This window comes from Pseudomonas piscis (assembly GCF_009380155.1).
Taxonomy (GTDB): domain Bacteria; phylum Pseudomonadota; class Gammaproteobacteria; order Pseudomonadales; family Pseudomonadaceae; genus Aquipseudomonas; species Aquipseudomonas piscis.
This window is the reverse complement of sequence record NZ_WHUV01000007.1, coordinates 1-114678: the sequence shown is the minus strand read 5'-3', so window position 1 is coordinate 114678 and position 114678 is coordinate 1. Positions and strand designations below refer to the sequence as shown.

111 protein-coding genes, 4 tRNA genes and 1 rRNA gene (1 of these 116 only partly in view) are annotated in these 114678 nt (G+C 61.7%); 39 read left to right on the top strand and 77 right to left on the bottom strand.

Translation table 11 applies throughout. The features are described from left to right. The 11 genes from GDH07_RS29415 to GDH07_RS29365 form a co-directional block, all read left to right on the top strand. Positions 1-1268 carry the 3' portion of an ethanolamine ammonia-lyase reactivating factor EutA gene (locus tag GDH07_RS29415; RefSeq protein WP_152899611.1) on the top strand. 169 nt of this gene lie to the left of the window's left edge, so the window shows 1268 of its 1437 coding nt (coding positions 170-1437); the start codon falls outside the window, past its left edge; the stop codon is at positions 1266-1268. Positions 1269-1296: 28 nt separating this feature from the next. Further along, positions 1297-3492 (top strand): ethanolamine ammonia-lyase, encoded by a 2196-nt coding sequence (locus tag GDH07_RS29410; RefSeq protein ID WP_152899610.1) that lies wholly within the window; start codon positions 1297-1299, stop codon positions 3490-3492. 51 nt (positions 3493-3543) lie between these two features. Continuing rightward, positions 3544-4938, top strand: a complete 1395-nt coding sequence (locus GDH07_RS29405) for an ethanolamine ammonia-lyase subunit EutB (protein ID WP_152899609.1) — start codon at positions 3544-3546, stop codon at positions 4936-4938. Between the two features lie 11 nt (positions 4939-4949). Beyond that, complete coding sequence (gene eutC / locus GDH07_RS29400; protein ID WP_022641228.1) at positions 4950-5774, top strand: ethanolamine ammonia-lyase subunit EutC; 825 nt, start codon at positions 4950-4952, stop codon at positions 5772-5774. Positions 5775-5880: 106 nt separating this feature from the next. Continuing rightward, on the top strand, positions 5881-6339 hold the full coding sequence (locus GDH07_RS29395; protein WP_031320590.1) for a GNAT family N-acetyltransferase: 459 nt from the start codon (positions 5881-5883) through the stop codon (positions 6337-6339). A 390-nt stretch (positions 6340-6729) separates the two neighbouring features. Then, positions 6730-7386 carry a DedA family protein gene (locus GDH07_RS29390; protein WP_022641230.1) on the top strand — a complete coding sequence of 219 codons (657 nt, stop codon included), beginning with the start codon at positions 6730-6732 and terminating at the stop codon, positions 7384-7386. Positions 7387-7391: 5 nt separating this feature from the next. Next, positions 7392-8204, top strand: a complete 813-nt coding sequence (locus GDH07_RS29385) for a M90 family metallopeptidase (protein WP_152899608.1) — start codon at positions 7392-7394, stop codon at positions 8202-8204. A gap of 171 nt (positions 8205-8375) precedes the next feature. After that, positions 8376-8903: an inorganic diphosphatase gene (gene ppa / locus GDH07_RS29380; protein ID WP_022641232.1), complete on the top strand. Its 528-nt coding sequence runs from the start codon at positions 8376-8378 to the stop codon at positions 8901-8903. Between the two features lie 696 nt (positions 8904-9599). Further along, complete coding sequence (locus tag GDH07_RS29375) at positions 9600-9971, top strand: CHAP domain-containing protein (RefSeq protein WP_152899607.1); 372 nt, start codon at positions 9600-9602, stop codon at positions 9969-9971. A 10-nt stretch (positions 9972-9981) separates the two neighbouring features. Beyond that, positions 9982-10431 (top strand): DUF3828 domain-containing protein, encoded by a 450-nt coding sequence (locus tag GDH07_RS29370; RefSeq protein ID WP_152899606.1) that lies wholly within the window; start codon positions 9982-9984, stop codon positions 10429-10431. Between the two features lie 125 nt (positions 10432-10556). Then, positions 10557-11639 (top strand): dienelactone hydrolase family protein, encoded by a 1083-nt coding sequence (locus GDH07_RS29365; protein ID WP_152899605.1) that lies wholly within the window; start codon positions 10557-10559, stop codon positions 11637-11639. Positions 11640-11699: 60 nt separating this feature from the next. Here GDH07_RS29365 and nirK read toward each other — a convergent pair whose 3' ends face one another. The 7 genes from nirK to GDH07_RS29330 form a co-directional block, all read right to left on the bottom strand. Further along, positions 11700-12791, bottom strand: a complete 1092-nt coding sequence (gene nirK / locus GDH07_RS29360) for a copper-containing nitrite reductase (protein WP_152899604.1) — start codon at positions 12789-12791, stop codon at positions 11700-11702. 103 nt (positions 12792-12894) lie between these two features. Next, on the bottom strand, positions 12895-13710 hold the full coding sequence (locus tag GDH07_RS29355; protein WP_022641254.1) for a YfaP family protein: 816 nt from the start codon (positions 13708-13710) through the stop codon (positions 12895-12897). A 3-nt stretch (positions 13711-13713) separates the two neighbouring features. Beyond that, positions 13714-15357: a DUF2300 domain-containing protein gene (locus GDH07_RS29350; protein WP_152899603.1), complete on the bottom strand. Its 1644-nt coding sequence runs from the start codon at positions 15355-15357 to the stop codon at positions 13714-13716. 1 nt (position 15358) lies between these two features. Next, entirely contained in the window at positions 15359-19936 is a 4578-nt protein-coding gene (locus GDH07_RS29345; RefSeq protein WP_152899602.1) for an alpha-2-macroglobulin family protein, read from the bottom strand. Further along, positions 19933-20592, bottom strand: a complete 660-nt coding sequence (locus tag GDH07_RS29340; protein WP_031320602.1) for a DUF1175 domain-containing protein — start codon at positions 20590-20592, stop codon at positions 19933-19935. The genes GDH07_RS29345 and GDH07_RS29340 overlap by 4 nt, the downstream gene beginning before the upstream one ends. After that, complete coding sequence (locus GDH07_RS29335) at positions 20577-22289, bottom strand: DUF2138 domain-containing protein (protein WP_152899601.1); 1713 nt, start codon at positions 22287-22289, stop codon at positions 20577-20579. The genes GDH07_RS29340 and GDH07_RS29335 overlap by 16 nt, the downstream gene beginning before the upstream one ends. A 37-nt stretch (positions 22290-22326) precedes the next feature. Continuing rightward, on the bottom strand, positions 22327-23118 hold the full coding sequence (locus GDH07_RS29330; RefSeq protein ID WP_022641259.1) for a YfaP family protein: 792 nt from the start codon (positions 23116-23118) through the stop codon (positions 22327-22329). Positions 23119-23564: 446 nt separating this feature from the next. Between GDH07_RS29330 and GDH07_RS29325 the strand changes: the two genes are divergently transcribed. The 4 genes from GDH07_RS29325 to GDH07_RS29310 all read left to right on the top strand — a co-directional run bounded on the left by GDH07_RS29325 (position 23565) and on the right by GDH07_RS29310 (position 28705). Beyond that, positions 23565-23807 carry an exodeoxyribonuclease VII small subunit gene (locus GDH07_RS29325; protein ID WP_022641260.1) on the top strand — a complete coding sequence of 81 codons (243 nt, stop codon included), beginning with the start codon at positions 23565-23567 and terminating at the stop codon, positions 23805-23807. Next, the gene (locus GDH07_RS29320; protein WP_022641261.1) at positions 23804-24691 is read left to right on the top strand and encodes a polyprenyl synthetase family protein; all 888 of its coding nucleotides are present in this window, start codon (positions 23804-23806) and stop codon (positions 24689-24691) included. Before GDH07_RS29325 ends, GDH07_RS29320 begins: the two co-directional genes overlap by 4 nt. Positions 24692-24803: 112 nt before the next feature. After that, entirely contained in the window at positions 24804-26705 is a 1902-nt protein-coding gene (dxs, locus tag GDH07_RS29315) for a 1-deoxy-D-xylulose-5-phosphate synthase (protein ID WP_022641262.1), read from the top strand. 107 nt (positions 26706-26812) lie between these two features. Next, entirely contained in the window at positions 26813-28705 is a 1893-nt protein-coding gene (locus GDH07_RS29310) for a TonB-dependent receptor domain-containing protein (RefSeq protein ID WP_152899600.1), read from the top strand. Between the two features lie 7 nt (positions 28706-28712). Here GDH07_RS29310 and GDH07_RS29305 read toward each other — a convergent pair whose 3' ends face one another. From GDH07_RS29305 to nrdR, 12 genes are all read right to left on the bottom strand, one after another. Next, positions 28713-29510 (bottom strand): cobalamin-binding protein, encoded by a 798-nt coding sequence (locus GDH07_RS29305; protein ID WP_152899599.1) that lies wholly within the window; start codon positions 29508-29510, stop codon positions 28713-28715. Continuing rightward, the gene (locus tag GDH07_RS29300) at positions 29510-29929 is read right to left on the bottom strand and encodes an MFS transporter (protein WP_343038356.1); all 420 of its coding nucleotides are present in this window, start codon (positions 29927-29929) and stop codon (positions 29510-29512) included. The genes GDH07_RS29305 and GDH07_RS29300 overlap by 1 nt, the downstream gene beginning before the upstream one ends. Then, positions 29926-30543, bottom strand: a complete 618-nt coding sequence (gene ribA / locus GDH07_RS29295) for a GTP cyclohydrolase II (protein ID WP_022641266.1) — start codon at positions 30541-30543, stop codon at positions 29926-29928. The genes GDH07_RS29300 and ribA overlap by 4 nt, the downstream gene beginning before the upstream one ends. Positions 30544-30656: 113 nt before the next feature. Next, the gene (locus tag GDH07_RS29290; RefSeq protein ID WP_152899597.1) at positions 30657-31412 is read right to left on the bottom strand and encodes a substrate-binding periplasmic protein; all 756 of its coding nucleotides are present in this window, start codon (positions 31410-31412) and stop codon (positions 30657-30659) included. A 10-nt stretch (positions 31413-31422) separates the two neighbouring features. Then, entirely contained in the window at positions 31423-31926 is a 504-nt protein-coding gene (locus tag GDH07_RS29285) for a phosphatidylglycerophosphatase A family protein (protein WP_022641268.1), read from the bottom strand. Further along, the gene (gene thiL, locus GDH07_RS29280; RefSeq protein ID WP_022641269.1) at positions 31923-32888 is read right to left on the bottom strand and encodes a thiamine-phosphate kinase; all 966 of its coding nucleotides are present in this window, start codon (positions 32886-32888) and stop codon (positions 31923-31925) included. The genes GDH07_RS29285 and thiL overlap by 4 nt, the downstream gene beginning before the upstream one ends. An 18-nt stretch (positions 32889-32906) precedes the next feature. Further along, positions 32907-33407, bottom strand: a complete 501-nt coding sequence (gene nusB / locus GDH07_RS29275; RefSeq protein WP_022641270.1) for a transcription antitermination factor NusB — start codon at positions 33405-33407, stop codon at positions 32907-32909. Further along, the gene (gene ribH, locus GDH07_RS29270; RefSeq protein WP_022641271.1) at positions 33404-33880 is read right to left on the bottom strand and encodes a 6,7-dimethyl-8-ribityllumazine synthase; all 477 of its coding nucleotides are present in this window, start codon (positions 33878-33880) and stop codon (positions 33404-33406) included. Before ribH ends, nusB begins: the two co-directional genes overlap by 4 nt. Before the next feature lie 91 nt (positions 33881-33971). Further along, entirely contained in the window at positions 33972-35066 is a 1095-nt protein-coding gene (gene ribBA, locus GDH07_RS29265; RefSeq protein WP_022641272.1) for a bifunctional 3,4-dihydroxy-2-butanone-4-phosphate synthase/GTP cyclohydrolase II, read from the bottom strand. Positions 35067-35097: 31 nt separating this feature from the next. Then, the gene (locus tag GDH07_RS29260) at positions 35098-35760 is read right to left on the bottom strand and encodes a riboflavin synthase (protein ID WP_103325198.1); all 663 of its coding nucleotides are present in this window, start codon (positions 35758-35760) and stop codon (positions 35098-35100) included. A gap of 47 nt (positions 35761-35807) precedes the next feature. Continuing rightward, entirely contained in the window at positions 35808-36941 is a 1134-nt protein-coding gene (ribD, locus tag GDH07_RS29255) for a bifunctional diaminohydroxyphosphoribosylaminopyrimidine deaminase/5-amino-6-(5-phosphoribosylamino)uracil reductase RibD (protein ID WP_152899595.1), read from the bottom strand. Then, positions 36938-37402, bottom strand: coding sequence for a transcriptional regulator NrdR (gene nrdR, locus GDH07_RS29250; RefSeq protein WP_031320603.1), 465 nt, complete (start codon positions 37400-37402; stop codon positions 36938-36940). The genes ribD and nrdR overlap by 4 nt, the downstream gene beginning before the upstream one ends. 129 nt (positions 37403-37531) lie before the next feature. Here nrdR and GDH07_RS29245 point away from each other — a divergent pair, with 129 nt between their 5' ends. From GDH07_RS29245 to trxA, 3 genes are read left to right on the top strand one after another with little or no spacing between them, the layout of a single operon-like run. After that, the gene (locus GDH07_RS29245; RefSeq protein ID WP_031320604.1) at positions 37532-37990 is read left to right on the top strand and encodes a hypothetical protein; all 459 of its coding nucleotides are present in this window, start codon (positions 37532-37534) and stop codon (positions 37988-37990) included. After that, a complete protein-coding gene (locus GDH07_RS29240; RefSeq protein ID WP_022641277.1) occupies positions 37987-38697 on the top strand; it encodes a class I SAM-dependent methyltransferase in 711 nt (236 codons plus the stop codon). The genes GDH07_RS29245 and GDH07_RS29240 overlap by 4 nt, the downstream gene beginning before the upstream one ends. A gap of 31 nt (positions 38698-38728) precedes the next feature. Beyond that, complete coding sequence (gene trxA / locus GDH07_RS29235) at positions 38729-39601, top strand: thioredoxin (protein ID WP_152899594.1); 873 nt, start codon at positions 38729-38731, stop codon at positions 39599-39601. A gap of 58 nt (positions 39602-39659) precedes the next feature. On the opposite strand, the gene GDH07_RS29230 is transcribed toward trxA, so the two are convergent. Beyond that, on the bottom strand, positions 39660-40022 hold the full coding sequence (locus GDH07_RS29230; RefSeq protein ID WP_152899593.1) for a hypothetical protein: 363 nt from the start codon (positions 40020-40022) through the stop codon (positions 39660-39662). Positions 40023-40158: 136 nt separating this feature from the next. Between GDH07_RS29230 and GDH07_RS29225 the strand changes: the two genes are divergently transcribed. From GDH07_RS29225 to GDH07_RS29205, 5 genes are all read left to right on the top strand, one after another. Further along, positions 40159-40758 carry a DUF2796 domain-containing protein gene (locus GDH07_RS29225; RefSeq protein ID WP_022641280.1) on the top strand — a complete coding sequence of 200 codons (600 nt, stop codon included), beginning with the start codon at positions 40159-40161 and terminating at the stop codon, positions 40756-40758. A 72-nt stretch (positions 40759-40830) separates the two neighbouring features. Further along, the gene (locus GDH07_RS29220; protein ID WP_152899592.1) at positions 40831-41541 is read left to right on the top strand and encodes an ABC transporter ATP-binding protein; all 711 of its coding nucleotides are present in this window, start codon (positions 40831-40833) and stop codon (positions 41539-41541) included. A 1-nt stretch (position 41542) separates the two neighbouring features. Then, positions 41543-42808, top strand: coding sequence for an ABC transporter permease (locus GDH07_RS29215; protein WP_152899591.1), 1266 nt, complete (start codon positions 41543-41545; stop codon positions 42806-42808). A gap of 10 nt (positions 42809-42818) precedes the next feature. Continuing rightward, positions 42819-43352 carry a DUF3299 domain-containing protein gene (locus GDH07_RS29210; RefSeq protein WP_152899590.1) on the top strand — a complete coding sequence of 178 codons (534 nt, stop codon included), beginning with the start codon at positions 42819-42821 and terminating at the stop codon, positions 43350-43352. A gap of 175 nt (positions 43353-43527) precedes the next feature. Then, the gene (locus GDH07_RS29205) at positions 43528-44226 is read left to right on the top strand and encodes an OmpW/AlkL family protein (protein WP_152899589.1); all 699 of its coding nucleotides are present in this window, start codon (positions 43528-43530) and stop codon (positions 44224-44226) included. A 56-nt stretch (positions 44227-44282) separates the two neighbouring features. Here the strand turns inward: GDH07_RS29205 and GDH07_RS29200 are convergent, their stop codons facing one another. Both GDH07_RS29200 and GDH07_RS29195 read right to left on the bottom strand, forming a co-directional pair. Further along, a complete protein-coding gene (locus GDH07_RS29200; RefSeq protein WP_152899588.1) occupies positions 44283-45212 on the bottom strand; it encodes an NAD-dependent epimerase/dehydratase family protein in 930 nt (309 codons plus the stop codon). After that, positions 45205-46089 carry a sugar nucleotide-binding protein gene (locus GDH07_RS29195; RefSeq protein ID WP_152899587.1) on the bottom strand — a complete coding sequence of 295 codons (885 nt, stop codon included), beginning with the start codon at positions 46087-46089 and terminating at the stop codon, positions 45205-45207. Before GDH07_RS29195 ends, GDH07_RS29200 begins: the two co-directional genes overlap by 8 nt. Positions 46090-46373: 284 nt before the next feature. On the opposite strand from GDH07_RS29195, the gene GDH07_RS29190 reads away from it, so the two are divergent. Continuing rightward, a complete protein-coding gene (locus GDH07_RS29190; protein WP_152899586.1) occupies positions 46374-50663 on the top strand; it encodes a DEAD/DEAH box helicase in 4290 nt (1429 codons plus the stop codon). A gap of 65 nt (positions 50664-50728) precedes the next feature. Here the strand turns inward: GDH07_RS29190 and GDH07_RS29185 are convergent, their stop codons facing one another. Next, the gene (locus tag GDH07_RS29185) at positions 50729-52834 is read right to left on the bottom strand and encodes a mechanosensitive ion channel family protein (RefSeq protein ID WP_343038354.1); all 2106 of its coding nucleotides are present in this window, start codon (positions 52832-52834) and stop codon (positions 50729-50731) included. Positions 52835-53034: 200 nt separating this feature from the next. Between GDH07_RS29185 and GDH07_RS29180 the strand changes: the two genes are divergently transcribed. Further along, complete coding sequence (locus tag GDH07_RS29180; RefSeq protein ID WP_022641304.1) at positions 53035-54243, top strand: MFS transporter; 1209 nt, start codon at positions 53035-53037, stop codon at positions 54241-54243. Between the two features lie 75 nt (positions 54244-54318). Here GDH07_RS29180 and GDH07_RS29175 read toward each other — a convergent pair whose 3' ends face one another. Beyond that, positions 54319-55245: a GlxA family transcriptional regulator gene (locus tag GDH07_RS29175; RefSeq protein ID WP_152899697.1), complete on the bottom strand. Its 927-nt coding sequence runs from the start codon at positions 55243-55245 to the stop codon at positions 54319-54321. Between the two features lie 158 nt (positions 55246-55403). On the opposite strand from GDH07_RS29175, the gene GDH07_RS29170 reads away from it, so the two are divergent. From GDH07_RS29170 to GDH07_RS29110, 13 genes are all read left to right on the top strand, one after another. Next, positions 55404-55955: a cysteine hydrolase family protein gene (locus tag GDH07_RS29170; RefSeq protein ID WP_152899585.1), complete on the top strand. Its 552-nt coding sequence runs from the start codon at positions 55404-55406 to the stop codon at positions 55953-55955. Between the two features lie 581 nt (positions 55956-56536). Further along, on the top strand, positions 56537-58420 hold the full coding sequence (locus GDH07_RS29165) for a 3-dehydroquinate synthase (RefSeq protein ID WP_152899584.1): 1884 nt from the start codon (positions 56537-56539) through the stop codon (positions 58418-58420). Further along, positions 58417-59301 (top strand): UbiA family prenyltransferase, encoded by an 885-nt coding sequence (locus GDH07_RS29160; RefSeq protein ID WP_053134916.1) that lies wholly within the window; start codon positions 58417-58419, stop codon positions 59299-59301. Before GDH07_RS29165 ends, GDH07_RS29160 begins: the two co-directional genes overlap by 4 nt. Next, positions 59298-60062, top strand: coding sequence for an EboA domain-containing protein (locus GDH07_RS29155; RefSeq protein WP_152899583.1), 765 nt, complete (start codon positions 59298-59300; stop codon positions 60060-60062). The genes GDH07_RS29160 and GDH07_RS29155 overlap by 4 nt, the downstream gene beginning before the upstream one ends. Before the next feature lie 49 nt (positions 60063-60111). Continuing rightward, a complete protein-coding gene (locus GDH07_RS29150; protein WP_022641311.1) occupies positions 60112-60996 on the top strand; it encodes a TatD family hydrolase in 885 nt (294 codons plus the stop codon). Beyond that, entirely contained in the window at positions 60993-62231 is a 1239-nt protein-coding gene (gene eboE / locus GDH07_RS29145) for a metabolite traffic protein EboE (RefSeq protein WP_152899582.1), read from the top strand. Before GDH07_RS29150 ends, eboE begins: the two co-directional genes overlap by 4 nt. After that, a complete protein-coding gene (locus GDH07_RS29140) occupies positions 62221-63666 on the top strand; it encodes an alkaline phosphatase family protein (RefSeq protein WP_022641313.1) in 1446 nt (481 codons plus the stop codon). Before eboE ends, GDH07_RS29140 begins: the two co-directional genes overlap by 11 nt. Further along, entirely contained in the window at positions 63645-64829 is a 1185-nt protein-coding gene (locus GDH07_RS29135) for a hypothetical protein (RefSeq protein ID WP_152899581.1), read from the top strand. The genes GDH07_RS29140 and GDH07_RS29135 overlap by 22 nt, the downstream gene beginning before the upstream one ends. Positions 64830-64841: 12 nt before the next feature. Beyond that, positions 64842-67286, top strand: coding sequence for a hypothetical protein (locus GDH07_RS29130; RefSeq protein ID WP_152899580.1), 2445 nt, complete (start codon positions 64842-64844; stop codon positions 67284-67286). Between the two features lie 64 nt (positions 67287-67350). Continuing rightward, entirely contained in the window at positions 67351-68295 is a 945-nt protein-coding gene (locus tag GDH07_RS29125) for a hypothetical protein (RefSeq protein ID WP_152899579.1), read from the top strand. Positions 68296-68308: 13 nt separating this feature from the next. Beyond that, positions 68309-69595, top strand: a complete 1287-nt coding sequence (locus GDH07_RS29120; protein ID WP_152899578.1) for a hypothetical protein — start codon at positions 68309-68311, stop codon at positions 69593-69595. 3 nt (positions 69596-69598) lie between these two features. Then, positions 69599-71458 (top strand): hypothetical protein, encoded by a 1860-nt coding sequence (locus tag GDH07_RS29115; protein ID WP_022641318.1) that lies wholly within the window; start codon positions 69599-69601, stop codon positions 71456-71458. A gap of 31 nt (positions 71459-71489) precedes the next feature. After that, entirely contained in the window at positions 71490-72542 is a 1053-nt protein-coding gene (locus GDH07_RS29110; RefSeq protein ID WP_053134934.1) for a hypothetical protein, read from the top strand. A gap of 113 nt (positions 72543-72655) precedes the next feature. Here the strand turns inward: GDH07_RS29110 and GDH07_RS32415 are convergent, their stop codons facing one another. The 3 genes from GDH07_RS32415 to GDH07_RS29100 form a co-directional block, all read right to left on the bottom strand. Next, positions 72656-72796 carry a hypothetical protein gene (locus GDH07_RS32415; protein ID WP_178124130.1) on the bottom strand — a complete coding sequence of 47 codons (141 nt, stop codon included), beginning with the start codon at positions 72794-72796 and terminating at the stop codon, positions 72656-72658. 530 nt (positions 72797-73326) lie between these two features. Then, positions 73327-73833 (bottom strand): single-stranded DNA-binding protein, encoded by a 507-nt coding sequence (locus tag GDH07_RS29105; protein WP_022641321.1) that lies wholly within the window; start codon positions 73831-73833, stop codon positions 73327-73329. Positions 73834-73842: 9 nt separating this feature from the next. Next, positions 73843-75237: an MFS transporter gene (locus tag GDH07_RS29100; protein WP_022641322.1), complete on the bottom strand. Its 1395-nt coding sequence runs from the start codon at positions 75235-75237 to the stop codon at positions 73843-73845. Between the two features lie 177 nt (positions 75238-75414). Here GDH07_RS29100 and uvrA point away from each other — a divergent pair, with 177 nt between their 5' ends. Beyond that, the gene (gene uvrA / locus GDH07_RS29095; protein ID WP_022641323.1) at positions 75415-78249 is read left to right on the top strand and encodes an excinuclease ABC subunit UvrA; all 2835 of its coding nucleotides are present in this window, start codon (positions 75415-75417) and stop codon (positions 78247-78249) included. Positions 78250-78332: 83 nt separating this feature from the next. On the opposite strand, the gene bfr is transcribed toward uvrA, so the two are convergent. From bfr to rrf, 50 genes are all read right to left on the bottom strand, one after another. Next, positions 78333-78797, bottom strand: a complete 465-nt coding sequence (gene bfr, locus GDH07_RS29090; RefSeq protein WP_022641324.1) for a bacterioferritin — start codon at positions 78795-78797, stop codon at positions 78333-78335. 155 nt (positions 78798-78952) lie between these two features. Further along, a complete protein-coding gene (locus GDH07_RS29085; RefSeq protein ID WP_152899577.1) occupies positions 78953-80401 on the bottom strand; it encodes a catalase in 1449 nt (482 codons plus the stop codon). A 175-nt stretch (positions 80402-80576) separates the two neighbouring features. Further along, the gene (gene rplQ / locus GDH07_RS29080; protein ID WP_007955635.1) at positions 80577-80963 is read right to left on the bottom strand and encodes a 50S ribosomal protein L17; all 387 of its coding nucleotides are present in this window, start codon (positions 80961-80963) and stop codon (positions 80577-80579) included. 42 nt (positions 80964-81005) lie between these two features. Then, positions 81006-82007, bottom strand: coding sequence for a DNA-directed RNA polymerase subunit alpha (locus GDH07_RS29075; protein WP_007970428.1), 1002 nt, complete (start codon positions 82005-82007; stop codon positions 81006-81008). Between the two features lie 22 nt (positions 82008-82029). Further along, positions 82030-82650, bottom strand: a complete 621-nt coding sequence (gene rpsD, locus GDH07_RS29070; protein WP_011063772.1) for a 30S ribosomal protein S4 — start codon at positions 82648-82650, stop codon at positions 82030-82032. An 18-nt stretch (positions 82651-82668) separates the two neighbouring features. Continuing rightward, positions 82669-83058, bottom strand: a complete 390-nt coding sequence (rpsK, locus tag GDH07_RS29065; RefSeq protein WP_007924177.1) for a 30S ribosomal protein S11 — start codon at positions 83056-83058, stop codon at positions 82669-82671. 30 nt (positions 83059-83088) lie between these two features. Further along, positions 83089-83445 carry a 30S ribosomal protein S13 gene (rpsM, locus tag GDH07_RS29060; protein WP_022641369.1) on the bottom strand — a complete coding sequence of 119 codons (357 nt, stop codon included), beginning with the start codon at positions 83443-83445 and terminating at the stop codon, positions 83089-83091. Positions 83446-83575: 130 nt separating this feature from the next. Next, positions 83576-83692 carry a 50S ribosomal protein L36 gene (gene rpmJ, locus GDH07_RS29055; protein ID WP_002555468.1) on the bottom strand — a complete coding sequence of 39 codons (117 nt, stop codon included), beginning with the start codon at positions 83690-83692 and terminating at the stop codon, positions 83576-83578. Between the two features lie 24 nt (positions 83693-83716). Next, positions 83717-85045, bottom strand: a complete 1329-nt coding sequence (secY, locus tag GDH07_RS29050; RefSeq protein WP_022641370.1) for a preprotein translocase subunit SecY — start codon at positions 85043-85045, stop codon at positions 83717-83719. Next, positions 85046-85480 carry a 50S ribosomal protein L15 gene (gene rplO / locus GDH07_RS29045; RefSeq protein ID WP_007924183.1) on the bottom strand — a complete coding sequence of 145 codons (435 nt, stop codon included), beginning with the start codon at positions 85478-85480 and terminating at the stop codon, positions 85046-85048. 3 nt (positions 85481-85483) lie between these two features. Then, the gene (gene rpmD, locus GDH07_RS29040; protein WP_003176408.1) at positions 85484-85660 is read right to left on the bottom strand and encodes a 50S ribosomal protein L30; all 177 of its coding nucleotides are present in this window, start codon (positions 85658-85660) and stop codon (positions 85484-85486) included. A 2-nt stretch (positions 85661-85662) separates the two neighbouring features. Further along, positions 85663-86163 carry a 30S ribosomal protein S5 gene (gene rpsE / locus GDH07_RS29035; protein ID WP_022641371.1) on the bottom strand — a complete coding sequence of 167 codons (501 nt, stop codon included), beginning with the start codon at positions 86161-86163 and terminating at the stop codon, positions 85663-85665. A gap of 3 nt (positions 86164-86166) precedes the next feature. Beyond that, complete coding sequence (gene rplR / locus GDH07_RS29030) at positions 86167-86517, bottom strand: 50S ribosomal protein L18 (RefSeq protein ID WP_022641372.1); 351 nt, start codon at positions 86515-86517, stop codon at positions 86167-86169. Positions 86518-86527: 10 nt separating this feature from the next. Beyond that, positions 86528-87061, bottom strand: coding sequence for a 50S ribosomal protein L6 (rplF, locus tag GDH07_RS29025; protein WP_022641374.1), 534 nt, complete (start codon positions 87059-87061; stop codon positions 86528-86530). A gap of 12 nt (positions 87062-87073) precedes the next feature. Beyond that, a complete protein-coding gene (gene rpsH / locus GDH07_RS29020) occupies positions 87074-87466 on the bottom strand; it encodes a 30S ribosomal protein S8 (protein ID WP_011063773.1) in 393 nt (130 codons plus the stop codon). A gap of 202 nt (positions 87467-87668) precedes the next feature. After that, positions 87669-87974 (bottom strand): 30S ribosomal protein S14, encoded by a 306-nt coding sequence (rpsN, locus tag GDH07_RS29015; protein ID WP_022641375.1) that lies wholly within the window; start codon positions 87972-87974, stop codon positions 87669-87671. A gap of 13 nt (positions 87975-87987) precedes the next feature. Next, complete coding sequence (gene rplE, locus GDH07_RS29010) at positions 87988-88527, bottom strand: 50S ribosomal protein L5 (RefSeq protein WP_022641376.1); 540 nt, start codon at positions 88525-88527, stop codon at positions 87988-87990. Positions 88528-88547: 20 nt separating this feature from the next. Then, positions 88548-88862 carry a 50S ribosomal protein L24 gene (rplX, locus tag GDH07_RS29005; protein ID WP_010443924.1) on the bottom strand — a complete coding sequence of 105 codons (315 nt, stop codon included), beginning with the start codon at positions 88860-88862 and terminating at the stop codon, positions 88548-88550. 11 nt (positions 88863-88873) lie between these two features. Then, positions 88874-89242 carry a 50S ribosomal protein L14 gene (gene rplN, locus GDH07_RS29000; protein WP_002555479.1) on the bottom strand — a complete coding sequence of 123 codons (369 nt, stop codon included), beginning with the start codon at positions 89240-89242 and terminating at the stop codon, positions 88874-88876. 23 nt (positions 89243-89265) lie between these two features. After that, positions 89266-89532, bottom strand: coding sequence for a 30S ribosomal protein S17 (gene rpsQ, locus GDH07_RS28995; protein ID WP_003194644.1), 267 nt, complete (start codon positions 89530-89532; stop codon positions 89266-89268). A 2-nt stretch (positions 89533-89534) separates the two neighbouring features. Continuing rightward, positions 89535-89726, bottom strand: coding sequence for a 50S ribosomal protein L29 (gene rpmC / locus GDH07_RS28990; RefSeq protein ID WP_002555481.1), 192 nt, complete (start codon positions 89724-89726; stop codon positions 89535-89537). Next, positions 89726-90139: a 50S ribosomal protein L16 gene (rplP, locus tag GDH07_RS28985; protein WP_003228729.1), complete on the bottom strand. Its 414-nt coding sequence runs from the start codon at positions 90137-90139 to the stop codon at positions 89726-89728. Before rplP ends, rpmC begins: the two co-directional genes overlap by 1 nt. 12 nt (positions 90140-90151) lie before the next feature. After that, positions 90152-90838 (bottom strand): 30S ribosomal protein S3, encoded by a 687-nt coding sequence (gene rpsC / locus GDH07_RS28980; protein ID WP_007924192.1) that lies wholly within the window; start codon positions 90836-90838, stop codon positions 90152-90154. Positions 90839-90851: 13 nt separating this feature from the next. Next, complete coding sequence (gene rplV, locus GDH07_RS28975) at positions 90852-91184, bottom strand: 50S ribosomal protein L22 (protein WP_003304070.1); 333 nt, start codon at positions 91182-91184, stop codon at positions 90852-90854. 13 nt (positions 91185-91197) lie between these two features. Further along, the gene (gene rpsS, locus GDH07_RS28970; protein ID WP_002555486.1) at positions 91198-91473 is read right to left on the bottom strand and encodes a 30S ribosomal protein S19; all 276 of its coding nucleotides are present in this window, start codon (positions 91471-91473) and stop codon (positions 91198-91200) included. 16 nt (positions 91474-91489) lie between these two features. Then, entirely contained in the window at positions 91490-92314 is an 825-nt protein-coding gene (gene rplB / locus GDH07_RS28965; protein WP_083456946.1) for a 50S ribosomal protein L2, read from the bottom strand. A gap of 14 nt (positions 92315-92328) precedes the next feature. Continuing rightward, the gene (gene rplW, locus GDH07_RS28960; RefSeq protein ID WP_002555488.1) at positions 92329-92628 is read right to left on the bottom strand and encodes a 50S ribosomal protein L23; all 300 of its coding nucleotides are present in this window, start codon (positions 92626-92628) and stop codon (positions 92329-92331) included. Next, positions 92625-93227: a 50S ribosomal protein L4 gene (gene rplD, locus GDH07_RS28955; RefSeq protein WP_068577550.1), complete on the bottom strand. Its 603-nt coding sequence runs from the start codon at positions 93225-93227 to the stop codon at positions 92625-92627. The genes rplW and rplD overlap by 4 nt, the downstream gene beginning before the upstream one ends. Before the next feature lie 12 nt (positions 93228-93239). After that, on the bottom strand, positions 93240-93875 hold the full coding sequence (rplC, locus tag GDH07_RS28950; protein WP_022641381.1) for a 50S ribosomal protein L3: 636 nt from the start codon (positions 93873-93875) through the stop codon (positions 93240-93242). An 80-nt stretch (positions 93876-93955) separates the two neighbouring features. Then, a complete protein-coding gene (gene rpsJ / locus GDH07_RS28945; RefSeq protein ID WP_003186070.1) occupies positions 93956-94267 on the bottom strand; it encodes a 30S ribosomal protein S10 in 312 nt (103 codons plus the stop codon). 140 nt (positions 94268-94407) lie between these two features. Beyond that, the gene (gene tuf, locus GDH07_RS28940; RefSeq protein WP_011063776.1) at positions 94408-95601 is read right to left on the bottom strand and encodes an elongation factor Tu; all 1194 of its coding nucleotides are present in this window, start codon (positions 95599-95601) and stop codon (positions 94408-94410) included. A 34-nt stretch (positions 95602-95635) separates the two neighbouring features. Further along, on the bottom strand, positions 95636-97783 hold the full coding sequence (gene fusA / locus GDH07_RS28935; protein ID WP_053138922.1) for an elongation factor G: 2148 nt from the start codon (positions 97781-97783) through the stop codon (positions 95636-95638). A 30-nt stretch (positions 97784-97813) separates the two neighbouring features. Further along, positions 97814-98284: a 30S ribosomal protein S7 gene (gene rpsG, locus GDH07_RS28930; RefSeq protein WP_007925959.1), complete on the bottom strand. Its 471-nt coding sequence runs from the start codon at positions 98282-98284 to the stop codon at positions 97814-97816. 112 nt (positions 98285-98396) lie between these two features. Further along, positions 98397-98768 (bottom strand): 30S ribosomal protein S12, encoded by a 372-nt coding sequence (gene rpsL, locus GDH07_RS28925; RefSeq protein ID WP_003186084.1) that lies wholly within the window; start codon positions 98766-98768, stop codon positions 98397-98399. Positions 98769-98969: 201 nt separating this feature from the next. Continuing rightward, positions 98970-103169 (bottom strand): DNA-directed RNA polymerase subunit beta', encoded by a 4200-nt coding sequence (gene rpoC / locus GDH07_RS28920; protein ID WP_053138919.1) that lies wholly within the window; start codon positions 103167-103169, stop codon positions 98970-98972. A 64-nt stretch (positions 103170-103233) separates the two neighbouring features. After that, positions 103234-107307 (bottom strand): DNA-directed RNA polymerase subunit beta, encoded by a 4074-nt coding sequence (rpoB, locus tag GDH07_RS28915; protein ID WP_053138916.1) that lies wholly within the window; start codon positions 107305-107307, stop codon positions 103234-103236. A 221-nt stretch (positions 107308-107528) separates the two neighbouring features. Beyond that, positions 107529-107894 carry a 50S ribosomal protein L7/L12 gene (gene rplL / locus GDH07_RS28910; RefSeq protein ID WP_053138913.1) on the bottom strand — a complete coding sequence of 122 codons (366 nt, stop codon included), beginning with the start codon at positions 107892-107894 and terminating at the stop codon, positions 107529-107531. A gap of 80 nt (positions 107895-107974) precedes the next feature. After that, positions 107975-108475 (bottom strand): 50S ribosomal protein L10, encoded by a 501-nt coding sequence (gene rplJ / locus GDH07_RS28905; RefSeq protein WP_053138910.1) that lies wholly within the window; start codon positions 108473-108475, stop codon positions 107975-107977. Between the two features lie 199 nt (positions 108476-108674). Then, the gene (gene rplA, locus GDH07_RS28900) at positions 108675-109370 is read right to left on the bottom strand and encodes a 50S ribosomal protein L1 (RefSeq protein WP_053138906.1); all 696 of its coding nucleotides are present in this window, start codon (positions 109368-109370) and stop codon (positions 108675-108677) included. Next, positions 109370-109801 (bottom strand): 50S ribosomal protein L11, encoded by a 432-nt coding sequence (gene rplK, locus GDH07_RS28895; RefSeq protein WP_003176435.1) that lies wholly within the window; start codon positions 109799-109801, stop codon positions 109370-109372. Before rplK ends, rplA begins: the two co-directional genes overlap by 1 nt. A 118-nt stretch (positions 109802-109919) precedes the next feature. Next, positions 109920-110453: a transcription termination/antitermination protein NusG gene (nusG, locus tag GDH07_RS28890; RefSeq protein ID WP_002555501.1), complete on the bottom strand. Its 534-nt coding sequence runs from the start codon at positions 110451-110453 to the stop codon at positions 109920-109922. A gap of 9 nt (positions 110454-110462) precedes the next feature. Continuing rightward, on the bottom strand, positions 110463-110831 hold the full coding sequence (gene secE, locus GDH07_RS28885; RefSeq protein WP_053138903.1) for a preprotein translocase subunit SecE: 369 nt from the start codon (positions 110829-110831) through the stop codon (positions 110463-110465). Between the two features lie 45 nt (positions 110832-110876). Further along, positions 110877-110952: transfer RNA gene (locus GDH07_RS28880), tRNA-Trp, on the bottom strand. A gap of 54 nt (positions 110953-111006) precedes the next feature. Continuing rightward, positions 111007-112200: an elongation factor Tu gene (gene tuf, locus GDH07_RS28875; RefSeq protein WP_011063776.1), complete on the bottom strand. Its 1194-nt coding sequence runs from the start codon at positions 112198-112200 to the stop codon at positions 111007-111009. Between the two features lie 84 nt (positions 112201-112284). Continuing rightward, positions 112285-112360 (bottom strand) — tRNA-Thr (locus GDH07_RS28870). Positions 112361-112386: 26 nt separating this feature from the next. Then, positions 112387-112460: transfer RNA gene (locus GDH07_RS28865), tRNA-Gly, on the bottom strand. Between the two features lie 24 nt (positions 112461-112484). After that, positions 112485-112569 (bottom strand) — tRNA-Tyr (locus GDH07_RS28860). 142 nt (positions 112570-112711) lie between these two features. Beyond that, the gene (locus tag GDH07_RS28855) at positions 112712-113158 is read right to left on the bottom strand and encodes a hypothetical protein (RefSeq protein ID WP_085596891.1); all 447 of its coding nucleotides are present in this window, start codon (positions 113156-113158) and stop codon (positions 112712-112714) included. Positions 113159-113397: 239 nt separating this feature from the next. Beyond that, complete coding sequence (birA, locus tag GDH07_RS28850; RefSeq protein ID WP_152899576.1) at positions 113398-114357, bottom strand: bifunctional biotin--[acetyl-CoA-carboxylase] ligase/biotin operon repressor BirA; 960 nt, start codon at positions 114355-114357, stop codon at positions 113398-113400. Between the two features lie 241 nt (positions 114358-114598). Next, a 5S ribosomal RNA gene (gene rrf, locus GDH07_RS32985) occupies positions 114599-114678 on the bottom strand; the annotation flags it as partial.

Below are 114678 nucleotides of genomic sequence, written 5' to 3'. Positions count from 1 at the left end.
CGTTCAAGGACGACATCATCGACACCGGGGCCATCGGCGGCTTGATCGAAGGCTGGCTGGAACAGGCCGGAGTCCGTCCGCAGCAGCTGTTTTCCGGCGGAGTGATCATCACCGGCCTGGCCGCCCGGCGGCACAATGCCCAGGCCCTGGCGCAACAGGTGGGGCAACTGCTCGGCAACGCCCTGGTGACCCGGGCCGACGACGGCGGCCTGGAATCCTGGTTGGCCTTCATGGGCAGCTGTTCGGCCCTGAGCCGTTTCCATCGCCAGCAGCCACTGCTCAACCTGGACATTGGCGGCGGTACCACCAACGCCGCCTGGGGCCTGGATGGCAATGTCCTGGCCACTGGCTGCCACTTCATCGGCGCCCGGCACCTGCAATTCCACCCCGGTAGCTATCGGCTCAGGGAGCTCTCGGCGTTCGGCCGGGCCCTGCTCCAGCACCTGGGCATCGCCAGGGAGCCCGGCCAGGAACTGATGCCCCTGGAGCGGGACGCTGTGCTCGCCTGGTACGTCGCGGCGCTGCTGGCGATCGCCGAGGGCGACCGGGCGTTCTTCGCCAGTCCGCTGGGCCGGGTGGTCGAGCAATTGCCGCTGCTCTTGCCCCAAGGCCATGCAAGCGCCGCGTTGACCTTTTCCGGCGGCGTCGGCGAGCTGCTCTATCGCCACCTGCAAGGCGAAACGCTGCCCGGCACCACCTTCTATGGCGATTTGGGCATCGACCTGGCCCTGGCCATCGCTCGCCAGCCCCGACTGGTGGGGGACGCCACCCGACTGGTGCCGGAAAACCGCGGGCGAGCCACGGTCTATGGCCTGACCCTGCACAACACCGAGATTTCCGGCAGCACCCTGTTCTTGCCACGACCACAGGTGCTGCCACTCAAGGACCTGCCCATCGTCGCGCGCCTGCCCATCGATGCCAGCGAGCGCCAACTGCGCGACGCCCTGGGCCTGGCCCTGGGCAGCCGCGACGGCGCCTGCCTGCAATTGCTCGATGACGGCCAGGTTCCCCGGCTGGAGCAGGTCCGCCAGTTGGGCACGCGCCTGGCCCAGGCCCTGCAAGCCGCTGCCCCGGAGCCGCAGTGGCCACTGGTGCTGCTGCTGGAAAGCAACATCGGCAAGGTCCTGGGCAACTACGCCACGGACTGGGGGCGCAGTGCCTGCAACCTGATCGTCATCGACGAGGTACGCGAGCGCTCGGCGCACTTCATCAACCTGGGGAAACCCCATCAGCACATCGTGCCCGTCGCCTTCTACGGCGTGCACTGAGGCGATGCGAACCAAGGAGAGTCCTGCCATGCCACTCACCGAACTCCAGCACATCCGCCTGCCCGAGATACCCACCGAGCGCAGCTACGGCACCCGGGTCCTGGATCGCGAGATCCACTTCGCCAACCTCAAGGCGGTGCTCGGCGCCGCCGACATCAGCAAGGCCGGGGACCGCGTGGCCGGCCTCGCGGCGGCCGACGAAATCACTCGCGAAGCGGCCCGCAAGGTGCTCTCGGAGCTGACCCTGGGCCACTACTTCGAGCACCCTCTCACCGATCGCCATGGCCGTATCGACAGCGTGATGCAGGTCAACTACGACATCGACCACCAAGTGTTCGCCGAGATATCCGGGCTGACCCTGGGCGCCCTCAAGGATCGCCTGCTGCGCAGCCACGGCACGGAAATCCGCCGCATCGGCACGGGCCTGACCGGGGTGATGGTCGCCGCCCTGGCCAAGCTTCTGGACGTGCACGAGCTGATCCTGCTGTCCAAGAAGCTCAAGAGCGGTGCAGCCGCCAAGGCCCGGACCCTGGTGGGCCTGCCTGGCACCCTGTCGTCACGCTTGCAGCCCAACCACCCCACCGACAACCTCAGCGGCATCACCCTGCTGGTGTACACCGGGCTGAGCATGGGCTCGGGCGACGCGCTGATCGGCCTCAACCCGGCCATCGACACCGTGGACAACATCAGCGCCACCCTGCGCCACCTGGACAAATTGCGCCGGGAAACCGGAGCGCCTACGCAGATCTGCGTGCTGTCGCACATCAAGACCCAACTGGCCTGCCTGGACCAGGGCGCGCCGGTGGAAATCATGTTCCAGAGCCTGGCGGGCACCGAGCGCACCCTGACCGACGAGTTCGACGTCACCGTGCAACTGCTCGACCAGGCCTGGCAGGCCATGGCCGAGCGGGGCCCACTAAGAGACGTGGCGGAAAACTTCATGTACTTCGAGACCGGCCAGGGCAGCGAGCTGACCTACGGCAAGCACGAAGGAATCGACATGACCACCTGCGAGGCGCTGTGCTACGGCCTGGCCCGGCGCTACCGCCCGTACATGGTCAACAACGTCACCGGTTTCATCGGCCCGGAAACCCACCTCGACAACTTCGAGATGACCTACGCCTGTCTGCAGGACCAGTTCATGGGCAAGCTGCTGGGCCTGCCCATGGGCATGGCGCCCTGCTACACCTTGCACTCCCAGGTGACCCTGGAAGGCCAGCAGATGGCCACCGAGCTGCTGACTGCGGCCGGCGCCAACTTCTTCATGGACGTGTACCTGAGCACCGACCGCATGCTGGCCTACTTCGACACCAGCGCCCACGACAACCAGACCCTGCGCGAAGTCCACGACCTGGCGCCGGCTCCGGAGTACCTGCGCTGGGCCCTGGGCAAGGGGATCTTCCAGGAAGATGCCCATGGCAACGTCGAGCGCGGGCCGAACTGGGGCAACCCGCGGATCTTCTGCGAGTCGGACATCGACTTCCAGCGCCTGCTGGAATCCACCCCGGCCACCTACGGTTTCGACAACGCCGGGCCGCGCCCGGCCAACAACGTCTCGCGCATCGTGCGGGCCAACCTGGCGGTGGCCCGGGAGGCGATCTACGTCGACCTGCGTCCGGCCGAGTTCGGCGAGATTCCCCTGCGCGAACTGCGCACCGCCGCCCCGGACAAGCTGGCCCACCTGCAAGACCCGGAACTGGGCGCGCGCCTGACTGAAGAGGTACTGCGCCAGCTGCAACCGGAATACAACGACGTGCAGATCGTGATTTCCGACGGTCTCAGCGCCGAGGCCATCCACCACAACATTCCCGAACTGCTGCCGGTGCTGATGGATGGCCTGCGCAGCCGCGAACTGCGCGTCGGCCAGCCGATCCTCGCGCCCTATGGCCGGGTCAAGCTGGCGGAATCGGTGGGCGAGGCGCTGCAACCGCAGCTGATCATTGTCTTGATCGGCGAACGTCCCGGCGGCGATGCCCTGGCCTCGCGCAGCATGTCCGCCTACCTGGGCTATCGCTTGCCGGACGAACAGGCCCGGCGCGCGGCGGCGCAGTTCAGCGGCAACCCGGATATCGGCTACGAATACACCGTGATCTCGAACATCTACAGCGGCGGCCTGCCGCCGCTGGAAGGCGGCAGCCTGGTGGCGGAGAAGGCCTTCGCCATCCTGCAGCACCGAGCTGCCGGCAACCGTCTGGAAAACCTGCTGAAGAAGGTGGCATCCTGATGATCCGCCAGCATTCGGCAACGCCCCTACATCGTTGAAACGGAGACTGAGATGGCCCAATTTTCCCACAGCGTAGGTTCTCAGACCTATCGCTTCGACAGCCTCAAGGAAGTCATGGCCAAGGCCAGCCCCGCGCGTTCCGGGGATTTCCTGGCCGGGGTCGCCGCCCTCAACGACGGCGAGCGGGTGGCCGCCCAGATGACCTTGGCGGACATCCCCCTCAAGCACTTCCTCGAAGAGGTGCTGATCCCCTACGAGTCCGACGAAGTCACCCGGCTGATCATCGACAGCCACGACAAGGCGGCCTTCGCCCCGGTCAGCCACCTGACCGTCGGCGGCTTCCGCGACTGGCTGCTCAGTGACGCTGCCGACGAGCAGAGCCTGCGCGACCTGGCCCCGGGCCTGACCCCGGAAATGGCCGCGGCGGTATCGAAGATCATGCGCCTGCAAGACCTGGTGCTGGTAGCGCAGAAAATCCGTGTGGTGACCAAGTTCCGCGGCACCGTGGGCCTGCGCGGGCGCCTGTCCACCCGCCTGCAGCCCAACCACCCCACCGACGAGCCGGCCGGCATCGCCGCGAGCATTCTCGACGGCCTGCTGTACGGCAACGGCGACGCCATGATCGGCATCAACCCGGCCACCGACAGCATCGCCTCGATCTGCGCCATGCTGGAGATGCTCGACGCCATCATCCAGCGCTACGAGATTCCCACCCAGGCCTGCGTGCTGACCCACGTCACCACCTCCATCGAGGCGATCAACCGTGGCGTGCCCCTGGACCTGGTATTCCAGTCGATCGCCGGTACCGAAGCGGCCAACGCCAGCTTCGGCATCAACCTCAACATCCTCAAGGAAGGCTACGAAGCGGGGCTGAGCCTGAATCGCGGCACCCTGGGGCAGAACCTGATGTACTTCGAGACCGGCCAGGGCAGCGCGCTGTCGGCCAACGCCCACTTCGGCGTCGACCAGCAGACCTGCGAAACCCGCGCCTACGCCGTGGCGCGGCACTTCAAGCCGTTCCTGGTGAACACCGTGGTCGGTTTCATCGGGCCGGAGTACCTGTACAACGGCAAGCAGATCATCCGCGCCGGCCTGGAGGATCACTTCTGCGGCAAGTTGCTGGGCGTGCCCATGGGTTGCGACATCTGCTACACCAACCACGCCGAGGCCGACCAGGACGACATGGACAACCTGCTGACCCTGCTGGGGGTGGCCGGGATCAACTTCATCATGGGCATCCCGGGCTCCGACGACATCATGCTCAACTACCAGACCACATCCTTCCACGACGCCCTCTACGCCCGCCAGACCCTGGGCCTGAAGCCCGCGCCCGAATTCGAGCAGTGGCTGGCGCGGACCGGGATCTTCACCCAGGCCGACGGCAAGGTGCATTTCGGCAACAACCTGCCTCCGGCCTTCCGCCAGGCACTGGCCCAGTTGGGATAAGGAACAGGCTCATGCAAAAACACCCGAGCGACTCGCAAAACCCCTGGCTGGAACTGCGCCGCCTGACTCCGGCGCGCATCGCCCTGGGCCGCACCGGCACCAGCCTGCCCACTGGCGCCCAGCTGGATTTCCAGTTCGCCCATGCCCAGGCCCGGGATGCCGTACACCTGCCGTTCGACCATGCCGGACTCAGTGCCCAGCTGGCCGAGCGGGGCCGCGACAGCCTGCTGCTGCACAGCGCCGCCACCGATCGCCACAGCTACCTGCAACGCCCTGACCTGGGGCGCCGGCTCAGCGACGAGTCGGCCCAGGCCCTGCGCGAATATGCCCAGGCCCACCCCGGCGGGGTCGACCTCGCGGTCGTGGTGGCCGATGGCTTGTCGGCGCTGGCCGTGCATCGCCATACCCTGCCGTTCCTGGCGCGCATGGAAGAACAGACCGCCGCCGAAGGCTGGTCGCTGTCGCCGGTGATCCTGGTGGAACAGGGCCGGGTGGCGGTGGCCGATGAAATCGGCCAGCTGCTGGGCGCCAAGATGACGGTCATCCTGATCGGCGAACGCCCGGGGCTCAGCTCTCCCGACAGTCTGGGGCTATATTTCACCTACCAGCCGAAGGTCGGGCTCACCGATGCCTACCGCAACTGCATCTCCAACGTACGCCTGGAGGGCCTGAGCTACGGCATGGCCGCCCATCGGCTGCTGTACCTGATGCGCGAAGCCTGCCGCCGGCAATTGTCGGGGGTGAACCTCAAGGACGAGGCGCAGGTCCAGACCCTGGACAGCGACTCGCCCGCGGACATGAAGGGCAACTTCCTCCTGGGCCCGCCCCAAGTGTGATTTTGCAAGACGATTGCGCTTTTTAACCGCTTTGGGCAGCATCGCAACGCGGCTGCCCGAGTTCTCCAACCTGTGCCGTCACATCCACTTGAAGTTGAGAGCCATCATGCGGATTACTCAAGCAACCCTCGAGCACCTGGATCTGTTGACCCCGCTATTCGTCAAGTACCGCGAGTTCTATGGCGCCCTGCCTTACCCGGACTCTTCCCGGGCGTTCCTGGAAAAGCGCCTGCGGCGCAAGGAGTCGGTGATCTACCTGGCCCTGGCCGATGACGACAGCAGCAAGTTGCTGGGCTTCTGCCAGCTCTATCCGAGCTTCTCGTCCCTGTCCCTCAAGCGTGTGTGGATCCTCAACGACATCTACGTTGCCGAGGATGCTCGCCGCCAACTGGTGGCCGACAACCTGATGCGCACCGCCAAGAAGATGGCCAAGGAAACCAATGCCGTGCGCATGCGGGTCTCCACCAGCAGCGACAACGAAGTGGCGCGCAAGACCTATGAATCCATGGGATTTCGCGAGGACACGGAGTTCAAGAACTACATCCTGCCCATAAGCGAAGACTGAGAACGGGCCCCGGCCTGATGCCAGTCAATTGAGCAAGGCGATCCTCCGTAGAAGCTGCCGGTCGCCCCTCGATTGCTCGCGATGCGAGCTAACGGTAGTGCGTGTCGACTGGATAAATGCAGCGCCCTGAAGTCCATCGCGGGCAAGCCTCGCTCCTACCCTCTCCTTAACTGATCGGCATTCGCCCCCGGTCCCAGACCGCGGAGCCTATCAGCGTGCCGACAGGTTGCGGATCGACATGTGCCGCTACAATCTGAACACGCATTTCACCTGCCAGCCTTTATAATGCCGACCTTTCCGCCCCCCAAGAAAAGTCGCATCCCTTCATAGCCCTTTTCTTAAAGCAATCGCACAGGCCTGCCGAGTCAGGCCATCACCACAGGTGCTTCAATGGATTTCAACCCGATCGACCTAATCCTCCATCTCGACGTCTATCTCGACATGCTGGTGACCAACTACGGGCCCTGGATCTACGCCATCCTGTTCCTGGTGATCTTCTGCGAGACCGGCCTGGTGGTGACCCCCTTCCTGCCGGGGGATTCGTTGCTGTTCATCGCCGGCGCGGTGGCTGCCGGTGGCGGCATGGACCCGGTGCTACTGGGCGGGCTGCTGATGCTGGCGGCGATCCTGGGCGACAGCACCAACTATGTGATCGGACGAACGGCTGGAGAACGCTTGTTCAGCAACCCCGACTCGAAGATCTTCCGCCGCGACTACCTGCAGAAAACCCACGATTTCTATGAAAAACACGGTGGCAAGACCGTGACCCTGGCGCGCTTCCTGCCCATCATCCGGACTTTCGCGCCTTTCGTGGCCGGCGTGGCGAGAATGCCCTACCCGCGTTTCTTCGCTTTCAGCGTGGCGGGCACCATCCTCTGGGTCGGTGGCCTGGTGACCCTGGGCTACTTCTTCGGCAACGTGCCATTCATCAAGAAGAACCTGTCGCTGCTGGTGGTGGCGATCATCCTGCTGTCCCTGGTGCCGATGATCATCGGCGTGCTGCGCAGCCGCTTCGGGCGTGGCGCTGAAAAAGCCGGGAGCCGCTGAGCGGCATGTGGTCCTTGAGTGCCTGGCGCCGTAAACGCCGGCTGGCCAGGCATCCGGTCAGCGACCGGACCTGGCAGCAGGTCCGCCAGCAATTGCCATTCCTCGACGGCATCAGCGCCGCCGAGGACCAGTGGTTGCGCGAAGCCAGCGTGCTGTTCCTGGACGACAAGCACCTGACAGCCCTGCCAGGGGTCGAGCTGCACCAGGAACAGCGCCTGTTGCTGGCCGCCCAGGCCCAACTGCCGTTGCTGCACCTGGGCGACCTGAACTGGTACCAGGGTTTCCACGAAATCATCCTCTACCCCGACGACTTCAAAAGCCCCCAGCGCCATCGCGATGCTAGTGGCATCGAGCACGAATGGGACGGCGAACACAGCGGCGAAGCCTGGCAACAAGGGCCGGTCATCCTGGCGTGGCCCGGGGTCCTGGCCAGCGGTGGCTGGGAGGCCTACAACCTGGTGATCCATGAGCTGGCCCACAAGCTGGACATGCTCAACGGCGACGCCAACGGCCTTCCACCACTCCACAGGGACATGCGCGTCAGCGACTGGGCCCAAGTCATGCAGACCGCCTACGACGATCTCAATCGCCAGCTGGACGAGGACCCGGATAGCGAGACAGCCATCGATCCCTACGCAGCGGAGAACCCCGCGGAATTCTTCGCGGTGACCAGCGAGTATTTCTTCAGCGCTCCGGATTTGCTGGTAGCGGCCTATCCACAGGTCTATGAACAGCTACGGTTGTTCTACCGGCAAGACCCACTGGCGAGGTTGCAGCAACTTCAGGCCCACGATCCGGTCTATCAAGCGCAGCACTAATGTCTTGCCAGGCAGTTACGTCATTCATCCGAAGGCACTGCGACAGGCCATGCCAGGCTCGCCTGCAAGGCGCCGCGACCAAGGTTCTACGACCCTCGGCACGTGGCATAGATAGCGGAGTGTGTCTATAATCTGCGCCACTTTTTGGTCAATCAACGGGGGCAACGCCCAATGAGCTACAGCAAGATTCCAGCGGGCAAGGACCTGCCGAACGACATCTACGTCGCGATCGAAATCCCGGCCAACCACGCGCCGATCAAATACGAAATCGACAAAGACAGCGACTGCCTGTTCGTTGACCGTTTCATGGCCACCCCGATGTTCTACCCGGCCAACTACGGTTTCATCCCTAACACCCTGGCCGACGACGGCGACCCCCTGGACGTGCTGGTCGTGACTCCCTACCCGGTAGCTCCGGGTTCGGTGATCCGTGCTCGTCCGGTCGGCATCCTGAACATGACCGACGATGGCGGCGGCGACGCCAAGGTGATCGCCGTTCCTCACGACAAACTGTCCCAGCTGTACGTGGACGTGAAGGAATACACCGACCTGCCAGCGCTGCTGCTGGAGCAGATCAAGCACTTCTTCGAGAACTACAAGGATCTGGAGAAAGGCAAGTGGGTGAAGATCGATGGCTGGGGCAACGCTGACGCCGCCCGCGCCGAGATCCAGAAGTCGGTTGCCGCCTACAAGGGCTGAGAAGCAACTACAAGCTTCGAGCGACACGCTTCAAGAAAAGCCCCGAGTGATCGGGGCTTTTTTGTACCTACCAGCACTCGCAGGGGCCGCTTGTCGATAACAAGACCCAGCCGGCCATGCATCCCGTAACAGCCGCTGGGCACTATTTTCGCCCTCAAGGCCTCTGGGTCGCGCTTCGTACTGGGAATTCCCGACGAACATGCGTATGCTGCGCCCCACCTTTGCGCATCGGCCCCCATGGCCAGATCGCCCGACGAGGCGGATGACTTTCCCGCCAGTCCCACAGCCAGCCGCAAGAGCTGGGTGTACGTTTTGCAGGCTGGTGCGGCTTACCAAAAATAAGCCAAGCCAACCCCCGAGAAGCCGGCCACAAGCCGGCTTTTTAATGCCTGGAAAACCACCTTCACGCAATGCGAGCGAAAGGGCCTCTAAAAAGCTCCATGTGAGATGCCCGGTATCAACCATCCGCATGAAGCGCCCGTTGCCCCTATATTCCAGGCCAACCCATAGCTAACCTCCTGAATCCCAGCGCAGGTATTTCCCATACCTCTGCTGGCCGCAGCGCCTGCCCCAAACATCCCCAGAGAACTGTGAACCACCACCCAAAGCGCCATTACAAGGCATTTAGCCAGTATTTCAGGGACGCTCGCAGCAAGAATAAAATCGCCGCTCTCCAGGACTCACGGATGATCAGGAATGTGGAATAAAGAAGCCGCAATCGACCACTTGAACAGCCACGCCCACGCCGGTAGTACCGGGCGCTGCGCGGCTTATACCCGACAGGCGATCGAAGCCGGCGGCGGTGGCGTAATCCTGCACAGGAAGCACTCGGCCAAGGACTTTGGTTCCTCCCTGACCTCGGCTGGTTTTGTCGAGCAACCTGCCGGCCAGGCACCGCAAGCAGGTGACGTGGTGATCATCCAACCCATTCCCGGCCATCCCCACGGGCATATGGCGATGTTCAACGGCAAACTTTGGGTGTCAGACTTCAAGCAGTTGCACGGCTTCTACCCGGGGCACTCCTATCGGGTACAGAAGCCTGAATACAAAATCTACCGTCATCCGTAAGGGGTTCCCCATGAGAATGCTCTTCTGCTCGCTGCTGGCGGCCATTGCCCTGCATCAGCCGCTGGCCATCGCCGATTGCGCCAGTTCGCCCAAACCTGTAACCCAGGCGTTCTACAGCTGGTACCTGCAGACCTACAGCCAGGACAAGGATCCAGTCACCGACAACGCCCCCGAAATGAAAAAGTACGTCTCGGAGTCGCTGATCGCCAAGATCAAGAAACAGATGGCAAGTCCCGACGGCCTGGAAGAGGACTACTTCCTCAAGGCCCAGGACTACATGGATGAATGGCTGACCCAGATCCAGGTCAGCGAACCGCAGATCCAGGGCTCCAGCGCCAAGGAACAAGTGACCCTGGGCAACACGCCGGACACCACCCAGATCGTCGATGTGCGCATGATCAAGGACAAGGGCTGCTGGAAGATCGACGAAGTGATTTCCACTGCCGATCAAAGCGACTGAGCCTGTAGCCGGCGCCAAGTCGGCTGCTCTTGCCAAAGATCGAGACAGATCGGACGGCGTGCTAAGCTGCGCGCCGCCCCGGGCCCGCTCCCGGGGCGTTCCTCTCTGAAAAAGGACTTCCAGTCATGTCGTTGCCGGCCGCAGTACGCCTGCCACTGTCGTTTCTCTCATTATTCTCCATCCTCAGCCTGACCAGTATCGACGCCCATGCGCAAGCATCGGAAGACGTTGCCAAAGGCCGTTGGCAGGGCCTGGCGGGTATGGCCAACCTGTACCTGGACGATGCCAGTCCCGAAGACTTCATCGAAGCCGGGGACAATGAAAAAAGCCAGCACGACAACTATGCCGGCGCCCTGGCTTACTACCTGACCGCCGCTCGTCTCGACCCGAAGAATGCCTTCGCCTCCTACCAGGCCGCCGGCAGCCTGGCCGCCATGGACAAGAACAAGCGCGCCGCCCAATACCTCGACCAGGCCCGCGAGCGCGGCTTCTGGCAGTTGGTGATCCTCAAGGAGGACGACGAACTGCAAGGCCTTCAGCAAGACCCGGCCTACAAGAAGCTGCTGCAAGCCGCCGAGAAGAACTACCCGGCCAAGGCCAGGGATGCGGGCCTCGCGGCCTTCAGCATTCCCCAGGGCAAGGCGCCGGCCGCAGGCTGGCCAGTGCTGGTCTGGTTGTCGGGGTTCGGTACCGAAGGCAGCGACGACCTCGATATGCGTACCGACCTGCTGGGGGAAAAAGCGGTTCTGGTGGGTATCAATGGCACCCTCAAGCGCGATGAGCATCAATTCATGTGGCAGCAAAAGTCGGTGGCACCGACTCAGGAGGCCGTCAGTGCGGCCCTGAAGAAGCTGGAGAAGCAGACCCGCATCGATCGCTCGCGAATTGCCCTGATGGGCTTCTCCCAGGGGGCCGAGCATGCCTCGCACCTGATCGCCGAGTACCCACAGCAGTACAGCGGCGCACTATTGTTGTCACCCGGCGGCTACCGGATTCCCTTTGGCGAATCCAAAGCTCGGGACAAGCGCATCGTCATCGTCCATGGCGCCAAGGAGCACGAAAGCAATCAGAAGCTCACAGTCGCCACGCAACAGGCCCTGGAGCCTGGCAATCAGTTGCAGAGCCACGAACACGATCAGGGCCACAGCTTCCAGGACGACTGGCGCCAAGTGTATCCGGGCTATCTGAAGTTCATCCTCAACCTCTGAGCATTGTCCACGGCGCCGCGGGTCCATGGCTTCAACCTGCGGCGCAGCACCCGTCCAGAACTATTGCTTGCCCGGCGCTATCGGTCCCGGCGCCTTGACCTGGGTCATCAGGTCGTCATCCCACTGCCCCTCGACCTTGACCTGCGCCAGAGCCCCCAGATCCATGGCCTCGATCAGGTTGTGGCTGAGGTACACATAGGTGCCCGGCTGCTTGAAGGTGTAGAGCGCCGCCAGGGCCGAGCCACCGGGGATGAACCAGGTTTCCAGGTTGCGTTGCGGGGCGTTGGCGAACTTGCCGGTGGTCCAGACCCAGTCGCCGTGGCCGCCGATCAGATGCGGGCGGCTGTCGCGATTGGCTTGCGAGTGAATGAACAGCACGCTTTCGCCGACCTTGGCGGTCAGCGCGTTGGCTCCGGTCAGGGCGCCGACCCGACCGTTGAACACCACGTGGCTCGGAGTCAGGGTGCGCATCACCGCGTGGGTATCCGGGTAGCTGGAGGCCAGGTTCGGATAATCCTTGTAATGCCCGTCCTTGTCCTTGGGAATGTAGAGGTCGAACTCGCCGATGGTATAGGCCCGGTCATAATGCAGGGGCTTGCCAGCCGAGTCTTTCAGGCCATCGCGCGGCAGCACCATAAGGGTGCCACTCATGCCGGAAACCACATGCCACGGCACCATGCCCGAAGGAGCGCAGTGGTAGACGAAGGTGCCACTGCGATCGGCCTTGAAGCGCAATACCACCTCCTGGCCCGGGGTCACCTGGGTCAGCGCCGCACCACCCAGGGCGCCAGTGGCCGCGTGGAAATCGATGTTATGGGGCATGCTGTTGCTGGCCGGGTTGCTCAGGGTCAGCTCGACGTAGTCGCCCTCGTGCACCACCAGGGTCGGGCCGGGCATGGAGCCATTGAAAGTCATGGCTTGCAGCGTGGTGCCCTGGTCATCCACCACCATCTTTTTCTCTTCGACGCGCATGTGGAACTGCATCACCTTGGGCGGTCCGCTGACCACCTGCTCGTGAGCATGCACCTGGGGCGGCGTCACCAACTCCACCTTGACCCGTTGCAGACCGTCCGCACCCGCTGCCAACGCCAGGCCAGAAGCCCAACCGCCAGCTACCACACACCACTTCAACCACGATTGAATAGCACCCATGCTTGCGTTTCCTTGCCGACGAATGGTGATTCATTGCAAGGCAAACGCCGGGCGCCGGTATTGTCTCAGGGCAATAAACCCATGAGCCGTTGACCGGCGCCGATCACGGATAACTGAAGCTGCGTACCAGGGTCAGTTCGCCAGGGGCGCGCATCGGCACGATGAACGACTCGCTCTTCTCGTCCGGCGTGCCTTCCTCGGTGATCACCGTGACCTGGGCGGTGGTCAGGGGCTGCACGGCGTTATCCTGGCCGCCGTCACCGTCGTCGTCGGTGCGATAGCCGCCACCGTAGTAGTTCACATACACCAGGTACTGGCCCTTGAGCGGTACCGGCATGGAGAAGATCTCCGGCCCGTAGCCGGTGGTCACATCGACGTCCAGGGCCGCGCCATTGGGAGCCACTCGATCGCCGTACCAGATATGGGCGCCATCCGGAGTCACCAGGTGCAGGTCCAGGTCGGTGTTGTCGCTGTCCCAGGACAACAGCACCCGCAGCTTGGGCGGCGTGACGCCACCGCCGGTGTTGAGGAACTGCACACGCTTGCGCTGCTGGCCGTCGGGGCTGCGCACCTCGACGCTGTTACTGCCGTTGGGGAACGAATAGGGCCGGTCGAAGCCGCCGTCTTCGTCCACCTTGAGCGGCATGCTGACGCCATTGACGATCAGCTTGCCCGGCTGCGAAGACTTGGGCGCCCCCTTGATCTGCCCACGGATGCGCGCAGTATCGGCCTGGCCTTGTGGAGTGTTAACCGAAGAAGCCGGGTAGTTGACGCTCTGGCGATACTGTTCGCCGTCGTCGGCGCGGGTACGCCAACCACCTTTGGGAGTGTCGAGCTGGATGCCGCTGTCGGCCAGGGCCACAGGCAGGCTGAACATTCCACAAAGGAACAGGAGCACCGGGGAAGCAGGAAATTTCATGACCTATTCCAGTAAGAGATGACGGGCGAGCCCTTCGATGTAGTTTTCATCCTGGCCATTGGGATGGGCTTCGAAGGCCAGGTGCAGGTATTCGTGGGTCAGGTCGAGGCGGTCCTGCAGGGACAGCACGCCACGTACGTAGATGCGTTGTCGCTCGCGATCGACGTAAGGCCGGCCGAAGCCCAGGCGGCACACCGCGAATTGACTGACTTCGTTGTAACCGACCTCCTGCTCCAGCGGCTGGCGCCAGCGCCGCCGTTGTTTCAGCAGCCAGTCCTGGGCCGCCGGCAGGGGTTCGCAGGAGGCCACCGGATTGTCCCAACGGCTGAGGCTGGCACGCGGATAGGCGTGCAGCAGGATAGCGTCGTAGCGCTGGCCTGAACCGGCCTGCTCCACCGCCTGTTGCCAGGACAACTTGTCTGGCGCCTGCAGATCGGAGTGATAGGTGACCTGGGTTCCAGCCAGCACCAGGTCGCCAGTCCAGGCGGCAATGGCCCGGGTCTCGGCAGTGGCCGGACGCGGCGCGACTCGCTGGCGGCTGCTGCTGTCGTCGATGCTCAGGCACTCGCCGCTGCGAGCGGCGTTCTGCAACAGGTAGGTACGGATCGCCACGGCCAGGGCCTTGGCCGCCTCCCGTGGCTCGCTGCTGGCTTCGCGTTGCAGCACCCGGGCCACGTATTCTTCGCGATCCAGGCGCGCCACCAAACGTTGCGCGGCACCTTCCTGTTGCAGGAACAACTCGCCAGCGCTGTGGATATCCAACTGGTTGCCATTGGCGAACGCCACGCGGTAATCCCCTTGCAGGGCACCGGGCCTGGCAGGTTGGCCATTCTGGCTGACGCCCTTGAGCGGATAGCGGGAAAACAGGCTGACCTCGACGCAGCGGCCCTTGTCCAGCGGCATGTTGACCGGCAACAACTGATCCAGGGCCTGGGCATGCTCCTTGAGGACCCGCTGGCTAGTGCCGCGGCCACCGACCCACAACGGCGTGCCGTCCGTCAGCCAACCGGCGAAACCGCCCTGGCGCGATTGCGGATCGCGCTCGGCCAGCCAACTCCAGGTCTTGACCCGCAGCCGCCCACCGAGCGCCCCCACCACCGTGCCATCCCCGGCGTTGAGTACCACGTCCAGCAATACCCGGCGCGCGGTATCCCGGGCCGGCAAGCTGGCCAGGACTTGCAGCAGTTCAGCCACCGGAACCCGAGTCTGTGGCTGCAGCTGCTGCAGATCCTGTAGCCAGCCCGGGGCCTGGCGCGCCTGCCAGTAACTGCGCCAGTCACTGGCCGACACCTTGAGGCGCGCAGGCTCGAAGTACAGGCCGCAGGAACGCACCAGGGCCTGGTCACGGGCGATGCTGTTACCGACCGTGCAGCAGTACACCTCTTCCTTGGACTTGCCCTGGCAGGCATAGGCCGGTTCCTGGGCGCCGGTGTCCGCCAGCCAGGCGTAGACGAAGAGTTTCCAGACGCTGCCCAGGGGCGCTTGCAAGTCCTCGGGCAACGGCTCGCGGGCCAGCACCTGGGTCCTGGAGAGGCTCACCAGCTCGCTGTCCGGTGCGGTTTTCCAGGCCAGGCGCAGAGGTTCGTCCTGGGCCGTCGCCAGCCCAGGAAGCAAACACAAACACAGCCAGGTCCAACGTCGCAGCATGTTACTTGACCGAAACCTGGCCCAAGGCCGGAGTACGCTCCTGGGCCTGATGCTCAGGTGCATAGACCTGGTAGAAACGTGCCGGCGGCAAGTTGAACTGGCCCTTCTGGGAGAAGCGGACCAGATGGCGCAGGCGCACTTCGCTGCTGTCGTTCAGCGCATCCAGGGGCACGCGGTAGCTCATCTGCCCCGGTTCGGCACGGGCCTTCTCCAGCGACGCGGCCTCACTGCCCGCAGGACCGGCCAGCTTGATACCCCAGGTGGTGCGCTCGACATCGGCGCCCGGCGGCAACGGCACATCCAGCATGCCGTACAGCAGCGGGCGCTTGCCTTCGTTGGCGATGATCACTTCATCCAGGTACAGGCCGTCGCTGGCGATCGGCTTGTTGCCCACCGGCTCCAGCTTGAAGGTGAAGGCTTCGTCCCCCGGTACCAGGCGCAGCAGGCGGCGAGTGATATTCACCGGTGCCGGCGTGCCGGCTTCCTGCTTGCTCAGGTAGCTCACCGAGGCCCGTAGCGGGCGCTCCGGCACCGAGTCCAGGGTCAACACCGCAGGAACCTGCGGGCCTTGCCATTGCCAGTAGCTTTCGCCGCTGGCGCCCTGGCGCTGTTGCCAGCCTTGCCCCGGGTTGAGGTTCGTAGCCGGCGCCGACTGGGCCACGCTACGTTGCAGCCAGGTCAAGGCCAGAGCCCGTTCCAGGGTCGACTGCGACGGCAGCAGCCGTTGCAGCAAGGCGCGCGTCGCGCCCTGGTCGAACGGCTTGAGCGACAGGCTCAAGGCCTGGGCGAAGGGCTGGGAGCTGATTTCCATCTGCTGTTGCGCCGCTTCCAGCTGGGTGACGAACGCCGGCGGTGGCGTGACCTTGGCGTCCCGCGCCAGGGCCGCAGCCAGCACCCGGGCACTGGCCAGGCCCAGGGCCGAATCCGGGCTGTCCATCACCAGGCTGTCGCCGCTGTCGTCCTGCATGCTGGCTTGCGGTCCCGAGCCGGCCTTGGCCAGGTCGTCCATCAGGCCGCTGACCAGGGTATTGATCGGCAGCTTCATCTCGCGGGCGAAGGACAGGATCAGCGCACGTTGCAGCAACGGCGTATTGCCGGCCTGCTTGGCATAGACCTCAAGCACTCGCTGCCAATGCTCCGGCGGCAGGTTCAGGTCCATCACCTTGCTGGCGTTCCAGTCGGCGTAATAGGCGTAGGCGGTGAGGAAGGCATCCGGATCGGCGTCCTCGCCCCACCAGGTGAATGCCGCTTCCGGCCCGGCCATGTGCACCAGGCGCAAGCGACTGTTCTGCATCATCAGGCGCAAGCGATCACGCACCTGCGGATTGCTGGCCAGGGCCGGATAGGCGACGCTCAGCGGCAACAGCTGGCTGGCGGTCTGCTCGACACCACCGTAGGGGTATTCCAGCAGGTCATCCAGGGCGGCGCGGAACAGCGCTTGCGGGCTGTCGTCCAGGCGCAGGCGAATCTCCCCGGCATCGGCCGGCAAGCCCAGTGGCGTGCTGTTGGTGACCACGTCCAGGCTCTGGGTCTGCACGGTCTGCCAGCCAGCTCCGTTGCTGGCCAGGCGCACGGCCAGGGTGTCCATGGTCTTGCCGCCCTGCACCAGCTCGGCGCTCCACTCGCCATTGCCCGGAGCGATGGCCGGCAGGGCCACATAGTTGATGCCGCTGTTGAGGGTCAACGGCAAGCGCTGGGACTCACCGGCGTAATGCACCACCAGTTCTGCCTTGACCGGCTGCTCGGACTGGTTGAACGCAAAGACCCCAAGGTCCGGCTTGTCGCCGCTGCGGAAGCGGGTCGGGCCGCTCCACTTCAGGTACAGGGCCTTCTCGGACCGCACGAACTGCTTCTTCTGGCCAACCTGGCCATCCTCGGCGATGGCCCGGGCGGTGATGCGCCAGCGGGTCAGCGAGTCGGGCATGCGGAAGGTGAAGCGCGCCTTGCCGCTGCCGTCGGTGACCAACTCCGGCTGCCAGGCAGCGGTGTCGACGTCTTCACGGCGCGGACGCTCCAGCACCTTGACCCCACGCTCGCTACGGTTGGCCTTGCCTGGCGCCGTCGGGCTGCCCGGCAGGGCTACGTCGTAGCTGATGAACGACAGGCTGGCGCTGGTGCGCACGTTGTTGCGCCGCGGATGGTAGAAGAACTGGTCGATGCTCGGCGCCACTTCCGGCTGCAGGGCATAGACCATCTCGTCCACCACGCTGACCGTCAGGTGGGCCGGTACCGGCTTGCCGGCGAACTGCGTGGACAGGTCCACGGTGACGGTGTCACCCGGCTGGTATTTTTCCTTGTCGGTCTGGATGGCCACATCGATCTGCGGCGTCAGCACCTTGATCCCGGCGTTCTGGAAGCTGTATTCGCCACCCTTGGTGTAGAGCACGGAGAAGGTCAGGTTCGGCGCGAAGCTGTCCTTGACCTGCACCCGGGCGCGGTACTGGGTCGGGCTGAGTTTTTCCACTTTCAGCCAATCGCCCCCCTGGGACAGCAAGGCGGTGGCCTCGACCTTGTCACGCTCCAGCGACAGCAGCGCATCGTTGATCGGCTCGGGGAAGGTGATCAGCGCCAGGGCTTCGTCGCCAGCTTTGTACTCGGGCTTGTCGAGGACGATCTCCACGGTACCCGGCACGGCCTTGACCCCTTCGCCGGTGACCGAATGGCTCGTGCCGCCCACGACCCGGTCATGCTCATCGCGCAGGGTCAGGTTGTAGGTACCGGGACGTTCGAAGGCCAGGACAAAACCGCTGTCGCCGACGGCCAGCTTGCCTTCGCCAGTGCTCTGGTCTTCCATGCGCACCCAGCTGTAGCGGCTGGGCAAGACGCTCTTGCTCTGCTCGCTGGTGTTCTGGTTGGCGTAGCTGAACTGCACCTTGTCGCCCACCGCGCTGAAGCGTTGCGGGGCGCTGAGGCTGAAGCTCGCGGCGCCACGCTCGATGAGGATTTCCTTGGTGGTCTTGACCCGATAGGCCGCGCCGTCACTGGCGAATACGGTGAGCATGTAGCGGCTGGGCTTGTCCGCCGCCGGCAGGTCGAGGCTGGCACTGCCCTTGGAATCGGTGGTCAGCTCGGTGCTGGTCAGTTCCACCGGGAACTGGCCCATGTACTGCAACTCGTTGTCCACCATAGACAGCTGCTGGGACCGCAGGCTCAGTTGCAGGCGTGCGTTGGCCACCGGCTTGCCATCGGGATAGAGCAGTACCAGGTTGCCCTTCACCGCCTCGCCGGTCTTGAAGTCCGGCTTGGCCAGGCTCAGGGCGATCTCGAAGTGCGGCTTGATGTACTCGGCTACGCGAAAGGCGCTGCTGTAGACCTGGTCCTTGTAGCGCAGGCGCAGTTCATAACCGCCCGCCAGGGCATTTTCCGGGAGCTGGAAACGCCCCTGGGTGCCGGACTTGGAATCCAGGTTCAGGGTCAGGTTCTGCAGGGCGGTGCCCGCAGCATCCAATACGCTGACATTCACCGTACCGGCACCGGGCAGCACCGAGTCCCGGGCATTCTTGAACTCACGCCCGACGACCTTCAGCGAGACCCAGTCGCCCGGGCGGTACAGCGGCCGATCAGTGAAGGCATAGAGCTTGGTGTCGTAGATTTCGCTGTCGTAGTAGAAGTTCTCGGAGACGAACACCCCGCCTTCCTGGTCCTCGCCGATCACATAGGAGCGCTCGGGGCTGACGTGTTTCAAGCGCACCAGGCCCTGCTCATCGGTGGCACCGCTGTTCATCACGCCCAGGCCGTCGGTCCACAGCACGTTGACCTTGGGTACCGAGTTGCCTTCGTGCTTGCCCGCCGCCCAGACCAGCAGCTCGTCACCGGCGACCTTGCTCACCGCTACGGTATTGGAGACGAACACCATGGTGGTGGCGCGGTACTTGCCCACCAGGGCTTCGACCAGGTAAAGGCCTGGCTTCAACTGCCCAAGGGGAATGTAGACGTTGCCCGGTGCGACGTTGATGAAGTCACTGGAGGACCCGGCCAGGTTGACCCCGGCTGGCGGCTGGATCGGCTTGGCCTGCCACAGCGGGTAGCGGAACTGGGTCACCAGCGGCAAGCCCGGGACCAGGCCGAACTGCGGCTGGGCGTCATAGGGTGTCGGTGCCAGCAACGAGTTGCCGACCTTCAGCTCCGGAACCTCTTCGGTTACCTGCTTGCGCGACTCATAGGAGAAGGCGCGCTGCATCACCCGGCGCGACTTGCGATACCAGTTGTCCCACAAGTAGGCCAGGGTGTTGGACAGCCCCTCGCCCTTGAACTGGCCATCGCTGACCACTCGGTGCAGGTTTTTCTGGCGCTTGAGGAAGTCCAGCGGCTGGTTGATCCGGTAGACCCGGATATCCGCGCCGCCATAGGGCTCCATGCGAAAGCGCCGGTAATCACGCCCCGGCGCCTCGAGGCGCACCATGGCCTGCTCGTCGCTGGCAAAACTGCTGTCGGACAGCAGGAAGAAACTCTCCCCGGCGACTGCCGCGTAATCGCTGGCGGGCACGGAGTCTTCGGCGTTGACCAGGGCCACGGGGGCCACCAGGGTCAAGGCCAGGGTCAAGCGGAACAGAAAACGGGACATACGCGATTCGCTCATTGGGTGAGGAAGTTCAGCCGATAGATGCCGATGAAGTTGGGGTTGGCGGGGTCGGGTATCCATCGGGTGTCCTTCCATGTCATCAGTTGCTGCACGCTGGCCGAGCGCATGCCGTTATCGGTAGGGGTGGTGGTGCCGGTGTGATAGGCGATGTTGCGGCCCATCCAGATCATCAAGTGCTGGTCGTCGCCCTGGTCGAAGAACAACAGGTCGCCGGGGCGCGCCTGGCCCAGGTCGCGGCTCACCAGATGGCTGTTGAACTGGATCAGCTTGATCGCATTGACGTAGGGACCGACCTTGCCGCCGCCCTGCTGCCACTGCTGGGCCAGGGCGCGCTGGCCTTCGCTCAGTTGCAGCTCCGGGGGCAGGTAGCGATTGGACAAACCATTGGCCCGCAGCCATTTGCTGTCATGGGTCTTGAGTGCTTCATTGGCGGCGAAGCGCACCAGCCCCGCGCAGTCCTGCTGATACCAGCGCGGGCTCGGGCCCTGGCTCAGCTGCTCCTGGGCGATGCGCACGAACCAGGCGCGAAACACCTGGGACTGCTGCACGTCCAGCGGCGCGGCCGTGGTCGCGCCCACTGCGCTGCTGAGCAACAGGGCCAGCAGGCCAAGGCTGCTCAAGCCGTGGCGCAAGGCTCTCACAGCGCTTGCCATTGCAGCGGCAGCCACTGCCAATGGCCGTTGGGCTCGCTGCCCTCAGGCAGGGTCAGGGCGTACTTGCCATAACCACCGAGGGTGCGCAGCTTCGGCACCAGGTAGGTCTGCGCGGCGTTGTTGAACACCGGCTCCATGTCCTGGGGCAGGCTGTCGAAGGTTTCCTGCTGGATCAGTTGGGCCAGGGACTGCGGTCCCAGGTAGATCGGCATCATGGCGTTCTTCGGCGCCACGTCGGCCAGGGGTGGGAAGCGCTTGTCCAGGGTGCCCAGGGCCTTGCCCACCAGCTTGTCATCCAGGGAGAACACCAGGGTCGAACCATGGCGGGCCAGGCTGACCTGCATGAAGGCGCGGCCGGTAATGGCCTGCGGGTCCTTGGCCTGCTTGGCCGGATACGGCCCGAAGTTCGAGCTGACCTGGCGCTGCCACTGGTGCACGTTGCCGTCCTGCTGCTCGACCACCGGGAAGATCCGCTGCGCCACCTTGCTCTCGCGGGAACCCACCATGGAGCCGAACAACTTGCCCAGGTCGGCGTCGAGCTTGGCGCTGTCCTTGTCCTTGAGGCTAGCTACCAGCAGCGGCGTGTACAGCCGCGAGTCGGCGTACCAGCAGAGCCCGGCGCTGCCGGACATGTGTTCGGTCAGGGCCTGGGCCACCGACTCCTCGGCGCCGAGCTTGACCAGCAGCGGCTTCTGCTGCTGCGCCGCCAGGGGCAGCGCCACGCAGGCGCTGGCGCCCATGGGCATGGCCTGCCAGATCGGCTTGAAGTCGAAGTCCGGCTGGTCCTCTTGTTCTTCCATGGCCAGGTAGCTGTGCCAGCCCTTGTCGTCCATGTCGAAGCGCAGGCCGGCGAAGTTGGGGATGAAGCGCTGGTAACCCATGGCCAGGACGCTGGAGTTGACCGCCAGGCGCTGCTGCACCTCGGGTTTGCGCGCCTCCAGGCCAAAGGCCTCGGGGAACAGCTTGTCGCCGTTGAGCAGCGCTTCCAGGGCCTTGGTGGAGACCGCACCGTGCACGTCGCTGACGCCAGAGGCCAGGTCATACAGCTGGGTCGGATTGGACAGAACCACCAGCTTGTCGCCGTGGGAGGCGAAGGCCAGGGACTTGTTGGCGTTGAAATTCAGCTGATACAGGGTTACCGCATCGCCGCCGACCTTGAGCTCGGCCAGCTTGCTCAACTGGCTGTCATCCAGGGCAGCCTTGGCCAGGGGCTCGAGCAGCTTGGCCAGGCCGCCACGGTCCATCACCAGCAGGAAGTCCTTGAGCCGGCCATCGACGCCGCGCCACAGGGCGATGTCCGCCGGCTGGTCGAGCAGTTGCTCGATCAGGTTGTCCTGCAGCTTCAGGTCATGCTCGTAGATGATCCGCCGCAGGCTGCCGATCAGGCCCAGGCGGTCGGCATGGGTCTGGTAATAGAAGACGAAGTCTTCGGTCAGGGTTTCACGCAGGAACGGCACCGCCAGCAAGTCCTTGGGCAACTGCGCCAGGGAGTGGGTCTCCAGCAAGCCATCGGGGCGACTCAGGCCCAGCTTGTCGCCGGGCAGCTCGGCCACCGAGGTCTTGGGCTTGCAGCCCACGCCAGTGGCGACGGCCGCCGCCAGGCACAGGCCCATGACCAGGGCCGGCCAGCGCCGCTGGCTGCCGGGTTGTTCGCTACCGGGGACGCCGGCCGCCGGGGATGCTGTGTTTTCGCTCATGATTCACAAAGCCCAATTCATCCGTGGTGCGGGATGTTCAATAGTTGAAAGACTTGACCAGCAACAGGTCGCCGATGGCCCGCATGGGCACGATGAAGGTCTCGCGTTTCTCATCGACGGTGTTTTCGTTAAGGATCAGATTGATCTGCGAGGTGATCACTTCGTTCTGGTTGCTGCGTTCATCGAAGTTGTAGCCGCCACTGCCGAAGTTGCCCCAGTAGTTGACGTAGATCAGGTAGGTACCGCGCAGCGGCGCGGTCATGGTGAACATCTCCGGCCCCGGGCCGTCGACCCCGTCCGGGTCCAGGCCGCCGCCATTGGTCAGGCCCGGATGGCCGAAGAACGCATGCTGGCCGTCGGGCGTGATGATATGCATGTCCAGCTCGGCCTTGGGATCGTCCCAGCCGAGCACCACGCGGATACGCGGCGGGGTCTTGTTCGGGTTGGACTCGTAGAACTGCACGCGCTTGAGCGACTTGCCCTCGGAGCTGCGCACTTCGACGCTGTTGGAACCGGCACCGAAGGCGTAGGGCCGGCCGAAGCGCCCTTGTTCGTCGGTGTAGAGATTGAGCGGGTTACCGTTGACCGACAGGCTGTGGGGCTGGCGCAAATGACCAATGGCCTTGAGCTGGCCTTCGATCATGGTGCGGTTGCGCTGGATGCCACGATCGATGGGCGGTGTCGGGTAGGCCACGCGGTCCTGTTCGGTGCGGTCGAGCAAGCCGGAATAGCGCCAGCCGCCCAGGGGCTCCTGCAATTCGGCCGAAGGTTCGGCCCGTGCACCAGCGGACACCAGCAGGGTCAACAAGAGGAAGGATAGAGCGCGCATGTATTGCGTCCTGCCATGCATGGGAAAACCCTGGCGCCAGATCCTCGGCGCGGCTGCGAAACATTCGGAAGGTCGCCCGACGATAATAGGGCGTTGAAAGGGCGCAGATTATCGATTTGCCGTGTGTTGCACAATTGGGGAAAAGGGATTTTGCGAGGGAGTAGGCATCGGCCTGGAGGCCGCGCCGTTCGTGCCATTACGGTGATATCACCGCCCGCAGGCCAGGAGCAATTCCGCAGGTCCTGCGCCCCTCCCGCTCATTGCTGTCTATGCTGCCGTTGCGCCACCGCCAACAAGTTTCATCAAGGTTTAACGCAGATGATCCCCGGCGGATTTTGATGGCACGCGCACTGGCGATCCAGAGCTTCAGCGGGCGCTTCTCATTTGCCCGAAAACCCGCTGTCTGCTAGTGTCGCGCCGGTTTAACGTCACCCGGGATAGCCGCCATGGCCCGCAAAAAAGCTGCCTTAGATTTCGAACAATCCCTCGCCGACCTGCAAACCCTGGTCGAGCGTCTGGAGAACGGCGAGCTGTCGCTGGAAGACTCGTTGACCGCCTTCGAACAGGGTATCGGCCTGACCCGTGATTGCCAGGCGGCCCTGGCCCAGGCCGAACAGAAGGTACAGGTACTGCTGGAGCGCGATGGCGAGCTGGCGGAACAGCCCTTCGATGCGGAACAGCCAGAATGATCGCCACCTACCAGGCCAGCAGCCAGGCCCGCGTCGACGCGGCGCTACAGTCGCTGTTCAACGCCCCCAGCCCCGAGTTGGCCCGCCTCTATGAGGCCATGCGCTACAGCGTGATGAATGGCGGCAAGCGCGTCCGCCCACTGCTGGCCTACGCCGCCTGCGAAGCCCTGGGCGGCAAGCCGGAACAGGCCAACGGCGCGGCCTGCGCGGTGGAGCTGATCCACGCCTACTCCCTGGTGCACGACGACCTGCCAGCGATGGACGATGACGATCTGCGTCGCGGCCAGCCCACTACCCACAAGGCTTTCGATGAAGCCTGCGCGATCCTCGCCGGCGACGGCCTGCAGAGCCTGGCCTTCAGTGCCCTGCTGGACCCGCGCCTGAGCGACGCCAACGCCGAGATCCGCCTGCGCATGGTCACGACCCTGGCCCAGGCCGCAGGCCCGGCGGGCATGGTCGGCGGCCAGGCCATCGACCTGGGCTCGGTGGGGCTCAAGCTCGACCAGAAGGCCCTGGAATACATGCACCGGCACAAGACCGGCGCCCTGATCGAGGCCAGCGTCATCCTCGGCGCCCTGGCCAGCGGTCTTGCCGAGAAAGACGAACTCAAGGCCTTGCAAGCCTATGCCCAGGCCATTGGCCTGGCATTCCAGGTCCAGGACGACATTCTCGACGTCGAGAGCGATACCGCGACCCTGGGCAAGCGCCAGGGCGCCGACATTGCCCGGGACAAGCCGACCTACCCGGCATTGCTGGGCCTGGAAGCCGCCAAGGCCTATGCCCTGGAACTGCGTGACCAGGCGCTGCATGCGCTGCGGCCGTTTGACGCAGCAGCCGAACCCTTGCGCGAACTGGCCCGGTATATCGTCGCGCGCCGCAACTGACCGACGGCGGTTCACAGGACCGCATATCGGCCAAGTTCGGTGCTCTGCGTGGGCAGCTTGCGATGCATAAGGTAAACTGCCGCCTCTTTCTACACCTATAACGATTCGCCTGATGCCCACGACGTTTCATGAGATTCCCCGCAAACGCCCGAGCACACCGCTGCTCGATCGTGCCCAGACGCCGGACGGCCTGCGCCGGTTAGGCGAAGCCGAGCTGGAAACCCTGGCCGATGAATTGCGCCTGGAACTGCTCTATTCGGTCGGCCAGACCGGTGGGCATTTCGGTGCCGGCCTCGGCGTCATCGAGCTGACCATCGCCCTGCACTACGTCTTCGATACCCCGGACGACCGGCTGGTATGGGACGTGGGCCACCAGGCGTATCCGCACAAGATCCTCACCGGTCGCCGCGAACAGATGGGCACCTTGCGCCAGAAAGACGGCCTCGCGGCCTTCCCCCGGCGCTCGGAGAGCGAATACGACACCTTCGGCGTCGGCCACTCCAGCACCTCCATCAGCGCCGCCCTGGGCATGGCCATCGCCGCTCGCCTGCAGAACAGCGAGCGCAAGGCCATCGCGGTGATCGGCGACGGTGCCCTGACCGCGGGCATGGCCTTCGAGGCCCTGAACCACGCGCCGGAAGTGGACGCCAACATGCTGGTGATCCTCAACGACAACGACATGTCGATCTCGCGCAATGTCGGCGGCCTGTCCAACTACCTGGCCAAGATCCTCTCCAGCCGTACCTACGCCAGCATGCGCGAAGGCAGCAAGAAAGTGCTGTCGCGCCTGCCCGGCGCCTGGGAAATCGCCCGCCGCACCGAAGAGTACGCCAAGGGCATGCTGGTCCCCGGCACCTTGTTCGAAGAGCTGGGCTGGAACTACATCGGCCCGATCGACGGCCACGACCTGCCGACCCTGATCGCCACCCTGCGCAACATGCGCGACCTCAAGGGCCCGCAGTTCCTGCACGTGGTGACCAAGAAGGGCAAGGGCTTCGCCCCGGCAGAAGTCGACCCCATCGGCTACCACGCCATCACCAAGCTCGAGCCCCTGGACGCTCCGGCCAGTGCGCCGAAGAAAGCCGGCGGACCGAAGTATTCCGGCGTGTTCGGCGAATGGCTGTGCGACATGGCAGCCGCCGATTCGCGCCTGGTGGGCATCACTCCGGCCATGAAGGAAGGCTCGGACCTGGTGACCTTCAGCGAACGCTTCCCGCTGCGCTACTTCGACGTGGCGATTGCCGAGCAGCACGCGGTGACCCTGGCGGCCGGCATGGCCTGCGAAGGCGCCAAGCCGGTGGTGGCGATCTACTCGACCTTCCTGCAGCGCGGCTACGACCAGCTGGTGCATGACGTCGCGGTGCAGAACCTCGACGTCCTGTTCGCCATCGACCGCGCCGGCCTGGTGGGCGAAGACGGCCCGACCCACGCCGGCAGCTTCGATTTGTCCTACCTGCGCTGCATTCCCGGCATGGTGGTGATGACCCCGAGTGACGAGAACGAACTGCGCAAGATGCTCAGCACCGGCCACCTGTACAACGGTCCGGCAGCGGTGCGCTACCCACGCGGCACTGGCCCCAATGCGCCGATCGACAAGGACCTGGAACCGATCGAGATCGGCAAGGGCCTGGTCCGTCGCCAGGGCAAGCAAGTAGCGCTGCTGGTATTCGGCGTGCAAATGGCCGAAGCGTTGAAAGTGGCCGAGAGGCTCGACGCCACGGTGGTCGACATGCGCTTCGTCAAGCCGCTGGACGAAGCCCTGGTGCGCGAGATCGCCGGTAACCACGAGCTGCTGGTGACCATCGAGGAAAACGCCATCATGGGCGGTGCCGGCAGTGCGGTCAGCGAGTTCCTGGCCCAGGAAGGCTTGCTCAAGCAGGTCCTGCACCTGGGCCTGCCGGACACCTACGTCGAGCATGCCAAGCCGGCGCAGATGCTCGCCGAGTGCGGCCTCGACGAAGCCGGCATCGAAGCCTCGATCCGCCAACGCCTGCAACTGCTGGGCCTGGCGTAAGCTGTAGCGCCCCATGCTGAGCGCCCGCCACGCGGGCGCCAGCTTCTCCCCATCCACGGCCCATCACCTCCTGCGGCCGAACCCGCGCCGTGCGAAAAGGAGCAGCCATGAAACTCTCCCGCCTTGCCCTGCCCCTGTTCCTGCTGTCCGGTGGCGAACTGCTGGCCGACACCTCCGAGCGCGATCAGGCCCTGAAACTGCCGGACACCCTGATCAGCGCCAACCGCCAGGTACAGGCGCGCAACGACAGCAGCGCGGCGAACACGGTGTTCACCCGGGACGATATCGATCGCCTGCAACCCACCAGCCTGACCGACCTGCTGCAACGGGTTCCCGGGGTGCAGGTTGCTCAGACGGGTGGCCGCTCGAGCCTGCCAGGTGTTTACATCCGCGGCACCAATTCGTCCCAGAGCCTGGTCCTGGTGGATGGCCAACGCATCGGTAGCTCCTCCAGCGGTGACAGCAACCTGCAATTCATCAATGTCGAGCAGATCGAACGCGTAGAAGTGCTGCGCGGCTCACGCTCGGCGATCTACGGCAGCGACGCCATTGGCGGGGTGATCCAGATCTTCACCCGGCGCGGTACCGAGCAGGGACTGCAAGGCAGGATGCACCTGGGCTTTGGCAGCAACCAGACCTGGCAACGCAGCCTGGGGCTATCCGGCGGCGACCAGCAGACCCGCTTCAGCCTCGGTGCCAGCCTGGATGAAACCGCCGGGATCGATTCGACCCGGGAGTCCTACCCCAGCGACGACGACCATGACGCCTATCGGAACCAGTCGTTGAGCCTGAGTTTGAGCCATGCCTTCGACGACGATCTGGAAGTGGGGCTGAACCTGCTGGATAACCGTGGTCGCAGCCAGTACGACAGCCCTTTCGGCTATTTCGACATGGCCACTAACAATACCTATCAACAGCAGCCCTATACCGATTTCACGGTCAGCAGCATCAGCAGCTTCATCGACGCCCGTCTCAACGACAGCTGGAAGTCACGCCTGGAACTGGGCCATGCCGAGAATCGTGACGCCAAGCGCGACAAGCTCACCGTGGAACGCAGCACCTTCAATACCTATCGCGACTCGCTGAACTGGCAGAACGACCTGAGTCTGGACGAACGCAACAGCCTGATCCTCGGCGCCGATTGGTATGAGGATCGGCTCAATACCAGCGCGGCCTACGGCGAGGACAGCCGCTGGAATCGTGCAGCGTTCATCCAGCACCGCTTCCGTGGCGACAACTTCTCCACGGAGTTGGGCCTGCGCCACGACCGTAACCAGCAATTCGGCAGCCAGAACACCTGGAGCGGAAGCCTCACCGTGCCGGTGAACCCGGACAACGACCTGCTGTTGTCCTACAGCGAAGGCTTTCGGGCTCCGACCTTCACGGATCTGTATTACCCAAACAGCAGCAACCCACAGCTCAAGCCAGAACACTCCAAGAGCTATGAACTGCAGTGGCGTAGCCAACTGACCCCAGATAGCCGCCTGGAAGCTTCTCTTTATCGCATCGATCTCAAGGACGCGATCATCTACAACACCAGTGCACGGCGACCAGAAAATATCGGTTCGGCACGGATCAATGGCCTGGAAACGGCCCTGAAACAGGAATGGTTCGGCTGGCAGACCAGCGCAGGCGTCGCCATCATCGATCCACGCAATCGCCAGAGCGGAGAACAACTAGCACGCCGGGCCAAGCGCACCCTGAACCTGGATCTGGACCGTCAGTTCGAGCGGCTGGCATTCGGCGCCAGCTGGCAACTGGTGAGCAGCAGCCGTGAAAATCGCTTCGAACAGAAGCAGGCACGGCTTGGCGGCTATGGCTTGTTCGGCCTGCGCAGCAGTTGGGCAGTCAACCGGGAGCTCAAGCTGGACCTGAAGCTCGACAATGTCTTCGACAAGTCCTACTCACGGGCGCTCTACAGCTACCAGGGCAGTAACTATGGCTACCGCGAAGAAGGCCGGACTTGGATGCTCGGCGTGACCTGGACCCCTGAGCTGTAAAGCTTGCTCAGCGCTCGGGTGCAATCAAGCCGCACAGCTTGGCCACTGCGCCGACCATCTGCCCGCTGGGCCGCTCCAGGCCCTTGTCCGTCACCAGCAACAAGCGCCCCTGCTCGACCGCAGCGATCTGCGGCCAGGCCTTCCAGGCATCCAATTGCCCCTGGGCCGTAGCCAGGATCGCCTGCGGGTTGCGCTGCAGCACCGCCTCGATACTGACCTGGGGCGCCGGCAGCGGTTGATCGGCAAATACATTGCGCGCCCCGCAGACCGCCAGGGCGTCGCTGATGATCTGGCCACCACCCACCGTGTACAGCGGACGATCCCAGACCTGGTAGAACACCGGTAGGGGTGACTCGCGGCGATAGCGCTGGCGCAGTTGCGCAAGCTGCTGGTCCAACTGGGCCGCCAATACCTGGCCGGCTTGCGCTCGCCCCAGGCGCTGGCCGATCTCGGCGATCTGGGCGGTCAGTTGCGCAAGGTCATGGGGTTCGGCAACCAGGGTGGGAATACCCAGGCGCGCCAATTGCTCCTTCTGGGCCGGGCCGACACTGCCCGGCCAGAGCAGCAGCAAGTCCGGCCGCAGGCTCAGCAAGCGTTCGATGTCCAGCTGGCCGTAGCGCCCTACCGAAGGCAGATCCTTGAGTGGCGCCGGGCGCTCGCCGGCATCCAGCACGCCCACCAGCAGATCGGCGGCGCCCAGTTCGACGACGATTTCCGAGAGCGATGGCGCCAGGCTGACGACCCGCTCGACGGCCAGCGCCTGGCCGCACAGAACCAGCAGCAAGACGACCAGCCAACGCTGCATCAACCGAGCTGGCGCGGGATGCGGTAGAGGTAGAACAACACCGCCGTGGACAAGGCCAGGAGCATCAGCGGCACGGCTTCAAGGCCCACAAATACCGCCAGGGCACCGATCCAGGCCGGCAATGCCGCCACCAGCAAGGCCGTGCGCCGCCGCGCCGCCAGATCGATCCAGGCCGCTGGTTCTTCCGGGGTATCGAGGGCTTTCTGGGTGGCGATCAAGCCGTGCTTGTAGACGCCGAAAAAGCGCAGGCTGACGAACATCGACGCCACCCCGGCGATGAAGAACGGCATCGCCAGCACCGGCAGGATCGGCTCGCCCTGGCCAAATACAGCGTTGAGCACGAACAGCGGCAGCAGCGCCAACGCCAGGTATTGCCACCAGCTGACGGCCAGGCGGCGTCTCACTTGGCCCCGGGTCACGCGCGGTCGACCTCGCCCTGGTGCTCGTTGCCCATCATATGGTCGAGCTTGCTGGCCTTGGTCGCCAGGTACAGCTTGTTGTGCGGGTTGTGGCCGGTGTGCAGCGGCACGCGCTCGGCGACCTGGATGCCCATCTCGGTCAGGGCCTTGACCTTGCGCGGGTTGTTGGTCATCAGGCGCAGGGCCTTGACGCCCAGATGCTCGAGCATCGGCAGGCACATGGCGTAGTCGCGCTGGTCGGCGGCGAACCCCAGGCGCTCGTTGGCCTCCACGGTATCGGCACCGCCGTCCTGCAGCTCATAGGCGCGGATCTTGTTCAGCAGGCCGATGCCGCGACCTTCCTGGCGCAGGTACAGCAGTACCCCGCGACCTTCACGGGCAATCGCCCGCAAGGCGGCTTCGAGCTGCGAGCCGCAGTCGCAACGCTGGCTGAACAGGGCATCGCCGGTCAGGCATTCGGAGTGCAGGCGACCGAGCACCGGCGCGCCGTCGGCGATATCGCCCAGGCTGAGCACCACGTGCTCGCGACCGGTGGCTTCGTCGAGGAAACCGTGCATGGTGAATTGCGCAAAGGGGGTGGGCAGCTTGGAAGCGGCAACAAAAACAACGGGCACTGTTGTGCTCCTGATCTGTATGGGGACTGGAGATTCGCAGAGGCGGCATTGTAACAGCAGCCTCCACTGGGCGCTTAGGCTGAATTATCGTGGATAAAGATCGATAAGTTTGATCAACGGACCGCCGGCCGCGCGTTTCCATCAAAGGGATAAGGCTGCTTCCAGTGCTGGAAGATGGGCCGCAAGCCGCCACTCTTCACCAACTGCTCCATGCGCTGGTCGTACAGGGCCAGCAGGGCGCGGCCCCGGGGCGTGTCGGCGAACCCCAGGTACAACGGCAGCTCCGCCAGGTGCGAGCACCTGAAGCGGCTCGGATCCTCGGCCTGCCCGAGCACATACTCGACCTCGGTCTGGCCGTCGATGTAGTAGTCGGCACGGCCGTAGAGCAGCATCGGCAGGATGCCGACCCGGCGGCGGATCTCGTTGTAGCGACGGACATTGGGCAGGTAGTCCTCGTACTTGTAGCCGCGCACCCAGACCAGCCGGTAGTTGCCCAGGCTCGCCAGGGTCAGCTCGGGACTGCTGGCCAGGCCCAAGGCATAGACGTGGTCATTGTCGTAGTTCCAGCGCGGATAGAGCACACCCGGGGACTCGTTGCGATAGGCGCCGGCCTGGGCATCCACCTCGCCACGCTGCACCAGCCCGACCGAACGGGTATAGGGCATGCTGTGGCGTTCCACCGCCACTCCCTGGGGCTCGAACACCTCCCGCAGGATGTCCCAGGACAGTCCCTGGCCATCGGCCTCGCTGTACTGGCTCCACTCTTCGCTGGCGATCCGGATGAACCCCGGCGCTACGGAAGGCTCGCCGGCCAAGGCATCACAGCTACAGACAACCAGTACGACCAGCAGCGCGCGACAGACACCCATGCCTTGCCCCTCAGCCCAAGCACCACACCAACCCCTGCATCGCCAGCCAGGCGAACACGCCGGCCAGGATATCATCGAGCATGATGCCGACGCCGCCGTGGACATGCCGGTCGACCCAGCGAATCGGCCAGGGCTTGAGGATGTCGAAGAAGCGGAACATCAGGAACCCCGCCAGCAGCCATTGCCAGCCTTCGGGCACCAGCCACAGGGTGATCCACATGCCGACCATTTCGTCCCAGACGATGCCCTCGTGGTCATGCACACGCAGGTCGTCGGCCACCTTGCCGCAGAGCCAGAAGCCGAACAGCATGGTGACACCGAGCATCAGCCAGTAGCCCCAGTCCGGCAGCATCTGCCACAACGGGATAAAGGGTAGCGCAACCAGCGAACCCCAGGTGCCCGGGGCCTTGGGCATGGTGCCCGAACCGAAACCGAAGGCGAGGAAGTGCCAGGGATTGCGCCAGACCGACGGCGGTACGAATTCCGCCGGGACCTGCTTGGGATGATCTGTCACGGTGTCTCCGGAAAGTGTTGGTAGCCCCGGATGCCCGGGGTGATGTCCTGCCCGCCGGCATCCAGCAGCGCCACGCCCTGCCCGGCCACCACCTGCCCCACCACCTGCAGCGGCCAGCCGGCTGCCTGCAGCGGTGCCAGCTCTGCGGCAGGCAAGGTGAAGGCCAGCACATAGTCGTCGCCGCCACTCAAGGCCGCGGCGCGCGCGCCCTCAAGGCCGAGAAAGTCAACCAGGGGCCTGGACAGGGGCAGCTTCTCCAACTCCACCTGCAACCTCACTGCGGAGGCGGCGGCGATATGCCCACAATCGGCGAGCAGCCCATCGGAGATGTCCAGGGCCGCCGTGGCCTTGCCGCGCAGGGCCTGGCCCAGGGCCAGTTGTGGCTGCGGCGACCAATAGTGAGCCAGCAGCGGATCGGCCACCTCGGGCTCGGCACGGCGCTGGCCCAGCACCAGTGGCAAGGCGCCGGCGGCATTGCCCAGCGGGCCGCCGACACACAGCAAGTCGCCGGGCCGGGCACCGCTGCGGGTCAGGGCCTGGCCCGCGGGCACGCGACCGAATACGGTGACGGTCAGGGTCAGTGGGCCGCGGGTGGTGTCGCCACCGATCAGGCGCACGGCGCAATCCTGGGCCATGGCATTCAGGCCACGAGCATAGGCCGCGAGCCAGTCGGCGCTCACCGTCGGCAGGGTCAGGGCAAGGGTGAAGGCCAGCGGCGTGGCGCCCATGGCGGCCAGGTCGCTGACGGCCACCGCCAGGGAGCGTTGGCCAAGAAGAAACGGCTCGCAGGGATCGGCGAAATGCACGCCCGCCACCAGGGTGTCGGTGGAAATCGCCAACTGCTCGCCAGGAGCAACCGCCAGCAGGGCACAGTCATCGCCGATCCCCAGGGCAACGCCCTCGCCGCCCTGCGCACAAGGCGCGGCAGCGAAGAAGTTACGGATCAGTTCAAACTCGCCCATGGCAGCTGCAAGCGCGGATCAGCGCTTGAACGCCTTCACTTCTGCTGCACGCAGGCGTGGGGCCAGCTTGTCGAGGACGCCGTTGACGAACTTGTGGCCATCGGTGGAGCCGAAGACCTTGGCCAACTCGATACCCTCGTTGATCACCACGCGGTACGGCACGTCGACACGCTTGAGCAGCTCCCAGGTGGACAGGCGCAGGACCGCCAGCTCCACAGGGTCCAGCTCGTCGATGGCCAGGTCCAGGCAAGGTACGAGGGCGTTGTCGATCTCGTTCTTGCTGGCCGGGACTCCGTGCAGAATCTCCCGGAAGTAAGCACCGTCGATGTCGGTGAAATCGTTGTCGACCCGGAACTGCGCTTCGATCTCGTTCAGCGAGTGCTTGGCCATGTGCCATTGGTACAGCGCCTGGGTCGCGAGCTGGCGGGCTTCGCGACGCTTGGCGCTCTTGGATGGCTTGCCGGCGTTGGCAGGCTTGGGATCGCGCGGGTTGAAACGATCGCTATCGTCGCTAATCACTTGGCCTCCAACTGCGCCAGCAGGCTGACCATTTCCAGGGCGGACAAGGCAGCTTCAGCCCCTTTGTTGCCGGCCTTGGTGCCGGAACGCTCGATGGCTTGTTCGATCGAGTCGACAGTCAGTACGCCGAAGGCCACTGGTACGCCGAACTCCATGGACACCTGGGCCAGGCCCTTGGTGCATTCGCCAGCCACGTATTCGAAGTGCGGGGTGCCGCCACGAATGACCGCGCCCAGGGCGATGATCGCCGCGTACTCGCCCTTCTGCGCGACCTTCTGGGTCACCAGGGGAATCTCGAAGGCGCCAGGCGCGCGGATGATGGTGATGTCGCTTTCGCTCACGCCGTGGCGGACCAGGGCGTCAACCGCGCCGCTGACCAGGCTTTCGACGACGAAGCTGTTGAAGCGGCCGACCACCAGGGCATAGCGGCCTTTAGGGGCGATGAAGGTACCTTCGATGGTCTTCAGGGTCATTCGACAAATCTCTTAAAGAGCTGGAGCGTGTCTAGTACACGCTCCTGAGTGATGTTTGAACCGCGAATTTCAAGCTGGCAACGACCGGCTTTTATTCGGAGGGCACGTATTCTACAACTTCCAGGTCGAAACCGGATATCGCGTTGAACTTCATCGGCGCACTCATCAGGCGCATCTTGCGCACGCCCAGGTCACGCAGGATCTGCGAACCGGCACCGACGATGCTGTAGGTGGTCGGTTGTTTCTTCACCGGCTGGCGCTCGGCGGTCTCGCGGATATGCGCCAGCAGCTCGTCGCCATCCAGCGGATGGCCCAGCAGCAGCACCACGCCGCTACCGGCCTCGGCCACGGTGGCCATGGCCGCCCGCAGGCTCCAGCGCCCGGGCTGCTTGACCATCAGCAGGTCGCGCAGCGGATCCATGTTATGCACCCGCACCAGGGTCGGCTGTTCGGCGCAGATCTCGCCCAGGGTCAGGGCCATGTGCACGTCGCCCTCCACGGAATCACGATAGGTCACCAGGTTGAACTGGCCCAGTTCGCTGTCCAGGGGCTGCTCGGCAATCCGCTGAACGGTACGTTCGTGGATCATCCGATAGTGGATCAGGTCGGCGATGGTGCCGATCTTGATGTCGTGCTCGGCGGCGAAGGCTTCCAGTTCGGCGCGACGGGACATGGTGCCGTCGTCGTTCATCACTTCGCAGATCACCCCGCTAGGCTCGAAACCGGCCATGCGCGCCAGGTCGCAAGCCGCTTCGGTGTGGCCGGCGCGGGCCAGGGTACCGCCAGGCTGGGCCATCAGCGGGAAGATGTGGCCCGGGCTGACGATGTCCTCGGCCTTGGCGTCCTTGGCCGCCGCCGCTTGCACGGTGCGCGCGCGGTCGGCAGCGGAGATGCCGGTGGTCACGCCTTCGGTGGCCTCGATGGACACGGTGAACTTGGTACCGAAGCCGCTACCGTTGCGTGGCGACATCAATGGCAACTTGAGCAGCTCGCAACGCTCGCGGCTCATGGGCATGCAGATCAAGCCACGGGCGTGCTTGGCCATGAAGTTGATGTGTTCGGCCTTGCAGCACTCGGCGGCCATGATCACGTCGCCTTCGTTCTCGCGGTCTTCGTCATCCATGAGGATGACCATCTTGCCTTGGCGGATGTCTTCGACCAGTTCTTCGATGCTGTTGAGCGCCACTCGGCACCCCCCTTCTTTCAAAATTTGAGGTTCAGGATTTGAGATAGCCGTTGGCGGCCAGGAAGCTTTCAGTGATGGTGCTGCCCGTGGCCTCGGCGGCCTTGTCGCCCAGCAGCAGGCGCTCCAGGTAGCGCGCCAGCAGGTCGACCTCGAGGTTGACCTGACGGCCTGGCCGGTAGTCGGCCATGATGGTTTCGGCCAATGTGTGGGGCACGATGGTCAGCTCGAATTCGGCGCCGTTCACTGCGTTGACCGTCAGGCTGGTGCCGTCGACGGTGATCGAACCCTTGTGGGCGATGTACTTGGCCAGCTCCTTGGGCGCACGGATGCGGAACTGGATGGCCCGGGCATTCTCCTCCCGCGCCACCACCTCGCCGACGCCATCCACGTGACCGCTGACCAGGTGGCCACCCAGGCGAGTGGTCGGAGTCAGGGCCTTCTCCAGGTTGACCCGGCTGCCGGCCTTCAACTGGTTGAAGGCGGTGCAGTCCAGGGTCTCGCGGCTGACATCGGCCCAGAAACCGTCGCCAGGCAATTCCACCGCGGTCAGGCAGACGCCGTTCACCGCGATGCTGTCGCCCAGCTTGACGTCGGCCAGGTCAAGCTTGCCGGTTTCTACATAGACCCGCACATCTCCGCCTTTTGGGGTCAATGCGCGAATGCTGCCGATGGATTCGATGATGCCGGTGAACATGGAGTCCTCCTCGAGAACAGGGCCGCCGGGTAGGCGAAAGTCGGGAATTATACGCTCGCTGACGGGGCGGGAATGGCAGTGACTCGCCAGTCATCGCCAACCGCGCGCATTTCAATGATCTTGAGCATGGGAGCCTCGCTCATCTGCTCCAGCGGCCAGTCGAGCAAGGGCCGGGCCGAGGAGCCAAGGAACTTGCCGGCGACGAAGATCTGGTACTCGTCCACCAGCCCCTGGCGGGCAAAGGCCCCGGCCAGGCGCGGCCCGGCTTCCACCAGCACTTCGTTGACACCTCGGGCCGCCAGCTCCTCGAGCAGGCGCCGCAGGTCCACCTGGCCATCGGCACCGGGCACGATCAGGCATTCGGGGCCGTTGGCATATTGCTCCTCCACCGCGACACAGGTCGCCACCAGGGCCGGCCCCGCCTTGAAGAACGGCGCATCCAGCGGCACTCGCAGGCGCCCATCGACCAGCACCCTTAGCGGCGGCCGGCCCATGACCAGGGCCGTCTGCTCGGCGTCCAGCCCCAGCTCGGCAGCACGCACCGTCAGCCGGGCACCATCGGCCAGCACGGTATCGGCGCCAGTCAGCACCACGCTGGACTCGGCCCGCAGGCGTTGCACCGCCGAACGTGCGGCAGGGCCGGTGATCCATTGGCTTTCGCCGCTGGCCATGGCGGTACGCCCGTCGAGGCTCATCGCCAGCTTGACCCGCACATAAGGCAGGCCATGCTCCATGCGCTTGAGGAAACCCTTGTTGATCGCCCGCGCCTCGCCCTCCAGCACTCCGCTATGCACGACGATGCCGGCCTCGGCCAGGCGTCCCATACCGCGTCCGGCGACTTGCGGATTGGGGTCCTGCATCGCCGCGACCACCCGCGCCACTCCGGCGCCGACCAGGGCATCGGCGCACGGTGGCGTACGCCCGTGATGACTGCAGGGCTCCAGGGTCACGTAGGCGGTGGCGCCACGGGCCAGGTCCCCGGCCGCGCGCAGTGCATGCACTTCGGCATGGGGCTCGCCGGCACGCACATGCCAGCCCTCGCCCACCACCTGGCCGTCGCGCACGATGACGCAACCGACACGGGGATTGGGATGGGTGGTGTAGCGGCCCTTGCGTGCCAGCTCCAGCGCGCGAGCCATGTAGTGGGCGTCGAGTACCGCCTGCTCCGCGGACTGGCTCATTGCTTGGCCGGCTCGCGGGCGAGGCGATCGATCTCTTCGCGGAACTCGTCGAGGTCCTGGAAGCGCCGGTAGACCGAAGCGAAGCGGATATAGGCGACTTCATCGAGCTTTTGCAGCTCGCCCATCACCAGCTCACCCACGACCAGCGACTTGACCTCGCGCTCGCCGGTGGCCCGCAGCTTGTGCTTGATGTGCGCCAGCGCAGCTTCCAGGCGCTCGACGCTCACCGGGCGTTTTTCCAGGGCGCGCTGCATACCCGCGCGCAGCTTGTCTTCGTCGAAGGGCTGGCGGCTGCCATCGGTCTTGATCAGACGCGGCATCACCAGTTCGGCGGTTTCGAAAGTGGTGAAACGTTCACCACAGGCCAGGCATTCACGCCGGCGACGGACCTGTTCGCCCTCGGCGACCAGTCGCGAGTCGATGACCTTGGTGTCGTTGGCACCGCAGAAGGGACAGTGCATGGTGGCAGGCAACAAAAAAAGGGAGGGCCATGGTAGCGCATCCCACTGGCAAGACAAGCCATAGCCTTTACGGTATACAGACCGACTATTATGTTTCGCACATGGAAATCTGCCTCGTTGGAGCTTCAAATGCCCCTCAGACCGCTCGTTTTGCTCAGCCTCGTCAGCCTCCTGGTCGCCTGTAGCAGCGATGCGCCGAAGCCCGCGGCCAACACTCCCGCCAAGCCCCAGGCCGTGCAGAACACCCAGGAACCTCTGGACCTCGGCCCCCTGCCGGCCTACCAGCGGGAGTTGAGCGGCAGCCTCAATGGCGTACCAGCGGGGGCCAATGTCGAGCTGGCGCTGCTGGTAATCGATGAACGCGGCCGCCCCCAGCGCCTGCTGGCCAGCAGCAACCTGACCGGCACCGACCGGGTCCTGCCGTTTCGCCTGCGCTTCGCCCCCGAGGCCTTCCCCGCGGGCGCCAGGGTCGAACTGCGCGGCCGCGCCAGCCAGTCCGGGCAGTTGATCCTGCACCTGCCGGCACAACGCATCGACCAACCCACCACCCAGGCCCTGGGCCAACTGCAATTCGTCAAAGCCCCATGACGCCACCGCTCGAACTGCAAGCGGCACTTGGCGAACTGCTGGGGGACGCGCAACTGGTGGCCTGCGAACTGCCCGAGACCGAACTGCGACTGTGGCTGATCGATGATCGCAACATGGACCGCGCCTTCACCCCCGAAGAAACCCGACGCATCCTCCACGAACCGCCCTACTGGAGCTTCTGCTGGGCCAGTGGCCTGGCCCTGGCTCGCTACCTGGCCGAGCATCCGCATTGGGTGCGGGGCAAGCGCGTGCTGGACTTCGGCGCGGGCTCCGGGGTGGCGGCGATTGCCGCAGCCAGGGCCGGAGCGCTGGAGGTGGTGGCCTGCGACCTCGACCCACTGGCCCTGGCCGCCTGCCGGGCCAACGCCGAGCTCAATGGGGTGGAGTTGGGCTACAGCGCCGACTTCTTCAGCGAGGCTGATCGCTTCGACCTGATCCTGGTGGCCGACGTGCTCTACGACCGCGCCAACCTGCCGTTGCTGGACGAATTCCTCAGCCGTGGTCAGCAGGCCCTGGTGGCGGATTCTCGGGTCAGAGACTTCCAGCATCCCTTGTACCAGCGCCTGGAAATGCTCAAGGCCCTGACCCTGCCCGACCTGGCCGAACCCTGGGAGTTTCGCAACGTGAGCCTGTACCACGCACAGCGTCCCGCCAGCGCCAGCATGGCTGCGCCGGCGATGGCGATCTCCCCCGGGCAAGCTTTATAGTGACGCCATTCCCGCTTATTCGAGATACCCCATGAGTCAGGACACGCCGTACATCTTCGATGCCAGCACCGCCGATTTCGACCAGTCGGTAATCGAGAACTCCTTCCACAAGCCGGTCCTGGTGGACTTCTGGGCCGAGTGGTGCGCGCCGTGCAAGGCACTGATGCCGATGTTGCAGCAGATTGCCGAGAGCTATCAGGGCGAGCTGCTGCTGGCCAAGGTCAACTGCGATATCGAGCAGGACATCGTCGCCCGCTTCGGCATTCGCAGCCTGCCGACCGTGGTGCTGTTCAAGGATGGCCAGCCGGTGGATGGCTTTGCCGGCGCCCAGCCGGAGTCGGCGGTCCGGGCCATGCTCGAGCCCCATGTGCAGATGCCGCCACCCTCTGCGGCCGATCCGTTGGAGCAGGCCGAGACGCTGTTCGGCGAAGGTCGCTTCGGTGACGCCGAAGCGGCGCTCAAGGCCCTGCTGCTCGAAGACAACAGCAATGCCAAGGCCCTGATCCTCTATGCCCGTTGCCTGGCCGAGCGCGGTGAACTGGGCGAGGCCCAGACCGTGCTCGATGCGGTCAAGAGCGATGAGCACAAGGCGGCCCTGGCCGGCGCCAAGGCGCAGATCACCTTCCTCAAGCAGGCGGCGTCCCTGCCGGATGCCGCCGACCTGAAGGCACGCCTGGCCAAGGATCCCCAGGACGACGAGGCGGCGTACCAGCTGGCGATCCAGCAATTGTCCCGCCAGCAGTACGAGGCGGCCCTGGACGCCCTGCTCAAGCTGTTCATGCGCAACCGCAGCTACAACGAAGGGATCGCCCACAAGACCTTGCTGCAAGTCTTCGACCTGCTGGGCAACGATCATCCATTGGTGACCACCTACCGGCGCAAGCTGTTCGCCGCGCTGTACTGATCGCCCCGGGGCCGGCCTGCCACAGCTCAGCTTGGCAGGCCGGCCCGCCTTCAGCCCCTCACGATACCCAGCTGTAGATCGGCGTATCCGCGCCGCTGACGACCTTGACCTGGGCGCAATGGCGCAGGCGCACCAACAGCCGCTTGCCCGCCGCCGCGCTACCGGCCAGACCTTCCAGTTGTTCCAGCAACTCCGGCCCGCTGAGCTGGCCAGCCTGGCGCAGCAGGTCCTGGGCGGTCTGCCACAAGGTATCGTCCTGGCTCGGCGGTTTGCTGGCTACTCCGGCGGACGCTGGCTGGGCCGGTTGGGCGGCCTGCAACTGCGCGCCCAACTGTCCTGCCAGCTGGGCCCAGTCGCCTGCGTCCAGCTCCAGGGTCAAATCCACCGACAAGTCGCCGATGCTTCCACGAATCCGCAACATCGCTGTGCTCCCGAAAATTTCTGACGAGCATGCTCCCACGCGTCTTGCGCAACGCCAAGCGGGCGGTCAAACTCTGCCACCGATAGCGTTATAAGATTACATAACATTTATTTCACTTGCGTCCCGGAGACTTGCCATGCGCCGCCTGCTACTCGCCCTGCCGTTCGCCCTGTTGCCACTGGCCGCTACCCAGGTCGCGCAAGCCCATGACCACGAACACGAGCATGAACACGGCAGCCTAGGCGCCCATGAACATGGCGTGGCCCGGTTGAATGCGGTGCTCGACGGCCAGGCCCTGGAGCTGGAACTGGAAAGCCCGGCGATGAACCTGGTGGGCTTCGAGCATGCTCCAGGCAGCGACGCCGACAAGGCCAAGATCAGTGCCGCCCGCAAGCAATTGGAACAACCCCTGGCACTGTTCAGCCTGCCCAAGGCCGCCAACTGCAGCGTGGCCAGCCAGGAGCTGGAGAGCCCCTTGTTCGGCGACCAGCCAGCCGTGGCCGACCACGACGATGACGACGAAGGCGCCGCTGGCCATGAACATCACCATGAGCACAGTGAGATCCACGCCCACTACCGCTTCGCCTGTGCCAAGCCCGAGGCCTTGAAGAACCTCGACCTGGGGCAGGTCTTCAAGACTTTCCCCGCCACCCAGAAAATCCAGGTACAACTGATTTCGCCAAGCGGCCAGCAGGGGGTCGAGGCCACCGCCAAGGCCGCCACCCTGAAGTTCTGAGGCAACGCCTTGCTCCAGCCGTGGCCCGGACACGGCTGGAGCCGACATTCATTCGCTGATCATCGGCCCGACATGACCCAAGCACTCATCGAACTGTCCGACCTGGGCTTCAACTGGCCCGGCCAGCCCCAGTTGCTGGACATCCCCGCCTTCGCCTTGCAAACCGGTGAAACCCTGTTCCTCAAGGGTCCCAGCGGCAGCGGCAAGACCACCCTGCTGGGTTTGCTGGGCGGGGTGCAGAAACCCACCCAGGGCAGTATCCGCCTGCTGGGCCAGGAGCTGGGCGAGTTGTCCGCCGGTGCCCGCGATCGCTTTCGCGTCGACCACACCGGCTACATCTTCCAGCAGTTCAACCTGCTGCCCTTCCTCTCGGTACGCGAGAACGTCGAGCTGCCCTGTCATTTCTCCAAGCAGCGAGCCAGCCGCGCCGTGCAGCGCCACGGTAGCGTCGACCAGGCTGCCGCGACCCTGCTGGCCCACCTGGGCCTGAAGGACCCCGACCTGCTCGGCCGCCGCGCCGACTCGTTGTCCATCGGCCAGCAACAGCGGGTCGCGGCGGCCAGGGCATTGATCGGCCAACCGGAGCTGGTGATCGCCGACGAACCCACTTCGGCGCTGGACCAGGACGCCCGCGAGGCCTTCATCCAGTTGCTGTTCAGCGAATGCCGCGAAGCCGGTGCCAGCCTGCTGTTCGTCAGCCATGACCAGAGCCTGGCGCCGCTGTTCGATCGTCACCTGTCGCTGGCCGAACTCAATCGCGCCGCCAAGCCTGCCGAGGTCTGAGATGTATCTGTTCCGCCTAGCCATGGCCAGCCTGGCTAACCGTCGCTTCACCGCGTTCCTCACCGTGTTCGCCATCGCTCTTTCGGTCTGCCTGCTATTGGCGGTGGAACGGGTGCGCACCGAAGCCCGCGCCAGCTTCGCCAGCACCATCAGCGGCACCGACCTGATCGTCGGCGCCCGCTCCGGCTCGGTGAACCTGCTTTTGTATTCGGTGTTCCGGATCGGCAACGCCACCAACAACATCCGCTGGGACAGCTTCGAGCACTTCGCCAGCAATCCCAAAGTGAAATGGGCGATCCCGATTTCCCTGGGCGACTCCCATCGCGGCTACCGGGTGATGGGCACCACCGAGGCCTACTTCCAGCACTACCAGTACGGCCACCAGCAGAACCTGCAACTGGCCGTGGGCCGGGCCTTCGCCAGCGACCCGTTCGAGGTGGTGCTGGGAGCGGAAGTCGCCGATGCCCTGCACTACCAGCTGGGCGACAAGCTGGTGCTGGCCCACGGCGTGGCCGCCATCAGCCTGGTCAAGCACGATGACAAGCCTTTCACCGTGGTCGGTATCCTCAAGCGCACCGGCACTCCGGTGGACCGTACCCTGCACATCAGCCTGGGTGGCATGGAGGCGATCCACATCGACTGGCACAACGGCGTGCCGGCCCGTGGCGCGGGTCGGATCAGCGCCGACCAGGCGCGCAACATGGACCTGACGCCCCAGGCCATCACCGCTTTCATGCTGGGCCTGAACAGCAAGATCTCGACCTTCGCCCTGCAGCGCGAGATCAATGAGTTCCGCGGCGAACCGATGCTGGCGATTCTCCCCGGGGTAGCCCTGCAGGAGCTCTGGAGCCTGATGGGCACTGCCGAGAAGGCCTTGTTCGTGGTCTCGCTATTCGTGGTCCTCACCGGCCTGATCGGCATGCTCACGGCGATCCTCACCAGCCTCAACGAGCGCCGTCGGGAAATGGCCATCCTGCGTTCGGTGGGTGCCCGCCCCTGGCATATCGCGACCCTGCTGGTACTGGAGGCCTTCGCCCTGGCCCTGGCGGGGGTCATGGCCGGGCTGGCGCTGCTCTACCTGGGCATCGCCCTGGCCCAGGGCTACGTGCAGTCGAACTACGGCCTGTACCTGCCGTTGTCCTGGCCCAGCCCGTATGAGTGGACGCTGCTCGGGGGTATCCTGGTCGCCGCGCTGCTGATGGGCAGCGTGCCGGCCTGGCGCGCCTACCGGCAATCCCTGGCCGATGGCCTGTCGATCCGTTTGTGAGCATCGATCCATGAAGATCCAACGCCTGCTTCACTCCCTGTTCGTCCTGTCGCTGCTGGCCAGCCCGGTCTGCTGGGCCGCAGCTGCGCGGGACCTGACCTGGTTGGAAATGATCCCGGCCGGAGCACCAGCCGAGGTGCCGAACATGAAGCCCCTGCACGACCTGTCGCAGATGAGCGATGCGCTGTCGGCGGAGTCGGCGCCGGCGGCCAAGCAGGAGCTGCCCGATGCCCCGGTGGTCCAGAGCCTCGATGGCCAGTCGGTGCGCCTGCCCGGCTACATCGTGCCCCTGGAAGTGAGCGAGGAAGGCCGCACCACAGACTTCCTGCTGGTGCCGTATTTCGGCGCGTGCATCCACGTACCACCGCCACCGTCGAACCAGATCGTCCATGTCACCAGCGAAGTCGGGGTAAAGCTCGACGAGCTCTACCAACCCTACTGGGTCGAGGGCAACATGCAGGTCAAGCCTTCAACCAGCGAGCTGGCGGACGCCGGTTACCAGATGGCGGCGCAGAAGATCTACGTCTACGAGCTGCAAGAGTGAGCGTCGATCACAGGGAACCTGGCGACCCGGAAAGCGATGGCAAAAGAGTGCGGGGCAAAAGAATAGTTCAGCGCCGGGGCGAGGGTTCGCGATTTCATTGAGCTGAGTCAAGGTGGTCAACTTGACGATCCTTACCATTGGACATAGCCAATTTGAATCGTCCTTTGGAGCTCCCATGCATAAGTCCCTGCTTAGCGCCTCCCTGGTTGCGCTCGCACTCGCCGCCCCGATCGCCCACGCCCACGACGCCGGTGACATCATCGTTCGTGCCGGTGCGATCACCGTCAACCCGAAAGCCAACAGTTCCGACGTCAAGGTCGACCGCGGCCCCCTGGCCGGCGCCAACCTGGGCGGCAAGGCGACCATGAGCAGCGATACCCAGCTGGGTCTGAACTTCGCGTACATGGTGACCAACAACATCGGTATCGAACTGCTGGCCGCCACTCCGTTCGAACACGACGTGAAAATCAAGAACACCGCCCTGGCCCCGGCCAACGGCAAGCTCGGTACCCTCAAGCACCTGCCGCCAACCCTGAGCGTGGTGTACTACCCGCTGGATAACAAATCGGCGTTCCAGCCCTACGTCGGTGCCGGTATCAACTACACCTGGATCTACGACGAGCACGTTGGCAGCCGCGCCAGCGAGGCCGGTTTCGACAACTTCCGCGCCAAGAACTCCTGGGGCCTGGCCTGGCAGGTCGGTGCCGACTACATGCTGACCGACAACATCATGATCAACGCCCAGGTCCGCTACATCGACATCGACACCCGTGCCTACGTGGACAACAACGCGGTGGCCCAGGGCACCCGCGCCAAGGTCAACGTCGACGTTGACCCGATGGTCTACATGGTTGGCCTGGGCTACAAGTTCTAAGCCCAAGCCCTACGAAAAAGGCGCCCTCGAGGCGCCTTTTTCGTGTCCGGAAAACGTCAGCGGCCCAACAGACGGGCCAGGCCGACACTCATCGGCGTGGGCTCGGGGAAGCTGAAGCGCTGCAACAGACGCTGGTTGCTGGCCCGCGAATGACGGATGTCGCCGGAACGGGCGGGACCATGGCTGATGGGAGGCAATTGACCCACAACCTCGGCCAGGGCTGCCAGCAGTTGCTTGAGCGTGGTCGCCTGGTTCAAGCCCACGTTGACTGCGCCCTCTTCCAGTCGAGGAGCCTCGATGGCTTGTACCAGCACCTCCACCAGATCACCGATATAGACGAAGTCCCGAGTCTGTTCGCCATCGCCGAATACCGTGATCGGCAGCCCCTTCTGGGCCCGCTCGCAGAATATGCTGATCACCCCGGAGTACGGCGACGAAGGATCCTGGCGTGGACCGAAGATATTGAAGAAGCGGAAGATCGCCGGCTCCAGGCCGTGTTGGCGCCGATAGAAATCCAGGTAGTGTTCGCTGGCCAACTTGTCGCTGGCATAGGGGGTCAGCGGTGCCTTGGGCGTATCTTCGTCGATGGACCGGCCTTCGCCATTATTGCCGTAGACCGCCGCGCTGGAAGCGAACAACACCCGTTTCACGCCCTGCTGGCGCATGGCTTCGCAAACGTTCAGGGTGCCGATGAAATTGCTCTGGTGGGTCTGTACCGGATCGTCCACCGAGGCCTGTACCGACGCCACCGCCGCCAGGTGGACCACGGCGCTGCAACCCTGCATGACCCGACTCACCAGGGCGGCGTCGGCAACATCCCCCTCGATCAGCTCGACACGCGGATCATCCAGCGGCAGGTTGGCTGGCTTGCCTGTGGACAAGTCGTCCAGCACACGCACCGAATATCCCTTGGCGAGCAGCGCATCGGTCAGATTCGAACCGATGAAACCAGCGCCACCGGTGATCAATACAAAGCCGTCAGCCATGGCGATAGAACCTATCCAGTAAAGCCGGGAGCGCGGCACGCCAGGCGCGCGGCTTGATCCCGAAAGTGTGAAGAATTTTCTTGCAGGCCAGGACCGCATGCTGCGGTTCTTCGGCGGCATCGGCGAACGCCGCGTGGGCCTGGGCGGTGGGCGCCTCGACGGCCAGCGGGTGCAATTGTCGCGCCTCGCCGAGTACCGCCTGGCCCAGGGCCAGGGGCGTGGTCGCTTCCTGGCCGGCATAGTGATAGGTGCCCCACAACGGCGCAGCACAATCGAGTTGCTTGAGTACCGAGATGATCACCCGCGCGGCGTCATCCACCGGCGTCGGGTTCCCCCGGCGGTCGTCCGCCATGAGCAATTCCTGCGTCGACTCGGCCCGGGCCAGGAAACGCCCGAGAATGCCTTCGGCGCTGTCATCGAGCAGCCAGCCGAAACGCAGCAGCACATGCTGCGGGCAAGTGGCGCGCACGCTTTGCTCGATCCGCCACAACGCCTGCCCATGCAGGCCCAGGGGAACGGGCTCGTCCTTCTCGCTGTAGGCGGTAGCCCGCGAGCCGTCGAATACCCGGTAGCTCGAAGGTTGCACCAGGATGATGTTGTGGTGCTGGCAGAGTTCGGCCAGTCGCTCGACCGCCCGCTCCTGGCCAGCCAGGCGCGCCTCGCTCACCGTCTCCGCCTGGAACCAGTCGAAGTAGTAAGCCAGGTTGATCAAGGCATCCGGACGGGTGTCGTCGAGCAATTGCGTGAGGCTCGCGGCGTCCCAACCGTCTTGCGGCGGACGGGGCGCGAGGAAGCTGATGTCTTCCTCCGCACCCAGGCGAATCAGCGCCTGCCCAAGGGCATTTCCGCCGCCCAGTAACATAAGGCGCATTCGCATAGAGTCAGCAGGCCCAGTGTGTTCGGAACGTTGGTTTGGATTGGTCAATTCCCGGGGAGCCAAGCCCGCCGGGAATTGCCGGAATCGTTGCATTTTGCGGGTTTGTGGCGCAAGCGTCACTGAGAAAGTGCGTCCCCCACCTCTCGAGCGTAGCCACTGGCGCAGGCCAGGCCGCCACCAAGCTCCCGGGCCAGGCGGTGGCCGGCACCGTATCGGACAAAAGGCGCGGGTAGCCGCCAGGCGGGCGCTTGCAAGTTGCACCGGGCGGCCGCATAACGTCAGGCATGAACCTTGCCGAATCCGCGAACCTGCCACTGGACGCTTTCCATCCAGCCGTCCGGGCCTGGTTCCAGCGTACCTTCGCCGCCGTGACCAAGGCCCAGGCCCGAGCCTGGCCGTTGATCGCCCAGCGACGTTCGACGCTGATCGCCGCCCCCACTGGCTCGGGCAAGACCCTGACGGCCTTTCTCGCCGTACTCGACGACCTGGTGCGCCAGGGCCTGGCCGCAGGTGGCGAGCTGCCGGACGCCACCCTGGTGGTCTATGTCTCGCCGCTCAAGGCCCTGAGCAACGATATCCAGGTCAACCTCCAGCAACCCCTGGCCGGGATCACCGAGCAGCTGCGCCTGATGGGCCTGCCGGAGTTGACCATCCGGACTGCCGTGCGCACTGGCGACACCCCGCAGAAAGAGCGCAACGCCATGCGCCGGAACGCGCCGCAGATCCTCGTCACCACTCCCGAATCGCTCTATGTGCTGCTAGGCTCGGACTCGGGACGTCGGATGCTGGCCAGCACCCGGACGGTGATCGTCGATGAAATCCACGCCCTGGCCGGCAGCAAGCGCGGCAGCCACCTGGCCCTGAGCCTGGAACGCTTGCAGGCGTTGTGCAGCGCGCCCTTGCTCCGCATCGGCCTGTCCGCCACGCAGAAACCCATCGAGGCGGTATCGCGCTTCCTGGCCGGACACGACCGCCCCTGCGAGATCGTCGATATCGGTCACTCCCGCCCCCGGGACCTGGACATCGAGGTGCCGCCCGTGCCGTTGTCGGCGGTGATGTCCACCGATGTCTGGGGCCTGGTGTACGACCGCCTGGCGAGCCTCGCCCGGGACCATCGCACCACCCTGATATTCGTCAACACCCGGCGCCTGGCCGAGCGCTTGAGCCGCTACTTGAGCGAGCGCCTGGGACGCCAGGCGGTGGCCGCCCACCACGGCAGCCTGGCCAAGGAGCAACGCCTGGCCGCAGAACAGCGGCTCAAGGCCGGCGAGTTGCAAGTACTGGTGGCCACCGCATCCCTGGAGCTGGGCATCGACATCGGCGACGTCGACCTGGTCTGCCAGATCGGCTCGCCGGGCTCGATCTCGGCCTTTTTGCAACGGGTCGGGCGTTCCGGGCACCAGGTTGGCGGCACCCCCAAGGGCCGCTTGTTCGCCTTGACCCGCGACGACCTGATCGAGTGCACCGCCCTGCTCGATTGCGTGCGCCGGGGCGAGCTGGACAGCCTGTCGATCCCCAGGGCGCCGCTGGATGTGCTGGCCCAGCAGATCGTCGCCGAAGTCAGCTGCCAGGAGTGGTCGGAAGACGCGCTGCTGGAGTTGGTGCGCCGCGCCAGCCCCTATGCCGGGCTCGACTCGCAGCACTACCAGGCGCTGCTGCGCATGCTCGCCGAAGGCTTCAATGGCCGCCAGGGCCTGCGCAGCGCCTACCTGCATCGCGACGCCCTGGCCCGGACCCTGCGCGGGCGCCGCGGCGCCAGGCTGACTGCGGTCACCAGCGGCGGCACCATTCCCGACAACGCCGACTACAGCGTGCTGCTCGAACCCCAGGGCCTGAACATCGGCAGCGTCAACGAAGACTTCGCCGTGGAGAGCCATGCCGGCGACGTGTTCCAGCTGGGCAACAACTCCTACCGCATCCTGCGGGTGGAAACCGGCAAGGTGCGGGTCGAGGACGCTCCCGGCCAGCCACCGAGCCTGCCGTTCTGGCTCGGCGAGGCACCTGGGCGCAGCACCGAATTGTCGGCGGCCGTGGCGCGCCTGCTGGCCCGCCTGGATCAATTGCTGGGCGTCGCCCCGGGCCAGCTGCAAGCGGCCATCGACTGGCTGCGAGAGGAACCGGGCCTGAGCCAGGCCTGCGCCGAACAGCTGGTGGAATACCTGGCGCCGGCTCGCCAGGCCCTGGGCGCCCTGCCGTCCCAGGACACCTTGATCATGGAGCGCTTCTTCGATGAGTCCGGCGGCACCCAGCTCGTAATCCACAGTCCCTTCGGCAGCCACATCAACCGCGCCTGGGGCCTGGCCCTGCGCAAACGCTTCTGCCGCACCTTCAATTTCGAGCTGCAGGCCGCGGCCAGCGAAGACGCCATCGTCTTGTCGCTGTCCACCAGCCACAGCTTCGCCCTGGATGAAGTGTGGCGCTACCTGCACAGCAACAGCGCCGAGCACATCCTGGTCCAGGCCCTGCTCGATGCCCCGCTGTTCGGCGTGCGCTGGCGCTGGAATGCCGGGGTGGCCCTGGCCCTGCCACGCTACAGCGGCGGACGCAAAGTGGCGCCGCAGATCCAGCGGATGAAGAGCGAAGACCTGATCGCCAGTGTGTTTCCCGACCAGATCGCCTGCCTGGAGAACCTCGCCGGCGAACGGCAGATTCCCGATCACCCGCTGGTGGAGCAAACCCTGGACGACTGCCTGCACGAAGCCATGGACAGCGCAGGCTGGCTGCAACTGCTACGGCGCATGGAACAAGGCCAGGTACGCCTGCTCAGCCGTGACCTGCCGGCGCCCTCGCCACTGGCGGCGGAGATCCTCAGCGCCAAGCCCTATACCTTCCTCGACGATGCGCCCCTGGAGGAACGCCGTACCCAGGCGGTGCTGGCCCGACGCTGGAGCGACCCTACCGCCAGCGACGACCTGGGCGCCCTGGACCCTGGCGCCATCGCCGCAGTGGCCGAGGAAGCCTGGCCGACTCCCGCCGGCACCGACGAAATGCACGAGGCCCTGATGAGCCTGGCCTGCATCAGCGACGCCGAGGCGAAAGCCAACCCGGGGTGGATCGAGTGGTTGCAGGCATTGGCCATCCAGGGACGCGCCTGTTGCTTGCGGGCGCCCAGCGACACCCGGTTGTGGCTGGCGGTGGAGCGCATCGCTTGCCTGCAGGTCCTTTATCCACAAGCGTCGCTGCAACCGCCGTTGCTGCCGATAGCGGGTTTCGACCCGGCCTGGGAGCCGGAGGATGCCTTGGTGGAAGTGATCCGCGCCCGGCTCAGCGGTTTCGCGCCGCTGACCCTGGAACAGGTCGCCACGCCCCTGGGCCTGCCCGAGGAGCAAGTGGCCCGGGCCCTGGCCCGGCTCGAAACCGAGGGTTACGTGCTGCGCGGCAGCTTCAGCCCCGGAGGCGATGCGCAGCAGTGGTGCGAACGTCATCTGCTGGCACGGATCCATCGCTACACGGTCAAGCGCCTGCGCCGGGAAATCGAGCCTGTGGCGTTGCAGGATTTCATGCGTTTCCTGTTCGACTGGCAGCGCCTGTCAGCGGACACCCGGGGCCAGGGCAGCGCCATGCTGGCCGAGGTGGTTGGCCAGCTCGAAGGTTATCCGGCGGCCGCCTCGGCCTGGGACAGCGACCTGTTGCCAGCACGCCTGAAGGACTACTCCAACCACTGGCTGGATGAGCTGTGCCGCAGCGGCAAGGTGGCCTGGAGCCGGATCAACGCCAGTGGTAAACCGGCCAACGGCGCCTTGCGCAGTACACCGATCGTGCTCCTGCCGCGGGCCCAGGCCCCCATCTGGAACAGCCTGGCCACCCCGCTCGGCGCCGAGCTGTCGGCCAAGGCGCAAAAGGTCCAGGCCCTGCTGGGCCAGCAAGGTGCGCTGTTCTTCGATGAACTGCTGCATGAAAGCCACCTGCTGCGCAGCGAGCTGGAAAGCGTGCTGCAGGAATTGGTGGGGGCCGGGCTGGTGAACGCCGACAGCTTCGCCGGCCTGCGTGCCCTGATCACTCCGGCGAGCAAGCGCCAACAACGCAGTAGCCGACGCGGGCGCGGTGCCTTCAGTGGCGGCATGGACGACGCCGGGCGCTGGGCCCTGCTCCGGCGCTCGGTGAGCCAGGATCCGAGCGCCACCCTGGAACATGTGGCCATGACCCTGCTGCGCCGTTATGGCGTGTTGTTCTGGCGTTTGCTGGAGCGCGAGGCCGACTGGCTGCCCAGCTGGCGCGAACTGCTGCGCACCCTGCATCGCCTGGAGGCCCGTGGGCAGATCCGTGGTGGGCGTTTCGTCAGCGGCCTGGCCGGGGAACAATTCGCCCTGCCGGAAGCCATCCCGCTGCTACGCGAAGTACGCCGGCGCCCTCACGACGGCAGCCTGGTGGCGGTGTGCGGGGTGGACCCGCTGAACCTCGCCGGGACCCTGCTGCCCGGCCCCAAGGTCCCGGCCCTGGGCGGCAACCGCCTGGTGTACCGCGATGGCCTGCCAGCCGCCGCCGAGATTGCCGGGGTCCAGCATATCTGGCTGCAATTGCCCCCCGAGCAAGCCCAGGCCCTGCGCCACAAGCTGGTACAGCACCGCCTGTAACCGCAGCCGCCGGCCCCGCAAGCACTACTGCCTGCCCCCTCAAGCAGGCACGCGGCCCGGCCGCTTCACTGCGCGCGAGGCGACTCGGGCAGCAGCAGCGCCGACTCATCCTGCTCCGGCTCGTCTTCATGGAGCCGCCGCGCCGGCAGCATCACCTGTTGTGGATAAGTCTGGGCGAAATGCACCCACGGGGAGTTATCCACAAGCTTCTTCAAGCGCTGGTTGAACGCCCGGGTGACCGCATACTGGCCACCGGACACCGTACGGAACTGCGCCGTCAGCACCACGCCGTTGAGGTCCATCTTGTCCACCCCGAACACGTCCAGGCCGCCTTGCAGGCTGTACTTGAGGAACGGGTCGTCACTGATCGAGCGACCGGCCTCGCGGATCAGCTCGATGGCCTTGTCGACATCCGAGTCATAGGTGAACTGCACCGAGAAGAAGGCGAAGGCGAACTGCCGCGACTGGTTGGTGACCGCCTTGATCTGCCCGAACGGCACCGAATGCACGAAGCCCTTGCCGTCGCGCAGGCGCAGGGTCCGGATGGTCAGGCCTTCCACGGTCCCGGCATGGCCGGAATCCAGCACCACCCAGTCACCGACGGACAGAGTGTCCTCGATGATGATGAACAGGCCGGTGATCACGTCCTGCACCAATTGCTGGGAGCCGAAACCGATGGCCAGGCCGACCACCCCGGCACCGGCCAGCAATGGTGCGACGTTGATCCCCAGATTGGCCATGGTGGTGATCGCGCAGATCACCACCAGGATGATTTTGATCGCGTTGCGCAGCAGCGGCAGGATGGTCTTGACCCGGGTGCTGGGCTGGCGTGCCGAGCGCTTGTTGGCCGGTGGTTTCAAGGCCTCCTGGATCGCCGTGTCCAGCACCACCCACAGCAACCAGGTCACCAGGAAGATCAGGCCGATGCTGCTCAGCGAATCGCTGATGGCCCGACCCACGGTATTGCGCTGGGCGAATTCGAACAGCGAGAGGCCCCAGATGCGCCCGAGGATCTCGATGAAGGCGATGGCCATGACGATGCGCAGCAGCGCATGCAGCAGGCTGAGAAAGCGCTCCTTGTAGGCGCTGCTGCGCTGGATCGACTGGGCACTGCGGGACTTGAACAGGTGCTGCAGCAGCGTGCTGAGAAAGACCGTGGCGATCAGCAGTGCGGTGGTCAGCAAGGCACAGCGCAGGGCTTCCTGGCTGTCCTCGCCGGCGCCGATCAGGTTGACCGCCGAGACCAGCGCCATCAGCAGGATGGGCCAGTACCAGAGCCCGGAAAAGATCCGCAGCGACTCCTGCAACGCCGGCTGCCCGAGACGCTGGGACAGCGGGCGATTGCGGATCAGTTGCGCCACCGGCCGGCGCAGGCGGACCACCAGCACGGCGAAGATCACCGTGGCCAGCAATCCGGTGACCACCGCCACGCTGCTGGTGATGTTGCCCCCCAGCTGGCGAGCGATCTGCGGGCTGGCCAGGGCATCGCTGAGGGCAGCCAGAAAGCCCATGAGAAATAACGGTTTGGGACAATAGTCGCGGATCACCCGGACCGCCGGGCGTTTGTGTCCCACGTTGAACAGCACGATCAGGCACAACAGCACGCTGGTGGAGACGATGCCGCTGCTGGTGGCGTAGGCCAGGCACAAGGCCAGGGCCCGCCCCACGGAGCCGGACAACGAGTGGCTGACGTACAGCGTCAGGGGCAGGCTGATCAGGGCCGGCAAGGTGTAGGGCAGAAGGTATTCCAGCAAGGCTTGCCCACGGGGGCGGGCCAGCAACCAGCGTTGTCGCGCCAGACGGCGGAGCAGCCAGCCTCCCAGCAGCGTCAGCAGCACGAAGCTGCCGAGCCAGGTGCCGGACAGCACCAGGAAGTCCCCGGCCACGCTCCAGCCGGAACGGTCCGACGGCTGGTTGACCAGGCGCCCCACCTCGTCCGCCGCACGATCGGCGCGCAGGCGCCAGGCATCGAGCAGGTTCTGGTTGAGGTCGAGCTTGTCCTGGACCTCATCGAGGCTCGAAGTGATGGCGCCCAGCAACCCTCCCTCGACCAGCAGTTCCGGCTTGGCCGGAGTCTCGGCCGGGGCGGTGGGCGCGGGGGCGGCATCCAGCTCGCGGCTGCCCAGCAAGAGCAGCACCCCGAGCAGAATCGCGGTCTTGAAATTCAACACAACGCGGGGCTCCTTCAGCAGGGTCTGTAAGGAACTGATCAGCAAACGCCCGGCAAGTTCGCCTGGATTACCCTTCTCCGGTCATTGCTTCACCGCGATCCTTGACCTGGCGACAAGTATGTTGTGCCGATATCCGTATTTTTCTGCACGAGTCGAAACCGGACACTGCGCGCCATTCAACTTCAACCGGAGTCGCAGTGATGCCCATTGCCTTGCTCGCGCTGACCCTCAGCGCATTCGCCATCGGGACGACCGAATTCGTCATCGTCGGCTTGTTACCCACCATCGGTGCCGACCTCGGGGTCAGCTTGCCGTCCGCCGGGCTGCTGGTCAGCCTCTACGCTCTCGGGGTAGCCATCGGCGCCCCGGTACTCACCGCCCTGAGCGGCAAGGTTCCACGCAAACTGTTGCTGCTGTCGCTGATGGTGCTGTTCACCCTGGGCAACCTCTTGGCCTGGACCGCGCCCGGCTATGAATCCCTGGTGCTGGCACGGATCGTCACCGGCCTGGCCCACGGGGTGTTCTTCTCCATCGGTTCGACCATCGCCACCAGCCTGGTGCCCAAGGAAAAAGCCGCCAGCGCGATCGCCATCATGTTCACCGGGCTGACCGTGGCCCTGGTCACCGGCGTTCCCCTGGGGACCTTCATCGGCCAGCATTTCGGCTGGCGGGAAACCTTCCTCGCGGTAGCCGCCCTCGGCGTGATCGCCTTCATCGGCAGCCTGCTGTACGTCCCCGGGCAGATCGCCCACAGTCGCCCGGCGTCGCTGCTGCAGCAGTTGCAGGTACTCAAGCAGCCTCGCCTGCTGCTGGTCTACGCCATGACTGCGGTCGGCTACGGTGGCTCGTTCATCGCCTTCACCTTCCTGGCGCCGATCCTCCAGGAGATTTCCGGCTTCAGCGCCAGCACCGTGAGCCTGGTGCTGCTGGTGTACGGCGTGTCGGTAGCGGTGGGCAATATCTGGGGTGGCAAGCTGGCGGACCGGCGTGGCCCGATCGGCGCGCTGAAGATCATCTTCGCCCTGCTGGCCAGCGTCCTGCTGTTGCTCACCTTCACCGCCGGCAACCCATGGCTGGCGCTGCTCACCGTGCTGCTGTGGGGTGCGGTGGCCTTCGGCAACGTGCCCGGCCTGCAGGTCTATGTGGTTCGCCAGGCCGAACATCACACGCCCCAGGCGGTGGATGTGGCCTCGGGCCTGAACATCGCCGCGTTCAACCTGGGCATCGCTGGTGGCGCCTGGCTCGGCGGCCTGATCGTCGCCCAACTGGGGTTGATCCATACCGCCTGGATCGGTGCGCTGGTGGTGCTGGTGGCCCTGGGCCTGACCGCCCTCAGCGGCCGCCTGGACCGCCGGGACCCGGCCTTCGCGGCAACGACCGGCAACGCTCGGGTCGCAACGGGTCACTGAGGCAGGTTTTGCGCAACGGGGTGCAGCCGGCACCCAGCCCGGTTGCACTCAGGACCAAGGCAAGCCGGCCGCAGCTCAGGGGATGCGGCCGGCGCCGAAGCGATTGCGATACTCGCTGGGCGCAAGCCCGGTGATCTTCTTGAACAGGCTGCGAAAGGTCGCCGGGTCCTGGTAGCCCACGGTCCAGGCGATGTGGTCGATGGTGCCGTTGGTGAACTCGAGCATTTCCCGCGCCTTGCCCACCCGCAGGTGCTGGCAGTACTGGGTCGGCTTGAGCCCGGTGGCCGCGCGGAAGCGCCGCAGCAGGGTGCGTTCTTCGAGGCCCGCCTGCTGCGCCATCGCCGCCAGCGATACATCCACCGCGCCATTGGCCTGCAACCAGTGCTGCAGCTTGAGGATCGCGGCATCGCCGTGGCTGAGGATCGGGGCGAAATTGCTGCCGCACTGGCTGGCGCTGTCACTGTGCTCCATCACCAGAAAGCGTGCCGTGGCCCTGGCCACTCCCGGCCCCATCAAGCGGTCCACCAGGCGTAGCCCCAGCTCGGCCCAGGCCATGAGGCCGGCAGTGGTGATCAGGTCGCCATCGTCGACTATGGGCTGCTCGGCCTCGAGCCGCACCTGTGGATAACGGGCGGCGAAGGCCTTGGCCGAGGTCCAGTGGGTGGTGGCGCTGCGCCCGTCGAGCAAGCCGCTCTCGGCCAGCACGATCGAACCCACGCACACGCCCCCCAGGGTCGCCCCGGCTGCATGCTGCTGGCGCAACCAGTGGACCAGGGGCGCAGAGACCTGGCTGGTGCAGAAACCGGCCAGCGCCGGTGGGATCACCAGTGCCTGCAACCCGCCGTCAGCACCTTGCCGGCTGTCGTACACCCGGATCGGAGCGTGCTCGGCATCCACCTGCCAATGGCTGACCCGCAGCAGCGGCAGGTGCCCGTCGGACTGCTCGCCGGCTACCCGGTTGGCCACCGCGAACAGGTCGGTCAGGCCATGCACCGCGGCCATCTGCACGCCCGGATAAAGCAGTACGCCCAGCTCGGCGACCGCACCTTGAATAGCCACTGTCAGTTTTCCCCCGGTTTATGTCGATGCGGCCAATCCTCGAAGCGCCGCTGCAAGCCGATACTGGGCCCCAGGTCGAACACTCACTTGGAGACAATCCCATGGCCAGACAGGCACTCATCGTAATCGATATCCAGAACGACTACTTCGCCGGGGGCAAATGGCCGCTGGTGGGGGTCGAAGCCGCTGCCGACAACGCCGCCCGGCTGATCCGGGCCTTTCGCCAGAAAGCCGCACCGGTGGTGCACATTCGCCACGAATTCGCCTCCGCCGACGCGCCGTTCTTCACTCCAGGCTCGGAAGGTGCGCAATTGCACGCCAAGGCCCGCAATCAGGGCGACGAGCCGGTGGTGCTCAAGCACCACGTCAACGCATTCCGCGAAACCGAGTTGCAAACGCTCCTCCAGCAGCAAGGCATCGAGGAACTGGTGATCGTCGGCAACATGAGCCACATGTGCGTGGAAGGTACCGCCCGGGCCGCCGCCGACCTGGGTTACCCGGTGCAGGTGATCGACGACGCCTGCGCCACCCTGGACCTGGAGTTCAACGGCAGGCAGGTGCCCGCGGCCCAGGTGCAGAGCGCCGTGATGGCGGCCCTGGCATTCGCCTATGCCAGCGTCCTGTCCACCGATGAGTTCCTGGCCTCAGCCTGACACTCCCGAAGCTCCAGCGCTGCGTTCGCAGGTTGCCTGGCTCAACAGGCAACCTGTACACGGACGCTGCCCAGCACAACTAGACGGCAGCACTGGCTGGGCTGTCGTTCAACTAAAGAAGATCAAGCTGGCGTTCAACTTAAAAGCAATCATGAGAATGAGTTTCATTAATATCGGAAGTTTAATTAAACAGACGACTAATCTAAGAACCAATGAATCGATTCAATTAAATGGAATTAAAAACAAGCCAGCTATTCAGTAGCCTGCTAATCGTTAGTATCGAGATCGCTTGAAGCCCTTCAACTTTCATTCTCACCAAGACCCCGGCCCTGCTAGCCGAAACCCGCCTTAATATCTTTTCAGAATAGTTTCCCTGCGAGCCATAAAACTGCGTTATGAGCCAGTTCATTCGCCTTGCTTGCAAAAACCAAGGCCTTGGCTAACTTGATAGCTACTCGCCACTGAAGTGCTCTTCAGCCGCTAGAAAACCAATAAGAAACCAGCCGAGGAAGCAACTACCCGCACGCTCGAATTCGCACTATCGACATGGAATCGGTCATTTCAATCAAGAGGGATGCTTGATGAAGCGTAGTTCGTTGCCTCGTGCCTTTTCGTTGAAGGGTACAACTGAAAACTATTGGCTCTCACTGCTGGTCTTCTCGGTCCTGGTGATCGCCAGCTTCCTGCTGTTCGAAGAGCAGATCCAGCAGCTGCTCGAACATCTGGGCAACTTCCTCCCCGACGATCCCGTGCAGCGCACCAGCCTCGCCCTGTTGCTGGTGGCGCTGCTGGCCCTGGATGTACTGCTGCCGGTACCTTCGAGCCTGGTGGCACTGCTGGCGGTGGCCGCCCTGGGTGCCATCGGCGGCTACCTGGTGATCTTCGTCGGCCTGTGCCTGGGCGCAGCCCTGGGCTATTGGCTGGGCGCCGGCTACTTCCGTCTGCTGTCCAGCTGGCTGGGCCTGCGTACCTGGCAGCCCGGGCAGATGGCCTACCGTCTCAGCACCTGGTCGCTGATCTGCCTGCGGGGAGTTCCGGTACTGGCGGAAACCTCGGTACTGGCCGCCGGTATGCAACGCTACCCGCTGCGCCAGTTCCTGCTGGTCACTACCCTGGCCAATGCCGGCCTGGCCCTGGCCTACGCCGCCATCGGCAGCCTGCTGGTGGAACAGAACGCCCTGTTGGCGACCATCCTCGCGAGCATGGTGCTGCCAGGCCTGTTCCTCGGCGCCCGCAGCCTGTTCAAGCCACGCCCCATGCAACCCCGCATCGCCCAGCCTGAGGTGCTGGAGGGGCGCTTCGAGGTCAGCTACCACTACCCGGTGCTCTTCAGCGACCACCTGTTCCAGGTCGATAATTCCTGCCTGCGCCAGCAACTGCTGCAAACGAGCGGCGCACGCGCCACGGTGCTGGTCTTCGCCGATGAACAACTGCTGCACTGCTGCCCGCAATTGGCACAGCAGATCGGCGACTACTTCAGCGCCCATGCCCCCGAGCTGTACCTGAAGGCCGCGCCGATCGCGGTGCCGGCTGGAGAGCTGTGCAAGACCCCAGACGTGTTGCAACAGCTGTATGCGCACATGCTCGAACATGGCCTGGACCGTCATTGCCACGTCCTGGCCCTGGGTGGCGGCGCGGTGCTCGATGCCGTGGGCTACGCCTGCGCCACGTTCCACCGGGGCATGCGCCTGGTCCGCATCCCCACCACGGTGCTGGCGCAGAACGATGCCGGCATCGGGGTGAAGAACGGCATCAATGCCTTCGCCCAGAAGAACCTGCTGGGCGCCTTCTACCCGGCCACAGCGGTGATCAACGACTTCCAGCTGCTGCTCAGCCTCTCACCGCGCGATCAGATCGCCGGGCTGGCCGAGGCGGTGAAGGTGGCGGTGATCAAGGACGCGCCGTTCTTCCAGTGGATGGAGGAGCAGGCCGAGGCCCTGGCCGGTTTCGAGCACAGCGCCAGCCGCTACGCCATCCGTCGCTGCGCCGAGCTGCACCTGGGGCATATCACCGGTGCTGGCGACCCTTTCGAGCGGGGCAACGGCCGGCCGCTGGACTACGGCCACTGGGCCGCCCACAAGCTGGAGAACCTCAGCCAGCACCGCTTGCGCCATGGCGAGGCGGTGGCCGTGGGCATGGCCCTGGACGCGCTCTACGCCAATGCCAGCGGCCTGCTGAGTGATGCCGAGACCCGGCGCCTGCTGCAATTGCTCGATCGCCTGGGCTTCAACCTGTGCCCTGCGGAGCTGAACCTCAAGGATGCCCAGGGCCGCTCGCTGGTGCTGCAAGGGCTGGAAGAGTTCCGCCAGCACCTGGGAGGCCAGTTGTCGATCCCGATGCTCAAGCGCCTGGGACAGTCCATCGACCTGCATCACATCGAACTGCCGCTGATGGAGCAGGCCCTGGCGCGCCTGGCCGGCAGCCATGGCCCGGACTTCGCCTGGACCGAGGGCTGCGCGCAATGAGCCAGTCGCCCCTGACCACCTGGCTGACCCTGGGCCGAGTCTCCAACCTGCCGACGGTGTGGACCAACGCCGCAGCCGCGGCCCTGCTGGCCAGCAGCGCGACGACCCTGGACCCGCCCTCGCCGCTGGTCTGGACCTTGCTGCTGGTGGCGCTGTCGGCGCTGTACCTGGCGGGCATGCTGCTCAATGACTTGCTCGACGCCGACTGGGACCGCCGCCACCAGAACCCGCGGCCGATCGTCCTGGGGCTGGTCAGCAGCACCCAGGTGAGCCTGGCCACCGCCGCCCTGCTATCGCTGGCAGCCCTGGCGGTGCTCGGCCTCAGCCACTTGATCGCCCAGCCCCATTGGCTGCTGGCCAGCGCTGGGTTGCTGCTGCTGTTCATCCTGGCCTACGACCTGCTGCACAAGAAGTACCCCCATAGCGTCTGGCTGATGGGCGGCTGCCGCTCGGCCCTGTACCTGACCGCCGCCGCCAGCCTGGCCATGCCGCCGCAGCCGTTGTGGCTGTGCGCCGCGCTGCTGGGCATCTACATCGCCGGCCTGACCTACCTGGCCCGCCTGGAACACCGCAACCAGCTGCTCAGCCGCCTGCCGCTGTTGCTGATGCTCAGCCCCCTGGCCCTGGCCGCCTATGCCGACAACAGCGCGTTCTGGCTGGTACTGCTGCTGTGGCTGGGCTGGCTGGGCTGGCACTACCAGCGCCACCTGGCCAATCCGCGCCAGCGGCAGATCCGTGCCTTCATCGGAGCAGGACTGGCAGCCCTGCCGCTGTTCGATGCCCTGGTACTGGCCCTGGCCCACCAGCCGCTGGGCAGCCTGCTGTGCGTGCTGGTGTTCTTCCTGCTTCCCCACCTTCAACGCTGGATCAAGCCGACATGAACATGGACGTCACCGCTTCCTCGCCAGCCCTCGCCATGCGCCATGAGGCCTTTGCCCAGCGCCGCCAGTTGCTGGAGCAGCAACTGGACAGCGCCACCCGCCACTGGTGGCGGCAAGCCCTGGAGCAACTGGCCAGCCAGCCATCGGCCAATACCCTGGTACTGCTCAGCGCCCAATGCCGGCGGCGGCTTGGCGATACGCCGGTGCCGCAGGAGCCGGGCTGGAACCTGACCCAACTGGCCCGTGCAGTGCTGCTGGGACAACTGCTCGAACAACAAGGCGCCGCAGGACAGCTGCCGTTGCTGCGCCAGTTGTTCCTGTGGGGCGACGACCAAGAGAAATGCGTGCTGCTCAAGGTCCTGGACGACCTCGACAACCAGGGCCGCAGCCTGGAGCTGGCACTGCAGGCGGGGCGCACCAACAACCGCGAGGTGTTCGCCGCCATCGCCCTGGACAACCCCTTCGTCGCCCGCCACTACCAGGGGCGGGCCTTCCACCAGCTGCTGCTCAAGACCCTGGGCATGGGCCTGGACTGCGGGCGCATCGCCGGCCTGGAACAGCGGCGCAGCGTCGACCTCAACCAGCTGGCCCTGGAGCACATGGAAGAACAACTGGCCGCGGGTCGCAGCGTCAACGACAGCCTGCCCCAGGCCATCGCCTTCGAGCTCTTGAGCCCGGCCCAACTCCAGCGCTTGCGCGGCTTCTGTCAGCAGCAGCGCCTGCCGGCGCACTGGCTGGGGCATTTCCCGCCTGGCACCTGAAGCGCCCGCACCTATCGAGCTTCCTCCACCACTACCTCAGGGATTCACCATGGCCAAGTATTTCGATCCGCATATCCATATGGTCAGCCGCACCACCGACGACTACCAGAACATGGCCGCCGCCGGCATCACCGCGGTCATCGAGCCAGCCTTCTGGCAAGGCCAGGCGCGCACCAGCGTCGGCAGCTTCATCGACTACTTCGACACCCTGCTGGGCTGGGAGCGTTTTCGCGCCAGCATGTTCGGCATCCACCATTTCTGCACCATCGGCCTGAATCCCAAGGAGGCCAACGACCTGTCGGTGGCCAACGAGGTGCTGGAGATCCTGCCGCGCTACCTGGTCAAGGACGGCGTGGTGGCCGTCGGCGAGATCGGCTACGACGACATCACCCCCGAAGAGGATCGCTTTCTCGCTGCCCAGCTCGAACTGGCCAGGCAATTCAACCTGCCGGTGCTGGTGCACACCCCGCACCGGGACAAGATCGGCGGCACCAAGCGCACCCTGGCGGTGATCCGCGAGGTGGGGATCGCCGAACACCTGGTGATCATCGACCACCTCAACGAGCTGACCCTGCCCCTGGTGCTGGACAGCGACTGCTGGCGCGGGCACTCCATCTACCCCAACACCAAGATGTCCGAGCAGCGCATGGTGGCCCTGCTACAGCAGTACGGCACCGAGAAGATGGTGGTCAACAGCGCCGCCGACTGGGGCATCAGCGACCCGCTCAAGGTGCCCAAGACCGGGCAGGCGATGCTTGCCGCCGGCTTCAGCGAAGCCCAGGTGGAGCAGGTGCTGTTCCACAATCCGGTGGACTTCTTCGCCCAGAGCGGGCAACTGGACAAGCAGTTGGTCAGCACTGCGCTGCCCATCGACCAGCGTCGGCAGTGGCAAGACAACTCTGCCCTGCGGGGCCAGGAGCCGGTGGTCAAATGAGCAGCCGGAGCGGCTGGAGCGCTGCGCAACTGGGCTATTGCGGCAACGTGCACCCGGCGCCGGACCTCGCGGCCCTGCGGGCGTCGATCCAGGAACAGTTCCAGGGCGTGCGCCGGCAGCGGGGGCTGGCGGTCCAGGACAGCGGCCTGTGGATCAGCGCCCGGGCCGCCGCCCAGTTGCAGCAGCCAGAGGCCCGCGAGGCCTTCCTCGACTTGCTGCACGAGTGCGGGCTGCGCCTGACCTCGCTCAATGGCTTCCCCTATGGCCAGTTCCATGAGGGCGTGGTGAAGGCCGAGGTCTACCGGCCAACCTGGGCCGAGCCGCCGCGCCTGGAATACAGCCTGCAATTGGCCCATTTGCTGGCTGCCGCGCTGCCCCTGGACTGTCACCAGGGGGTGATCTCCAGCGTGCCCCTGGGCTATGCCGCCAGCTGGGACCCGGCCCAGCAACAGCAGGCCGAGGAGCAACTGCGGCAACTGACCGCCGAACTGGCCAGCCTGCATCGTCAGAGCGGCAAGCGGATCCTGGTGTGCCTGGAGATGGAGCCGGACTGCGTGCTGGAGAATACCGAGCAGGCCATCGCCTTCTTCAAGCACTGGCGCAGCGTCGATCCCCATCACGGCTACCTGGCCTTGTGCTTCGATGTCTGCCACCAGGCGGTGATGTTCGAAGACTGCTACCAAGCCCTCGAGCGCCTGCTGGCGGCCCGGGTACCGGTGGGCAAGATCCAGCTGTCCAACGCCCTGGTCTGCCAGCTGCCATTCGCCGATCGCCGGCGCCGCGAGCAGGTCCTGCAGGCCCTGGGCAACTTCGTCGAAGCCACCTACCTGCATCAGGTCAAGGCCCGGGATGCCAGCGGGCAACTGCTGGCCTGGGCCGACCTGCCCGCTGCACTAAAGGCAACGGCGCCGGCGCTGGGACAATGCCCGGAGTTGCGGATCCATTTCCATGTGCCGCTGTTCAGCGAGCAGTTCCTGCTGGCCGAGCTTCACGGCAGCCAGCAGGCCCTGCTGCGCACCTTCGACTTCCTCGCCGAGCATCCGCATTTCCAACCGGTGCTGGAGGTCGAGACCTACAGCTGGAACGTGCTGCCCGACACCCTGCGTCCGGATGGCCAGCAGGCGCTGCTGCGGGGTATTGCCGCGGAATTGCAGTGGGTCGAGGGACAACTGCGCCAGCGCCAGTTGCTGCGTGCCCAATCCAGCACCCTGGAGAGCCCCGCCCATGCCTACTGAGCGCGCCCGCCAGCCGCTGCTGCTGATCAACGTGGTGGGCCTGACCCCCAGCCTGCTGGGAGCGGCCACGCCACGGATCAACGCCTTGTTGCAAAGGGCGCGGATGGCCAAGCTGCGCCCGGTTTTCCCGGCGGTGACTTCGACGGTACAAGCTTCGTTCATCACCGGCCTGCCCCCTTCGGGGCACGGTATCGTCGGCAACGGCTGGTACTTTCGCGACCAGGCCGAAGTGCGCTTCTGGCTGCAACCCAACGCCCTGGTCCAGGGCGAAAAGGTCTGGCAGGCCCTGCAACGGGAGATCCCCGGCCTGCGCTGCAGCCAGTTGTTCTGGTGGTTCAACATGTACGCCGAGGTGGACGCCGCGATCACCCCGCGCCCCCACTACCCGGCCGACGGGCGCAAGTTGTTCGGCCTGTACTCCTCGCCTTCGGACCTGCACCAGCGCATCGAGCAGCAGATCGGCGAGTTTCCGTTCCCGGGCTTCTGGGGGCCGGCCGCCGGGATCGCCTCCAGCCGCTGGATCGTCGACTGCGCCATGGCCGAGTTCCAGATCACCCGTCCCGACCTGCAGCTGGTCTACCTGCCGCACCTGGATTACAGCCTGCAACGGGTAGGACCCGAGCACCCGTCCATCGCCGATGAGGTACGGGCCATCGACCATGAGGTTGGGCGTTTGCTGGACTTCGCCCGGGCACAGGATGCGGCGGTGATGCTGGTTTCCGAATACGGCATCGAGGCGGTTCAGCAGTCGATCTCCATCAACCGCATCCTGCGCGAACAGGGCCTGTTGCAAGTGCGCCACTCGGTGGCCTGGGAGCTGCTGGACCCCGGCGCCAGCGCTGCCTTTGCGGTGGCCGACCACCAGATTGCCCACGTGTATGTGCACCGTGCGCAAGACATCGCCCGGGTCAAGGCGCTGCTGCAACGCCAGCCCGGCATCGAGCAGGTGCTGGACAAGCACGAGCAGCGGGCCTGGCAGCTCGACCATCCGCGCAGCGGCGAGCTGGTGGCGGTGGCCGCACCGGGCTTCTGGTTCGATTACTACTACTGGCTGGACGACCGCCTGGCCCCGGACTTCGCCCGCACCGTGGATATCCACCGCAAGCCGGGCTACGACCCACTGGAGCTGTTCGTCGATCCGGCGATCCGCTTTCCCAAGCTGCGAGTGGCGCGCCGCCTGCTGCAGAAGAAGCTCGGCTTTCGCTACTACATGGACTTGATCCCCCTGGACACCGGACTGATTCGCGGCAGCCATGGACGCTTGCCGAGCAACGAGCAGGTCGGCCCCTTGTTGATCACCGATTGCGATTTACCACTGCCGGAGCAGTTACCGGCCACTGCGGTAAAGCACCTGCTCCTAGCGCATTTCCTAGGGCGCCCCTATGACGATACGGCTCAGGCCAAGGAGATTCCATGCGGCGAACCATCCCTATAGTGCTCGGTATGCTGGGTTGCCTTGCGCAAGCCCAGGCAGCCAGCACTTTCGAATGCAACGACTTCCTCAAGTTCGCGGGTGACCGGGACGGCACCTTCAAGACCTTCCAGCAAAGCCCGGACACCATGGCCTGGAACTGGTTCGTGTGCCTGAACCAGCAAGCGACCCAGCAGGGCAGCCTTCGGGTCTGGGAGACCTTCAAGCCTGCCGATCAGGTCTACCTGGTCAATGGTGCACAGCCGCTGCCCTACAGCTCCCGTGAGAACCTGCCGAGCCAGGTGACGCAAAAGGCACAAGAGCAGGGCATGGATCCCAAGGGGTTATTCCAGTTTCTTGGCAACGACACCCCCGGCAGCCCACAGAACGGCATCCAGCAGGTCGATGGCCTGGCCTTGAAGATGAGCCCCAACCCGCCGGTCCCGCCATCGAACAAGGAACAGTTGGTGCGCTTCCACCTGATGATGGGCGAGGACACCTTCAACTACATCCTCGACAAGGCAATCTACAACCGCAACGGCCTGGCCGGGCTCACCGACAACCTGGACTTTCCGGCCACGGCCTGGGAATTGAAAACCTCCTGGTTCTGGATCGGCACCAACAAGGACTTCATGTCCCTGCTGGCCAAGGACGGCTACTACATTTCCCAGGCCTACTACGTGGACAGCACTGGCAACTACCAGGTGGGCTACGCCGCGCTGAGCGGCATGCATGTGATCAACAAGCTGACGACGGACTGGGTGTGGACCACCTTCGAGAATCGCAACAACCCCAAGTACACCGTCACCAATGCATCTCCACCCCAGCCCATGACCAATACCACCGGCCCCACCGAAGCGGCCAAGCCGGTGAACAGCACCTATCAGCAGCAGTACCCGGAACTGGCCCAGTACGAGCTGATCGGCGTGCAGTACGACCGGCATCAGGCCGAGCCCAAGCTGTTGGCCAACTCCCAGCTGGAGTCGGCATTCCAGGGCAGTTCATCGTGCCTGGCCTGCCACAACACCGCAGCCTACTCGACGAAGAACAACACCTTCTTCCCCTTCAACCTCGATCACCAGGGTGGAATTCTCTACCCCACCACCGTACTGCCGGACTCCGACTTCGTCGGCTACCAGAGACTGGATTACGTCTGGTCGCTCAAACGCGCCCAGTGGAAACGCTAAGGAGAGCAGATCATGAGTGTCTTGAACTTTCCCCGGATCTACCTCAATGGGTTCATGTACTGGAACCCACCGACCTTCAACAACAACGATGTGCTGCCGCTGTACGACGCGGTGCAGATGCAGATGAACTGGCGTTTCCTGAGCAAATACGGAATCAACGACAAGAATGCCCCTGAGACGCTGATGCCGTGGGCCATCGCCCCACTGGCCTATTCCGACGTCCCGGACTATGTGCTGCAGGTGCCCAGCAACGGCAAGACCGACGCCTACCCCATGACTCCCGCCGAATGGGACCTGTTCGGCGACAACTCCTGTGGCACCGTCAACTACCAGAAGGCCCGATCGGTGATCATCGGCGGCGAGACCAGGGTCAACAGCTACATCGACACTGATCCACTGGTAAACAAGACCTACCAGCTGCTGGGCAACCCGTTCGGCAATCCTGGACCGACGCCGGCACGCTTTGTCGACATCAGCCCCTGGCAGAACAACTTCACCGCCCTGTATTTCGACAAGATCGTGCTGGGCGATGACACCTGTGGCGTGACCCTGAAACAGGGTTGTCGCATGCTCAACCGCTTCCTCGACTTCAACTGGGCGGCGACATTCCACGGCCTGGTCTATGTGACGTGCACCTGGCAGTCCTGCTTTACCAAGGACCAGTTGGACTGGGTCATAGGTGGTTCGCAATTGCTGCAGAACCTGCAGGATGAAATGAACAGCAACCCGGATGCCCAGGGGTTGATGCTCAGGTTCACGACCTACCTGACCGTCTATGACAAGAACGGCTTGTTCAATGATTTCAAGGTGGTCAACAGCCACTCCCAGGCGCCCTGGGACATGTCCAGGCTACAGATGCTGTACCAGATGGGCCTGGATAGCCCGACCGAGATCTTCTTCAACCCGGCCCACAGCCGCACCTCCGGCGTCCTGGGCCTCTGGCTGAAAAACGAGTTCCCCACCGCGCCGGCCGGCCAGCGCCTGGCTCCCGATATGCAGGTGCAGTACTACAAGGCAATTCCGGGAGACATGGGCGGCACACCCAGCAGTCCGACTACGGTCAACCTGGGAGTACTCAGCGCCGAGCTGCATGGCGATACCCTGTCCCTGGACCTGGGCAATACCTTCCCGATCTACCCGACACCCCATGACGGCGCGGTCGATCCCGATCCGGAACGGCTGAACACTGGCCTTCCAGTGGCGGGCAAATTCAACGTTGGCGACTATGAGCTGGGCGTACTGGGCTCGGACGGCAAGACCTTCACCGCCCTGACCCGCTTCGGTTTCGAGCAGTACCAACAGACGGCATTCGACAAGCGTTCCGGCCTGCTGGACCTGCCCCTGGACGCCGCGGCCCAGGCCAAGCTGCAACAGGGCAACCTGGCGCTACGCGTGCAAAACACCCAGACCATCGCCGCCAAGCAGCAGCTGTGGACCGCGGAGGTCATCGAGAGCGGCAGCTTCATCGATGTGGGCGACAGCCGCACGCTTAACATCATGGTGCAGAAGAATGGCCAGCCCGCTCCGGCCGGAACCACCCTGTGGGTCGCCGAGTACAACAACGCCTACATGCTGACCACCAGCGACTATTACCTGGCGTTCAGCAACAAGGCGGACTTCTACCTGTTCAAAAACTATCCGGAGAACATGGGGAAGAATGAATCGATCAAGCCGCAGTTCGTCGGAGCCCCGCCACAGGCCAATGTACATCGGGTGGGCAGCGGCCGGACCCTGAACACCATCACCCGGAACCTTGAGAAGGCAGACCTGCCGGGCATGGAGCCTGTCAGCTACCAGAGCTACCTGTCATGTGCGGCGGCGGTGAATCTGCGACCCTGCCTGGAGTTCGATCAGGCCCAGGACAGGATCGGCAAGATCAATGACGATCTGGGCAGTACCGTCAGCTACACCGTGACCAGCATCCAGACCAACGCCGCCGGCATCGCCCAGCTCAAGGTGAAGGCTGTCGCGCCTGGCTTCCCCACAGTGCGCTTCTTCGTCCAGGACAACCCGCAGAGCCCGCCAGCCATTCCGTTCAGCTTCTCCTACACCGACGCCTTCACCGACTTCCTGTCGCCGTTGCGGGTGTTGCCACAAGATCCGCTGATGCTTGGGGACTTCATCAACGCCTGGAACGGAATGTGTACGGCCAACGACGCCAGCCGGCGGATCTGGAACGAGTTCATCTTCCCGAAAATCCTCCGGCCCTTCTATTACCTCTACCCGATCATGAACAAGTTCATGCCGCTCGACTCACTGCAACGCATCGAGGGCGCGATTGAACAGTTCATCACCCTGATCAGCAAGGAGTACCAGGAGGCCAGTACCCTGGCGATGCCCATCACCCGGGATCTGCCGCAGAGCCGGCGGCAGGTGCTGGAGGTCTGGGCCAGGGACCTGGTGAGCACCGGCTACCCGCCCCTTCCTCTGGATATCAACAAATACTCACACAGCTGAACCGCCGCCATGCGATGGCATGCCGGGCGCCCCTTGGCGCCCGGCTTCTGCAAAGGAGAGCCAGATGAACGCCAGTTTCCTCAAGCGCCTGCTGCTATCGGCCCTGCTGCTGTGCACCAGCCAGCCGCTGTGGGCCGAAAAGTACCCGGACAACGTGTATTTCAACATGGGCGTGCACAACACCAAGGGCTGCACCGTCCTCAACAACAACTGCATCGCCAAGCGCAAGGCCGGTGAGCCGGCCGACCCGCAGTTCCCCGCGACCTGGATCAGCGACTGGACCATGTACCGGGTCACCAACAACTACGAGAAGAACCAGCCGCCCTACAGCAGCCCGCCCAGCACCCTGCAACCGAGCGACTACACGGTGTCCCAGGGCACCAGCTACTACGACAACACCTACGTCCCGGCCGACGGCGACGGCACCGGGGCGATGATGGAGCACTACGAGAAGTACTGCCTGCCGATCTTCCCGATCAAGGACAACAACTACACCTGTTCCTTCGTCTCCCTGGGCAACAAGGCCTACTTCCTCACCTACCCCGAGGACCGGCCCAAGGACATGCCGGCCTGCTGCATGTTCTCGCCAATGAACCATCCGCCGCGCCAGGACTTCGTCAAGCACCTGCCCTACAGCGCCAGCCGCAGCCAGAACCTGGGCGGCAGCGTGCTGGCCTATGCCCTGGAGCTCAAACCCCAGGGCCAGCCACCGATCCTGTTCGGCTATGCCTTCAATAAGCAGGCCACCAGCGACGGTCCGGGCCAGCCGGCCTACCAGCACCCGCAGTCGTTCTACTTCTCCGGCGATGCCAGCGTGGCCAACGCCCCCATCGTCAGCCAGAACTACCGCAACTGGAGCAACGCCAAGCCGGACCCGGCCAAGACCTGGGACCAGGTGGCGCAGATGTGCCCGTCCAACCCGCCGGACTGCCAGCTCTTCACCCCACCGCCATCGCTGAAGAACGGTGCACGGCCGCAGTGGAACCAACTCGCGCCCATTTCGCAGTGACAGGAGCCGCCTCATGAATCATTGGAGCCGTTTCACCGCGCTGCTGCTGTTGGCCGCGGCCAGCCTGCCGGCCAGTGCCCTGCAGCCCATGGCGGTGACCTCGCAGACCGTCGGCCAATGCCCGCCGCTGCCGGTGGTCCCCGCGGCCGGGGCATCGCAGCAGGCCTTCGATCAATACAGCTGGCAGATGTTCATCGCCTTGAACTGGCCAGCCCTGGCCGGGCAACGTGGCGTCGCCGATTGCAGCAAAACCCTGGGCAGTCCTGGCGATACTGTGTGGCAGAGCTACAAGGGCGTGAATGAGGTTTTCCTGCCTCAAGGGCAGGACCCCGGTCCATGGAATTCGCCACCTATGGCCAAGGTCCTCAAGCTGATCAATATCGCAGGGCGCAAGAACACCGCAACGGCCAACGACAACCAGGCCGTGGGCGGCTGGCTGATCGACCAGAACGGCAATCCGACCTATTACCAGATTGCCGCCAATCAGGTTTCCTACGACTACATCGTCAACAACCAGTTCTACAACGCCGATGTCGTTGCAAAGGCCAGCAACATCAACTTCCCCAATGCGACCAACGAGATCAAATCCAGCTGGCGAATACTCACCTCAAAGGATGATCCCAGCCGCTACCTGCACATGCAGGCCCAGATCACCACGTTCGATGCACAAGGAGTGGCCAACGGTACGGCTCAAGCGACGCTAGGCCTGGTGGGGCTGCACATCGTCAACAAGGTCGAGGGGTTTCCACAGTGGATCTGGTCGACCTTCGAGCAGGTCGACAATGTGCCGCCCAAGGTCAAGCAAAGGGACCAGTGGGTCAATCAACCGCAGCCAGGAATCGCGTACTCCTACTTCGATGCCAAGGCGCCTGCCGACAAGGTCAATCAGAGCCCCTGCAACTGGATCCTGAACAATGGCCACATGACCTGCACGCCGAAGCCGGGGATGAGTTTCACCACCCCCAACCCACTGGACCGTTTTACCCCGTTGACCGACGCCACGACCAAGCTCAACAGCGAGTACCAGGCGCTGCCGCAGGTTCAGGCCTCGGTATTCAAGTACTACCAGTTGATCACCACCCAATGGAGTACTACGCCCAACCCTGGCGCGCCCATGGGCCAGACGACCCCTGAACTGTCGGCCAACGTGACCATGGAGAGCTACATCCAGCCCAACAGCAGCTGCACCAACTGCCACTCCATGGCAACACCGATCAACAGCCTGCAAAAGGCCGATTTTTCCTACCTGTTCAAGTTCGCCCAATCCCCCAGCAGCCCAGCCACCAAGGGCAAGGAGTGAATCATGAGTATTCTCAATGGACCGCGGCTGAACTTCTGGGGCGGGATCGAGGCCAACGTCAGCCTGCCCAACAACTCGCCCACCATTCCCAGCGATCCCACCAATCCCGACAGCAAAGCAACACTGTCACTTTTCGACCTGACCACCTCGACCCTGTACCCCGAGGCCGAGGTCTATAGCGACGACCAACTGACCGAAATGATCAATGCACCGACAGGCACCTACTACACCGCCGGTGGCTGGAACCACTACGGGCAGCATGTCGTCACCCTGGACAGCGTCGCCATCAGTTCCCAGGGCACGCCCGGCAACATCAGCACCCAGGGGGATCTTGTCGGCGAACCGTTCTACCTGCTGGGGTCGGTGGACCCGGTCACCGGCGCGGCACCGGTGACCGGGCCGATGATGGTCGACCTGGACCCGACCGGCACCATCAGCTCGCAGATTTTCCTCGGCGGCCTGCAGATCGGCAACAGCACGCCTCCGCAGTTGCTGGTCAAGGGCAATACGGTATGTAGCAGTTATGACGTGGCCATCCGGATTCTCGACCCAGAGCAGGATGCGCCGGGGTCCAACCGTATCAGCGGCAGTTTTCAGGTCACTTTCTCTCGCGACCAGATCGTCAGCTACAACAAGGACAACCCGCTCCTGTGCTCCATCATCGAGGCCCCCGGCGCGACCGGCATCGTCGTGCGCTTCGTCATGTTCGAGATGTGCCCGAAAATGACCACGGCGCAACTGGACGCCGACTACGCCGCCCACCAGTACACCTCCAACCCAAGCATCGGCCGCGTGGTCGGCACCCTTGCTCCCGCCTTTGCCGGGGAACCACTGATCGTCACCGCCGGGCGCCAGCTCATCAATCCGTCCACAGGCAGCGCCGGCTACGCGAGCGTGCTCGACAACAACCTGCTGAGCCTCGACATGCTCAATATCATTCCCAAGCAGGCGTTTCGCAGCGTTCGAACCGACAACACCTCGCCCATCGGCCCCAATGCGAACTTCGGCAATGTCTCGATCAACCTTGGCTCGACGACACTGACTACCCTGGATCCGCTCAAGACTCCGCTATCGGACTACTACGTATATGGCGGCATCCTTGACCTGCCGCTGACGCCCGCACAACGCCAGTTGGCCAGCCAGGAGCCAATTGCCATCAAGGCTCCGCTGACGCGCTACTATCCCACCACCCCCAAGCCCAGACCGATCAACATCGACGCCATCGAACAGACTTATCGCCTGAGTTCCAATCAACGCAATCTGTATCTTGAGGATTACCCCGAGGGCCTCGATATCACCTTGAGCTTGAGTCAACTGGGCCAACCGGTGACCAAGGACACGGTGATCATCATCACTCCCGGCCCCTGCAACGACGATCCGAAAGCCCCCTACATAAGCCCCGAGTTCTGGGACTTCCTGGACTTCGCCCCCCGGCAAACGGTCAAGGCAGGCCAATCCAGCGTGAGTTTCAAGGTCAGCCTCAGGCCCGGTTCCGCGGCGCAGGCCGGTTTTGTCACCTTGAACTGCGCGGTCGAAAACAGCGACGACAACGGTTTTTTCATCAACCTGCGCAAATACGCCATCACCGATTTCGGTATTGCGCCGGGTAGTACTGTCACCTGGGACCAGGTGTACAAGCATGTGCTGCGTTTTCACTACCTGGCCTTCCCCGCCATGTCCCGCTACATCGCACTCGATCAGCAGGACGCCGTCTGGGGATCACGCCAGATGATCCTGGCACGCACCTCCCAGGAATACCTCGGCACCACCTTGTACATGCCGGTGGTGCGCTCGATGTCCGCCAGCCAGAGAGCCCTGCTCAAGTGCTGGTTCACCAATGAACCCTGGCAGCCGCTGCAGTGATGGGTCGCGCTAATTGTGAGGGAGAACCCGTATGCCAATTGCATTGCTCATCCCCGGCCAAGCCCAGGAAAACCTGCGCCCCAGCAAGGTGGTCGTCGAAGGGTTGGTGAACCCCCGCGGCCTCTGCCTGCAAGCCGACGGCAGCCTGCTGCTGGCCGAAGCCGGCTCCGGGCTGGCGGACCAACCCTTCAGTGGGCGCATCAGCCGCCTGCGTCCGGACCCGCAAGCTCCCGGTGAATACTTGCCACCCGAGGTCCTGGCCCAGGGCTTTCGCTCGATGAACATGCAGTCGCGGATGTTGCGCGATGAAATCATGGGCCTGTCGGACATCGCCCTGGGAGCCGGGCGTTGCCTGGCCAGCCAGACCGACTATGTCGCCGGCTCGAAGCTCGTCGACCTGCAATACAGCCCGCCCGAACCGGTATTCCACAGCCGCGGCAACCTCAACTCGCTGTGCTACCACCCTGGGCGTCGCAGCTGGCTGGCGGTCAAGCCCGATACCAACCAGTTGGTGGAGTTCGTCGATGACGGCGAACAGGTCCTGGCGCAATTGCCCGACCTGGACCAGGGCCAGGAAGCCGTGCCGGTAACCCTGGTGTACGAGCCGCAGACCGGGGCGGTGCTGATCAGCCTGTTTTCCGGCGAACTGCGCCGCGACCCGGCGCGCCTGGGTATCGAGTTCGCCGACAAGGCCGGCCAGGTGATCCGGGCCTGGCCCGACAACGGACGGATCGAGGTGTTGGTACGCGGGCTGCAATTACCCACCGGGCTGGCCCTGGACCCACAAGGGCGGATCCTGGTGCTGGAGTTGTGCGACCGGCTGTTGCAACCCTTGCAGCCGGACTGGTCCGGCGAGGCCTTGCACGGCGGATTCGCCCGTTTCAGCGGGCGCCTGCTGCGCTGCGACCTGCAACAGCGCAGCGTACAGGTTCTGGCCAGTGGCCTGGATACGCCCTCCAACTTGTGTTGTGTCGAGGGCGCGGTGCTGGTCAGCGAGGGCATGGGCCTGAGTGGCCGGGCGATTCCCACGCCAGACCAGCGGGTGGTGGCCCTGGCTGGGCGCCTGCGGCGGGTGGCGCTGTAGGAACCCGGTCGGCCAATGTGGCTGAACTGGCTGTGCGCTACGGCTGCCTTCAGCGGACCGCAGCGCACAGTGCATCAGCGATGCTCGGGCGGTGAGGGCCAGCGCCCCCTGCGTCAATCTACGACAGCCCCGGGGTAGAGGTCGTTGCAGGCATTCCTGAGCCGATCATCGTTCATGCCCAGCACCCGGACCAGCGCCCCGCTGAACATGCAAGGCGTCACGGCCAGGATGATCAGCAAGCCGAGCACTGCCATGGCTGTGCTTGTGCCCAACGTCTCGGCGAATGCGCCACCGACCAGGGCACCGAAGGGAATGACGCCAGCAGGCGCTGGCGGTCATACTCATCGCCCAGCCAATCGCACAAGGCCCGGGACAAGACATCGGCGAAGGTGGCAATGGCGACGGAGGCGGAAAACAGCAGCGCATCGCCCGTCTTGTGCAGGTGCCCGCAACGGGCCCCACGGCATTCAGCAAGGCCGCGAGCTGGAGCAGATAGAAGCTGCGCCCCAGGCCACTGAACGACGACACGGTCATCGCGCCTGGCGTCCGAGGGCGATACCGGTGCCCAGGCCAATCGCCAGATGGTGGCCTGGCGGCCCATTCACGATGCCCCCAGGCAGCCGCTTGCAGCGCCTTATGTAAGACCTCCATCCATGGTGTCTTGCTCATGCCCCCGGGCGATTGCCGACGCACCGGGGGTTTGTACGTCCGGTAGAGTAGAAATGAAAACCCCCGCTAGGCGGGGGTTTTCGCAGGAGACTTCAGAGAAGTTCCGGGGAGCAGCTTAGAACGGAATATCGTCATCGAAGCTGTCGAAGTCCGGTGCCGGCTGCGGCGCAGGCTGTTGTGGCGCTGGACGCTGCGGAGCCTGTTGCGGGCGTGGTGCCTGCTGGCGAGGTGCGGACTGCTGGTAGTTGTTGCCGCCGCCCTGTTGGTCGCCCTGTTGAGGACGGCCGCCCAGCAGCTGCATGGTGCCCTGCATGTCGACGATGATCTCGGTGGTGTAGCGCTTGATGCCGTCTTTTTCCCACTCGCGGGTCTGCAGCTTGCCTTCGATGTACACCTGCGAACCCTTGCGCAGGTATTCGCCGGCGATCTCGGCGACCTTGCCGAACATCGATACACGGTGCCACTCGGTACGCTCGACCTTCTGGCCGGTCTGCTTGTCGGTCCACTGTTCGCTGGTGGCCAGGCTCAGGTTGGTCACGGCGTTACCGTTAGGCAGGTAGCGAACTTCGGGATCCTGGCCGCAAGTGCCGACCAATATGACTTTGTTAACCCCACGGGCCATAACGTTCTCCTAGGCTTCACGCGACGAAGGCGCTGGATTGACCAGCTGCTCGAGGGTCGCGCGATCCAATAATTCGGTGTCCAATTTGATGTAAATGGCAGCCTCCTCGGCTACCACCACGGCATCTGTTACCCCTGCGACAGCCTTCAGGCGCTCGACCAGGCCGGCTTCGCGGATCGCTTCGGGCGATAACGGCAAGCGCAGGCTCGTCACATACGGGGGCTCGCGCATGGTAACAGCAAAGGCCAGCCAGAGTGCAGCCAGACCTGCGCATCCGAGGAACACAACCGACAAACCGCCATGCTGGAACAACCAGCCGCCGAGGATGCCGCCCAATGCCGAACCGAGGAACTGGCTGGTGGAGTACACCCCCATCGCCGTTCCCTTGCCGCCCGCCGGCGAGACCTTGCTGATCAGCGATGGCAGGGAAGCCTCCAGCAGGTTGAAAGCGGTGAAGAACACCACGGTGCCGATCACCAGCGCTTGCAAGCCGTTGCCGAACTCCCAGAAGAATAGCTCGGTGAGCAGCAGCGTACTCACCGCGCCCAGCAAGACTCGTTTCATTTTGCGTTTCTTCTCGCCATAGATGATGAACGGGATCATGGCGAAGAACGAAATCAGCAGCGCGGTCAGGTACACCCACCAATGCTGCTCCTTGGGCAAGCCGGCTTTTTCCACCAGAGCCAGGGGCAATGCGACGAAGCTCGACATCAGCATCGCGTGGAGCACGAAGATGCCCAGGTCCAGGCGCAACAGGTCGGGGTGTTTGAGCGTGGGGACCAGGGCCTGGCGCGCCACGCCGGACTCGCGGTGCTGCAGCGGGCCGGTAGAACGCGGCACGATGAAGGCGATGATCAGGATACCCACCAGGGCCATGGCCCCGGTGGCCAGGAACAGCCCCGAAAGGCCGAAGCTACGGGTCAGCAGCGGACCGACCACCATCGCCACGGCGAAGGACAGACCGATGGTCATGCCGATCATGGCCATGGCCTTGGTCCGGTGCTGCTCGCGAGTCAAGTCGGACAACAGCGCCATCACCGCCGCGGAAATCGCTCCCGCGCCCTGCAGGATACGTCCGGCGATCACACCCCAGATGGAATCCGCGTTGGCTGCCAGCACGCTGCCCAGGGCGAACACGATCAGGCCCAGGTAGATCACCGGGCGCCGCCCGATGCGGTCGGAAATGATGCCGAAGGGAATCTGGAACAACGCCTGGGTCAGGCCGTACGCGCCGATCGCCAGGCCGATCAGGGCCGGTGTGGCACCCGCCAGATCCATTCCATAGGTCGCCAGGACCGGCAACACCATGAACATGCCAAGCATACGGAAGGCGAACACCAAGGCCAGGCCGCTTGCCGCGCGGGTCTCGCCACCACTCATGCGTTCGCTGTGGGGATCGTGCATGGAATAACCTCGTATGAACCGGCGGCGATTCTACCAGTCCGATCGATTGAGGGGATATATGGCGACGCTTTGCCGCGCAGCCCTTCCCGGCGATCGAAAAACCACCGCCAATGGTGTGCATCCATCCAGTGTTTAGTTTTATACTCCTGCCTTTACGCCCGCCGATCGAGGCCTCTTTTGGACAAGATTCTGATTCGTGGGGCCCGTACCCACAACCTGAAGAACATCGACCTGACCCTGCCCCGGGACAAGTTGATCGTCATCACCGGTCTGTCTGGGTCCGGCAAGTCATCCCTGGCTTTCGACACCTTGTACGCCGAAGGCCAGCGCCGCTATGTCGAGTCGCTGTCGGCCTACGCCCGGCAGTTCCTGTCGATGATGGAAAAGCCCGATGTGGACACCATCGAAGGACTGTCCCCGGCGATTTCCATCGAACAGAAATCCACTTCCCACAACCCGCGCTCGACGGTCGGTACCATCACCGAAATCTACGATTACCTGCGCCTGCTCTATGCCCGCGTCGGTACTCCGCGCTGCCCGGACCACGATATCCCGCTGGAAGCCCAGACCGTCAGCCAGATGGTCGACCTGGTGCTGGCCCAGCCCGAGGGCAGCAAACTGATGTTGCTGGCGCCGGTGATCCGCGAGCGCAAGGGAGAGCACCTGTCGGTATTCGAGGAGCTGCGGGCCCAGGGCTTCGTTCGTGCCCGGGTCAACGGCAAGCTGTTCGAACTGGACGAGCTGCCGAAGCTGGATAAACAGAAGAAGCATTCGATCGATGTGGTGGTCGACCGCTTCAAGGTGCGGGCCGACCTGCAGCAGCGCCTGGCCGAGTCCTTCGAGACGGCCCTGAAACTGGCGGACGGCATTGCCCTGGTGGCGCCGATGGACGACGAGCCCGGGGAAGAAATGATCTTCTCCGCCCGCTTCGCCTGTCCGATCTGCGGCCATGCCATCAGCGAGCTGGAACCCAAGCTGTTTTCCTTCAACAACCCGGCCGGCGCCTGCCCGACCTGCGATGGCCTGGGGGTCAAGCAGTTCTTCGACATCAAGCGCCTGGTCAATGGCGAACTGACCCTGGCCGAAGGGGCGATCCGCGGCTGGGACCGGCGCAACGTCTATTACTTCCAGATGCTCGGTTCATTGGCCGCCCACTATGGCTTCAGCCTGGAGGTTGCGTTCAACCAGCTGCCGGCCGACCAGCAGAAGGTCATCCTCAATGGCAGTGGCACGCAGAACGTCGACTTCAAGTACCTGAACGATCGGGGCGACATCGTCAAGCGCTCCCATCCGTTCGAGGGCATCGTACCGAACCTGGAGCGCCGCTACCGCGAAACCGAGTCGGCCACCGTGCGCGAGGAGCTGGCCAAGTTCCTCAGCACCCAGCCCTGCCCCGATTGCCGGGGGACGCGGCTGCGTCGCGAGGCGCGGCATGTCTGGGTCGGAGAGAAGACCCTGCCGGCCGTCACCAGCCTGCCTATCGGCGATGCCACCGATTACTTTGGCACCATCAAGCTCACCGGGCGCCGTGGCGAGATCGCCGACAAGATCCTCAAGGAAATCCGCGAGCGCCTGCAGTTCCTGGTCAATGTCGGGCTCGACTACCTGACCCTGGACCGCAGTGCCGACACCCTGTCCGGCGGTGAGGCCCAGCGTATCCGCCTGGCCAGCCAGATCGGCGCCGGCCTGGTGGGGGTGATGTACATCCTCGACGAGCCATCCATCGGCCTGCACCAGCGGGACAACGATCGCCTGCTGGGCACCCTCAAGCACCTGAGGGACATCGGCAACACGGTGATCGTGGTCGAACACGACGAAGACGCCATCCGCCTGGCCGACTATGTGGTGGATATCGGCCCGGGAGCCGGAGTGCATGGCGGCCAGATCGTCGCCGAAGGCACTGCGGCCGAGGTCATGGAGCACCCGGACTCCCTGACCGGCAAGTACCTGTCGGGGCGGGTGAAGATCGTGGTCCCGGCCAAGCGCACGCCGCGCAACAAGAAGCTGTCCCTGACCCTCAAGGGCGCCCGCGGCAACAACTTGCGCAATGTCGACCTGGAGATTCCAATCGGCCTGCTGACCTGCGTCACCGGGGTATCCGGCTCAGGCAAGTCGACGTTGATCAACAACACGCTATTCCCACTGAGCGCCACCGCCCTGAACGGCGCCACCACCCTGGAAGCCGCACCGCACGACAGCATCAATGGGCTGCAGCATCTGGACAAGGTGGTGGACATCGACCAAAGCCCGATCGGTCGCACGCCCCGTTCCAACCCAGCCACCTACACCGGACTGTTCACCCCGATCCGCGAGCTGTTCGCCGGGGTGCCGGAATCTCGCTCCCGCGGCTACGGCCCTGGACGCTTCTCCTTCAACGTCAAGGGCGGTCGCTGCGAGGCGTGCCAGGGCGATGGCCTGATCAAGGTGGAGATGCACTTCCTGCCGGACATCTACGTGCCCTGCGATGTGTGCAAGAGCAAGCGCTACAACCGCGAAACCCTGGAGATCAAGTACAAGGGCAAAAGCATCCACGAGGTCCTGGAAATGACCATAGAGGAAGCGCGGGAGTTCTTCGATCCGGTACCGGCCCTGGCGCGCAAGCTGCAGACCCTGATGGATGTGGGCCTGTCCTACATCAAACTCGGCCAATCGGCCACCACCTTGTCCGGTGGTGAGGCGCAGCGGGTCAAGCTGTCCCGTGAGCTGTCCAAGCGCGATACCGGCAAGACCTTGTATATCCTCGACGAACCGACCACCGGCCTGCATTTCGCGGATATCCAGCAGTTGCTGGATGTCCTGCACCGCCTGCGCGACCACGGCAACACCGTGGTGGTGATCGAGCACAACCTGGATGTGATCAAGACCGCAGACTGGCTGGTGGACCTGGGTCCGGAAGGCGGCTCCAAAGGTGGCCAGATTATCGCGGTGGGTACACCGGAACAGGTGGCAGAGATGCCTCAGTCCCACACCGGGCACTATCTGAAGCCGTTGCTGATCCGCGACCGGGCCTGAGGCCCATCAAAAAGCCCCTGGCACCTTAGGGCGCCAGGGGCTTTTTATTTCTTGCGTCCGCCAATGGCCAACGCCGCCTGCAATCAGAACTGCGATTGCAGGTAGTTCTCCAGGCCGATGGACTTGATCAGACCCAGTTGCTTTTCCAGCCAGTAGGTGTGGTCTTCCTCGGTGTCCGCCAGTTGGACCCGCAGGATGTCACGGCTGATATAGTCCTTGTGCAGTTCGCACAACTCGATTCCTTTGCACAGTGCCGCGCGCACTTTGTATTCCAGGCGCAGGTCGCTGGCCAGCATGTCCGGCACAGTGGTGCCAGTGTCGAGATCGTCAGGACGCATGCGCGGCGTGCCTTCGAGCATCAGGATGCGGCGGATCAAGGCGTCAGCGTGTTGTGCCTCTTCCTCCATCTCGTGGTTGATGCGCTCATAGAGCTTGGTGAAGCCCCAGTCTTCGTACATCCGCGAATGAATGAAATATTGGTCGCGTGCTGCCAGTTCTCCCGTCAGCAACGTGTTGAGGTAATCGATTACGTCGGGATGACCTTGCATCGCCCTACATCTCCCTGCTTGAAAGTGGATAGTTTGAACCAAGCTGACTCGCAGGTCACTCAAAAACAGCAGGAAAAGTGAAGATTATCCGAGAAAAGTAGTACAAATAACGCAAAAACCGCCCAAATGAGGGCGGTTCTGCTTCTTATTTAGACTTACTTGAGCGATACGCCCAAGGCTTTGGCAATACCTTCTCCATAGGCTTGATCAGCCTTGAAGAAGTGTTGCAACTGACGCTGCACTACATCGGCTGTAACGCCGGCCATGGCGCCAGCAATGTTGTTGATCAACAAAGCCTTCTGCCCGTCATCCATGAGACGGAACAGAGCGCCTGCGTGGCTGTAGTAGTCCGTATCCTCACGATGATCGTAGCGATCGGCTGCGCCACTCAGAGCCAGCGCTGGCTCTGCATAACGAGGTGCTTGCTTCGGCGCGTCGCTGTAGCTGTTCGGCTCGTAGTTCGGCGCTGCGCCACCATTGGTGCCAAACGCCATCGCCCCATCGCGCTGGTAGCTATTGACCGGGCTCAGCGGCGCATTCACCGGCAGTTGCTGGTGATTGGTACCAACGCGATAGCGATGCGCATCGGCGTAGGCAAACACCCGGCCCTGCAGCATGCGATCTGGCGACAGCCCGACACCGGGAACCATGTTGCTTGGACCAAACGCCGCCTGTTCGACCTCGGCGAAGTAGTTAAGCGGGTTGCGGTTCAACTCCAGTTCACCCACCTCGATCAACGGGAACTCCTTCTGCGACCAGGTCTTGGTCACATCGAAGGGATTCTCGTAGTGCGCTGCAGCCTGGGCCTCGGTCATGATCTGGATGCAAACGCTCCATTTCGGGAACTCACCACGCTCGATAGCATTGAACAGGTCACGCTGGGCGTAGTCCGGATCGGTGCCAGCCAAGCGAGCAGCCTCTGCCGGAGCCAGGTTCTTGATCCCTTGCTTGGTCTTGTAGTGCCACTTGACCCAGTGCCGCTCGCCCTTCGCGTTGATCAGGCTATAGGTATGGCTGCCGAAACCGTGCATATGACGGTAGCCATCCGGGATACCCCGGTCGGAGAACAAGATGGTGACCTGGTGCAGAGCCTCTGGCGAGTGCGACCAGAAGTCCCACATTGCCTGGGCGCTCTTCAGGTTGCTCTGGGGAAGGCGTTTCTGGGTGTGGATGAAGTCTGGAAACTTCAGCGGATCTCGAATGAAGAACACCGGAGTGTTGTTACCGACGATGTCCCAGTTGCCTTCCTCGGTATAGAACTTCAGAGCAAAACCGCGCGGGTCACGCTCGGTATCGGCCGAGCCACGCTCACCACCTACAGTGGAAAAGCGCAGGAAGGTCGGGGTCTTCTTGCCTACCGACTCGAACAGCTTGGCGCTGGTGTACTGCGTGATGTCGCGGGAAACCGTGAAGGTGCCATAGGCGCCCGAGCCCTTGGCGTGCACACGGCGCTCAGGAATGTTTTCGCGGTTGAAATGGGCAAGCTTTTCGATCAGGTGGAAATCGTCGAGAAGCAGCGGGCCACGGGGGCCAGCAGAACGGGAATTCTGATTGTCAGCGACAGGAGCGCCACTTGCGGTCGTAAGAACTTTGGTCTGGCTCATGCTCAATATTCCTCTGTCTGTCTTGGAACTGCCGGCTAATCGGCTGAGAAAGAGTATTGACCATGATTGTTACAACATCCAATGCATTAGATTTCGCAAAACGATAGAAATTAACAATGAATGGGCACACAAAAAACCGGGCACTAGGCCCGGTTCCTTGTTTCAGACTGACGTCTTACTCAGCGGATACAGCTTCGCCGCCGACAGCACGATCAACCAGTTCAACGTACGCCATAGGAGCGTTGTCGCCAGCGCGGAAACCGCACTTGAGGATGCGCAGGTAGCCGCCCTCACGGGTAGCGTAACGCTTGCCCAGATCGTTGAAGAGCTTACCAACGATAGCTTTCGAACGAGTACGGTCGAATGCCAGACGACGGTTAGCAACGCTGTCTGTCTTGGCCAGAGTGATCAGCGGCTCGGCAACGCGGCGCAGTTCTTTGGCTTTCGGCAGGGTAGTTTTGATCAGCTCGTGCTCGAACAGCGACACCGCCATGTTCTGGAACATGGCCTTGCGGTGCGAGCTGGTGCGGCTCAGGTGACGCCCACTTTTACGATGACGCATGGTTCATTCCTTACCAAACACAACGTTCGGTGATTACGACGATCAGGCAGTCGCCTTGTCGTCCTTCTTAAGACTTGCAGGCGGCCAGTTATCGAGGCGCATGCCGAGGGACAGACCGCGGGAGGCCAGAACATCCTTGATTTCAGTCAAGGATTTCTTGCCCAGGTTCGGAGTCTTCAACAGTTCTACTTCGGTACGCTGAATCAGGTCGCCGATGTAGTAAATGTTTTCCGCCTTAAGGCAGTTAGCCGAACGTACAGTCAGTTCCAGATCGTCAACCGGGCGAAGCAGGATCGGATCGATCTCGTCTTCCTGCTCGACTACCACTGGCTCACTGTCACCTTTGAGGTCGACGAACGCAGCCAACTGCTGTTGCAGGATGGTTGCAGCACGGCGGATAGCCTCTTCAGGGTCCAGAGTACCGTTGGTTTCCAGATCAATAACCAGCTTGTCCAGGTTGGTACGCTGCTCGACACGGGCGTTTTCCACCACGTATGCGATACGGCGAACCGGGCTGAACGAAGAGTCGAGCTGCAAGCGACCAATGCTGCGGCTTTCGTCTTCATCGCTTTGACGCGAGTCGGCCGGCTCATAACCACGACCACGAGCTACTACGAGCTTCATGTTCAGAGCGCCGTTAGACGCCAGGTTAGCGATTACGTGATCGGGATTAACGATCTCGACATCATGATCCAGCTGAATATCGGCAGCGGTAACCACCCCCGAACCCTTCTTCGACAAGGTCAGCGTAACTTCGTCACGGCCGTGCAGCTTGATAGCCAGACCTTTAAGGTTCAACAGGATTTCAATTACGTCTTCCTGTACACCTTCGATGGCGCTGTACTCGTGGAGCACACCGTCAATCTCGGCCTCGACTACTGCACAGCCGGGCATTGAGGACAACAGGATGCGGCGCAGCGCGTTGCCCAGGGTGTGGCCAAAACCACGCTCGAGAGGCTCGAGGGTGATCTTGGCGCGGGTTGGACTGACAACCTGCACATCAATATGGCGGGGTGTCAGGAACTCATTTACCGAAATCTGCATGGATGCACCTATTTTCTAGCCCTTACTTGGAGTAGAGCTCGACAATCAGGCTTTCGTTGATGTCGGCGGACAGATCACTGCGAGCTGGAACGTTCTTGAAAACGCCCGACTTCTTCTCAGTGTCTACTTCTACCCATTCTACGCGGCCACGTTGAGCACACAGATCGAGAGCTTGGACAATGCGAAGTTGATTTTTTGCTTTCTCACGAACAGCGACCACGTCACCAGCACGAACCTGGTAGGACGGAACGTTAACGGTCTGACCGTTTACGCTGATCGACTTGTGCGATACCAGCTGACGGGATTCGGCACGAGTGGAGCCGAAGCCCATGCGGTATACAACGTTGTCCAGACGGCATTCCAGCAGCTGCAACAGGTTCTCACCAGTTGCGCCCTTCTTGCCGGCGGCTTGTTTGTAGTAACCGCTGAATTGACGTTCCAGAACGCCGTAGATACGACGAACTTTTTGCTTTTCACGCAGCTGGGTACCGTAGTCGGATTGACGACCACGACGCTGGCCGTGGATGCCAGGAGCTGCTTCGATGTTGCACTTGGATTCGATAGCGCGCACACCGCTCTTCAGGAAGAGATCGGTGCCTTCGCGACGAGCCAGTTTGCATTTTGGACCAATGTAACGAGCCATTCTTTACAATCTCCTGGATTACACGCGGCGCTTCTTCGGCGGACGGCACCCGTTGTGCGGGATTGGCGTCACGTCGGTGATGCTGGCGATCTTGTAGCCACAGCCGTTCAGAGCACGAACTGCGGATTCACGACCTGGACCTGGGCCCTTGACGTTAACGTCGAGGTTCTTCAGGCCATATTCCAGCGCAGCTTGGCCAGCACGCTCAGCAGCTACTTGAGCAGCGAACGGAGTGGACTTACGAGAACCGCGGAAACCCGAACCACCGGAGGTTGCCCAGGAAAGAGCGTTACCCTGACGGTCGGTGATGGTCACGATGGTGTTGTTGAAAGACGCGTGGATATGGGCGATGCCATCAACCACTGTCTTTTTGATTTTCTTACGAGGACGAGCAGCAGGTTTTGCCATGACTAAATTCCTGTCGATTCGCTGGTGCGATTACTTGCGGATCGGCTTACGCGGACCTTTGCGAGTACGCGCGTTGGTCTTGGTACGCTGACCGCGTACTGGCAGACCACGACGATGGCGCAGACCGCGATAGCAGCCCAGGTCCATCAAGCGTTTGATTTTCATGTTGTTTTCGCGACGCAGGTCACCTTCAGTGGTGAACTTCGCCACTTCGCCACGCAGCTGTTCAATTTGCTCGTCGCTCAGATCCTTGATCTTCGCAGCTGGGTTGACCCCAGTCACTGCACAGATTTTGTGTGCAGTAGTGCGACCAACACCATAGATGTAGGTCAGCGAGATAACAGTATGCTTGTTATCTGGAATGTTAACGCCTGCAATACGGGCCATTCAGTGGGACTCCAATTGACAGCTACCTACGCCCCGGAAGCCAAGAAATAGGGCGCGAGATAATATCGCTGTAATAACAAATAATCAACCCGGCAGCGCACTAGCTGCCGGGCTTGAAGCACAATCACACTCAGCCTTGGCGCTGCTTGTGACGTGGTTCCGCGCTGCAAATTACTCGAACAACACCTTCGCGGCGAATAATCTTGCAGTTACGGCACAGCTTTTTCACCGATGCACGAACTTTCATCACCAACTCCTCGAACCTTATGGATTAGCGCAGCATGCCGCTGCCGTAACCCTTCAGGTTGGCTTTCTTCATCAGGGATTCGTACTGGTGGGAAACGAGGTGCGATTGTACTTGCGACATGAAGTCCATAACAACCACGACCACGATCAGCAACGAGGTCCCGCCAAGGTAGAACGGAACGTTTGCAGCAACCACCAGGAACTGTGGCAACAGGCAGACGGCCGTCATATATAGAGCACCGAACATGGTCAAGCGGGTCAGAACGCCATCAATGTAGCGTGCCGATTGCTCACCTGGACGGATGCCCGGAATAAAGGCACCGGACTTCTTCAGGTTTTCCGCTACGTCTTTCGGATTGAACATCAACGCCGTATAGAAGAAGCAGAAGAAAATAATCCCTGCACTAAACAGCAGAATATTCAACGGCTGACCAGGAGCGATCGACTGCGAGATGTCCTGCAACCAGCCCATACCTTCAGACTGACCGAACCAGGCACCCAACGAAGCCGGAAACAGCAAAATGCTGCTCGCGAAGATAGCAGGAATAACACCGGCCATATTCACTTTCAGCGGCAAGTGGCTGGTCTGCGCAGCAAACACCTTACGGCCCTGCTGACGCTTGGCGTAGTGAACAGCAATACGACGCTGGCCACGCTCAATGAACACCACAAAACCGATGATCGCTACTGCCAGCAAACCGATCGCAACCAAGGCGAAAATATTGATATCACCCTGACGTGCAGACTCGAAAGACTGCCCGATCGCTCTCGGAAGACCGGCGACGATACCTGCGAAAATCAACATCGAGATACCGTTGCCAACACCACGCTCAGTAATCTGCTCACCCAGCCACATCATGAACATCGCGCCAGCCACGAAAGTGGATACCGCGACGAAATGGAAGCCAAAGTCACCAGTGAACGCAACGCCCTGCCCGGCCAGACCAACGGACATGCCGATAGCCTGAACCAGAGCGAGGACGACAGTGCCGTAGCGGGTGTACTGGCTGATCTTGCGACGGCCAGCTTCACCTTCCTTCTTCAACTGCTCCAGCTGTGGGCTGACAGCGGTCATGAGCTGCATGATGATCGATGCCGAGATGTACGGCATGATCCCCAGTGCAAAGATACTCATGCGCTCCAGCGCACCACCGGAAAACATGTTGAACAAGCTAAGAATGGTCCCCTCATTCTGTCGAAACAGGTCTGCGAGTCGATCAGGGTTGATACCTGGAACCGGGATGTGCGCACCTATCCGATAGACGATAATCGCCATGAACAGAAAACGCAGACGAGCCCAGAGTTCAGACATACCGCCTTTGCCGAGCGCAGAGAGAGCACCTTGCTTAGCCATTTATTCCTCGAACTTGCCGCCAGCTGCTTCGATAGCCGCACGCGCACCTTTGGTGGCTGCGATGCCCTTGATGGTCACAGCGCGAGTAACTTCACCGGACAGCATGATTTTCACACGCTGAACGTTCTGGTTAATCACGTTGGCATCTTTCAGGGACTGCACGGTGACGATGTCGCCTTCCACTTTAGCCAGCTCGGACAGACGCACTTCTGCGCGATCCATGGCCTTCAGGGAAACGAAACCGAACTTCGGCAGGCGACGATGCAGCGGCTGTTGACCGCCTTCAAAGCCTGGAGCAATGGTGCCACCGGAGCGGGAAGTCTGACCTTTGTGACCACGGCCACCAGTCTTACCCAAACCACTACCGATACCACGGCCCGGACGATGCTTTTCGCGACGGGAACCCGGCGCTGGACTCAGATCATTGAGTTTCATCGATTAACCCTCGACACGCAGCATGTAGTAAGCCTTGTTGATCATCCCGCGATTCTCGGGAGTATCCTGGACTTCTACAGTGTGACCGATGCGACGCAGGCCCAGACCCTTAACGCACAGTTTGTGGTTAGGGATACGGCCGGTCATGCTTTTGATCAGCGTTACTTTAACGGTAGCCATGATCAGATGATCTCCTGGACGCTTTTGCCACGCTTGGCGGCAATGGATTCAGGGGACTGCATCGCCTTCAAACCCTTGAAAGTGGCGTGAACCACGTTTACTGGGTTAGTCGAGCCGTAGCACTTGGCCAGAACGTTCTGAACGCCAGCAACCTCGAGGACAGCACGCATAGCGCCGCCAGCGATGATACCGGTACCTTCAGAAGCAGGCTGCATGTACACCTTGGAAGCGCCGTGGGCAGACTTCATTGCGTACTGCAGGGTAGTGCCGTCCAGATCAACTTGGATCATGTTGCGACGAGCAGCTTCCATTGCCTTCTGGATCGCAGCAGGCACTTCACGCGACTTGCCACGGCCGAAGCCAACACGGCCCTTACCATCACCAACCACGGTCAACGCGGTGAAAGTGAAGATACGGCCACCTTTTACGGTTTTGGCTACGCGGTTAACTTGAACCAGCTTCTCGATGTAGCCTTCGTCGCGCTTTTGGTCGTTATTGGACATAACTTAGAACTCCAGCCCAGCTTCACGAGCAGCCTCAGCCAGCGCCTTGACGCGGCCGTGGTACTTGAAGCCGGAACGGTCGAAAGCCACTTGCGAGACACCAGCGGCTTTTGCACGCGTAGCGACCAGCTGGCCAACCTTAGTAGCCGCGTCGATGTTGCCAGTGGCGCCATCACGCAGTTCTTTATCCAAAGTCGAGGCGCTTGCCAGGACCTTGTTGCCGTCGGCCGAAATGACCTGGGCGTAGATGTGCTGCGAAGAGCGGAACACGCAGAGACGCACGACTTCGAGTTCGTGCATTTTCAGGCGTGCTTTGCGAGCGCGACGCAGTCGAGTAACTTTTTTGTCGGTCATTTGCTATGCCCTACTTCTTCTTGGCTTCTTTACGACGGACGACTTCGTCCGCGTAGCGCACACCTTTACCTTTGTAAGGCTCTGGTGGACGGAAGTCGCGGATCTCAGCGGCCACTTGACCTACCAGCTGCTTGTCGATGCCCTTGATCAGGATATCGGTCTGGCTAGGAGTCTCAGCGGTGACGCCTGCCGGCAGTTCGTAATCCACTGGATGCGAGAAGCCGAGGGCCAGGTTCAGCACTGTGCCTTTTGCCTGTGCCTTGTAACCAACACCGACCAGCTGGAGCTTGCGCTCGAAGCCTTGGCTTACGCCCTGGACCATGTTGTTAACCAGTGCACGAGTAGTACCGGCCATTGCGCGAGTTTGCTGGTCGCCATTGCGAGCAGCAAAACGCAGCTCACCGGCTTCCTGAACAATTTCAACGGAGGCGTGTACGTTCAGTTCGAGAGTACCCTTGGCACCCTTCACCGAAAGCTGTTGGCCGGCGAATTTTACTTCGACGCCAGCTGGCAGCTTAACGGGGTTCTTAGCGACGCGAGACATGCTTATCCCCCCTTAGAACACAGTGCAAAGAACTTCGCCGCCGACACCGGCAGCGCGCGCAGCACGATCAGTCATCACACCTTTGTTGGTGGAGACGATAGACACGCCGAGGCCGCCACGTACTTTCGGCAGCTCTTCAACGGACTTGTACTGACGCAGGCCTGGACGGCTAACGCGCTTCACTTCCTCGATGACCGGACGGCCTTCGAAGTACTTCAGCTCGATGGACAGCAGAGGTTTGATTTCGCTGCTGATCTGATAACCCGCAATGTAACCTTCGTCCTTCAGGACTTTTGCTACAGCCACCTTCAAAGTGGAAGACGGCATGCTCACGACGGACTTTTCAGCCATCTGGGCATTACGGATTCGAGTTAGCATGTCCGCTAACGGGTCCTGCATACTCATGGGCTAGATGCTCCTGATACAAAAAGAATTAGCCTTACGGCTACAGCTTTCGCCAAAGAAACCCGGGCAAAAAACACGGGCTCAGGCGAGCCGGTCATTCTAGACACACCCCAGAAATGAATCAAGCCCCAAAAGGGGCTTGATTCATGCTCGAACTCACCGGTGATCGGGATTTTTCCCCATCACCATGAGCCTGTCGCCATTACCAGCTGGCTTTTACCAGACCTGGAACGTCACCACGCATTGCGGCTTCACGCAGCTTGTTACGGCCCAGGCCGAACTTGCGGTAAACGCCATGCGGACGACCGGTCAAGCGGCAACGGTTACGCATGCGCGAAGCGCTTGCGTCACGTGGTTGCTTCTGCAGAGCTACGGTAGCTTCCCAACGGGCTTCTGGACTTGCGTTCAGATCCACGATGATCGCTTTCAGCGCTGCACGCTTGGCGGCGTACTTGGCAACGGTGAGCTGACGCTTCAGCTCACGGTTCTTCATGCTCTTCTTGGCCATTTTCCTACTCCAATCAGTTGCGGAACGGGAATTTGAAAGCACGCAGCAGAGCGCGACCTTCATCATCGTTCTTGGCAGTGGTGGTCAGGGTAATGTCCAGACCGCGGAGAGCATCGATCTTGTCGTAATCGATTTCCGGGAAAATGATCTGCTCTTTCACGCCCATGCTGTAGTTGCCACGACCATCGAAGGACTTGGCATTCAGGCCGCGGAAGTCGCGAACCCGAGGCAGGGAGATCGACAGCAGACGATCCAGGAACTCGTACATACGCTCACGACGCAGGGTCACTTTGACGCCGATCGGCCATCCTTCGCGGACTTTGAAGCCAGCGATGGATTTACGAGCGTGAGTCACAACGACTTTCTGGCCGGTGATCTTTTCCAGGTCAGCAACAGCGTGCTCGATGACTTTCTTGTCGCCGATCGCTTCGCCCAGACCCATGTTCAGGGTGATCTTGGTAACGCGCGGAACTTCCATCACGTTCGAAAGCTTAAGTTCTTCCTTAAGCTTCGGGGCGATTTCCTTCCGGTAAATCTCTTGGAGTCGTGCCATGGTCTTCTACCTAGCAGTGTTCAAGCATCAACCGCTTTTTGGGTCGACTTGAAGACACGAATTTTCTTGCCATCTTCTACTTTGAAGCCAACGCGGTCAGCCTTGTTGGTTTCGCTGTTGAAAATAGCAACGTTGGAAGCGTGCAGTGGCGCTTCTTTCTCGACGATACCGCCTTGTACGCCCGACATCGGGTTAGGCTTGGTATGACGCTTGACCAGGTTCAGGCCACCTACGACCAGACGGTCGTCAGCCAGAACCTTAAGCACCTTACCGCGCTTACCTTTGTCTTTGCCGGCGATCACGATGATCTCGTCGTCACGACGAATCTTTTGCATGTCGGATCTCCTTACAGCACTTCTGGGGCGAGCGAGACGATCTTCATGAACTTCTCAGTACGAAGTTCACGGGTCACTGGCCCAAAGATACGGGTGCCGATCGGCTCTTGCTTGTTGTTCAGCAGAACAGCAGCGTTGCCATCAAAGCGGATGATCGAGCCATCTGCACGGCGAACGCCGTGACGAGTGCGGACTACGACTGCAGTCATCACTTGGCCTTTTTTCACCTTACCGCGAGGAATTGCTTCCTTGACGGTAACCTTGATGATGTCACCGATACCAGCGTAACGACGATGGGAGCCACCCAGCACCTTGATGCACATAACGCGGCGAGCGCCGCTGTTATCGGCCACATCGAGCATGGATTGAGTCTGAATCATATAATTTCTCCGACCCCTAGCCCTTAGACTTCCACAGCGCGTTCGAGAACATCAACCAGGGCCCAGGACTTGGTCTTGGCCATCGGACGGGTCTCACGGATAGTGACCTTATCGCCGATGTGGCACTGGTTGGTTTCGTCGTGCGCGTGCAGCTTAGTCGAACGCTTAACGTATTTACCGTAGATAGGGTGCTTAACGCGACGCTCGATCAGAACGGTGATGGTCTTGTCCATCTTGTCGCTGACAACACGGCCAGTCAGCGTACGGACAGTTTTTTCGGCTTCAGCCATGATTACTTACCTGCCTGCTGGTTGAGCACAGTCTTCACGCGAGCGATGTCACGCTTAACTTGCGAGAGCAGATGAGACTGCCCCAACTGGCCAGTTGCTTTCTGCATGCGCAGATTGAACTGGTCGCGCAGCAGGCCGAGCAGTTGCTCGTTCAGCTGCTGTGCGGATTTTTCACGAAGTTCATTCGCTTTCATCACATCACCGTCCGCTTAACAAAGGAGGTGGCGAGAGGCAGCTTTGCAGCAGCCAGGGCGAAAGCCTCACGCGCCAGCTCTTCAGAAACACCCTCGATTTCATACAGGACTTTGCCTGGCTGAATCTGGGCAACCCAGTATTCGACGTTACCCTTACCTTTACCCATCCGAACTTCGAGTGGTTTCTTGGAAATAGGCTTGTCCGGGAATACACGGATCCAGATCTTGCCGCCACGTTTTACGTGACGGGTCAGGGCACGACGTGCCGACTCGATCTGACGAGCGGTGAGACGACCACGAGCAACAGACTTCAGCGCGAACTCGCCGAAGCTGACCTTGCTACCGCGCAGTGCCAGACCACGGTTGTGGCCGGTCATCTGCTTGCGGAACTTCGTACGCTTTGGTTGCAACATTTGGCGTACCCCTTACTTAGCAGCTTTTTTACGAGGCGCTGGTGCTTGCGGCTTCAGCTCTTCTTGGCGACCACCAATTACTTCGCCTTTGAAGATCCAAACCTTCACACCGATCACACCGTAGGTGGTGTGAGCTTCGTAGGTGGCATAGTCGATATCGGCACGGAGGGTGTGCAGTGGCACACGACCTTCGCGATACCATTCAGTACGTGCGATTTCAGCACCGCCGAGACGACCGCTCACTTGGATTTTGATGCCTTTGGCACCAATGCGCATGGCGTTCTGTACGGCGCGCTTCATGGCACGACGGAACATTACGCGACGCTCCAGCTGCTGAGCTACGCTCTGCGCAACCAGCATACCGTCGAGTTCCGGCTTGCGGATCTCTTCGATATTGATGTGCACAGGCACACCCATTTGCTTGGTCAGGTCCTGACGCAGTTTTTCAACATCTTCACCTTTCTTGCCGATCACGATGCCGGGACGAGCGGTGTGGATGGTGATGCGTGCAGTTTGAGCCGGACGATGGATATCGATACGGCTTACGGACGCGCTTTTTAGTTTGTCTTGGAGATACTCACGCACATTCAGATCTGCGAGCAAATAGTCCGCATAAGTCCGACCGTCTGCGTACCAGACGGAGGTGTGCTCCTTGACGATTCCCAGGCGAATGCCAATGGGATGTACTTTCTGACCCATCTCTTCGACTCCGTTACTTGTCAGCAACCTTGACAGTGATATGGCAAGACCGCTTGACGATGCGATCAGCACGGCCTTTGGCACGTGGCATGATGCGCTTCAGCGAACGCCCTTCGTTGACGAAAACGGTGGAGACCTTCAGGTCATCAACGTCTGCGCCTTCGTTATGCTCGGCGTTGGCTACGGCCGACTCCAGCACTTTCTTCATGATCTCGGCGGCTTTCTTACTGCTGAAAGCCAACAGGTTGAGCGCGTCGCCCACCTTCTTCCCGCGGATCTGGTCGGCGACCAAGCGGGCTTTCTGGGCGGAGATTCGAGCGCCCGACAGCTTAGCGGCTACTTCCATCGTTCCTTACCCCTTAACGCTTGGCTTTCTTGTCAGCCACGTGCCCGCGATATGTACGGGTACCGGCGAACTCGCCCAGTTTGTGGCCGACCATGTCTTCGTTCACGAGAACTGGAACATGCTGACGACCGTTATGCACAGCAATGGTCAGACCGACCATTTGTGGCAGGATCATGGAACGGCGCGACCAGGTCTTAACTGGTTTGCGATCGTTCTTTTCCGCCGCCACTTCGATCTTCTTCAGTAGGTGAAGATCAATAAAAGGACCTTTTTTCAGAGAACGTGGCACTGTCGTATCCCTCTATTTACTTGCGACGACGGACGATCATTTTGTCGGTACGCTTATTACCACGAGTCTTCGCGCCCTTAGTCGGGAAGCCCCATGGCGATACCGGATGACGACCACCGGAGGTACGACCTTCACCACCACCATGTGGGTGGTCAACCGGGTTCATGGCAACACCACGAACGGTTGGGCGAACGCCACGCCAGCGTTTGGCACCAGCTTTACCCAGCGAACGCAGGCTATGCTCGGAGTTCGAGACTTCGCCCAGGGTCGCGCGGCATTCAGCCAGCACTTTACGCATCTCACCAGAACGCAGACGCAGGGTCACGTAGACACCCTCACGAGCGACCAGCTGAGCCGAAGCACCAGCCGAACGAGCGATTTGCGCGCCTTTACCTGGCTTCAGTTCGATGCCGTGTACGGTGCTACCAACTGGAATGTTACGCAGCTGCAGAGAGTTGCCCGGCTTGATCGGCGCCAGGGCACCTGCGATCAGCTGGTCGCCAGCGCTCACGCCTTTAGGGGCGATGATGTAGCGACGCTCGCCATCGGCGTAGCACAGCAGAGCGATGTGAGCAGTACGGTTTGGATCGTATTCGATACGCTCGACGGTGGCAGCGATGCCATCCTTGTCGTTGCGACGGAAGTCGACCAGACGATAATGCTGCTTATGACCACCACCAACGTGACGAGTAGTGATACGGCCATTGTTGTTACGACCACCAGACTTCGATTTTTTCTCGATCAGCGGTGCGTGAGGAGCGCCTTTATGCAGCTCCTGGTTGACCACCTTGACCACAAAACGGCGGCCAGGGGAAGTCGGTTTGCATTTAACGATTGCCATGATGCGCCCCTTCCTTACTCAGCACTGCTGCTGAAATCGAGATCTTGGCCTGGCTGAAGGGAGATAACTGCCTTCTTCCAGTCATTACGCTTGCCCAGACCACGTGCGGTACGCTTGCTCTTACCCAGAACGTTCAGGGTAGTAACGCGCTCCACTTTCACGCTGAACAGGCTTTCGACGGCCTTCTTGATTTCCAGCTTGGTTGCATCGGTAGCAACCTTGAAAACGAACTGGCCTTTCTTGTCTGCCAGAACCGTAGCCTTCTCGGAAACATGCGGGCCAAGCAGAACTTTAAATACGCGTTCCTGGTTCATCCCAGCAGCTCCTCGAATTTCTTCACGGCCGACACAGTGATCAACACTTTGTCGTATGCGATCAGACTAACTGGATCGGAACCTTGCACATCACGAACATCAACGTGAGGCAGGTTACGAGCAGCCAGGTACAGGTTCTGATCAACAGCGTCAGACACGATCAGAACGTCGGTCAGACTCATGCCGTTCAGCTTACCCAGCAGATCTTTGGTTTTCGGAGTTTCGACAGCGAAATCCTGAACCACGACCAGACGATCAGTGCGCACCAGCTCAGCAAGGATGGAACGCATTGCTGCGCGATACATCTTCTTGTTCAGCTTCTGGGAGTGATCTTGAGGACGAGCTGCGAAAGTGGTGCCGCCGCCGCGCCAGATTGGGCTGCGGATAGTACCAGCACGAGCACGGCCAGTACCTTTCTGACGCCATGGGCGCTTACCGCCACCAGAAACGTCGGAACGGGTCTTTTGCTGTTTGCTACCCTGACGGCCGCCAGCCATGTAGGCCACGACTGCTTGGTGAACCAGCGTCTCGTTGAATTCGCCGCCAAATGTCAGTTCGGAAACTTCGATCGCTTGAGCGTCATTTACATTTAATTGCATGTCAGCTTCCCCTTAACCGCGAGCCTTGGCCGCCGGACGCACAACCAGGTTGCCGCCAGTAGCGCCAGGAACAGCGCCCTTGACCAACAACAGATTGCGTTCAGCGTCGACGCGCACTACTTCGAGGGACTGCACGGTCACGCGCTCAGCGCCCATATGACCGGACATTTTCTTGCCCTTGAATACACGACCAGGAGTCTGGCACTGGCCAATAGAGCCCGGGACGCGGTGGGAAACGGAGTTACCGTGGGTGTTATCTTGACCGCGGAAATTCCAACGCTTGATGGTACCGGCGAAGCCTTTACCTTTCGACTGACCGGTAACATCTACCAGTTGGCCAGCTGCGAAGATTTCTGCGCTGATCAGATCGCCAGCTTGGTACTCGCCTTCTTCAAGACGGAATTCCCAAACGCCACGACCAGCAGCAACATTTGCTTTAGCGAAGTGACCTGCCTGAGCAGCAGTCACGCGCGAAGCACGACGCTCACCTACAGTGACTTGCACTGCACGATAGCCATCGGTTTCTTCAGTTTTGAACTGGGTGACACGATTCGGCTCGATCTCGATGACCGTGACCGGAATGGAGACACCTTCTTCGGTGAAAATGCGGGTCATACCGCACTTACGACCGACTACACCAATAGTCATGTTGTAAACCTCATGAGTGTACGGGGCTTTCACCCGCTATGGCCGCCCATTTCAGAGCGTTACACGACCAAGACCGAGTCTTAGCCGAGGCTGATCTGCACTTCCACACCTGCCGCAAGATCAAGCTTCATAAGTGCATCAACGGTTTTATCCGTTGGCTGAACGATGTCCAGCACGCGCTTATGAGTACGGATCTCGTACTGGTCACGCGCGTCTTTGTTGACGTGCGGGGAGACCAGAACGGTGAACCGCTCTTTACGAGTAGGCAGTGGAATTGGACCACGCACTTGAGCACCAGTACGTTTCGCGGTTTCCACGATTTCCTGGGTGGATTGGTCGATCAGGCGATGGTCGAAAGCCTTCAACCTGATACGGATTTGCTGATTTTGCATTGGATTTCAGACTCCAGGCTGCTATTCCCACCGGGCGCAATACGCCCGTTAAAAGGAGGCGCAATTCTATAGACGGCCCCACAGAGTGTCAACCCAATAAAAAAGCCCCCGCAAGCGGGGGCTTCTTCATGAGTCGTCGATTACTCGATGACTTTGGCTACGACGCCAGCGCCGACGGTACGACCGCCTTCACGGATAGCGAAACGCAGACCATCTTCCATCGCGATGGTTTTGATCAGAGTGACAGTCATCTGGATGTTGTCACCTGGCATTACCATTTCAACGCCTTCTGGCAGTTCGCAGTTACCGGTCACGTCAGTAGTACGGAAGTAGAACTGTGGACGGTAGCCTTTGAAGAACGGAGTATGACGGCCGCCTTCTTCTTTGCTCAGAACGTAAACTTCAGCAGTGAACTTGGTGTGCGGCTTAACGGTACCTGGCTTAACCAGAACCTGGCCACGCTCAACGTCGTCACGCTTGGTGCCACGCAGCAGAACGCCGCAGTTCTCACCAGCACGACCTTCGTCCAGCAGCTTGCGGAACATTTCAACGCCGGTGCAGGTAGTTTTCTGAGTATCGCGCAGACCCACGATCTCAACTTCTTCCTGGATGCGAACGATGCCACGCTCAACACGGCCAGTTACCACGGTGCCACGACCGGAGATCGAGAACACGTCTTCGATTGGCATCAGGAACGGCTTGTCGATAGCACGCTCTGGCTCTGGGATGTAGGTATCCAGAGTTTCTACCAGACGCTTAACAGCGGTGGTACCCATTTCGTTGTCGTCTTGGCCGTTCAGAGCCATCAGAGCCGAACCGATGATGATCGGAGTGTCATCACCCGGGAAGTCGTAAGTGCTCAGCAGATCGCGCACTTCCATCTCAACCAGCTCCAGCAGCTCAGCGTCGTCAACCATGTCAGCCTTATTCAGGAAGACAACGATGTACGGAACGCCTACCTGGCGGGACAGCAGGATGTGCTCACGAGTTTGTGGCATCGGACCATCGGCAGCCGAGCAAACCAGGATCGCGCCGTCCATCTGGGCAGCACCAGTGATCATGTTTTTGACGTAGTCGGCGTGACCTGGGCAGTCAACGTGCGCGTAGTGACGAATGTTCGAATCGTACTCTACGTGCGCAGTGTTGATGGTGATACCACGAGCTTTTTCTTCTGGAGCGCTGTCGATCTTATCGAAGTCAACACGAGCCGAACCGAAAACTTCGGAGCAAACGCGAGTCAGAGCAGCGGTCAGAGTGGTTTTACCATGGTCAACGTGACCGATGGTGCCAACGTTGACGTGCGGTTTGTTACGTTCAAATTTTTCTTTAGCCACGACTATTAACTCCTAGCCTAAAGGGGAGGCTGAATCAGCCTTGTTTTTTAACGAGAGCTTCGACGATGTTCGACGGAGCTTCGGCGTATTTGGAGAATTCCATGGAGTAGCTCGCGCGACCCTGAGACATGGAACGAACGTCGGTTGCGTAACCGAACATCTCACCCAGCGGCACTTCGGCACGGATAACCTTGCCGGACACCGAGTCATCCATACCCTGGATCAGACCACGACGACGGTTCAGGTCACCCATCACGTCACCCATGTAGTCCTCTGGGGTTACTACTTCAACCTTCATGATCGGCTCAAGCACAACACCGCCGCCCTTCTGGGCCAGCTGCTTGGTCGCCATGGAGGCCGCTACCTTGAACGCCATCTCGTTGGAGTCGACGTCGTGGTAGGAACCATCAAACACGGTAGCCTTCAGGCCGATCAGCGGATAACCGGCAACGACGCCGTTCTTCATCTGCTCTTCGATACCCTTCTGGATAGCCGGGATGTATTCCTTAGGAACCACACCACCAACGACTTCGTTGGTGAAGACCAGACCTTCGGTAATGTTGCCGTTCGCATCGACGTCCGGCTCCGAGAAACGGATCCAGCAATGACCGAACTGGCCGCGACCGCCAGACTGGCGAACGAACTTGCCTTCGATCTCAACGTTGCTCTTGCTGATCTTCTCGCGGTACGAAACCTGCGGCTTGCCGATGTTGGCTTCGACGTTGAACTCGCGCTTCATGCGGTCAACGAGGATATCCAGGTGCAGCTCGCCCATACCAGAGATGATGGTCTGGCCGGTCTCTTCGTCGGTCTTGACACGGAACGACGGGTCTTCCTGAGCCAACTTGCCCAGTGCGATACCCATCTTCTCCTGGTCCTGCTTGGTTTTCGGCTCTACCGCTACCGAAATCACGGGCTCAGGGAAATCCATACGCTCAAGGATGATCTGCTTCTCGATATCGCACAGGGTGTCACCAGTGGTGACGTCCTTCATGCCGATCAGAGCAGCGATATCGCCTGCACGTACTTCCTTGATCTCTTCACGCTGGTTGGCGTGCATTTGCACCATACGACCAACGCGCTCTTTCTTGCCCTTGACCGAGTTGATCACGGAGTCGCCCGAGCTCAGGAAGCCCGAGTAAACACGCACGAAAGTCAGAGTACCAACGAACGGGTCGGTAGCGATCTTGAACGCCAGAGCCGAGAACGGTTCAGCATCGTCCGCATGACGCTCGTCGTAATCCGCTTCTACCAGCTCATCCTTCGGCTTCTCGATGAGGTCCGGATGGATGCCCTTGATCGCAGGGATCTCGGTTGGAGCAGGCAGGAAGTCGATAACAGCGTCGAGAACCAGGGGAACACCCTTGTTCTTGAACGAAGAACCGCAGACAGCTGGAACGATCTCGCTAGCCAGGGTGCGCGCACGCAGACCAGCCTTGATCTCCTCAGGAGTCAAGTCACCTTCTTCAAGGTACTTGTTCATCAGCTCTTCGTTGGCTTCGGCAGCAGCTTCAACCATGTTGGAGCGCCACTCGTTAGCCAGGTCCAGCATATCGGCAGGAATTTCTTCCTCGCGATAGGTAGTACCCTTGTCGTCGTCGTTCCAGTAGATAGCCTTCATCTTGATCAGGTCGACCTGACCCTGGAAGTTATCTTCCGAGCCGATAGCCAACTGAACCGGAACCGGAGTGTGGCCCAGACGGTTCTTGATCTGACCAACAACACGCAGGAAGTTGGCACCGGCACGGTCCATCTTGTTCACGTAAACAACACGTGGGACGCCGTACTTGTTGGCTTGACGCCATACGGTTTCGGACTGAGGCTCAACACCGGAAGTACCGCAGAACACCACGACCGCGCCGTCAAGCACACGCAGAGAACGCTCTACTTCAATGGTGAAGTCTACGTGGCCAGGGGTATCGATAACGTTTACACGATAGTTATCGTATTGACCGCGCGAACCTTTCCAGAAGGTAGTTACAGCAGCGGAGGTAATGGTAATCCCACGCTCCTGCTCCTGAACCATCCAGTCGGTGGTAGCAGCGCCGTCATGCACCTCACCCATCTTGTGGCTGAGACCTGTGTAGAACAGGATCCGCTCGGTAGTGGTGGTCTTGCCCGCGTCAACGTGGGCACAGATACCGATGTTACGGTAGCGGTTGATTGCTGTAGTACGAGCCATAAAGCCCTCGCAAATTGAATGATGCCGATATTAGAAGCGGTAGTGCGAGAAAGCCTTGTTGGCTTCAGCCATACGGTGTACGTCTTCACGCTTCTTAACTGCAGCACCTTTGCCTTCGGCAGCGTCCAGCAGTTCGCCAGCCAAACGCAGAGCCATAGACTTCTCGCCGCGCTTGCGCGCGAAGTCTACCAACCAGCGCATTGCCAGAGCGTTACGACGGGACGGACGAACTTCGACCGGAACCTGGTAAGTAGCACCGCCTACACGGCGCGACTTCACTTCGACCAGCGGAGCGATGGCGTCGAGAGCTTTCTCGAAGATTTCCAGGGGATCGCTGTTCTTGCGTTCTTTAACTTTTTCCAGCGCGCCATAAACGATACGCTCGGCAACGGCTTTCTTGCCGCTCTCCATAACGTGGTTCATGAACTTGGCGAGGATCTGGCTTCCGTATTTTGGATCGTCCAGAATCTCACGCTTGGCTGCTACGCGACGTCTTGGCATTGATAAGCCCTCAAACGGTCTTCAGGTTAGCTCGGGACAGTTGATCCAGAAGGAAACGTGCCCGACCTTACTCTTATCGACTCAATATAAATAAAATCTGCAAAACGACCGATTACTTCGGACGCTTGGTACCGTACTTCGAACGACCTTGGTTACGACCTTTAACGCCGGAAGTATCCAGGGAGCCGCGAACGGTGTGGTAACGAACACCTGGCAAGTCTTTTACACGGCCGCCACGGATCAGGACGACGCTGTGCTCTTGCAGGTTGTGACCTTCACCACCGATGTACGAGGAAACCTCGAAACCGTTGGTCAGACGCACACGGCATACTTTACGCAGTGCCGAGTTAGGTTTTTTCGGCGTAGTGGTGTACACGCGAGTGCACACGCCACGACGTTGCGGGCAGTTCTGCAGCGCAGGCACGTCGGATTTCTCGACGATACGCTTGCGCGGCTGACGTACCAGCTGGTTGATAGTTGCCATCTACTAGCTCCACTGTTGTCTTTCGACATAAACAAAATGGCAAAGCACACGCTCTACCAATTTTAGGGGTACAAGAGTCTAAAGAGGATCTTGGCCCCAGTCAAGACAAGGCCCCGACCTCCCCGATCAGTGAAACTCGACATATTTGTCTCGTTTCTCAATCGGAAAGGTCGGGGCCTCGATCTCAATCTACTGCAGGCATCAGCTACCGCTGGAGTTCAGCGCTTCGGTCAGTGCTGCTTCGACTTCACTTGCGCTCACACGCAGAGGTTTGTCGGCATCACGACGACGCTTACGCTCGTTGTGGTAAGCCAGGCCAGTACCAGCCGGGATCAGACGACCCACGACCACGTTTTCTTTCAGGCCGCGCAGGTAGTCGCGCTTGCCGGTTACCGCCGCTTCGGTCAGTACGCGAGTGGTCTCTTGGAAAGAGGCCGCCGAGATGAACGATTCGGTAGACAAGGACGCCTTGGTGATACCCAGCAGTACGCGGGTGAACTTGGCGATGAACTTGTCTTCGGTGCTCAGGCGCTCGTTTTCCACCAGCACGTGAGTCAGTTCCATCTGGTCGCCCTTGATGAAGCTGGAATCACCGGACTCGGAGATCTCGACCTTACGCAGCATCTGACGCAGGATCGTCTCGATGTGCTTGTCGTTGATCTTCACGCCTTGCAGACGGTAAACGTCCTGGATCTCGTTGACGATGTACTTGGCCAGCGCACTTACACCCAGCAGACGCAGGATGTCGTGTGGATCGCTTGGACCGTCGGAGATAACTTCGCCGCGGTTCACTTGTTCGCCTTCGAAGACGTTCAGGTGACGCCACTTCGGAATCAGCTCCTCGTACGGATCGCTACCATCGTTCGGGGTGATGACCAGGCGACGCTTGCCCTTGGTTTCCTTACCGAACGCGATGGTACCGCTGACTTCCGCCAGGATCGACGCTTCTTTCGGACGACGAGCCTCGAACAAGTCGGCAACGCGCGGCAGACCACCGGTGATGTCACGGGTCTTCGAGGTTTCCTGCGGAATACGAGCGATAACATCACCGATCGCAATCTGGGCACCGTCGGCAACACCAACCAGGGCGTTAGCCGGCAGGAAGTACTGGGCCGGTACGTCGGTACCTGGCAGCAGCAGATCCTTGCCATCCATACCCACCATCTTCACGGCAGGACGAATGTCCTTACCAGCAGCTGGACGGTCTTTGACATCGAGCACTTCGATGTTGGTCATACCGGTCAATTCGTCGGTCTGACGCTTGATCGTGATGCCTTCTTCCATGCCCACGTAGGTCACGGTACCTTTCATTTCGGTAACGATCGGGTGGGTGTGCGGGTCCCACTTGGCCACGATGGCACCAGCGTCGACCTTGTCGCCTTCCTTCACCGAAATCACGGCACCGTATGGCAGCTTGTAGCGCTCGCGCTCGCGACCGAAGTCGTCGGCAATCGCCAACTCACCAGAACGAGACACGGCAACCAGGTGACCGTCGACACGCTCTACGTGCTTCAGGTTATGCAGGCGTACAGTACCGCCGTTCTTCACCTGGACGCTGTCGGCTGCCGAGGTCCGGCTCGCCGCACCACCGATGTGGAACGTACGCATGGTCAGCTGGGTACCCGGCTCACCGATGGACTGAGCGGCAATTACACCTACAGCCTCACCAATGTTCACCTGGTGACCACGAGCCAGATCGCGGCCGTAGCACTTGGCGCAGATGCCATAGCGGGTTTCACAGCTGATCGGCGAACGCACAACCACTTCGTCGATGCTGTTGAGCTCGATGAACTCGACCCACTTCTCGTCTACCAAGGTACCGGCAGGAACGATAACGTCCTCGGTGCCTGGCTTGAATACATCACGGGCAATAACACGACCCAATACGCGCTCACCCAGAGGCTCTACTACGTCACCGCCTTCAATGTGCGGAGTCATCAGCAGGCCGTGCTCGGTACCGCAATCGATCTCGGTAACCACCAGGTCTTGCGCCACGTCTACCAGACGACGAGTCAGGTAACCGGAGTTCGCAGTCTTCAATGCGGTATCCGCCAGACCTTTACGAGCACCGTGGGTCGAGATGAAGTACTGGAGTACGCTCAGACCTTCACGGAAGTTCGCAGTAATCGGCGTCTCGATGATGGAGCCGTCCGGCTTGGCCATCAGACCACGCATACCGGCCAGCTGACGGATCTGAGCCGCGGAACCCCGCGCACCCGAGTCAGCCATCATGTACATCGAGTTGAACGACTCTTGCTCGACTTCATCGCCATTACGGTCGACGACCTTCTCCTTCGAGAGGTTGGCCATCATCGCCTTGGAAACTTCGTCGTTGGCCTTCGACCACAGGTCGATCACCTTGTTGTACTTCTCACCCTGGGTTACCAGGCCGGAGGCGTACTGGCTCTCGATCTCTTTCACTTCGTCGGTGGCAGCACCGATGATGCGGGCTTTTTCATCCGGGATAACGAAGTCGTTAACACCGATGGAAACGCCGGAAATGGTCGAGTAGGCAAAACCGGTGTACATCAACTGGTCAGCGAAGATCACGGTCTCTTTCAGACCAACCACGCGGTAGCACTGGTTGATCAGCTTGGAAATCGCCTTCTTCTTCATCGGCAGGTTGACGACGTCGAACGACAGGCCCTTCGGCACAACCTGGAACAGCAGCGCACGGCCGACAGTGGTGTCGACGATACGGGTGGCGCTCACGCTGCCGCCATCACGATCATTGACGGTTTCGCTGATACGAACCTTGATCTTGGCATGCAGAGCAGCTTCGCCGGCGCGGAATACGCGGTCGACTTCCTGCAGGTCCGCGAACACACGACCTTCGCCCTTGGCGTTGATCGCTTCACGGGTCATGTAGTACAGACCCAGTACCACGTCCTGCGACGGAACGATGATCGGCTCACCGTTGGCTGGCGACAGGATGTTGTTGGTCGACATCATCAACGCACGCGCTTCCAGCTGGGCTTCCAGCGTCAGCGGTACGTGCACGGCCATTTGGTCACCGTCGAAGTCGGCGTTGTACGCCGCACAAACCAGAGGGTGCAGCTGGATAGCCTTACCTTCGATCAGTACGGGCTCAAACGCCTGGATACCCAGACGGTGAAGGGTCGGCGCACGGTTGAGCAGTACGGGGTGTTCGCGAATCACTTCGGCGAGAACGTCCCAAACCTCTGGCAGCTCACGCTCGACCATCTTCTTGGCGGCCTTGATGGTGGTCGCCAGACCACGCATTTCCAGCTTGCCGAAAATGAACGGCTTGAACAGCTCGAGAGCCATCTTCTTCGGCAGACCGCACTGGTGCAGACGCAGGGTCGGACCTACGGTAATTACCGAACGGCCGGAGTAGTCAACACGCTTACCGAGCAAGTTCTGACGGAAACGACCTTGCTTACCCTTGATCATGTCGGCCAGGGATTTCAGAGGACGCTTGTTCGAACCGGTGATGGCGCGACCGCGACGACCGTTGTCGAGCAGTGCATCGACCGCTTCCTGCAACATGCGCTTTTCGTTGCGCACGATGATGTCAGGCGCAGACAGATCCAGCAGGCGCTTCAGACGGTTGTTACGGTTGATCACCCGACGATACAGATCGTTGAGGTCGGAAGTCGCGAAGCGACCGCCATCCAGCGGAACCAGTGGACGCAGATCTGGCGGCAGAACCGGTAGAACGGTCAGCACCATCCACTCAGGCAGGTTGCCGGAGCCCTGGAAGGCTTCCATCAACTTCAGGCGCTTGGACAGCTTCTTGATCTTGGTTTCCGAGTTGGTTTGCGGAATCTCTTCACGCAGGCGGCCGATCTCGTGCTCCAGGTCGATAGCGTGCAGCAGTTCGCGGACAGCTTCGGCACCCATGCGGGCATCGAAGTCATCACCGAACTCTTCCAACGCTTCGAAGTACTGCTCGTCGTTCAGCAGCTGGCCCTTCTCCAGGGTGGTCATGCCCGGGTCGATAACGACGTAGCTCTCGAAGTAGAGCACGCGCTCGATATCACGCAGGGTCATGTCCATCAGCAAGCCGATACGGGACGGCAGCGATTTCAGGAACCAGATGTGGGCGACTGGAGAGGCCAGTTCGATGTGCGCCATGCGCTCACGACGAACCTTGGCCAGCGCGACTTCAACGCCGCACTTCTCGCAGATCACACCACGATGCTTCAAGCGCTTGTACTTACCGCACAGGCACTCGTAATCCTTCACTGGACCAAAGATCTTGGCGCAGAACAGGCCGTCGCGCTCAGGTTTGAACGTACGGTAGTTGATGGTTTCCGGCTTTTTAACTTCACCGAACGACCACGAACGGATCATCTCAGGCGAGGCCAATCCAATACGGATGGCGTCGAACTCTTCGACTTGACCCTGGTTTTTCAGCAAATTCAGTAGGTCTTTCAAGGCCTTTCCTCCTGGCGGAGCAGGAAGCGGGCAATACCTGCCCCACTCCCCTTCGCGTCACGTGTTATTCGGTTTCCAGATCGATATCGATGCCGAGGGAACGAATTTCCTTGATCAACACGTTGAAGGACTCGGGCATGCCCGGCTCCATACGGTGATCGCCATCCACGATGTTCTTGTACATCTTGGTACGGCCGTTCACGTCGTCCGACTTCACTGTGAGCATTTCTTGCAGAGTGTACGCAGCACCGTATGCTTCCAGTGCCCAGACCTCCATCTCCCCGAAACGCTGACCACCGAACTGTGCCTTACCACCCAGCGGCTGCTGGGTAACCAGGCTGTACGAACCAGTAGAACGAGCGTGCATCTTGTCGTCTACCAGGTGGTTCAGTTTCAGCATGTACATGTAGCCAACGGTAACTGGACGCTCGAACTTGTTGCCGGTACGGCCGTCAGTCAGTTGCATCTGGCCGCTTTCTGGCAGGTCCGCCAGTTTCAGCATGGCCTTGATTTCGCTTTCCTTGGCGCCGTCGAACACCGGAGTGGCCATCGGCACACCGCCGCGCAGGTTGTTCGCCAGGTCCAGGATCTCCTGGTCGGAGAAGCTATCCAGGTCTTCGTTGCGACCACCGATCTGGTTGTAGATCTCGTCCAGGAAAGTACGCAGTTCTGCGACCTTGCGCTGTTCTTCGACCATACGGTTGATCTTCTCGCCCAGACCTTTGGCCGCCAGGCCAAGGTGAGTTTCGAGAATCTGACCAACGTTCATACGCGAAGGTACGCCCAGAGGGTTCAGTACGACATCGACCGGAGTACCGTTGGCGTCGTGCGGCATGTCTTCGACCGGCATGATCACGGAGACCACACCCTTGTTACCGTGGCGACCGGCCATCTTGTCACCAGGCTGGATACGACGACGGATTGCCAGGTAGACCTTGACGATTTTCAGCACGCCCGGAGCCAGGTCATCACCTTGCTGCAGCTTGCGCTTCTTGTCTTCGAACTTGTCGTCCAGCAGGCGACGGCGATCGACGATGTAGGCCTGGGCCTTCTCGAGCTGCTCGTTCAGAGCATCTTCCGCCATGCGCAGCTTGAACCACTGGCCGCGCTCAAGACCATCGAGCACTTCGTCAGTGATGTCCTGACCCTTCTTCAGGCCTGCACCACCTTCGGCCTTATGGCCGACCAGGGCGGCACGCAAACGTTCGAAGGTCGCGCCTTCTACGATGCGGAACTCTTCGTTCAGATCCTTGCGGATCTCGTCCAGCTGGCTCTTCTCGATCGACAGGGCACGCGAGTCACGCTCGACGCCGTCACGAGTGAAGACCTGAACGTCGATGACAGTACCTTTGGTACCGGTAGGTACGCGCAGGGAGGTGTCTTTAACGTCGCTGGCCTTTTCACCGAAGATCGCACGCAGCAGCTTCTCTTCCGGAGTCAGCTGGGTCTCGCCTTTCGGAGTGACCTTACCAACCAGGATGTCGCCGGCGCCGACTTCAGCACCCACATAAACGATACCAGCCTCGTCCAGCTTGTTCAGCGCAGCCTCACCCACGTTCGGGATGTCCGCGGTGATTTCCTCTGGGCCAAGCTTGGTGTCACGCGCCACGCAGGTCAGTTCCTGGATGTGGATCGTGGTGAAGCGGTCTTCTTGAACCACGCGCTCGGAGAGGCAAATGGAGTCTTCGAAGTTGAAGCCGTTCCATGCCATGAACGCGATGCGCATGTTCTGACCCAGCGCCAGCTCACCCATGTCGGTGGACGGACCGTCAGCCATGATGTCGCCACGCTGGACCTTGTCACCCTTGCTCACCAGCGGACGCTGGTTGATGCAGGTGTTCTGGTTCGAGCGGGTGTACTTGGTGAGGTTGTAGATATCCACACCTGCTTCACCGGTTTCGACCTCGTCATCAGCTACGCGAACGACGATACGGCTGGCATCAACCGAGTCGATCACGCCACCGCGGCGAGCAACCACGCAAACGCCGGAGTCACGGGCAACGTTGCGCTCCATGCCGGTACCTACCAGCGGCTTGTCGGCACGCAGGGTTGGCACAGCCTGACGCTGCATGTTGGAACCCATCAATGCACGGTTGGCGTCGTCGTGCTCGAGGAACGGAATCAGCGATGCTGCGACCGAAACTACCTGCTTAGGCGAAACGTCCATCAGGGTGACGTCTTCCGGCGCCTTGACGGTGAATTCGTTCAGGTGACGAACAGCTACCAGCTCATCGATCAGTTGGCCTTTTTCGTTCATGGTCGCCGAAGCCTGGGCGATCACATGATCGGCCTCTTCAATGGCGGACAGGAACACGATCTCGTCGGTTACGAGGCCTTCCTTCACCACGCGGTACGGGCTTTCCAGGAAGCCGTACTGGTTGGTGCGGGCATAGGCTGCCAGGGAGTTGATCAGACCGATGTTCGGACCTTCAGGCGTTTCGATCGGGCATACACGACCGTAGTGGGTCGGGTGTACGTCACGGACTTCGAAGCCTGCACGCTCACGAGTCAGACCGCCTGGGCCGAGTGCAGAAACACGGCGCTTGTGGGTGATCTCCGACAGCGGGTTGTTCTGGTCCATGAACTGCGACAGCTGGCTGGAACCGAAGAACTCCTTCACAGCCGCAGCCACAGGCTTGGCATTGATCAGGTCCTGCGGCATCAGGCCTTCGCTTTCAGCCATCGACAGACGTTCCTTGACCGCGCGCTCAACACGCACCAGGCCTACGCGGAACTGGTTCTCGGCCATCTCGCCTACGCAACGCACACGACGGTTACCCAGGTGGTCGATGTCGTCGACGATGCCTTTACCGTTACGGATGTCGACCAGGGTCTTCAGAACAGCAACGATGTCTTCCTTGCACAGCACGCCCGAACCTTCGATTTCGGTACGACCGATACGACGGTTGAACTTCATCCGGCCAACGGCGGAGAGGTCATAGCGCTCTGGGCTGAAGAACAGGTTGTTGAACAGAGTCTCGGCGGCGTCCTTGGTCGGCGGCTCACCAGGACGCATCATGCGATAGATCTCGACCAGTGCTTCCAGTTGGTTGCCGGTGGAGTCGATCTTCAACGTGTCGGAAATGAACGGACCACAGTCGATATCGTTGGTGTACAGGGTCTCGATGCGAACGACCTGAGCCTTGGCAATCTTTGCCAGCAGCTCGGTGTTCAGCTCGGTGTTGCACTCTGCCAGGATCTCACCGGTTGCCGGATGCACGATGGCCTTGGCGGTGGTACGGCCCAGGACATAGTCCAGAGGCACGTCGAGTTCCTTGATACCGGCTTTTTCCAGCTGGTTGATATGACGAGCGGTGATACGACGACCTTGCTCGACAATAACCTTGCCTTTGTCGTCCTGGATGTCCAGAACCGCTACTTCACCACGCAGGCGCTGAGGCACCAGCTCCAGGCTCAGGCTCTCGCCTTTCACGTGGAATACGTTAGTGGTGTAGAACGCGTCCAGCACTTCTTCAGTGGTGTAGCCCAGCGCACGCAGCAGTACCGAGGCAGGCAGCTTGCGACGACGGTCGATACGTACGAACACGCAGTCTTTCGGGTCGAACTCGAAGTCCAACCACGAACCGCGGTAAGGAATGATTCGCGCGGAGTACAGCAGTTTACCGGAGCTGTGCGTCTTGCCACGGTCGTGGTCGAAGAACACGCCAGGGGAACGGTGCAACTGGGAAACGATCACACGCTCGGTACCGTTGATAACGAAGGTACCGTTCTCAGTCATCAGGGGAATTTCACCCATGTAGACTTCTTGCTCTTTGATGTCCTTGATCGCTTTGTTCGACGATTCTTTGTCGAAAATGATCAGACGAACTTTTACCCGCAAAGGTACGGCGTAAGTTACACCACGCAACACGCATTCTTTGACATCAAATGCCGGCTCGCCCAGACGATAACCGACATACTCCAACGCAGCATTGCCGGAGTAGCTGATGATCGGGAAAACGGATTTGAAGGCCGCATGCAGGCCCACGTCGCGGAACTGATCTTTAGTCGCTCCCGCTTGCAAGAATTCACGATACGAATCCAGCTGGATGGCCAGGAGGTAAGGCACATCCATGACGTCCGGCAACTTGCTAAAGTCCTTGCGGATACGTTTTTTCTCAGTGTATGAGTAAGCCATCAGCGTTCCCCAGCTTGGTCACCTGCTTATTCGGCTGACCCCGACGGGGGCAGCCAGAAAATCGTGCAAACCCTTTGGTTTGCGCCACCGCACAGGGTGGGTTACAACACGTTAAAGGCACCGACCCAGTCGGTAGCCAATAACGGAAAAAGGCCGGTGGCAAAAGCCACCAGCCATCAGCCGTTCGCTCAACGCTCGGGCTGGAGACACAAAGTCGATGCTTACTTGAGCTCGACTTTAGCGCCCGCTTCTTCCAGAGCTGCTTTGGCTTTGTCAGCGGCTTCTTTAGCAACGCCTTCCAGAACCATGCCAGGAGCGCCGTCAACTACAGCCTTGGCTTCTTTCAGGCCCAGACCGGTCAGTTCACGTACAGCCTTGATCACGTTCACTTTCTTATCGCCAGCGTCAGCCAGGATAACGTTGAACTCGGTTTGCTCTTCAACAACAGCAGCGGCAGCAGCTGGGCCAGCAGCGGCAACAGCAGCGGTAACGCCGAAGGTTTCTTCCATCGCTTTGATCAGCTCAACAACTTCCAGAACGGTTTTCTGGCCGATTGCTTCGATGATTTGCTCGTTAGTCAGAGACATGACTATAGATTCCTGTATTGGGGTGACAGCCTACGCAGCTATCAAATTAAACGTATGATTTAGAAAGAGCTTGCGGAGCCTTAGGCTGCAGCAGCTTCTTTCTGGTCGCGAATAGCCGCCAGAGTACGAGCCAGCTTGCTGGTAGCGCCTTGGATCACGCTCATCAGCTTCGCAATAGCCTCGTCGCGAGTTGGCAGCGAAGCCAACACGTCGATCTCGTTTGCTGCGAGGTACTTGCCCTCGAACGCAGCTGCCTTGATCTCGAACTTTTCCTGACCCTTTGCGAACTCTTTGAAAATACGAGCAGCAGCGCCCGGATGTTCCTTGGAGAATGCAATCAGGGTAGGGCCGACGAACGCGTCGTTGAGCACGTCATATTGAGTGCCTTCAACAGCGCGCTTCAGCAGGGTGTTACGTACAACGCGTACATAAACACCAGCTTCGCGGGCCTCTTTACGGAGTCCGGTCATAGCGCCTACTGTCACACCACGGGCATCAGCCACAACAGCGGACAGGGCAACTTTGGCAGCCTCGTTGACTTCAGCGACGATGGCCTTCTTGTCTTCGAGTTTAATTGCCACGGGTTTAACTCCTGCTTGTTACCGTTTCATCCAACCTGGGTTGGATGTCGTTTTGGTGTCTGATTCGGTAAGGAACCGGGAGCACCATCTGCGTAGGCTTGTGGTTTAAGACTTGCGTCGCCTACGGTCTTGGATAGCCCCCGCCAGGCAGGGACCCCAATTTTTTTCAACTGACGCAATCGCTCGCGCCAGTTCGTATTTATACGTCCAGCGAGCTTTGGTCGATGACCAGGCCTGGGCCCATAGTGGTACTCAGGGTAACGCGCTTCACGTAGATACCTTTCGAAGAAGCCGGCTTGATACGCTTCAGATCAGCGATCAGAGCTTCAACGTTCTCCTTCAGCTTGACGGCGTCGAAGCCGACCTTGCCAACGGAGGTGTGGATAATGCCGTTCTTGTCGGTACGATAGCGAACCTGACCAGCCTTGGCGTTTTTAACAGCCGAAGCGACGTCTGGAGTCACGGTACCTACTTTCGGGTTAGGCATCAGACCACGAGGACCCAGAACCTGACCCAGCTGACCCACAACGCGCATCGCGTCCGGAGAAGCGATAACCACGTCGTAGTTCAGGTCGCCGCCTTTCATTTCGGCAGCCAGTTCATCCATACCTACACGGTCAGCACCGGCAGCCAGAGCGGCTTCAGCAGCTGGACCCTGGGTAAACACAGCAACACGAACGGTCTTGCCAGTGCCGTGTGGCAGCACAGTAGCGCTGCGAACAACCTGGTCAGACTTACGTGGGTCTACGCCCAGATTCACAGCTACATCTACGGACTCGTTGAACTTAACGGTCGACAGTTCGGTCAGGAGAGCGGCGGCATCTACGAAATTGTAGGCTTTGCCTGCTTCAATCTTGCCGGCGATAGCCTTTTGGCGCTTGGTCAGCTTAGCCATTACACACCCTCCACGTTAAGGCCCATGCTACGAGCAGAACCGGCGATAGTACGCACGGCTGCATCCATATCAGCTGCGGTCAGATCAGCGTTTTTGGTTTTCGCGATCTCTTCCAGCTGAGCACGGGTAACAGTGCCAACCTTAACGGTGTTCGGACGAGCGGAACCGCTAGTCAAACCAGCAGCCTTCTTCAGCAGAACCGAAGCGGGGGTGCTCTTGGTTTCGAAAGTGAAGCTACGGTCACTGTACACAGTGATGATCACTGGAGTCGGCAGACCTGGCTCAAGACCCTGAGTACGGGCGTTGAAGGCCTTGCAGAATTCCATGATGTTCACGCCGTGCTGACCCAGAGCTGGACCAACGGGCGGGCTTGGGTTGGCCTGAGCGGCCTTAACTTGCAGCTTGATGTAAGCAGTAATCTTCTTAGCCATGAGGCACTCCAATTACGGGTTCAGACGCCTAAAAAGGCTCCCCGGTTACTTGCGCGTTTATCCCAGTGACGACAAAACCCCACAGCCTAGGGCTGCGGGGTATGGGATTCTCGTTCAGTTATGCCTTTTCGACCTGACTGAACTCCAACTCTACCGGAGTAGAGCGACCGAAAATGAGCACAGCCACTTGGATCCGGCTCTTTTCGTAGTTAACCTCTTCGACCGTGCCATTGAAATCAGCGAACGGACCGTCAGTAACCCGGACCACCTCACCTGGCTCAAACAGGGTCTTAGGCTTGGGCTTGTCGCTACCATCAGCGACACGACGCAGAATTGCTTCCGCTTCCTTATCAGTGATCGGCGCCGGCTTGTCAGCGGTACCACCAATAAAGCCCATTACACGAGGAGTATCCTTGACCAAGTGCCAAGTACCCTCATTCATATCCATCTGGACAAGCACATAACCAGGGAAGAATTTACGCTCACTCTTGCGCTTCTGGCCGTTGCGCATCTCAACCACTTCTTCAGTGGGGACCAGAATTTCGCCGAAGCCATCTTCCATGCCAGCCAGCTTCACACGCTCGATCAGCGAGCGCATTACATGCTTCTCGTAACCCGAGTAAGCATGCACAACGTACCAACGCTTAGCCACGGGACACCCTTAGCCAACAATCAAGGAAACGATCCAACCCAGAAGGGAGTCAAGCCCCCACAACAGCAACGCCATAACCAAAACTACAGCCACGACAATCAGCGTGGTCTGAGTGGTTTCTTGACGGGTTGGCCATACGACTTTACGAATCTCAGTGCGAGCTTCTTTAACCAGGACAAAGAACGACTTGCCTTTTGCAGTTTGCAGACCCACGAAGGCAGCAACAGCAGCAATAACAAGCAGCGCCAGGACGCGGTACAGGATCGGCAGACCAGAATAATACTGATTACCAACAACACCAACGACCACCAAAGCGACAACAACGAGCCACTTCAGCAGATCGAAGCGAGAACCTTGAGCTTCAGCCTTAGGAGTCATCTATGAAGATCCTGTGAAAAGAAAGCCAGACACATTGAGTGAATCTGGCAGGTCAGGAGGGAATCGAACCCCCAACCTACGGTTTTGGAGACCGTCGCTCTGCCAATTGAGCTACTGACCTAAAAACAAAATCAGGCCGACCATTATATCGGCCTGACGGGGACTTTGCAAGAACTTACTCGATGACTTTGGCTACGACGCCAGCGCCGACGGTACGACCGCCTTCACGGATAGCGAAACGCAGACCATCTTCCATCGCGATGGTTTTGATCAGAGTGACAGTCATCTGGATGTTGTCACCTGGCATTACCATTTCAACGCCTTCTGGCAGTTCGCAGTTACCGGTCACGTCAGTAGTACGGAAGTAGAACTGTGGACGGTAGCCTTTGAAGAACGGAGTATGACGGCCGCCTTCTTCTTTGCTCAGAACGTAAACTTCAGCAGTGAACTTGGTGTGCGGCTTAACGGTACCTGGCTTAACCAGAACCTGGCCACGCTCAACGTCGTCACGCTTGGTGCCACGCAGCAGAACGCCGCAGTTCTCACCAGCACGACCTTCGTCCAGCAGCTTGCGGAACATTTCAACGCCGGTGCAGGTAGTTTTCTGAGTATCGCGCAGACCCACGATCTCAACTTCTTCCTGGATGCGAACGATGCCACGCTCAACACGGCCAGTTACCACGGTGCCACGACCGGAGATCGAGAACACGTCTTCGATTGGCATCAGGAACGGCTTGTCGATAGCACGCTCTGGCTCTGGGATGTAGGTATCCAGAGTTTCTACCAGACGCTTAACAGCGGTGGTACCCATTTCGTTGTCGTCTTGGCCGTTCAGAGCCATCAGAGCCGAACCGATGATGATCGGAGTGTCATCACCCGGGAAGTCGTAAGTGCTCAGCAGATCGCGCACTTCCATCTCAACCAGCTCCAGCAGCTCAGCGTCGTCAACCATGTCAGCCTTATTCAGGAAGACAACGATGTACGGAACGCCTACCTGGCGGGACAGCAGGATGTGCTCACGAGTTTGTGGCATCGGACCATCGGCAGCCGAGCAAACCAGGATCGCGCCGTCCATCTGGGCAGCACCAGTGATCATGTTTTTTACGTAGTCGGCGTGACCTGGGCAGTCAACGTGCGCGTAGTGACGAATGTTCGAATCGTACTCTACGTGCGCAGTGTTGATGGTGATACCACGAGCTTTTTCTTCTGGAGCGCTGTCGATCTTGTCGAAGTCAACACGAGCCGAACCGAAAACTTCGGAGCAAACGCGAGTCAGAGCAGCGGTCAAAGTGGTTTTACCGTGGTCAACGTGACCGATAGTACCCACGTTAACGTGCGGCTTATTACGTTCGAACTTTTCCTTAGCCATCGAAGTCACCCCTAGGAGAAGAATTAAGCAAGTCACCCAAGCCATTAAAACAAAGGCAGATATTTTCATATCTGCCTTGTTATATGGAGCTCTTGAGCGGATTTGAACCGCTGACCTCACCCTTACCAAGGGTGTGCTCTACCAACTGAGCTACAAGAGCGTAACACTTTGCAAAATCTGCAAACTTGGAGCGGGTAGCGGGAATCGAACCCGCATCATCAGCTTGGAAGGCTGAGGTTCTACCACTAAACTATACCCGCGGAGCCTGCAGCTCTCGCTAAATCTGGTGGAGGGGGAAGGATTCGAACCTTCGAAGTCGTAGACGTCAGATTTACAGTCTGATCCCTTTGGCCGCTCGGGAACCCCTCCTAAGCGAGGCGACATTCTACATCATGCCACCCTTCTGTCAAGCATTTTCTCAATTAAATCTTGAGGTTAGCTGCATTGACGCTGCCCTGCTGCTTTAACCTCTAGAGGTCTTCGCTGCGGAGCGGGCGCCATTCTATGCAACCTATTCGACAGTTGCAACCCCCTCGCAGGGCATTATTTTATGTTTTAACTCATTGAATTCCTTAGCAAGGTTCTGGAGCTGGGAATCATCCAATAAATGCTTGCTTTCAGGGGCAATGCGCAACCAGAAGCCCGGCGCTGTAGCAATACTCAAAGACTGCAGGCGAGCCTCCACCCCAAAACCTGCCAGGCGCTGCTCAAGAGATAAAGCAGGCTCTCGACGAACAAAACCACCAAGATAGAGGCACCCCGCATCAACCTGCGCTCCTTTTCCTCTATCCCGTCTCTCCACCGATTCTGCAGACTCGCTCAGCAAACGGATATCCTGCTGGTCACCCCGATACAACGACAAAGGCATGACTTCTTTTGCACGAAGCGGCGCTTCCTGCTGATGCCAGATGTAGTAAAAGCCATTGAGGACCAACAACAAAAGAAACAGCCAGCGCATAAAAACCTCAGGAGAAGGAGCAAGGCTGCTCCTAACATAGATCAGACAAAATACCTGGAGGCGCCCGCGGGAGCAGCGCTTCACTATTATGGAGACCCGGTCCAGCTAATAATTGAACATACCCCAGGCCAAATGCATCCAATCTTAACTGGAGGAGCGCGCGGGCTAGTCCCCAAAGCTCCCAGCGCTCGGAGGGCGGCCCCCAACCGTACAGAGCGGCTCGGCTTCTAGCCTGGCGATCAGGACTCGCCGTGCAGCCTCAAGCTGAGTTCACCACCACTGAATACCTTCTCCTCACCAGCAACACTCAAGCGCAAGGCACCCTGTCTATCGATGCCCAATACAGTACCGATAACACTATGCGCCCCCGCAATGAGGCTCACTGAGCGCCCCTGCCAAAGGTGGTGCCTTTCCCACTCTTCCTGGATAGCGGCGAAACCTTCAGAGCGGTGACGCTCCAGGTAACCCGCTAAAACCTCATTCAAACGGGCAATCAGATAATTGCGATCGATCAACTTGCCAGACTGAAGTCTGACCGAGGTCCATTCTTGATCAACCTCCTCGGTCAACTGCATATTCACATTAATCCCGATCCCCAGGACCACGTGGCACACGTCTGCCGGGTCTCCAACCAGCTCCAAAAGAACTCCGGCAATCTTCTTTTGACCAACCAGGACGTCATTTGGCCACTTCAATCCAGCCCCTGGCACTCCACACTCTTTGAGGGTATGCATAACAGCCAGCCCGACAACCAGGCTAAGCCCTTCAAGCTGACGCATCCCACGCTCAATACGCAGCACAAGGCTGTAATAGATGTTCTCAGCAAAGGGGCTCACCCACTTACGACCTCGTCGACCACGCCCTGCAGTCTGGCGCTCTGCCAATACAAGGAGCGGTGCTGGAGTTCCGCGCTCGATAGAGCGCAAGGCCTCGGCATTCGTAGAGTCAATGGAGTCGTGGATCTGAATACACCAGGCACCGTTTGAAGAGTGCTGGGTAATATCTGAAGAACTAAGCAAGGCAATTGGAGAGGCCAATTGATATCCCCGGCCTCGCACCTTATGTACGACAAGGCCCAACTCGGCCTCAAGGAGCTGCAACTGTTTCCAGATAGCGCTACGACTAACACCCAATGCTTCCCCAAGGGCTTGCCCCGAGTGAAAGCGCCCATCCTTAAGAAGCTCTAACAACGTTGACATCAGGTTCCGCCTCACAGTGAGGCAGGCATCATAGCCATGCCAAGGTTCATTGCATAGAAATCACCGCGGTGGATCCTGCTGAGTACGACCATGGGATTTCGGAACAAAATGCCCGCCAGAAGAAGGATAGGTACTTGCCTGAGCCAGGTCAGTCCCGGCAAGTGCCGGGCCACTCTGCTAGTTTTCGTCCGCGCAAAGACAAAACCCCAACTGCTTTCGCAATTGGGGTTTCGGAATTTAATCTTGACGATGACCTACTCTCACATGGGGAAACCCCACACTACCATCGGCGATGCATCGTTTCACTGCTGAGTTCGGGAT

Coding starts and splice junctions, on each gene's coding strand:
- GDH07_RS29410 (WP_152899610.1), top strand. CDS start 1,297: ATGCCACTCACCGAACTCCAGCACATCCGCCTGCCCGAGATACCCACC.
- GDH07_RS29405 (WP_152899609.1), top strand. CDS start 3,544: ATGGCCCAATTTTCCCACAGCGTAGGTTCTCAGACCTATCGCTTCGAC.
- eutC (WP_022641228.1), top strand. CDS start 4,950: ATGCAAAAACACCCGAGCGACTCGCAAAACCCCTGGCTGGAACTGCGC.
- GDH07_RS29395 (WP_031320590.1), top strand. CDS start 5,881: ATGCGGATTACTCAAGCAACCCTCGAGCACCTGGATCTGTTGACCCCG.
- GDH07_RS29390 (WP_022641230.1), top strand. CDS start 6,730: ATGGATTTCAACCCGATCGACCTAATCCTCCATCTCGACGTCTATCTC.
- GDH07_RS29385 (WP_152899608.1), top strand. CDS start 7,392: ATGTGGTCCTTGAGTGCCTGGCGCCGTAAACGCCGGCTGGCCAGGCAT.
- ppa (WP_022641232.1), top strand. CDS start 8,376: ATGAGCTACAGCAAGATTCCAGCGGGCAAGGACCTGCCGAACGACATC.
- GDH07_RS29375 (WP_152899607.1), top strand. CDS start 9,600: ATGTGGAATAAAGAAGCCGCAATCGACCACTTGAACAGCCACGCCCAC.
- GDH07_RS29370 (WP_152899606.1), top strand. CDS start 9,982: ATGAGAATGCTCTTCTGCTCGCTGCTGGCGGCCATTGCCCTGCATCAG.
- GDH07_RS29365 (WP_152899605.1), top strand. CDS start 10,557: ATGTCGTTGCCGGCCGCAGTACGCCTGCCACTGTCGTTTCTCTCATTA.
- nirK (WP_152899604.1), bottom strand. CDS start 12,791: ATGGGTGCTATTCAATCGTGGTTGAAGTGGTGTGTGGTAGCTGGCGGT.
- GDH07_RS29355 (WP_022641254.1), bottom strand. CDS start 13,710: ATGAAATTTCCTGCTTCCCCGGTGCTCCTGTTCCTTTGTGGAATGTTC.
- GDH07_RS29350 (WP_152899603.1), bottom strand. CDS start 15,357: ATGCTGCGACGTTGGACCTGGCTGTGTTTGTGTTTGCTTCCTGGGCTG.
- GDH07_RS29345 (WP_152899602.1), bottom strand. CDS start 19,936: ATGAGCGAATCGCGTATGTCCCGTTTTCTGTTCCGCTTGACCCTGGCC.
- GDH07_RS29340 (WP_031320602.1), bottom strand. CDS start 20,592: ATGGCAAGCGCTGTGAGAGCCTTGCGCCACGGCTTGAGCAGCCTTGGC.
- GDH07_RS29335 (WP_152899601.1), bottom strand. CDS start 22,289: ATGAGCGAAAACACAGCATCCCCGGCGGCCGGCGTCCCCGGTAGCGAA.
- GDH07_RS29330 (WP_022641259.1), bottom strand. CDS start 23,118: ATGCGCGCTCTATCCTTCCTCTTGTTGACCCTGCTGGTGTCCGCTGGT.
- GDH07_RS29325 (WP_022641260.1), top strand. CDS start 23,565: ATGGCCCGCAAAAAAGCTGCCTTAGATTTCGAACAATCCCTCGCCGAC.
- GDH07_RS29320 (WP_022641261.1), top strand. CDS start 23,804: ATGATCGCCACCTACCAGGCCAGCAGCCAGGCCCGCGTCGACGCGGCG.
- dxs (WP_022641262.1), top strand. CDS start 24,804: ATGCCCACGACGTTTCATGAGATTCCCCGCAAACGCCCGAGCACACCG.
- GDH07_RS29310 (WP_152899600.1), top strand. CDS start 26,813: ATGAAACTCTCCCGCCTTGCCCTGCCCCTGTTCCTGCTGTCCGGTGGC.
- GDH07_RS29305 (WP_152899599.1), bottom strand. CDS start 29,510: ATGCAGCGTTGGCTGGTCGTCTTGCTGCTGGTTCTGTGCGGCCAGGCG.
- GDH07_RS29290 (WP_152899597.1), bottom strand. CDS start 31,412: ATGGGTGTCTGTCGCGCGCTGCTGGTCGTACTGGTTGTCTGTAGCTGT.
- thiL (WP_022641269.1), bottom strand. CDS start 32,888: ATGGGCGAGTTTGAACTGATCCGTAACTTCTTCGCTGCCGCGCCTTGT.
- ribH (WP_022641271.1), bottom strand. CDS start 33,880: ATGACCCTGAAGACCATCGAAGGTACCTTCATCGCCCCTAAAGGCCGC.
- GDH07_RS29260 (WP_103325198.1), bottom strand. CDS start 35,760: ATGTTCACCGGCATCATCGAATCCATCGGCAGCATTCGCGCATTGACC.
- ribD (WP_152899595.1), bottom strand. CDS start 36,941: ATGAGCCAGTCCGCGGAGCAGGCGGTACTCGACGCCCACTACATGGCT.
- nrdR (WP_031320603.1), bottom strand. CDS start 37,402: ATGCACTGTCCCTTCTGCGGTGCCAACGACACCAAGGTCATCGACTCG.
- GDH07_RS29245 (WP_031320604.1), top strand. CDS start 37,532: ATGCCCCTCAGACCGCTCGTTTTGCTCAGCCTCGTCAGCCTCCTGGTC.
- GDH07_RS29240 (WP_022641277.1), top strand. CDS start 37,987: ATGACGCCACCGCTCGAACTGCAAGCGGCACTTGGCGAACTGCTGGGG.
- trxA (WP_152899594.1), top strand. CDS start 38,729: ATGAGTCAGGACACGCCGTACATCTTCGATGCCAGCACCGCCGATTTC.
- GDH07_RS29230 (WP_152899593.1), bottom strand. CDS start 40,022: ATGTTGCGGATTCGTGGAAGCATCGGCGACTTGTCGGTGGATTTGACC.
- GDH07_RS29225 (WP_022641280.1), top strand. CDS start 40,159: ATGCGCCGCCTGCTACTCGCCCTGCCGTTCGCCCTGTTGCCACTGGCC.
- GDH07_RS29220 (WP_152899592.1), top strand. CDS start 40,831: ATGACCCAAGCACTCATCGAACTGTCCGACCTGGGCTTCAACTGGCCC.
- GDH07_RS29215 (WP_152899591.1), top strand. CDS start 41,543: ATGTATCTGTTCCGCCTAGCCATGGCCAGCCTGGCTAACCGTCGCTTC.
- GDH07_RS29210 (WP_152899590.1), top strand. CDS start 42,819: ATGAAGATCCAACGCCTGCTTCACTCCCTGTTCGTCCTGTCGCTGCTG.
- GDH07_RS29205 (WP_152899589.1), top strand. CDS start 43,528: ATGCATAAGTCCCTGCTTAGCGCCTCCCTGGTTGCGCTCGCACTCGCC.
- GDH07_RS29200 (WP_152899588.1), bottom strand. CDS start 45,212: ATGGCTGACGGCTTTGTATTGATCACCGGTGGCGCTGGTTTCATCGGT.
- GDH07_RS29195 (WP_152899587.1), bottom strand. CDS start 46,089: ATGCGAATGCGCCTTATGTTACTGGGCGGCGGAAATGCCCTTGGGCAG.
- GDH07_RS29190 (WP_152899586.1), top strand. CDS start 46,374: ATGAACCTTGCCGAATCCGCGAACCTGCCACTGGACGCTTTCCATCCA.
- GDH07_RS29180 (WP_022641304.1), top strand. CDS start 53,035: ATGCCCATTGCCTTGCTCGCGCTGACCCTCAGCGCATTCGCCATCGGG.
- GDH07_RS29175 (WP_152899697.1), bottom strand. CDS start 55,245: ATGGCCGCGGTGCATGGCCTGACCGACCTGTTCGCGGTGGCCAACCGG.
- GDH07_RS29170 (WP_152899585.1), top strand. CDS start 55,404: ATGGCCAGACAGGCACTCATCGTAATCGATATCCAGAACGACTACTTC.
- GDH07_RS29165 (WP_152899584.1), top strand. CDS start 56,537: ATGAAGCGTAGTTCGTTGCCTCGTGCCTTTTCGTTGAAGGGTACAACT.
- GDH07_RS29160 (WP_053134916.1), top strand. CDS start 58,417: ATGAGCCAGTCGCCCCTGACCACCTGGCTGACCCTGGGCCGAGTCTCC.
- GDH07_RS29155 (WP_152899583.1), top strand. CDS start 59,298: ATGAACATGGACGTCACCGCTTCCTCGCCAGCCCTCGCCATGCGCCAT.
- GDH07_RS29150 (WP_022641311.1), top strand. CDS start 60,112: ATGGCCAAGTATTTCGATCCGCATATCCATATGGTCAGCCGCACCACC.
- eboE (WP_152899582.1), top strand. CDS start 60,993: ATGAGCAGCCGGAGCGGCTGGAGCGCTGCGCAACTGGGCTATTGCGGC.
- GDH07_RS29140 (WP_022641313.1), top strand. CDS start 62,221: ATGCCTACTGAGCGCGCCCGCCAGCCGCTGCTGCTGATCAACGTGGTG.
- GDH07_RS29135 (WP_152899581.1), top strand. CDS start 63,645: ATGCGGCGAACCATCCCTATAGTGCTCGGTATGCTGGGTTGCCTTGCG.
- GDH07_RS29130 (WP_152899580.1), top strand. CDS start 64,842: ATGAGTGTCTTGAACTTTCCCCGGATCTACCTCAATGGGTTCATGTAC.
- GDH07_RS29125 (WP_152899579.1), top strand. CDS start 67,351: ATGAACGCCAGTTTCCTCAAGCGCCTGCTGCTATCGGCCCTGCTGCTG.
- GDH07_RS29120 (WP_152899578.1), top strand. CDS start 68,309: ATGAATCATTGGAGCCGTTTCACCGCGCTGCTGCTGTTGGCCGCGGCC.
- GDH07_RS29115 (WP_022641318.1), top strand. CDS start 69,599: ATGAGTATTCTCAATGGACCGCGGCTGAACTTCTGGGGCGGGATCGAG.
- GDH07_RS29110 (WP_053134934.1), top strand. CDS start 71,490: ATGCCAATTGCATTGCTCATCCCCGGCCAAGCCCAGGAAAACCTGCGC.
- GDH07_RS32415 (WP_178124130.1), bottom strand. CDS start 72,796: ATGGCAGTGCTCGGCTTGCTGATCATCCTGGCCGTGACGCCTTGCATG.
- GDH07_RS29105 (WP_022641321.1), bottom strand. CDS start 73,833: ATGGCCCGTGGGGTTAACAAAGTCATATTGGTCGGCACTTGCGGCCAG.
- GDH07_RS29100 (WP_022641322.1), bottom strand. CDS start 75,237: ATGCACGATCCCCACAGCGAACGCATGAGTGGTGGCGAGACCCGCGCG.
- bfr (WP_022641324.1), bottom strand. CDS start 78,797: ATGCAAGGTCATCCCGACGTAATCGATTACCTCAACACGTTGCTGACG.
- GDH07_RS29085 (WP_152899577.1), bottom strand. CDS start 80,401: ATGAGCCAGACCAAAGTTCTTACGACCGCAAGTGGCGCTCCTGTCGCT.
- rplQ (WP_007955635.1), bottom strand. CDS start 80,963: ATGCGTCATCGTAAAAGTGGGCGTCACCTGAGCCGCACCAGCTCGCAC.
- GDH07_RS29075 (WP_007970428.1), bottom strand. CDS start 82,007: ATGCAGATTTCGGTAAATGAGTTCCTGACACCCCGCCATATTGATGTG.
- rpsD (WP_011063772.1), bottom strand. CDS start 82,650: ATGGCTCGTTACATTGGTCCAAAATGCAAACTGGCTCGTCGCGAAGGC.
- rpsK (WP_007924177.1), bottom strand. CDS start 83,058: ATGGCAAAACCTGCTGCTCGTCCTCGTAAGAAAATCAAAAAGACAGTG.
- rpsM (WP_022641369.1), bottom strand. CDS start 83,445: ATGGCCCGTATTGCAGGCGTTAACATTCCAGATAACAAGCATACTGTT.
- rpmJ (WP_002555468.1), bottom strand. CDS start 83,692: ATGAAAGTTCGTGCATCGGTGAAAAAGCTGTGCCGTAACTGCAAGATT.
- secY (WP_022641370.1), bottom strand. CDS start 85,045: ATGGCTAAGCAAGGTGCTCTCTCTGCGCTCGGCAAAGGCGGTATGTCT.
- rplO (WP_007924183.1), bottom strand. CDS start 85,480: ATGAAACTCAATGATCTGAGTCCAGCGCCGGGTTCCCGTCGCGAAAAG.
- rpmD (WP_003176408.1), bottom strand. CDS start 85,660: ATGGCTACCGTTAAAGTAACGCTGATCAAAAGCATGACCGGCCGTATC.
- rpsE (WP_022641371.1), bottom strand. CDS start 86,163: ATGTCCAATAACGACCAAAAGCGCGACGAAGGCTACATCGAGAAGCTG.
- rplR (WP_022641372.1), bottom strand. CDS start 86,517: ATGACCGACAAAAAAGTTACTCGACTGCGTCGCGCTCGCAAAGCACGC.
- rplF (WP_022641374.1), bottom strand. CDS start 87,061: ATGTCTCGCGTCGCTAAGAACCCCGTTAAGCTGCCAGCTGGCGTCGAA.
- rpsH (WP_011063773.1), bottom strand. CDS start 87,466: ATGAGTATGCAGGACCCGTTAGCGGACATGCTAACTCGAATCCGTAAT.
- rpsN (WP_022641375.1), bottom strand. CDS start 87,974: ATGGCCAAGAAGAGCATGAAGAACCGTGAGCTGAAGCGTCAGCTCACC.
- rplE (WP_022641376.1), bottom strand. CDS start 88,527: ATGGCACGACTCCAAGAGATTTACCGGAAGGAAATCGCCCCGAAGCTT.
- rplX (WP_010443924.1), bottom strand. CDS start 88,862: ATGCAAAAGATTCGTCGTGACGACGAGATCATCGTGATCGCCGGCAAA.
- rplN (WP_002555479.1), bottom strand. CDS start 89,242: ATGATTCAGACTCAATCCATGCTCGATGTGGCCGATAACAGCGGCGCT.
- rpsQ (WP_003194644.1), bottom strand. CDS start 89,532: ATGGCTGAAGCCGAAAAAACTGTCCGTACGCTGACTGGCCGTGTTGTC.
- rpmC (WP_002555481.1), bottom strand. CDS start 89,726: ATGAAAGCGAATGAACTTCGTGAAAAATCCGCACAGCAGCTGAACGAG.
- rplP (WP_003228729.1), bottom strand. CDS start 90,139: ATGTTGCAACCAAAGCGTACGAAGTTCCGCAAGCAGATGACCGGCCAC.
- rpsC (WP_007924192.1), bottom strand. CDS start 90,838: ATGGGTCAGAAAGTACATCCCATTGGCATTCGCCTGGGAATCGTCAAG.
- rplV (WP_003304070.1), bottom strand. CDS start 91,184: ATGGAAGTAGCCGCTAAGCTGTCGGGCGCTCGAATCTCCGCCCAGAAA.
- rplB (WP_083456946.1), bottom strand. CDS start 92,314: ATGGCAATCGTTAAATGCAAACCGACTTCCCCTGGCCGCCGTTTTGTG.
- rplW (WP_002555488.1), bottom strand. CDS start 92,628: ATGAACCAGGAACGCGTATTTAAAGTTCTGCTTGGCCCGCATGTTTCC.
- rplD (WP_068577550.1), bottom strand. CDS start 93,227: ATGCAATTAAATGTAAATGACGCTCAAGCGATCGAAGTTTCCGAACTG.
- rplC (WP_022641381.1), bottom strand. CDS start 93,875: ATGACTATTGGTGTAGTCGGTCGTAAGTGCGGTATGACCCGCATTTTC.
- rpsJ (WP_003186070.1), bottom strand. CDS start 94,267: ATGCAAAATCAGCAAATCCGTATCAGGTTGAAGGCTTTCGACCATCGC.
- fusA (WP_053138922.1), bottom strand. CDS start 97,783: ATGGCTCGTACTACAGCAATCAACCGCTACCGTAACATCGGTATCTGT.
- rpsG (WP_007925959.1), bottom strand. CDS start 98,284: ATGCCAAGACGTCGCGTAGCAGCCAAGCGTGAGATTCTGGACGATCCA.
- rpsL (WP_003186084.1), bottom strand. CDS start 98,768: ATGGCAACTATCAACCAGCTGGTACGTCAGCCGCGCAAGCGTATCGTC.
- rpoB (WP_053138916.1), bottom strand. CDS start 107,307: ATGGCTTACTCATACACTGAGAAAAAACGTATCCGCAAGGACTTTAGC.
- rplL (WP_053138913.1), bottom strand. CDS start 107,894: ATGTCTCTGACTAACGAGCAAATCATCGAAGCAATCGGCCAGAAAACC.
- rplA (WP_053138906.1), bottom strand. CDS start 109,370: ATGGCTAAGCTGACCAAGCGCCAAAAGGCTATCGCCGGCAAGATTGAA.
- rplK (WP_003176435.1), bottom strand. CDS start 109,801: ATGGCTAAGAAGATTACTGCTTACATCAAGCTGCAAGTTAAGGCCGCT.
- secE (WP_053138903.1), bottom strand. CDS start 110,831: ATGACTCCTAAGGCTGAAGCTCAAGGTTCTCGCTTCGATCTGCTGAAG.
- tuf (WP_011063776.1), bottom strand. CDS start 112,200: ATGGCTAAGGAAAAGTTCGAACGTAATAAGCCGCACGTTAACGTGGGT.
- GDH07_RS28855 (WP_085596891.1), bottom strand. CDS start 113,158: ATGCGCTGGCTGTTTCTTTTGTTGTTGGTCCTCAATGGCTTTTACTAC.
- birA (WP_152899576.1), bottom strand. CDS start 114,357: ATGTCAACGTTGTTAGAGCTTCTTAAGGATGGGCGCTTTCACTCGGGG.